Origin of the sequence: Mycolicibacterium moriokaense (genome assembly GCF_010726085.1) — a bacterium.
GTDB classification, from domain to species: Bacteria; Actinomycetota; Actinomycetes; order Mycobacteriales; family Mycobacteriaceae; genus Mycobacterium; species Mycobacterium moriokaense.
This window is the reverse complement of record NZ_AP022560.1, coordinates 5,746,187-5,857,891: the sequence shown is the minus strand read 5'-3', so window position 1 is coordinate 5,857,891 and position 111,705 is coordinate 5,746,187. Positions and strand designations below refer to the sequence as shown.

Here is a 111,705-nt window from a genome sequence, read left to right as displayed (position 1 = left end):
TCGCCGGATGCTCCACCGGCTCCGACGCCGTAGCCCAGGGCGGCAACTTCGAGTTCGTCGCCCCCGGCGGTAAGACCGACATCTTCTACGATCCGCCGCAGAGTCGCGGACGCCCGGGCCCGCTGTCCGGACCCGACTTGATGGACCCCGAGAAGACGATCTCGCTCGACGACTTCGCGGGCAAGGTCGTCGTGGTCAACGTCTGGGGTCAGTGGTGCGGTCCGTGCCGTACCGAGATCACCCAGTTGCAGAAGGTGTACGACGCGACACGCGACAAAGGCGTCGCCTTCCTCGGTATCGACGTGCGCGACAACAACCGTGAGGCCGCAACGGATTTCATCGTCGACCGCAAGATCACGTTCCCCTCGATCTACGACCCGCCGATGCGGACCATGATCGCGTTCGGCGGCCGGTACCCCACCACCGTCATCCCGTCCACGGTGATACTCGACCGTGAGCATCGCGTCGCCGCGGTCTTCCTGCGCGAACTGCTCGCCGAAGACCTGCAGCCGGTGGTGGAACGTCTGGCCGCCGAGCCCGAACCCGGCAAGGGCGGCACGTGACCCTCGACCGGATCGACGAGCTGGTGGCCGGCGGTCCCGTCGTACTGGCGTTCCTCGTCAGCGTTCTCGCCGGGCTCGTGTCCTTCGCCTCTCCCTGCGTGGTGCCGTTGGTGCCGGGCTATCTGTCGTACCTCGCCGCGGTGGTCGGCGTGGAAGACGCACCGGTATCCGCGACGGCGTCGGTGCCGACGAAATCGGCGCGGCTTCGGGTGGCGGGAGCCGCATCGCTGTTCGTCGCTGGGTTTACCGCGGTGTTCGTGCTCGGCACCGTCGCGGTGCTCGGAATGACGACGGCAATGATCACCAATCAGCTTCTGCTGCAACGCATCGGCGGCGTGATCACCATCGTGATGGGGTTGGTGTTCGTCGGGTTCATCCCCGTGCTGCAGCGCGACGCCCGGTTCGCGCCGCGTCAGCTGTCGACGCTCGCAGGCGCTCCGCTGCTCGGCGCGGTGTTCGCGCTCGGCTGGACTCCGTGCCTGGGCCCGACGCTGACCGGCGTGATCGCCGTGGCCTCGGCGACCGAGGGCGCCAACGTGCTGCGCGGGGTGGCGCTGGTGATCGCGTACTGCCTCGGTTTGGGAATCCCGTTCGTGCTGTTGGCATTCGGCTCGGCACGGGCCGTGCAGGGGCTGGCCTGGCTGCGCGCGCACGCCCGCGCCATCCAGATCTTTGGCGGCATCCTGCTCATCCTCGTCGGCGCTGCATTGGTCACCGGAGTGTGGAACGACTTCGTGTCCTGGGTGCGCGACGCATTCGTCAGCGATGTGACGTTGCCGATATGAGCACCACCGACGCGCGAGAAGACGGGAAAGCCCCTAAAAAGGGCGCATTTAAGGGGTTTTCACGTTCCCCAGCTGGCGCGTGGGCCCAGCTTTCGCTGGTACGGAACACGTGGCGCACGCTGACGTCCATGGGCACCGCATTGGTGCTGCTGTTCCTGCTCGCCCTCGGCGCCGTCCCCGGCGCGCTGCTGCCGCAGCGCAGCCTCAACGAGGCGAAGGTCGAGCAGTACATCGTCGAACATCCGACGATCGGCCCGTGGCTGGACCGGCTGCAGGCGTTCGACGTGTTCTCCAGCTTCTGGTTCACCGCGATCTATGTGCTGCTGTTCATCTCACTGGTGGGCTGCCTGACCCCGCGAATGATCGACCACGTCCGCAGCATGCGCGCGGTGCCCGTGCTTGCCCCTCGAAACTTCACCCGGCTGCCCAAGAACCAGACAGTCGAGCTTGCCGGCGAGCCGCAGGCGCTTGCCGCGACGATGACCGACCGGTTGCGGGGTTGGCGCACGGTGACCCGCCAGCAGGACGGCGCGACCGAGATCTCCGCGGAGAAGGGCTATCTGCGCGAGTTCGGCAACATCGTCTTCCACTTCTCGCTGCTCGGTCTGCTCGTCGCGGTCGCCGCGGGGAAGATGTTCGGCTACGAGGGCAACGTCATCGTCGTCGCCGACGGCGGTCCCGGCTTCTGCTCGGCATCACCGGCGGCTTTCGACTCGTTCCGGGCGGGCAACACGGTCGACGGCACCTCACTGCATCCGATCTGCCTGCGGGTCAACGACTTCCAGGCCGGCTACCTGCCGACCGGACAGGCCACCTCGTTCGCCGCCGACATCGAGTACCAGGCCGGGGCGGACCTGACTTCGGGCACATGGCAGCCCTACCGGCTCGAGGTCAACCACCCGCTGCGGATCGGCGGCGACCGCATCTACCTCCAGGGCCACGGCTACGCCCCGACCTTCACCGTCACCTTTCCCGACGGCCAGACCCGCACGCAGACGCTGCAGTGGCGGCCCGACGACCAGATCACCATGCTGTCCTCGGGCGCGATGCGCTTCGATCCGCCCGCGGGCACCTATCCCGATGCCGACGAGCGTCGCAAGAACCAGATCGCCATCCAGGGCCTGTTCGCGCCCACCGAGCAGCTTCACGGCACGCTGCTGTCGTCCAGCTTCCCCGCGCTCAACGACCCGGCCGTCGCCATCGACATCTACAAGGGCGACGGCGGCCTGGACTCCGGCCGGCCGCAGTCGCTGTTCAACCTCGACCCCCGCCTCATCGAGCAGGGCAGGCTGACGAAGAAGGCCAGGGTCAACCTCGGCGAAGGCGAGTCCACCCGTCTCGACGACGGCACCATCGTGCGATTCGACGGCGCGGTGCCGTTCATCAACATGCAGGTGTCGCACGACCCCGCCCAGATCTGGGTGCTGGTGTTCGCAATGACGATGATGGCCGGGCTGCTGGTGTCCCTGGTGGTGCGCCGACGCCGGATCTGGATTCGAATCACTCCTGCCGGCCCGGGTACCGTGAGCGTCGAGCTGGGCGGGCTGGCCCGTACGGACAACTCCGGCTGGGGCGACGAGTTCGAGCGGTTGACCGAGCGCCTCTTGGCAGGGGCCGGCGATGCGCAGCGAGAGGAACGTGACATGAACCACCAAGCGAGCAGCTCATGAACCACAACATCGACATCGGGCTGGCCCGGTACTCGGACTGGGCCTTCACCTCATCGGTGGTGATCCTCGTCGGCGCCCTGCTGCTGCTCGCGGTCGAGCTGGCCTACAGCCGAAGCCGCAAGGTCATCGAGCGCGAGGTCGTGGGCGCCGGTGTACGCCCAGGCGGCGGCCCCGGCATCGTGGCCGACGCACCCCGGCGCAGTGTCGACGAGCGGATCGGCGGTGCCGGGCTGGCGCTGACCTATCTCGGGATCGGTCTGCTGTTCGTCTGCATCGTGCTGCGCGGCCTGGCCACCTCGCGGGTGCCGTGGGGCAACATGTACGAGTTCATCAACTTGACGTGCTTCTCCGGCCTGGTGGCCGCTGCCGTGGTGCTTCGCCGCCCCCATCTGCGTGCGCTGTGGGTGTTCGTGCTCGCCCCGGTCCTGGTCCTGCTGACGGTGTCCGGCAAGTGGCTGTACACGCATGCCGCGCCCGTCATGCCCGCGCTGCAGTCCTACTGGCTGCCGATCCACGTGTCCGTGGTCAGCCTCGGTTCCGGCGTCTTCCTGGTCGCCGGCGTCGCCAGCATCTTGTTTCTGCTGAAGATGTCGCCACTGGGGGAGCCGGGCCGAGAGGGAGTGGTCGCCCGCATCGTGCAGCGACTGCTGGATGCGCAGACCCTGGACCGCATCGCCTATCGCACGACGATCTTCGCGTTCCCGGTGTTCGGTTTCGGCGTCATCTTCGGCGCGATCTGGGCCGAGGAGGCTTGGGGCCGGTACTGGGGCTGGGACCCCAAAGAGACGGTGTCGTTCATCGCCTGGGTGATCTACGCCGCCTACCTGCACGCCCGGTCGACGGCGGGCTGGCGCGACCGTAAGGCCGCCTGGATCAACGTCGCGGGCTTCGTCGCCATGGTGTTCAACCTGTTCTTCATCAACCTCGTCACCGTCGGCCTGCACTCGTACGCGGGGGTGGGCACCTAGGCGTGGACCCCGACGTCGTCGCATCGAAAACCTCTTCTGGCCCAACCGGATTCCGCGACCAGAACCGCTTCAAAGACCCTGCGGTGGATGTGCCGCAGGACTGGACCGCACCGACGCCACCCACCGGGTTGCCGATCCCGCCCACACCCACCGAGACGACGCCGGTAAGCGACGATCCGCCGCCGTATCTCGACCTGTCCACGGTGGCCCTGCTCCGCCAACCCAAGCGGGCCCCCTCGAAGGGTTGGCGCAAATGGCTGTATCTGGCGTCGTTCAAGCTCATCAACGCCGGCGAGAGCCCGAAGGTCCTCCACCGTGAGGCCCTGATCGCGCAGGCGCTGCAGCCGCTACGCAGCTGTCACCGCATCGCCGTGCTGTCGCTGAAGGGCGGAGTGGGGAAGACGACGGTCACCGCGACGCTTGGCGCGACGCTGGCGTCGCTACGTGGTGACCGCGTCATCGCCGTCGACGCCAACCCCGACCGCGGCACCCTGAGCGAGAAGATCCCGCTGGAGACGCCCGCGACCGTACGTCACCTGCTGCGCGACGCAGAGGGCATCGAGGCCTACAGCGACGTCCGCGCGTACACCTCGCAGGGCGCCAGCCGACTGGAGGTACTGGCGTCAGAGACAGACCCCGCGGTGTCGGAGGCGTTCAGTGCTGACGACTACAACCGCACCCTCGACGTGCTCGAGCGGTTCTACAGCCTGGTGCTCACCGACTGCGGCACCGGGCTGATGCACTCGGCGATGTCGGCGGTGCTGGCCAAGGCGGACGCGCTGATCGTGGTCAGCTCAGGCTCGGTGGACGGCGCCCGCAGCGCCGCGGCCACGCTCGACTGGCTCGATGCGCATGGGCACGAGGAGATGGTGCGCAACTCGATCGCGGTCATCAACGCCGTGCGGCCGCGGTCCGGCAAGGTCGACATGACCAAGGTCATCGACCATTTCACTCGGCGGTGCCGGGCGGTGATGCAGGTGCCGTTCGATCCGCACCTCGAAGAGGGCGCCGAGATCGACCTGGAACGGTTGAGGCCACAAACCAGGGAGGCGCTGCTGGAGTTGGCAGCGGTGGTCGCGGGAGGTTTCCCGGGTACGCGACGCGACCCGGTCTGAGAGTTTCGACTACCGCGGCTTGTTTTCCGGACCGATCCGGCGCAGGAAATCCGGGTCGTCATCCGGGCCGATCACGCGAGTCCGCGGACGGGTTGCATTCGCGCGCATCAGCCGTAGGCCCACATAGACCAAACCGCCTAAAACGAGCATCGCGAACAGGTACGCCACCTCAACCTCCTTATCCCGAATATACGCCCCGTCGGTAGGCTCGGTTTCGTGTCTGACCGTCGGCCTGGATCCCGGCTCGTAGCCGACCTGGTGATCTACGTCCTGGCCCGCCTGCTACTCGTCGTCGCCCTGACCGCCGTGATCTTCGGTACAGGGCACCTGCTCGGAGTACGGGACTTTCCGCTCGTCGTGGCGTTGCTCTTCGCGATCATCATCGCTTTGCCGCTCGGCATCTGGATCTTCGCGCCGCTGCGCCGTCGCGCGACGGCCAGCATCGCCGTCCTCGACGAACGGCGTCGCAAGGACCGTGAACAGCTGCAGGCCAGACTCCGTGGGGAAGAGCCACCGACCCCATGACGCGGGAGGCTTTCGGCGCCGAATTCGAAGGGGCCGATGGATTTCTCAATTCACCCACCTACGGCCTGCCGCCCCAGTTCCTCGTCGACGCCCTGCTGGACTGCATCGGCACCTGGCAGAACGGGACCATGGACGTCTCGGCCTTCGACGATCATGTGGTCGCCGGGCGGGCCGGCTATGCCGCGCTGACCGGATTGCCCGTCGATTCGGTGGCGATGGCGGCCACCGTCTCGTCCGCGCTTGGGCTGGTGGCCGCAGCGGTACCCGACGGCACCCGGGTGGTCACCCTTCCTGGCGAGTTCACCAGCACCACATTCCCGTTCGCCGCGCAGGCGGGTCGCGGGGTCACCGTCACCGAGCTTCCCGCTGACGAACTGATCGACGCCGCAGCCGATTTCGACGCGGTCGTGGCGAGCCTTGTGCAGTCCGCAGACGGTGCGGTCCTCGACCTGGATGCGCTGCGCGCCCGCGTGGCCGGGACCGAGACGTTGACCGTGGTCGACATCACCCAGGCGCTCGGGTGGAGGCGTGTCGAGCTGGACTGGGTCGACGTCACGGTGGCGGCGGTCTACAAGTGGCTGCTGTCGCCGCGCGGGACCACGTGGATGTCGTTGAGCGACAGAGTCAGCCGCTCCATGACAACCCATTGCGCCAACTGGTATGCCGGTGACGAGCCGTGGCAGTCGATTTACGGACTGCCGCTCCGGCTGGCAGACACCGCGCGTCGGTTCGACCTGTCACCCACCTGGTTCAGCGCGCTCGGCGCCGGGCTCGCGTTGCCGTGGTTGGCGACGCTCGACGGTGATGCGGTGCAGGCGCACTGCCTCGGACTCGCCAACCGGTTGCGGACCGAACTCGATCTACCACCACAGGATTCGGCGATCGTCTCGCTGCCGAACGCGGCTGGGCCGGAACGACTTCAGCGGGCGGGCATCCGTGCCTCCGTCCGCGCGGGCGCGATCCGGGTCGGCTTCCATCTGTACAACAACGAGAACGACCTCGACCGATTGCTCGACGCCCTACGAACCTAGCGGGATCGTGGCGATCAATCTGGTTCCGCCTTCCGGCGGTCCGACGACGTCGAGCCGGCCTTCCAGCGCCGCCACGCGGTCCTTGAGCCCAATCAGCCCGGACCCGGCCCCGACGACGGCGCCCCCGACGCCGTCGTCGGAGATCTCCAGGTGGAGCTCATTGCCGTCGACGGTCGCGCGAACCTTGACTTCGGACGCCCGCGCATGTTTGGCGGCGTTCGTCAGCGTCTCTGCCACAACGTAATACGCTGCGACTTCGACATGCTCGGGCAACCTGCTGTCGATCTCGACATCGAGCGCGACGGGCACCGCCGACCTACGCGCGAGCGCCTTGATGCCCGGGCCGAGGCCGCCCCTCGACAGGATCGCGGGGTGGATTCCGCGCGAGATCTCCCGCAGATCGGCGGCGATCTCCGTCAGCCCGTCGTTGATCTGGGCGATCTGTTTGCGTAACCCCGGCTGGTCGAGCGGGACGGACGCCTCGACGCCGCGAAGCTCGAGACCCAGCGAGACGACGCGCTGCTGTGCGCCGTCGTGCAGATCGCGCTCGAAGCGGCGGCGGGCCTGGTCGGCTGCGGCGACGATGCGTGCGCGTGACGCGGTGAGCTCGGCGCGGGTTTCGGCGTTGGCGATCGCGGTGGCGATCAGGTAGGCGAAGTCGTTGACGCGATCCTCGGTGTCCGCAGTCAGCCGGTCGGGTTGTGCGGAGCCGACGATCAGCGCGCCCCACAGGCGACCGTCGACGACGATCGGCGCACCTGCCGCGGCCTTAAGGCCGAGTTCGCGGATGCGTTCCGCCGTCGGGCCTACCGCGCCGTCGTAGGTCTCCATCCGCGCGGGCGCACCCTCACGGTGGATCAGTGCGGCGACGTTGTCGCCCTCCAGCGAAAGGTATTGCCCCTTGGGCAGAATCGGGTCGCCGTGCTCGTCGCTGGCGCCCACGACGACATACGCCCCCGCAGGAGCCTCGTAGCGCAGCAGGGTGACGTTCCGCACGCCGAGACCGCGGGACAGTTCAGTCACCGCGGCCGGATAGATCTCCGCGGGCGGTACGCCCTGCGCAACCATCGTCGCGACGCGGCGCAACGCGGCCTGCTGTTCGGCCAACGCGCTCGCCAGCGACGCGGCGGCCTCGGCTTCGCGACGCCGCTGTTCGGATTCGACGGCGCGGAGTCTGGCCTGCCTGCCGAGAATGTTCGCCGACAGTGCGACGGGCAGAAACACGAGCAGTGACACGAAATCCGCTGGCTCATCGGGGATCAGCGTCGGGGAGTCCACGATGTGGAAGTAGTAGTAGACGATCGCGCTGGCGAGCGATGTCGCGACGGCGAGGCCGAACCCCCAGCCCGCGGAGACAACGAGGACGCCGAGCAGGAAGATCGCCCCGTACGCTTCCGGTCCGAGTTGCTTGAGGCGGTACACCATCAACGTCTCGGCCAGGATGAACAAGGCCGCCACGGCGATTCCGAGGCTCAGCGGCGGGGTGGTCGGCCGTGCCACCGTCGCCAGCACCCCACCGAGCGGCGACGTCCGGGACGCAGCGTCGCGCTTCATGTTTCGCCCGCCGTCGATCGGCAGACTTTACTGCTAACCGCAATGTGCAAACCGTCAGTGATTGGGCAGGCTGAAGGAATGCTGCTGAGGGATTGGCCATGCGCTGCCTGATCGTCGACGACAATCGCAGCTTCCGCTCTGCCGCTCACAGCATGCTCGAGCGGGCCGGCATCGCGGTCGTGGGCGTCGCGTCGAACAGCGCTGACGGCTTGCGGTATTACCTGGACCTGCGTCCGGACGTCACCCTCGTCGACGTCGATCTCGGCGACGAGAGCGGGTTCGATCTCGTCGAGCAGCTCTACAGCAGTGCCCTGAACCCGTCGCCGGTGATCCTGATCTCCGCCCACGCCGAACAGGACCTGGCAGAACTCATCGCCGACAGCCCCGCTGTGGGGTTCCTGTCGAAGATCGGGCTGTCGCCCAGCGGGATAATGGAATTGGTCAACAGCCGTTTCAATCAGAGCCATTCGGTCACCGAGCCTCCAGGAAGGTGATCACGGCCCGGACCCGGCGGTGATCATCGCCAGTCTCGGGTAGGTCGAGCTTGGCGAGGATGCTGCGGACGTGTTTCTCGACGGTGCCCTCGGTGACCCAGAGGCGTCGCGCGATACCCGCGTTGGAACGGCCCTCCGCCATCAGCGCCAGCACCTCGAGTTCACGCGAACTCAGCACGGCCAGTGCGTCATTCGTCTTTCGAGTCGACAGCAGTTCGGCCACCACCGCCGGGTCGACGACGGACGCGCCCTTGGCGATGCGCCCGAGCGTGTCCAGGAAGTCGCCGACATCGGTCACTCGGCTCTTGAGCAGATAACCGATCGCGCGGTCGCTACTCAGAAGCTCCATCGCATGCTCGACCTCGACGTGCGCGGAGAGCACGAGGATGCCGGTCTCCGGTGACTCGGCGCGGATCGCGCGGGCCGCGTCCAGCCCTTCGTTGCTCTGGGTCGGCGGCATGCGGATGTCGACGATCACCAGGTCCGGCCGCTCCTGTGCGACCAGGCTGAGCAGCTCAGCGCTGTCCGCCGCCCGTCCGACGACGTGAAAGCCCGACCGATCCAGCAGACTGGCCAATCCTTCGCGCAACAGCACGTCGTCGTCGGCGATGATCACCCGCGCTGCGGCGGTCTGTGATTCCTGTACCGACACCGCAACCAGCACACCTCGTCGGCCGGTAACCCGACAATGCAGCTAGCAGGCATAGCGGGGTGGGGTTTTCCCGGCTGCCTGCGACGACGCCGCCGCGCTGAGCCCATCTCGCTTGTCGAATTGTGGCCGATTGTTTAGCCGGTAATATTTTCCCGACGCTCGGGTGGGGGCGCTTGCGAAACGTGCCGTCCCCACAACTTGGCGTAGCAACATTTGCTTTGGGTGGAAGCACAGGGGGTATCCAGATCATCATGTCCGCAAATGACACTGCTACTGCAAGTGACGCCGCTACCGCGGCCAAAGATCTCTACCGGCGATGGATAGACGAACTATGGTCCGGGCAGCGGATAGCAAACGAGTTGGTCTCCGACGATTTCGTGGGGCACTGGCCGGACCTCGAGGTGCACGGCCCGGAGGAACTGCACGAAATCGTCGACAAGACCAGGACGGTCCTCGCCGATCTGAAGATGGTCGTCGACATCAAGCCGTTGGTTGAGGGCGACATGTTGGCCGCGCGCTGGATCGGAACGGGCGCGGCGGCCGACGGCCCCAAGCGCTACACCGGAAACGACATCTTCCGAATCGAGAACGGCCGGTTCGTCGAGTACTGGACGGGCACCGCGGAGGGCTGACGTCAGGCCAGGAAACGTTGGCGGTACGGCTCGAACCGGGCGCGCACGTCGTCCTCGTCGAGGCCGAACATCTCCGCCGAGGTGGCGACACGGCCGAGTCGGCCGCGTTGGTGCCCTGCCAAGTAGCTCTCGATCGCTGACCTCGCCTCGCCGGTCAACGGTTCCCCGGCGAGGTCGTAAATGCTTGCGGCGACGCCCATTTCGTCGGCCATGAAGTCGTCGAACCGGATGTCGATCGAGCGCTCCGGCGGCAGTGTCGCGCGGTCACGAACCAGTGCGTTGAGCATCAGCTCGAGGCGGTCGATCCAGGTCGCCGCGATCTCCTGCACCGGAACGGGATAACGGTGCATGCGCGCGCTGTAGGTGATCATCGCGAGCATCGAGAGCGCCACCGGCACCGGGTCGCGGTGCGTGAAAACGACTACCACGCCAGGGAACACCGCGTTCAGCACGGGCAGCTGCTCGAGGTGCTGGGGTGACTTGAGCAGCCAGCGCCGGCCGCCGCGCAGAAACTGCAGCGCCTTCAACTGGGTGGCCAGGTGCTCGTAATGCGGGGTCTGGTCGTGGGCGAGGTAGTAATCACGCCAACGCGGCACGTGGCCGAGGGTCTCGAAGAGCATCGTCGAGAAGTCGTTGGCCAGCAGCTGGATCTCCTCGTGCACGTGGTCGGTCGTCATCTCGTGCATCAGCGGGAAATAGGGCATGACAAGGTTCATGACCTGCACCGCGACATCCATGCGGGCCCTGCGGGGGTCGGGCTCGACACCCTGCTCGGACGGCAGCGGGAACGGCTCGTTGCTCTCCCAGTAGGGAATGGTGCGGAACGTCGACCCGGCCGCGAGCAGATTGTGCAGGTGCGTGGTGCCGGTGCGGGGCAGTCCCGCGATCACCACCGGTGGGGCGAGTTCAATGTCGTTGATCTCGGGGTGGCGAGCCAACAGGTCGGTGAGCAACAGGCGGTTCTTCAGCCACTGCACGATCTGTGCGTGGAAGTTGACGATGCCGGCGTCGTGCATTCCCGGAATCTCCTGGAGCGCAGCAAGATACACGTCGAGACGTTCTCGATAGTCGTCCGCGCCGAAATTGTCCAGGCCGGTCTCCGCCATCGCCTTGGCATGCATCGCCTCGGCGTCGAGCGGGCAGTCGCCCACCATCGAACCCATCATTTCGCGCAGTGGTTCGGCCTCGGGGGAGAACCTCGGTTCTGCGAGATCGTCCAGGTAGACGGGCTTGGATTTGGTATCGGTCACGGCGACTTATGTTACTCTCAGTTTCGTAATGATGGTTGAAATCGGGCGACCGCGCGATCCTCGTATTGACGCGGCGGTTCTCGATGCCACCAGAGAGCTCCTCGGCGAGACGGACTACGCGTCGCTGTCGGTGGACGCGATCGCCAAGCGCGCAGGCACCAGTAAGCCTGCGATCTATCGGCGCTGGCCCAGCAAGGCCCATCTGGTGCACGAGGCCGTGTTCCCGATCACCGAATACACCGAACTTCCTGAAACCGGGGAACTGCTCAGCGATGTCAGCGAGATGATGCGCCGAAGCGCCGGCATCCTGACGACCCCCGCGGCGTTGGCCGCGCTGCCGGGCCTGGTCGGGGAACTGGCCGCCGACCCCACGCTGCACGCCTCGCTCCTCGAGCGATTCGTTCACATCCTGTCCGACGGTCTTGAGGAGTGGCTCGACGTGGCCCGCAAACGCGGTGAGGTGCGTCCCGAGGTTACGTCCGCGGACATCGTCGACGCCCTCGCAGGCATCACCTTCCTGGCGCTGATCACCCATCCGGACACGTTGGACGAAAAGTGGGTGGAGCGCACCGCCGAGTTCATCACGAGAGGTATCAGCGCGTGACAGAGCACGAATCCACCACAGCCTGGCGCGAACTGCTGGACACGTTGGGCAGTCTGGACCGCACCTTCCTCGAGGGCGACCGCGCCGTGACCGACGACCGGCACATCGCAGACGGCTACCGCATGCTCGCGACCACCCTCGGCGTCGCGTTCGACACCTACCTGTTCTCCGATCCCAGCCGGCCGCTGTGGATCGAGGTGAACTCGCCGGTGCGGCCCGACCGCCGGTGGGGCGGCGACAACACCGACGCCTACTACTTCATGTGCCCGGTCGATCCGAACCGGCGCTACCGAATCAGCGGCAACAAGGGCGACAGTGTCTACTTCTCGGTGACCGCCTACAACGAACCGGCCCCGGGCGCGTGGTCCGACCGAATCGTGGCCCTCATCCGCGACGACGATCTCGACATCGATGCCGACGGCAACTTCTCCTTCGACTTCGGGCCGACCCCCGACGCTGCCGTGCTGATGACGCGCGACTATCAGGCCGATCCGAAGACCGGTCGTCCGGTGAAGTGGCACATCGAGGCGCTCGACGAACCCGATCCGTTCCGCCACGGCGACGCCGAGACCGCCGCCGCGCTGCGCTCGAGTGCCGCCTGGTTGCGCACCATGTTCGCGATTCTGCCACTCGCCGTGGGCGTCCGCAGTGAGGATGCGCACACGCTCGGACACGAAGTCTCCTCGGTCGCAAACGAATTCGCCGATCCCTATCAGGTGCCCGACGCCAACTTCGGCTGGTCGGCGCGCGACGCCTGCTACGCGTACGGCAGCTTCGTGCTCGAGGAGGACGAGGCGCTGGTCATCACACACCGGCCGCCGACCTGCCGATTCTGGAACCTCGTGGTGTGGAACCAATTCATGGCGACGCCGGGTGTTGCGGATGCGCGTAGTTCGATCAACGGCCATACGGCGGTGCCCAACGACGACGGTTCGGTCACCATCGTCATCTCCCGCGGTATGACCGAGCATCCGAATTCGATTACGACACTGGACTATCCGCGCGGCAATCTCGCATTCCGGTGGTTCCTCGCCGACGAGGTCCCTGCCCGCCCCGAGGTGTCACTGGTGAAGGTCGCTGATTTGTGATTTCGGCGTGCTGGGTCACGCTCAGCGAGACTTAACACGCCGAACTCACCCAAAAAACAGCGCTGCGGCGACGGCGACCGACCACACCAACATCGTCAGCCCGGTGTCGCGGAGGACGGGGATCAATTCCTTGCCGCCGAGCCCTTTTCGCGCCGGACCCGCCGCGCGCAAAGCCAGCGGCAGCGCCACCAGCCCGACCGCGGCCCACGGCGTCGCGAGCATCAGCACCAACGTCACGACGAACGCGACCGCCAGCAGCCCCTGATACAGCAGCCGGGTGCGCGGGTCGCCGAGTCGGACAGCCAGCGTGATCTTCCCAGACTCCTTGTCAGTCGGGATATCTCGCAGGTTGTTTGCCACCAGCACCGCCGACGACATGGAGCCCATCGCAACCGCCGTCGCGACGCCCACCCAGTCGATCCGCAGCGCCTGCGTGTACTGCGTGCCGAGCACCGCGACGAGGCCGAAGAACACGAACACCGCGACCTCGCCCAGCCCCAGGTACCCGTACGGCTTCGAACCGCCCGTGTAGAGCCAAGCCCCTGCGATGCACAGTGCGCCGACGAGGATCAGCCACGGCGCGCTGAACCACGCCAGCACGAGGCCGGCGACCGCTGCGATTCCCAGGCTGATGACCGCGGCGGTCAGCACCGACCGCGGCGACGCCACCTTGGACCCCACCAGCCTCAGCGGTCCCGCCCGCACGTCGTCGGTGCCACGGATCCCGTCCGAGTAGTCGTTGGCGTAGTTGACGCCGATGATCATCGCGACCGCCACGACCATCGCCAGCAGCGCTCGCCACCAGCACGCCCCGTGCAGCCAACCCGCCGCACCGGTGCCCGCGATGACCGGCGCGATCGCGTTGGGCAACGTCCTGGGCCGAGCGCCCTCCACCCACTGCGCGAAACTGGCCACGAGCGCAAGTCTTGCACGGTGGTTGATTTGCTCCCCACGACCACTACCGCTTCCCGTGGCAGACTGAGCGCATGGAGGACCGACTCAGCAAGACGGAGATCCGCAAGGACGCCGTACAGGAGATCGTCGAGTCCGGCGCGTCGACCGTCGGCGAGGTGGCCTCGATCATCACCACCGCCGTCAAGGACGTCGCCAACGCCATCGGCGGTTTCGCGACCGACGTGTTCGAGATCCGGGACGGGGCTCGGCGCGCGTCGCAGGCGATCGAGGACGAAACGCCGGACGAGTAGCGGGCCTTGCTCGGAGTCATCGGCGGCAGCGGGTTCTACACCTTCTTCGGGTCCGACGCCCGCAGCATCAGCCTGGACACCCCGTACGGCGCGCCGAGCGCTCAGATCACCATCGGCACCATCGGCGGTCACGAGGTGGCGTTTCTTCCACGTCACGGTGTCGCACACGAGTTCTCGCCGCACACCGTGCCCTACCGGGCGAACATGTGGGCGCTGCGCGCGCTCGGGGTCCGGCGGGTCTTCGGCCCCTGCGCGGTCGGCAGCCTGACCCCCGAACTCGGGCCTGGCGCGATCGTGGTGCCTGATCAGCTCGTCGACCGCACCAGCGGCCGCGAGGACACCTACTTTGAATCGGGCGGCATCCATGTTGGATTCGCCGACCCGTACTGCCCGTCGCTGCGCGCGGCTGTCGCCGGCCTGCCCGGCGTCGTGGACGGCGGCACGATGGTGGTGATCCAGGGGCCGCGGTTCTCCACCCGCGCCGAGAGTCAATGGTTCGCGAGCCAGGGGTTCACCCTGGTCAACATGACCGGATACCCCGAGGCGGTCCTGGCTCGCGAACTCGAAATATGTTATGCGGCCATCGCTTTGGTGACGGATGTCGATGCGGGCGTGGACAGCGGAAGCGCCGTGCGGGCCGTCGACGTGTTCGCCGAGTTCCAACGCAACCTGGTGCCGCTCAAGAAGCTCGTGCACGAGGCCATCGAGAACGCCGCGAGCGCCGCCCCCCAACGGACCTGTACCCACTGCCTGCCGCACGAGGGCGTCGAGCTTCCCTTCGACCTGCCGTGAGAGTTCTGCTGACGGGTGCGGCCGGCTTCATCGGAACCCGGGTCGGTGCCGCACTGCGCGACGCGGGACACGACGTCGTCGCCGTCGACCTGATGCTCCCCGCCGCGCACGGCCCGGGCGCACAGCCGCCGCCAGACTGTCAGGTGCTTGACATCCGCGATGGTGCGGCGCTGGCACCGCTGCTCGACGGTGTCGACGTTGTCTGTCACCAGGCCGCGGTGGTCGGCGCCGGGGTGAACGCGGCCGATGCGCCGTCCTACGGCAGTCACAACGACTACGGCACCGCGGTGCTGCTTGCCGAGATGTTCACCGCGGACTGCCGCCGACTGGTGCTGGCGTCATCGATGGTGGTCTACGGCCAGGGCCGATACGACTGCGCCGAACATGGCCCGATCGAACCGTTGCCGCGCTCGCGGGCCGATCTCGACGCCGGTGTGTTCGAGCACCGTTGCCCGATCTGCGGAGCCCCCGTGTCCTGGCAGCTGGTGGGGGAGGACACGCCGCTGCGGCCGCGCAGCCTGTACGCGGCGAGTAAGACGGCGCAGGAGCACTACGCCTCGGCGTGGATAGAAGCGACCGGCGCCTCGGTGACCGCACTGCGCTATCACAATGTGTACGGCCCGCATATGCCGCGTAACACCCCGTATTCGGGGGTCGCGGCGATCTTCCGATCGGAGCTCGAATCAGGCGATGTGCCACGGGTTTTCGAGGACGGCGGCCAGATGCGTGACTTCGTGCACGTCGACGACGTCGCGGCGGCGAACGTCGCTGCCGTCGAGTCGGAGCACGACGGATTCGACGCTTTCAACGTCTGTTCCGGTCACCCGATCTCGATCATGGAAGTGGCGACGGAGCTGTGCGACGCCCGCGGCGCGGAGGCGCCCGTCGTCACCGGCCAGTACCGCAGTGGCGACGTCCGCCACATCGTCGCCGACCCCGCCCGCGCCGCCGAGGTGCTGGGCTTCCGCGCTGCCGTCGACCCGCGCGACGGGTTGCGCGAGTTCGCTTTCACCCCGTTGCGGGCATGATGCGACGCGCGACGGTACTGGTCGCGCGGCCAACGACCCGCAGTTGTTTGACGGCAGGCAGATGATCGGCGAGATTCAGGGGTTCCTGTCGTCGACAGGTATGACCTAGTAATACTGGTGGCGTGAAACCCGCCATTTGTGAGCAGTTCGGTATCGATTTCCCGCTCTTCGCCTTCAGCCACTGCCGCGACGTCGTCGCCGCGGTGACCAACGCGGGAGGGTTCGGGGTCCTCGGCGGGACGGCCTACACACCGGAACAGCTGGACCAGGAACTGACCTGGATCGACCAGAGCGTCGGCGGCAAGTCCTACGGCGTCGACCTGATCGTGCCCGCAACCTACGAGGGCAAGGGCGAGAAGCTGACCTCGGCCGACCTGGCCGCGCGCATTCCGGACGAGTATCGGCGCTTCGTCTCCGACCTTCTCGCGGCTCATGACATCGAGGACGACGCCAAGCCGTTCACGGGCGGGGCGTCGCTGTCGGGCAACACCGGCAAGGAGCTGCTCGACGTGGCGATGAGCCATCCGATCAACCTGATCGCCAACGCGTTGGGTGTGCCGCCGGACTACATGATCGACGCGGGCAAGGAGCACGGCGTTCCCGTCGCGGCCCTCGTCGGCGCCAAGGAGCACGCCCTGAAGCAGGTCGCGGCGGGGGTGGACCTGATCGTCGCGCAGGGCACCGAGGCGGGCGGCCACTGCGGCGAGGTCACGACGATGGTGCTGATCCCCGAGGTGATCGACGCGATCGAGGATGCGGTGCCGGTGCTGGCCGCCGGCGGCATCGTCACGGGACGGCAGATGGCGGCCGCGGTGGCGATGGGTGCCGCAGGCGCATGGACGGGTTCGGTGTGGCTTACGACCGAGGAAGCGGAGACGGCGCCGCACACCGTGCAGAAGTTCCTGGCGGCGACGTCGCGCGACACCATCCGCTCGACGGGTCGCACCGGTAAGCCGGCCCGGCAGCTGAAGTCCGACTGGACCGACGCATGGCAGCCGAACGAGGGCGGCCACAGGACGTTGCCGCTTCCGCTGCAGTCGATGCTGGCCGAGCCGGTGGTCCGTCGCGTCGATGTGCTTGCGGCGCAAGGTCATCCGGGCGCTCAGGCGCTGGCGACCTATTTCGTCGGGCAGGGCGTCGGATTGATGAACAAGGTCAAGCCCGCCAAAGAGGTGGTGCGCGAGTTCATCGAGGACTATCTGGCGGCGACGGAGCGGCTCAGCAACTCGCTGCCCGATTAGCCTGCGCGCGGAGGGTGAGCAGCAGGATCGAGACGAAGGCCAGGCCGGCCGCGACGTAGAACCAGCCGAGCGGCCCCTGGGTCGTCTCCGGCAGGTACGCGACCAGCGCCATGGCGAGACTCACGATCAGGTAGCAGCAGGTGTTGACCAGTCCGCCGACCAGGCCGATGTTCTTGTCGAAGACGCCCATTGCCAGACCCTTGCTCTGCGGGTCCAGGACGCCGACTCCGCACATCACCAGCGCCGCGCCGAGCGCGATCATCCAGGCGTTCAGGCCGACTGTCATGGCCGCGACGACGAGCGTCACCGCGCCGAGCATCATCACGCTCCAGGCGCCGATGGCAAGCGTGCGGGTCGTAAGGCGTTGGGCCAGAGCGCTACACGCCAGTTCACCGACCAGATTGGCTGCGCCGATGCTCAGCGCGATCAGGCCGTATGTTGCGGGCGAGAATCCGAGCCCGTCCTGGAACAGGAACGGACCGGCGACGCCGAACACCAGCTGTGCCGCGCCGATCAAACCGAACATCACGACGAACCCGACGAAGACCTTGTGCCGCAACGCCTCGCCGAGTACCCGCGTCGCCGCCCGCAGATCCACCGGTGAGCGACGCTCGTTGTCGAGCGTCTCGGGCATCGCCTTGGCGATGATCACCGTGACCACCGCGACGGCGAAGGCGAAGACCGCGAACACCAGGCGCCAGGAGCCGTGCTCCACGATGAATCCGCCGATCGCGGGTGCGACGACCGGCGCTGTCCCCCATGCCGCGCCCAGCACAGCGAGCACCGAAACCAGCTTGGCGCCACGGAAGCAGTCGGCGGCGATGACCGAGGCCATCAACAGGCAGGTGCCCGCGGCCACGCCCTGGATGACCCGCATGTCGAGCAGGAACGTGATGCTGCCCGCCAGCGCGCAAGCGGCGCTCGTCAGGGCGACCAGCGTGGCCCCGGTGAGCAGCACCCGCCTGCGGCCCAGCGCATCAGCGAGCAACCCCATCGGGATGAACGCCGCGCTCATGCCGAGCGTGTACGCGGTCATTGTGTTCTGCACCATCGCGTCGGACGCCCCGAGGTCCGTCCCCATCCCGGGCATCGCAGGCGCGTAGATGTCGAGTCCGATCTGACTCAGTGGGATGACCAACAGCAGGAGGGCCACCAGGCCCCGGCCTCCAGCGATCCGGGAGGCGACTTCGCGCGGTCTCTCGGTGGTGATCGTCATGGGATAACGATCCCGTCTTAGCCGCCCCGCGTCCGTCCGCTGATCACCCGGGCGAAGTAGGAATGTGTGTTCCCCCGATCGGGGGACAGGCGCCGGTCAGTACAACGCGATGCGCACCGAGATCGGGTCGCTCTCCATCGCGCGCATGGTCAACGCCGTCGCCGACTGGCGGAATCTGCCGCTGCCGCCGAAAGTGCGGGCACGGGCGCGGACATCGTCGTCGGGCTCGAAAGTGGCTGTGCCGGTGCGCCACTCGTTGTTGACCCGCACCCGCACGTTCGGGTTGGCGGCGACGTTGTACGCCCAGCCGGCTCGGCGGCCGTGCTGGGAGATGACCCACAGGTCGTTGCCTTCGAGACGGCCGACCAACGGCACCCGGCGCGGCTCGTTCGATTTGCGGCCGATGGTCTCGACCTCGACCACCAGGGACGACCGGATCCCCAGCCGGTCGAGCGCCGTCACCACCGGGTTCATCACCATGCGACCCAGGCTTCGCTCGAACTTGAACTTCCGCCGCGCTTTGTCGGCACTCTTCGTGGGCATCGTCGGTCTCCTCTCGCCATCTGGTTAGCGACGATACTAGAACGATCACTCAATTACTAGGGCGGCGTCCCGAAACGCGGCGAAATAGCACGTCAATCCGCGGTATCTGCAGCTGGGAACGCTATTTCGCGTGACCTAAGCCTTCGCCCTAAGCCTTCGACCTAATGGCCGGGCGCCAACGGTAACCGCACCTCGAACCGTGCGCCGGTGTCGAGGTTGTGCACCGACAGCGTGCCGCGATGCGCCTGCACCAGGCCCGCCGCAATGGCCAGGCCCAACCCGGATCCACTGGGCAGCGACGAATCTGCTCGCGGTACCCGGTCGTTGGACCCGCGATACGCGACGTCGAAGACCCGCGGCAGATCCGTCTCAGAGATGCCCACCCCCGTGTCGTCCACCCGCGCCCACGCGCCGTTCTCGTCGGCGCCGACCGCCAACGACACCTCGCCGCCCTCCGGAGTGTGCGCGATCGCATTCGCCACCAAATTCGACAGCACCCGCACCAGCGCCCGGTCGCTGCCGACTACCCGCACCGGCCGCGACGGCAATTCGGCGACCAGGTGTACGCCTGCGCGTTCGGCGGCGATGCGGTGTGCGGCCAGCACGTCGTCGACGACCTCGTCGAGAGCCACCCTGTCGAATGCGGGTTGCACCGCGCCCGCGTTGATCTTCGACATCTCGAACAGATCGTCGACCATCTCGGCGAGCCGAATCGATTCCTGCTCAATCGTTTTAGCGTGTACCTGCACCTCGGACTCAGGCACCACGCCGTCGGCGATCGCCTCGGACACCGCGCGGATCCCGGCCAGCGGCGTGCGCAGGTCGTGGCTCACGAACGCGACCAGGCGCCGACGAGACTGCTCGGCGGCCCGCTCGGCGTCGCGGATCTCCTGCTCCCACACGGTGCGGCGGGCCTGATACCGCGCCAGCATGACCGCCGCGGGTATCGTGACCACCGCGACGATGACGAGCACGACGGCGGTTCGCTCGAACGTCTCGGTGATCATGAACCCGCTGGCCCCGAGCACACCGGTGAACGTCGCCAACACGGGGATCAGCACCAGCGCAACCATGCTGACCGCCAGCGACCAGGACCTCGCCAAGCGGATGATGATCGCTCCGGCGAGCACCACCGGCACCGAACAGGCCAACGCCCACCCGGCGATCTCCCACAGATCAGTGGGCACTACCGCTCCACAGGTAGCCGCGCCCCCAGACCGTCTGCAGTCGATGGTCGGCGCCGAGCTTGGAGCGCAGCCGCTTCACGTGGACCGTCACCGTCGACAGATCGCCGAAGTCCCAGCGCCACACCTGCTTCAGCAGTTCCTCGCGGGAGAACACCGTGTCGGTGTGGGTCAAAAAGAACAGCAGCAGGTCGAATTCGCGGTTGGTCAGCGAAACCGGCGTTCCCGCAACGGTCACCGACCGCGCCGCCGTCGACACGGTCAGATCGCCGACGGTGATGTCGAGCGCCATCGGACCCGTCGGCGTCGGCGCGCGGCGCAGCACCGAGCGCACCCGCAGCGCCAGCTCGCGTGGGCTGAACGGCTTGGTCAGATAGTCGTCGGCGCCGGCCTCCAACCCCGCGATCCGGTCGTCCTCCTCGCCGAGCGCGGTCAGCAGGATCACCGGAATCGAGTAGTCACCGCGCTGCCGAAGGGTGCGGCACAGCGTCAGGCCGTCTTGGCCGGGCATCATCACGTCGAGCACCGCGACGTCGATGCGCTGCGAGCCGAGCAGCCGCAACGCCTCCTTGCCGTCGTGAGCGATCGACACCTCGAGGCCGTCGCGCTCCAGATATCGGCGCACGACATCGCGCACGACGGTGTCGTCGTCGGCGATCAGCACCCGCGTCACACCCCGAGGCTAGTCGCGCATGGGCTACTACCTGCGTGGATGTCACTGATTCGTCACGAATCATCCGGTCGGGCGCCCGTCGGACTGGTTAGCCTCTGGTCATGCCCGGCTCTCCCGTCACGGTGGTGCTGCCCTGCCTCAACGAGGCGGCCTCACTGCCCGGGGTGCTGGCGGCGATGCCTGCGGGTTACCGGCCCCTGGTCGTCGACAACAACAGCAGCGACGACACCGCCGAGGTGGCGCGCCGCCACGGCGCGGACGTCGTCACCGAATCCCGGCCCGGCTACGGTGCCGCAGTGCACGCCGGGGTGGTCGCGGCGACGACGCCGATCGTGGCGGTCATCGACGCCGACGGCTCGCTGGACCCCCGCGACCTGCCGGAACTGGCCGACGAACTCGAACGCGGCGCGGACATGGCAATCGGACGCCGCCGTCCGGTCAAGGGACTGCGCTGGCCATGGCACGCCCGGCTCGGGACGGCAGCCGTGTGCTGGCGGCTGCGTCGCAGGCACGGCCTGCCGGTGCACGACATCGCACCGATGCGGGTGGCGCGCCGCGAGGCCCTACTCGGTCTCGGCGTGCAGGACCGCAGGTCGGGGTATCCGCTCGAATTGCTCGTGCGGGCGGCCGCGGCCGGCTGGCGCGTCGTCGAACGCGACGTCGATTACGGCCCGCGCACGGGTGGGCAATCCAAGGTCAGCGGTTCACTGCGCGGAAGTGTGATCGCGGCCCTGGATTTCTGGCGGGTGATCTCGTGACAGAGCCGGTGGTTGCGCTCGTCGTCGCCAAGGCGCCGGTGCCGGGGAAGGCGAAGACGCGGTTGGCCGCCGCGATCGGGGAACGGGCGGCCGCCGACATCGCCGCGGCGGCGCTGTTGGACACCCTCGACACGGTTGCGGCCGCACCCGTGGCGGCGCGCGTGGTCGCGATGACGGGGGATCTCGACGCCGCGAGCGCATCGGCGGAGATCCGTAGCCGCCTCGATGCATTCACGGTCGTGCGGCAGCGCGGCGATGATTTCGGGCAGCGCCTCGCCAACGCCCATCTCGACGCGGCTGCCGCGACGGGCAATCGCGCGGTGGTTCAGATCGGCATGGACACCCCGCAGGTCACGGCCGAGATGTTGACCGAATGCGCACGGGGGCTGTCCCGCACCGACGCGGTGCTCGGACTGGCCGCCGACGGCGGCTGGTGGGTCTTGGGGATCTCCGATGCGTCGATGGCCGACTGTCTGAAGGAGGTGCCGATGTCGCGGTCGGACACCGGCGCGCTGACCCTGGCCGCGCTGTCTGGCAAGGGATTTCACGTCGAGCTGATGGCTGAACTGGCGGACGTCGACACGGTGGACGACCTCGAACCGGTACGGCGGATGTGCGCGGCGGGCAGTCGTTTCGCCCGGGCGGTGATGGGCTGACATGCAGGGACATCTGTACGACCGCGCGCTGGACGGCGAACAGTGCTGGATCAGGCGGGACGACGGCGAGGTCAGTCATCTGCCGGTGCGACGGTGGCTCGGTGGGTGCGACGCCGACGATCGCTTCGACAGCGCTGTGGTGGGGCTGTGCAGCGGACCGACGATCGACCTGGGTTGCGGCCCAGGACGGTTGGTGACCGAGCTCTTGCGCCGCGGTGTGCCCGCTCTGGGTGTCGACCAGTCCGCCAAGGCCGTCGGTCTGGCGCGACGCCGCGGCGCACCGGTCCTGCGGCGCAATATGTTCGACACGCTGCCCGCGACCGGCCGTTGGCACACAGTGTTACTCGCCGATGGCAACATCGGGTTGGGCGGTGACCCGTTGCGGGTGCTGCGGCGCTCGGCGGAGTTGCTGAACCGCGGTGGCCGGTGCATCGCCGAATTCGAGGCGGCGGCAACGGGTGTCTACAGCGGATGGGTACGGCTGGAGTCGTCGCACACCGTCGGTCCATGGTTTCCGTGGGCGTCCGTGGGTATCGACTGTGCGGCCGAGATCGCGCGAGAGGCCGGGTTGGCGCTGACGCGGGTCCACCCGATCGGCGGCCGCGTCGTCGCGACGCTGACGGCCTAACGCGTCATCGACCGAACGGCGTAGACGATCGCACTCATCCCGAACATGACCGCGGTGAGCAGCAGCCAACGGCCCAAGAACACATCCTGAGTCAGGCCGGTGGCGGCGCGGAACGTCGGCGCGCCCTGCTTGATGATGCCGGGCAGGAACATGAGAAGCGTCAGCCCGGAGCCCAGCGCGGGGACGCGGATGTAATTCACCATGGGTATGCGCAGCCGGAACCTGTTGCTGGCGAGCAGGATCCGGTCGGCCAGCGCATAGAGCGGAAACAGCACCAGATCGTGGGCGATGATCGCGACGGCGAACCACACGAGAATCGACTGCCACCACGTGCGGTGGTTCCACAGCGCGGCGGGCGTGATCGTCACCACCGCATAGCCGAACAGCGCGAAGCCGGCGATCAGGGTCAGCAGATGCAGCGGATGCGATCCGTATACCGCGCGGAATCGGGTCAGCATGATCATCGGCTCCGGAAGTCGATCGAGCCGACCCATTTGGTGTTGTGGACACCCGGCAGTGCCGGGACGATGATCCGCGCCGGGAAGCCGTGATCCGGCGACAGGTCGGCATCGTTGACCCGCAGCGCGAGAAGCGAATCCGGGTGCATGACCTGGTTGGCTTGCAGAGTGGCGCGGTTGAACGCGCCGCGCGGTTCCACCGACCGCACGAATGCGGACTTCGGCTCGGGCACGCCCGCAAGCCGGGCCAGCTCGCGCAGCGGCACACCGGTCCACGTCTCAGTGGTCGACCAGCCCTCGACACAGGCGATCGGCAGACGCGCGGTGTGCTGGGTCATCGCGGTCAGCGTGGCGCGGTCGAGCACAACGGGTTTCGGTCCGCCGGTTAGCGTGAGCCGCCACTTCTCACCGGTGAGGTCGGGGGTGATGCGGGCGGCCGCGGCCGTTCGGTTGACGGCGAAATCGTTCGGCCCGGAGCCGCGGCTCAGCCCGCGCGGCAGTAGCAGCGCCGCCTGGCGGGTGATGCCTCCGATGGTCTGGCCCGCGGTGATCACCGCGATGAAGAGCGCACCGCCGCCGACGAGTGCGAGTGCGCCGCGGCGGCTGATCGTCGCGGGGTCAGGGTCGGCAGCGACCAGCCCGTCGGGTTCGTACGGTTCGGGGCGGGTGTTCTTTCGGTTGGTGCGCACCACGTCTCGCATCGACATCGATCGAATGCCGGACCACATCCGGGGGAGTTTGATCGCGAGGTGGATCACGAAGCCCGCGATGAAGACCCAGGCGCCGTAGTAGTGCGCGGTGTAGAAGCTGAAGCCGAAGATGTAGTCGTACTGGATGTTCAGGACGCCGGTGATGATCTCGAACAGGATGCCTCCGACGAGCATCACCAGGGACGCGCGTTCGAGCAGCTGCGCGAGCGATCGCGCGGGCGGCCACGCGAACAGCCGTGGGATCACCGACCAGAGTTTGGCCAGCACGATCGGGATCAGGATCAACCCGAGTCCGACGTGCACACCTTGATTGAGTCGGTACAGCCACGACGGGTCGGTCGGCCAGTCGAACGTCGGCAACTTGAGCCAGCCGACGTCGCCCGGGATCGCCTGCCCGAACTGCGGTCCGTACGCGATGTACGACAGCAGCCCGGTGATCGTCACGATCGGGAGGGCGACCAGCAGTACGGAACCCAGTACAGACGTCAACCAGAGACCGCGCAGCGGGCTGCGCCAACGCAGCGCGGGTCTCGGCGGCGGATCACCGTCGGCCATGGCTCCAGGGTCGCGTGTCATGACCGTATGGTGTGCGGTTGAGGGCCTTCCGTTACCAATTCGTCAGGATCAGGTGGTTGAGCAGCAGCGCTCCGACCACGTTGACCGCCAGCCACCAGCGTTGCGACCGCGGTGGAAGCAGTGCCGCGGCGGCGGGCAGCCAGACCGTGAACGGCAGCCAGATGCGCTCGGTCTCGGCCTTGCTGAGCATGGAGAGGTCTGCGAACACGATCGCGGTCAGCGCTCCCAACAACACCAGATGCAGGCCCGGTCGCAACCTGATCGCGGCTCGGTCGAAGACGCGTCCGATGCCCGCCACGCTGCCCAGTCCGATCGCACACACCACCGACGCCAGGTTGGCCCACGCCCAATACTGGAACGGACGGTCGTTGGCGATGCCCTGCCAATAGCGTTCCTGCACAAGGGTGTAACCGTCGAACCACCAGAAACCCGCGGCGGCGAACACCGCGACGACCACCAGCGCCGCTAACACCGCCGGAATGAACGCCCGCATCGCTGCGCGCCAATCCACCGCGGCGAGCAGCACAGCCAGGGCGGGGAACGCCATCAGCGCGAGACCGTAGTTCAGGAAGATGCCCCAGCCCAGCACCAGTCCCGAGCTCAGCCCCGCGAGCAGCGACCAGCGCGTCGTACCCCGAACGGCCAACGCCAGCAAGGCGATACCCCATGCGGCGACACCGGCGAAATAGCCGTCTGCGGACACCGCGATCCAGATCGCCGTCGGCGCCACCGCGACGAACGGGGCTGCCATCCTGGCCGTCGCTTCGTCGGCCAGGGTGCGCACGGTCACCACGATCGCGGCCGCCGCACTGGAACCGACGAGCAGGCACAGCAGGCCCGCCCATGCCCCGCCGCCCAGCCCGATGCGGTCGAGCCACACGAACGACAGCAGCGCGCCCGGCGGATGACCCGAGACGTGCGTGATCCACGAATCAGGTTGGTAATCCAGGATTCTGCGAGAGAACGAGCTGAGCATCTCGGGGATGTCGGTGATGCTCGGCACCTGCCGCAGATATTCGTGGCGGGCGGTGAGCCGGCCCGCGAAACCGCGTTGCCAGCCGTCGATCATCGCCAGCGAGAACGCCCATGCGCACGCCGTCGCCCACACCGTCCACGGCAGCCACCGCCACGGCAGCCACCGCGCCACGGATTGTCCCCACAGCACCGCCGCAGCGCCGATGACGATCGCTGGGATGGTCCCCCAGCCGATATGGGCGTTCCACCATCCGAATATCGGTGCAGTCTGGGCGAAAGACGCGATGCGAGCGGGCGTCGCATTGATCAGCGGCGTGACGATACCCAGATCGAGATGCGGTACGACGAACGCCGCGACGACAAGGATCACCCCGACGGCGACCGCCGTCGTCTCCTTCCGAGCGCTGCGCACGACGACTAGTGCATCCTCATAGTCGTCACCGTCACGTCGTCGACCATACCCAAGCACGGATTACTGACTGTTCGGTCCATAACGGGCGTACGCTGGGGACATGGCCCGCCCCCGCAAGTTCGACGAAGCCGACGTGATCGCGGCCGCGCGCGAGCAGTTCTGGACGCGCGGCTACGGTGCGACGTCGGTCGACGACCTCACGGCCGTGACCGGTCTTGGCAAGGGCAGCCTCTATGGCGCGTTCGGCGACAAGCACGGGCTGTTCCTCCGTGCGCTCGACGACTACATCGACACCACGCTGGACGACGTCCGTGCGCAATTGAACGATCCCGAGTACCGCGCCTACGAGCGGCTGACCCGCCACCTCCGCTGGCAGGCGAGCTCGGTCGCGGCCGACAAGGCCAGGCGCGGCTGCATGGTGGCCAGGACGGCCGCCGAACTCGGGTCCTCGGACGACGCGGTCGAGGACAAGATCGCACGGGTGTACGAGGTATGGCGCGGCGAGCTCGCGAACACCATCGCCGAGGCGCAGCGCGACGCCGACATCGACAAGAAGGTCGACCCGCAGACGCTGGCGGGCACCCTGCTGGCGTTCATGCGCGGCGTGGAATCCCTGCACGTGGGCGGCACCGAGCCGGCTGAACTCGAGCGTGCGGCCGAAGTGATGATCGGCCTGATTCCGACCGGCTGACCTGGCATGGAATACCGTCTGCTCGACATCGACTTCAAGGGTGTCGTGTTCACCGTGCAGAAGGCGCTGCCGCTGCTGAACGACGGCGGATCGATCATCCTCAACTCGTCGAGCACCAACGCGAAGGCGTCCGACGGCATCGGCGTGTACGCGGCGATCAAGGCCGCGCTGCGGTCGCTGGCACGCACGTGGGCAAGTGAGTTGCGCGACCGTAGGATTCGCGTCAATGTGGTCAGCCCCGGCGTGACTGCAACGCCCGGCATCGACAATCTCGCCCAGTTGTTGTTCCCCGGACCGGGATCCGCGGCGAAGTTCGAGGAGTTCCAGATCTCCGCCGTGCCGACGGGCCGTTACGGCACGTCCGAGGAAGTCGCCAACGCGGTGCTGTTCCTGGCGTCAGACCTCAGCAGCTTCACAACGGGCGCCGACATTCCCGTCGACGGAGGCATCAACCAGTTCTGAACAACCGCGATCCGGGTCCCCTTGGCGTGGGCCCGGTTTCGCGCATCAGTAGAGCATCTTGCGGTAGTTGGCCTCGCTGTAGTACTCGTCGAGCTGCGCTTGGGTCCAGTCCGTGCGAATGGCCTTGGCGAGCTGCGCGGCGCTGGGCACCGCAGTCGGATTCCACGTCGACGGGTCCCAGGCGTCCGACCGCAGGAAGGCCTTCGCGCAGTGGAAGAACACCTCTTCGATGTCGATCTCCAGCGCGAGGATGGGCCGCTTACCCTGCACCGCCATGGCGTCGAAATAGTCGGCGTCGGAGAGGATTCGGGCGCGACCGTTGATCCGTAGCGTGTCGCCGCGGCCGGGGATCAGAAACAGCGTGCCGACGTATGGACGCTGCAGGACGTTGAGGTAGCCGTCGACGCGCTTGTTGCCCGGCCGTTCTGGGATCGCGATCGTGGCGTCGTCGATGACGTGGACGAAGCCGGGCGGATCGCCCTTGGGTGATACGTCGACGCGGCCCTGCTCATCCGTCGTCGCCACGAAGCCGAGCGGCGAGTGGGCCAGCCAGTCGCGCTGAACCGGGGACAGCCGGTCCTTCACCTTGTTGGCGACCTGTTGGTGCGGCTTACCGACGATCGCACGCAGCTCATCGACGGTGGTGACTTCGTGGCGCATGGCTACATCATGCTCTCTGCTCACTGGTCCGTGAGGCCGCGCTTCGGTGTTCTGCTCACCGCGATTTGAAAACCTCCCGGTCCTCCACAACTGGCGCAATAGGTGCCGAATCGCGCCTAACAGCAGGTGGGCTCCGCGACGGACCGGCGCATTCGCGTCACTCTCGCGGACCTTCCACCGCAGCTGGTCGGCGACGTGTCCTTACGCCGATACCGTCACTGACCAGGCCCCGCCAACCGTCGATCAGCCCCGGGGGAGGTGATCATGGCCGCCCAAGAAGCCCATGAGCCGCATGCCGAGCCGACGCCGATCCGGCGTCCGCGCGCGGACCAGGCGCGCATCGTCGCTGATGTCCTGAGGCATCAGATCCATGCCGGCGGCTACGCCGACGGACTGCCGGGTGAGCAGGAGCTCGCCAGTGAGTTTTTCGTCTCCCGCAACACCGTCCGCGAGGCGCTCGCGGCGCTCAAGGACGAAGGTCTCATCGACCGCGGACCTCGCACCGGCACACATGTGGCCATCCGCAAATACGACCATGGCTTGGACGCGCTCGTCGGGCTGAAGGAGACGTTCAAGGGGTACGGCGAGATTCGGAACGAGGTGCGCGCGACCATGAACGTCGCCGCGCCGCCGGCGGTCGCACACCGGTTGCAGCTCAAACCGTCCGAGCCCGTCGTGTTCATCGAGCGGCTGCGTTACCTCGGCGATCTGCCTCTCTCGCTGGACATGACCTACCTCGTCGCCGACATCGGTCGCGAGGTCATCGAGCATTCGCTCGAGGTCAACGACGTCTTCGCGCTCATCGAGCAGGTCACGGATCAGCGCCTGGGCGGCGCCACGCTGGCAGTCGAATCCGTCGCCGCCGACCCGCATTCCGCGGCGATCCTACAGGTACCCGACGGCGCTCCCGTCCTGTTGCTGGAGCGCCTCACCCATCTGGACGACGGTCGACCCGTCGACCTCGAGTACATCCGAATGCGCGGGGACCGAATCACCCTGCGCAGCAATCTGGTTAGGGGAGATTGATGGCCCAGGTCAATCAGCGCGTCGACGTACCGGTGACGATCGACGAGTCGCTGTGTATCGAGGGCTGCACGTTGTGCGTCGAGATCTGCCCGCTCGACTCGTTGGCCATCAACCCGGAGAACGGCAAGGCGTTCATGCACGTCGACGAGTGTTGGTACTGCGGCCCCTGCGCCGCACGCTGTCCCACCGGCGCCGTCACCGTCAACATGCCCTATCTCATCCGATAAGACCCCAGGACACGACATGAAACGCACACTCGCCGCACTGCTCACCGCCGTCAGCGCCACCGCGCTCGCCGGATGTTCACTGGATTCGCAGACCCAGTCCGACGACACCGTCAACGTCGTCGTCGGATACCAGTCGAAGACCATCAACACCGTCACCGCCGGAACCCTGTTGAGGGCCAAGGGCTTTCTCGAGCAACGCCTCAACGACGCCTCCAACACCTCGGGCAAGAAGTACAACGTGCAGTGGCAGGACTACGACACCGGCGCGCCTATCACCGCGCAGATGGTCGCTGAGAAGATCGACATCGGCTCCATGGGCGACTACCCGCTGCTGATCAACGGTTCCAAGACTCAAGCCAACGAACGCGCCCGCACCGAGTTCGTCTCCGTCACCGGATACAGCCCCACCGGCTCGCTGAACATGATTGTCGTCCCGCCGAACTCGCCCGTCCGCTCGGTATCCGACCTGGCGGGTAAGAAGGTCTCCGCCAGCGTCGGCTCAGCGGGACACGGCACGTTGGTCCGCGCCCTCGATAATGCGGGCATCGACCCGAAGACCGGTGTCGAGGTGCTCAACCAGCAGCCACAGGTCGGCGCGTCGGCGCTGGAATCAGGTCAGGTGGTGGCACTTTCACAGTTCGTCGCCTGGCCCGGTCTGCTCGTATTCCAGGACAAGGCACAACTGCTGTATGACGGCGCGGAGGGCGACTACCCGACCTTCCACGGTGTTGTCGTCCGACGCGACTACGCCACCCAGCATCCCGAGGTGCTCGACGCGTTCCTGCAGGCTCAGCTCGATGCCACCGACTTCCTCAATCAGCATCCGCTGGAGTCCGCCAGGCTCGTGGCCGAGGGCAGCGGCCTGCCACAGGAAGTCGTATACCTCTACAACGGCCCCGGCGGCACGAGCTTCGACACGACGCTCAAGCCGTCGCTGATCGAAGCATTGAAGGGCGACGTGCCGTATCTCAAGTCGATCGGCGACTTTGCCGATCTGAACATCGATGAGTTCGTCGACGACACCGCCATCCGCAAGGCGTTCGCCGAGCGCGGCCAGGACTACGACGCCGCACTGAACTCGACGAAGAACCCGTCGGAACTCAGCGGTCAGGACCCGGTCTGCAACATCGCGGTCACGGATCCCAAACTGGCGGGCGAACTCTGGATCGACGGCGCCGACGCCACCCAGCCCGCCGCCAACCCCGGCTGCCTGTTGCGCGCCATCCGCGAGGCGAACGGCCGCGGTGACCAGATCCGTGCCGCCTACGTCCCCGACACCGAGTTCGGCACCCGCTGGTTCGCCGACAAGTCCGTCTGGGTCAAGGACGGTCCGAACTATCTGCCCTTCGGGACACCGGCAGGTGCGCAGCGCTACATCGGCGCGCATCCCGGCGCGACGGTCGTCGAGTATCAAGAAGCACTGGTGGGTGCGGTGTGACCGCGCCACCCGTGGTGCTGACGGCTGACGAGCCCGCCGTCGGCGTGCCGACCACATCCGCCGCCAGTGCACCGAGGCGGAGAAGCTGGACCGCGTGGCCTGTGCGCATCGCCTCGGTGGTCACCGCCATCGCACTGTGGCAGGTGTTGACGGCCAACGATGTTCGGCTGTGGCTGCGGTTCGACACACTGCCGACCGTCACCGAGATCGTCACCGCGTTCGGCGCCCGCATCGGCACGCAGAACTACTGGCTCGACCTCGGCCAGTCGCTGATCCGTATCCTCACCGGCTTCGCGCTCGCCGCGGTGGCCGGTGTGGTCACGGGCATCCTGCTCGGCCGCTCGACGAGGTTCGCGAACGTGTTCGGCCCGCTCACCGAACTGGCCCGGCCGATCCCCGCGATCGCGATCGTGCCCGTCGCGATTCTGTTGTTTCCCACCGACGAGGCCGGGATCGTCTTCATCACGTTCCTCGCCGCCTACTTCCCGATCATGGTGAGCACCCGCCACGCCGTGCGCGCGTTGCCGACACTGTGGGAGGACTCGGTGCGCACGCTCGGGGGCAGCCGCTGGGACGTGATCACGCGAGTTGTGTTGCCCGGCATCCTTCCCGGCGTCTTCGGTGGACTGTCCGTCGGCATCGGCGTGGCGTGGATCTGCGTGATCTCCGCAGAGATGATCTCCGGTCGTCTCGGCGTCGGCTACCGCACCTGGCAGGCGTACACCGTGCTGGCCTATCCCGATGTGTTCGTCGGCATCATCACGATCGGCGTGCTGGGGTTTGCGACCTCGGCCGCCGTCGAACTGATCGGCCGCCGCGTGACGCGCTGGCTGCCCCGCGGTGAGGAGAACGCGCGATGACGGGAATGTCGTTGACGCTGCGCGACACCGTGCTCAGCTACGGCGGTGCGGCCGTCGTGGACGGACTGGACCTCGACGTCGCCCCGGGCGAGATCCTGGTGCTGACCGGACCGTCGGGCTGTGGCAAGTCGACCGTGCTGCGTGCACTCGCCGGCCTGCTGGCGCCGGACAGGGGAGAGGTGCTTGGCGACGGTGTCAGGGTCACCACCACCTCGCGCGACCGGGCGATGGTGTTCCAGGACAACGCGCTGTTGCCGTGGCGCACAGTGCAATCCAACGTCGAGCTCGCGCTTGAACTGGCAGGCAGGCCGCGTCAGGGCCGTCGTGAGGAGGCGCTGCGCTGGATCGCCGACGTCGGCCTGACCGGCTTCGAGAAGTATCTGCCAAAGAGTTTGTCCGGCGGTATGCGCCAACGCGTGCAGCTCGCCCGCGGCCTGGCCGGTGCGCCGCGAGCGGTCATGATGGATGAGCCGTTCGGCGCCCTCGACACACAGACTCGCGCCACCATGCAGCGTCTACTCATCGACACCTGGCGTGCACACCCGACGACAGTTGTCTTCGTCACCCACGACGTCGACGAGGCTCTGCTCATCGGCGATCGCATCGCCGTGCTCGGCCGTGCGGGACAGCCGCTGCGTGCCCTGCTCGATGTGCCCGCACCCCGCGACACCACCGTCGCCCGCACCGCGCTGCGGGCTGAAGTGATTGCCGCCCTCGATCATTCGGAGTTGGTCAGCTAGTGGAAGTACCCGCACTCGACGACGCCGTCCGCCTCGACTGCGACGTCCTGGTCATCGGTGGCGGCACGGCAGGAACGATGGCCGCGCTCACCGCCGCAGAGCACGGCGCACAGGTCCTGCTGCTGGAGAAGGCGCACGTGCGCCACTCTGGTGCGCTTGCCATGGGTATGGACGGCGTCAACAACGCGGTCATCCCGGGCAAGGCCACACCCGAGGACTACGTCGCCGAGATCACCCGCGCCAACGATGGAATCGTCAACCAGCGCACCATCTATCAGACCGCGACCCGCGGGTTCGCCATGGTGCAACGGCTGGAGCGCTACGGCGTGAAGTTCGAGAAGGACGAGCATGGCGAGTACGCCGTGCGCCGCGTGCATCGCTCCGGCTCGTACGTGTTGCCGATGCCCGAGGGCAAGGACGTCAAGAAGGCGCTCTACCGGGTGCTCAGGCAGCGTTCGATGCGCGAGAAGATCCGCATCGAGAACCGCCTGGTTCCCGTTCGGGTGTTGACCTCCGACGGACGCGCGGTCGGCGCCGCGGCATTGAACAGCCGCACCGGCGAATTCGTGGTCGTCGGGGCGAAGGCCGTCATTCTCGCGACGGGTCCCTGCGGACGGCTTGGGTTGCCGGCGTCGGGCTATCTGTATGGCACGTACGAGAATCCGACCAATGCGGGTGACGGCTACTCGATGGCGTTCCACGCGGGCGCCGAACTCTCGGGAATCGAGTGCTTCCAGATCAATCCGCTGATCAAGGACTACAACGGGCCCGCCTGCGCGTACGTCGCGAATCCGTTCGGCGGTTATCAGGTCAACGCCAAGGGGGAGCGGTTCGTCGACTCCGACTATTGGTCGGGACAGATGATGTCGGAGGTCAAGAAGGAGATCGAGTCGGCGCGCGGACCGATCTACCTCAAGGTCAGCCACCTACCCGATGAGACGTTGAGCACGCTCGAGGGGATCCTGCACACCACCGAGCGGCCGACCCGCGGTACGTTCCACGCCAATCGCGGCCACGACTACCGCACCCACGACATCGAGATGCACATCTCCGAAATCGGCTTGTGCAGCGGGCATTCCGCTTCCGGTGTCTGGGTCGACGACAATGCGCGCACCACCGTCCCCGGCCTGTACGCAGCAGGCGATCTCGCATGTGTACCGCACAACTACATGATCGGCGCGTTCGTCTACGGCGATCTGGCGGGCAGTCACGCGGCATCCACGCTGCCTGACGTCGCTGCGCCGCAACAGCTTCCGGACGACCAGATCGCGGCCGCGCACGAACTGATCTACCGGCCCCTGCGTAATACCGACGGCCCGCCGCAGCCACAGGTGGAGTACAAGCTGCGCCGTTTCGTCAACGACTATGTCGCCCCGCCCAAGACGGCCGCCAAGCTGTCGATCGCTGTGCAGACCTTTGATCGGATGCGCGATGAGGTCGCGGGTATCGGTGCTCGGACCCCGCACGAATTGATGCGGGCGGTCGAGGTGTCGTTCATCCGCGATTGCGCGGAAATGGCCGCGCGCTCGTCGCTCACCCGCACGGAGTCGCGCTGGGGGCTCTACCACGACCGCAGTGACACCCCGGACCGCGACGATGTCGAGTGGCGCTACCACCTCAACCTGCGCAAGACGGCCGACGGTGACATCGAGTTCCTCAAGCGACCCGTCGCACCGTACTTCGTTCCGGTGCCGGGCCTCGACGAATTACCCAGCGGCGAAACAGAACCCATCGTCGTGCGTCAGCCCGAGCTGGTCGGCGGACAGGCCCCCGCGTCGGAGGTGTCCCGGGTGCGCGACGGTGCGGCTGCACCACCGCCGTCACCACGCATCGCCGCTGTGCTTGCGATCGACGAACCGACGGTCGAACAGCTGACGCCGTTCCTAAAGGATGCTGATGCGGGAGTGCGGCGTACCGCTGTCGATGTGCTCACCGAACATCTACCCGACGGCTACGCGCCTGCTCTCCTCGCGGCGTTGAGCGACGGCCATGCGTCGGTGCGTCGTGTCGCGGCGGATGGGATTCGCGAACTCGTTGAGGTGCTGCCGGATCCGGTCGCGGTACAAGCCTTCCTGGCGTCCGCCGACCCTGTGGTTCGGGGTGCCGCCGTCTACGTGCTGAGTTCGCGGCGGGTTGGGAATGCATCGCAGTTCCGGCACGCGCTCGCCGACGAGGATCACCGGGTGCGCATCGAGGCCGTCCGCGCGCTGGTCTCGGTCGACGACGCCGCCGGGGTCGCCGCCGCGCACAGCGATGTGAACCGGGAAGTGCGGATCAGCGTCGCGAACGGCCTCGGCACGCTGGGCACGGGGGCCTCGGCGATCCGTCTGCTGATCGACGACCCCGATCCATTGGTGCGGGCCGCCGCCCTCACGGCGATGGGGTCGATCGGCTGGGACGACGCGGACGTGACGACCGTCGAGGGCGCGCTCGCCGCATCGGCGTGGCAGATCCGGCAGGGCGCCGCCCGCGCGCTGGCAGGAGCACCGTCACCGCTGACCGCGGTGCCGCCACTGTCTCGGGCGCTGTCGGATCCGCATCTCGACGTCCGGAAGGCTGCGGTGCTGAGCCTCACGCGGTGGGCGGCGTCGGAGGATGCCGCGCGCGAGGCGTTGGCCGGGGCACTGGATGACGGGGACGCCGACGTTCGTGCCTATGCGAGGCGGGCGCTGGCGAACAGCTGACTGTTCGGGGGCATGTTTCGGGACATCGCTTACACATCTGTCCCGACCCCTGTGAGCGCCGCCGGGGATATGTCTATGTGCCAACCTCGTAGCGACAGAGTCGCTCGGCGGGCGGCTACGCCGTTCACTTGAATCCGTTGTGTCACTTTGGTTTCAGTGGTCACATTCCGGGTGTGGTTTGTCGGAGCTCGAATGTATGTTCGAATCATGTTGGCGACGCCGGTGCAGGTAGCCCTGAGCGCGCTGCGCGACGCCCACGACACCCTCGCCGGCTGCGACCTCGATGCCCTGACCCACCGCGAGCTCCTGACCGTCCTCGACGAGCTGGAGAACCTGTCGTGTCAGCTGCCCGCGCAGTGGCATCGCGTTCTGGTGCGCTTGCAGGCCGAGACCACACCGAAGGAGTTGGGCGCCAAGTCATGGAAGGACGTGTTGCGCATCCGGTGGCGGATCTCGGCGACCGAGGCGTTGCGGCGCCTGGCCGAGGCCGAGGTGTTGGGTCCGCGGCAGGCGTTGACCGGTCAATCGTTGGCTCCGGTGCTGGCGGTCACCGCAGCCGCCCAAGCAGCCGGATCGATCACGCGTGAGCACGTCGACAAGATCCGCGACACCATGGCTCGCCTACCCGGTTTCGTCGACACCACCACCCGCGACCAGATCGAAGCCGACCTCGTGCGGCTGGCCGAAGGCGTCGGACCCACCGAACTCAAAAACGCCGCTGAGCGGGTGCTGTTCCTGCTCGATCAAGACGGCCCCGAACCCGATGACACCGAGCGTGCCCGCAGACGCGCCCTGGTGTGCGGCCCGCAAGGCCGCGACGGGATGGTGCCGGTCAGGGGCTACCTAACGCCGGAGGCCTGGGCGATCTATGAAGCCATCTTCGCCAAGACGGCCGCCCCGGGGATGTGTAACCCCGATGACGAAAGCGCCTGTGTCAACGGCACACCGTCTCAAGAACAGATCGACACCGATCACCGCAGCCTCGCGCAGCGCCAGCACGACGCGCTGATCGCTATCGGTCGTAACGCGCTGGAATCCGGCGAGCTCGGCCAGCACAATGGGCTCCCGACCTCGATCATCATCCGCACCACCCTGCAAGACCTCGAACGCCGGGCCGGGGTTGGCACCACCGGCGGCGGCAGCCTGCTACCGATACAGGATGTGATCCGGTTGGCCGGCCACGCCAACCATTGGTTGGCCGTCTTCGACGGTGCCACCGGGCAAGCCCTCGACCTGTTCCGCACCAAGCGCACGGCCACCGCCGCGCAGCGGATTATGCTCATCGGCCGTGACGGTGGCTGCACCAAACCCTGCTGCCCCGTCCCCGCCTACGGCAGCCAGGTGCACCACGCCCGAGCCGACTGGGCCGACGGTGGCAACACCAACGTCAACGACCTCGCGTTAGCCTGCGGGCCCGACAATCGCCTCGTCGACGGAGACGGCGGCTGGACCACGACCATCAATGATCGCGGCGAGGTCGAATGGATCCCTCCGCCCGACCTGGACACCGGCCAAACCCGTATCAACTACTACCACCGTCCCGAACTACTCCTCCGCCCACCAGAAGAGCCAGGCGAAAACCCCGAACGCGGACCGTAATAGCCTGCTAAGAGCGGAATTGCGCGCCGAGTTACGGGCCTAAGCGAGCCGCCAGCGCCCGACGATCGACCTTGCCGATGCCGCGGCGCGGAATCTCGTCGACGACGTGGATCTCCCGTGGTGCCGCCGTGATGTCCAAAGTGGTTGCGACGTGCTCGCGTATCTCAGCGAGCGTGGGAGCGGTATTCCCAGGCGATAAGACGATCGCCGCGACGACGCGCTGACCCAGCCGTTCGTCGGCGACACCGAATACCACACATTCCGCCACCGCCGCATGCGACGCCATCGCCGCCTCCACCAGTTGCGGCAACACGGTCAACCCACCGGTGCTGATCGCGTCGTCCACCCGGCCGAGAACCGTCAAAACTCCCGAATCATCAACGGCGCCAATATCATCCGTGCGGAACCAGCCGGGCTCCACAAACGGATCGGGATCGACAGGATTGCGGTATCCCTTCGCCAGCGTCGCACCGCCCAGGACCACCCGGCCATCGTCGATCCGCAACCGCACACCCTCGAGCGGCACCCCGTCGTACACGCAGCCGCCCGCCGTCTCGCTCATGCCGTACGTCCGCACCACACGTATACCTGCGGCCGCGGCTCTTTCGGCCACACCCGCAGGCATCGGTCCACCACCGATCAGCACCGCATCCATCGACGCCAACGCCGCAGACGCGGCAGGGTCGCCCAGCGACTTGTCCAGCTGCGCGGCGACCAACGACACGTACCGCCGCCCCGAACCGAGCGAGGCCACAGCCGGTACCAGTTCCTCCGCCGAGAAGCTGGCGGATACCGCCACCGGCACCACGCCCGCAATCACGCTGCGTACCAACACTTGAAACCCGGCAATGTGATGCGCAGGCAACGCCAGCAGCCACTGCCCGGGACCGCCCAGCCGCTCATGTGTCGCCGTGGCGCTGGCCGTCAACGCCGAGGCCGTCAGCAGCGCACCCTTCGGCGTCCCCGTCGTGCCGGAGGTCGATATGACGACGGCCACATCGTCGTCGATCTCAGAACCCGCCCGTAAAGACGTTGTGAGCAAAGCGGTTTCGCGATCGTCGCCGACCGGCACCGGTAACACCGTCGCGCGCCCGCAGAGCACATCCTCCACAACGGGCAACACCGACAACGCCGAAGCTCCGGACGGCACGGCGACGGGGCGTAGGACGGCTATGCGTCCTCCTCCGGGTCGCGCGGGTCGTCGAGCGGCCAGCCCTTGGCGGCCAACCGCTGCCGCACCCGCTCGATGTCGTCGGGGGTGGGAAGTTCGTCGGTGATCTGGGTGATCAGCACGCCGATGTCGGCGCTGTCGAAGTCGCCGAGATCCTTCAGTTCCCGCGCGACGGCCTTCACCTCGTCGTCGGACAGGCGGCGTTTGAGAAGAGCGAACAGCGGCACCCGATCCGGGCCCGGCACCCCCTCGGGATAGCCGGATGTGATCCACGCGACGATCTTGGCCAGAAAGGTCACTGTGCCCTTCGCCTCCCTCCGGAACGTCGCGCGCGTGTGATCAAAGACCTAGGAACTTCGATGCTAATGCGGCTTCAAAGGGCGGGTCGGGGTCGCAGTTGGCGAACACTTCCTTCCCAGAAGATGAACAACGAATGAACACATGCCCTGGTCAGATGAAGTGCCTGTTCGACACACCCTTCATAGGTGGTCATGAGTTAGGCAAAACGCCTCGCCAGGCCGCAGAATATGGCCGTGAGCGCAGAGCTGATCATCCTCGTGCTGCTGATCGCTACCGCCCTGGCATTCGACTTCACCAACGGATTCCATGACACCGGTAACGCGATGGCCACGTCGATCGCCACCGGAGCGTTGAAGCCTAGGACGGCAGTTCTGCTGGCAGGAGTTCTCAACCTGGTCGGCGCCTTCCTCTCGGTCGAAGTCGCCGTCACCGTCACCACCTCTGTCCTGAAGGTTCAGGACGGCAAGACCGGCGCACTGATCCCGGAAATCGATGCGTCCACCGGTCTGACGATCATCTTCGCCGGCCTCATCGGCGGCATCCTCTGGAACCTGCTCACCTGGCTGTTCGGTATCCCGTCGAGCTCGTCGCACGCCCTCTTCGGAGGGCTGATCGGCGCGGGCCTGGCCGCCCTCGGCATGGCGGGCGTCAACTGGTCCGGCGTCACCGGCAAGGTGTTGATTCCGGCCGTCGCCGCGCCGATCATCGCGTGCGTGGTCGCCGGCTGCGGCACGTGGCTGGTGTACCGACTCACCCGCAGGATCGCCGAGGGCCGGCGGCGAGAAGGCTTCCGCTGGGGGCAGATCGCGACCGCCTCGCTCGTCGCGCTCTCCCACGGCACCAACGATGCCCAGAAGACGATGGGCGTCATCGCGCTCGCGCTCATCACCACCGGTCATCTGTCCGGCGATGTGAGGGAACAGGGCCTGCCGTTCTGGATCATCTTCAGCTGCGCGGTCGCCATCGGCCTCGGCACCTACCTCGGCGGCTGGCGCGTCATCCGCACGCTGGGCAAGGGTCTCGTCGAGATCGACTCGCCGCAGGGTTTCGCCGCCGAGGCATCTTCGGCCGCAATCATTTTGAGCTCGAGCGCCGCAGGCATGGCCCTGTCCACCACGCACGTCGCGACGGGATCGATCCTCGGCAGTGGCGTCGGCAAGCCTGGTGCCGCGGTGCGCTGGGCGGTGGCGGGCCGGATGGCCGTCGCGTGGCTGATCACGCTGCCCGCCGCGGGAATCGTCGGGGCGCTGTCCTACTGGCTGTCCGATGCCGTCAAGTCGTTGACCGGCTCGGCGCTGGCCGGTGACGGCCTGATCTTCCTCGTCCTGGTGGGCCTGTCCTTCTACATGTGGTGGCGCGCCCAGCAGCAGAAGGTGGACAGCACCAACGTCAACGCCGAATGGGACAGCGCCACGAACTCCGTCGTGCCCGCGGAAGTCCGTGAGGCCGCCAAGCCACCCAAGACACCGGCCGCGGTTTGAGGAACCGGTCTAAGGAACATTGATGACGCATTTCGAGAGCATCCTCAAGGTGCTCGCGGTGGGACTGCTCCTCGGCGCAGGATTGCCCGCGGTGTTCGCGGCCGGCCTGGTGGCGTTCTCCAGCGGAGCCGGCGGCACAGACGCCAACGGCACGACCGTCGCGCCCAATCCGGTGAAGAAGTTCGCGGGGATCGCGCTGTTCGTGTTCGTGGGCTGGGTGATCCTGACCGCGGTCGCCTGGATCACGCGGGCGACGATCATCCATCACACCGGCATCGACCTGTTCCCCTTCCTGCCCAAGAAGTGAGCTGGCACAACATGACTGCGAATCAGGGCGTTCTGGACACCGTGCTCGGGTGGTTGCATCGGGGCTATCCGGAGGGCGTGCCGCCGAAGGACTATTTCGCGTTGCTCGCGCTGCTGAAGCGATCGCTCACCGAGGAAGAGGTCGTCAAGGCCGCGCAGGCCGTGCTCAAGGGCGCCTCGTCGGACACGGTCAGCGAACAGGAGATCCGCGCCGCGATCCACACGGTCACCGACCAGGAACCGAATCCCGAGGAGATCCATCAGGTGGCCGCGCGGCTGGCCTCCGTGGGCTGGCCGCTGGCCGTCGCCCGCTGAGCTACTGGCGGTTGTCGCGCCGCAGCGGATGGTTTTCGGGGACCTGTACGAAGATCAGCAGCACACCATCGGGATCGGTGACGTGCAGTTCGTGTAGACCCCACGGCTCCTGGCGGGCCTCGCGGGTGATAGGTACGCCGCGGCCGACCAGTTCCTTCTCGGTGGCATACACATCGCGGACCTGCAGCCACAACGTGCCGCCCGCGCTCGGTGTGCCGTGGCCGGCAACCTCGATCAACGACTGGCCGGCGTAGAAGACCGTGCCCGCACCGTAGTCGCGGGCGATCGCCAACCCGATCTCGTCGCGGTAGAACGTCAGCGAGCGTTGATAGTCCGCCGGCCGGATGAGCATGCGGCTGGCCAGGATCTCCATACGAACGTGTTTATCACGGCCGCTCAGCCGATACGTCGATCGACGCCGGCCCAGTACGGCTCGCGCAGCTCTCGTTTGAGCAGCTTGCCGCTGGGATTGCGGGGTAGCGTCGCCACGAAATCGACGGACTTGGGCAACTTGAACCCCGCGAGGCGCTCACGGGCGTACGCGATCAGCTGGGTTTCCGTGGGTGCGTTTGCGGCAGCCGGTACGACGACGGCTTTCACCGCCTCACCCCACATCTCGTCGGGCACACCGATGACCGCGACGTCGTCGACGCCGGGATGCGTCATCAGGACGTTCTCGACCTCGATGGGGTATACGTTCTCGCCGCCGGAGACGATCATGTCCTTCTTCCGGTCGTGCAGATAGATGTAGCCGTCGCGGTCGACATAGCCAGCGTCGCCGGTCTTGAGCCAGCCGTCTGTGATCGTCGCAGCCGTGGCCGCTGGATTGTTCCAGTAGCCGAGCATGTTCTGCGCCGACCGTGTCCACACCTCGCCGATGGCGCCGACGGGAACGTCATTCCCGTCGTCGTCGACGATGCGCACCTCAACCCACGGAAACGGTTTACCGCACGACCGCAGCAGGTGCGGGCGACCCTTCGGGTCGTGTTCGTCGAGTTGCGTTACGGAGCCGGTGGTTTCGGTCATGCCGTACACCTGAAGGAATTCGCACTTGAAGCGTTCGAGACCTCTGATGAGCACGTCGTCGGTGATGGGCGAGGCGCCGTAGACGATGGCTCGGACGCTGGAGAAGTCCGCATTCTCGACGCCGGGAGTAGCCAGCATCATCTGGATCACCGCGGGCACCAGCAGCAGATTGGTGATCCGTTGCCGGACAATGGAATCCAGAATCGCGGCCGGATCGACGTCGCGCAGCACCACAGTGGTTGCGCCCTCGTAAAGTCCGACCAGCACCCAGCCTGAACCGGCCATGTGGAACATCGGCATCACCGCGAGGCTCACGCTGTCGGCGCTGAACCGCCACTCCTTGGAGATGCCGGTGGCCTTGCAGAGATAGTTGCCGCTGGAGAGCATGACGCCCTTGGGCAGTCCGGTGGTGCCCGAGGTGTACATCAGGAAGGCGATGTCATCGGATTCCGTTGTGACACCAGGATCTTCGGCTGGATGGTTGGCGATCCAGTCCTCGAAACCCGGCCAGCGGTCGTGCGCTCCGACCGCGACGAGGGTGCGTACCGTCGTCAGCTGGTGCTCGATCGCCTCGAGATGGTCGAAGAACTCGGAGCCGACGACCACGGCCGTCGCTCCTGAATCCTCCAGGATGTACAGCATCTCCGGCGGCGCGAGGCGCCAATTCACCGGCACGCCAACGGCGCCCAGTTTGAAGAGGCCGAAGGCGACCTCGAAGAACTCCGCGCTGTTCTTCTCGATGAACGCGACGCGATCGCCGAATCCGACACCGGCAGCGTGAAACGCCTGCGCGGCTTGGCTGGACCGCGCGTCGAGCTCGGCGAAGCTGATGGTCCGGTCGCCGACGATCAGCGCCGTGGTGTCGGGCCGATTCCGCGCGTGGACGCGGACGATGTCGGCGATCGTCGTGATATCGGACATGGATCAGCTACTGGGTTGTATGCGTTGACGTTTCATCACGGCGTTCACCGCGCCCGGTGCGAAGGTGTTGAGCGCCTGGGCGGTGACGGCCATCCGCGGCGCGATTCGGACCGGGCGCTCGCGTGCGGCGGTGATCATCCAGTCGGCCGCCTCGTCAGCGGTCAGCCCCGGCAGCCCGTCATAGGCGCGTGTCGGCGCAATCATCGGCGTCAGCACGAGCGGATAGAACAGCGTCGTCGAGTGCACTCCGTCCTCGCCCCATTCGGTCTCGATGATCCGGCTGACCGAGGTGAGCGCGGCCTTCGACGCGTTGTACACCGAGAACAGCGGCGACGACTCGTTGAGCACACCCCAGGTCGACACGTTGATGATGTGGCCGTCGCCGCGCTTTCGCATGCCAGGCGCGAAGCCGCGGATGAGCCGCAGGGGTGAGTAGTAGTTCAGCGCCATCGTCCGCTCGACGTCGTGCCAGCGTTCCAGCGACTCGGCGAGCGGCCTGCGGATCGAGCGGCCGGCGTTGTTGATCAGGATGTCGATGCCCCCGAGGTCCCGCTCGAGTGTGGCGACCAGCTCGTCGACGGCGTCCAGATCGGACAGGTCGCAGGCGTGGGCCTGGGCGATTCCGCCGTCCGCGCTGATCCGGTCGACCAACTCGTCCAGGAGTTCCTGGCGGCGGGCGGCGACGGCGACGACGGCGCCGCGGCGGGCGAACTTCGCGGCGGCCGCCTCGCCGATGCCCGACGACGCGCCGGTCAGCAGGATCCGCTTGCCCCTGAGGTCGACGGGATCGCGGTCGGGACGCGGCAGCAATTGCGGGGCCAGCGGCGGTCGCATGCCTGCCAGCAGCACCTGTTCGGAGAGCCAGCGCAGCGGGTTCTTACTCACAGTCGGCGAGTCTAGGTGGCACCGTTTTGTGCGATTTCGGCGTGGCTGGTCACGCTGAGCGTGACTCAGCACGCCGAAACCGCTAAAAGTAGCGCGGGAACTGGCTCCAGTCGGGGTCGCGCTTCTCCAGGAACGCGTCGCGGCCCTCGACGGCCTCATCGGTCATGTAGGCCAACCGCGTCGCCTCACCGGCGAACAGCTGCTGGCCCACCAACCCGTCGTCGGTCAGGTTGAAGGCGTACTTGAGCATCCGGATCGCCTGCGGCGACTTGCCGTTGATGGCCGCCGCCCATTCCAGCCCGACGGTCTCCAGCGACGCGTGGTCGACGACCTCGTTGACCGCACCCATCGCGTGCATCTGCTCCGCGGTATACGGCCTGCCGAGGAAGAAGATTTCGCGGGCGAACTTCTGGCCCGCCTGCTTGGCCAGGTAGGCGCTGCCGTAGCCGCCGTCGAAGCTGCCGACGTCGGCGTCGGTCTGCTTGAAGCGGGCGTGCTCGCGGCTGGCCAGCGTCAGGTCGCACGTCACGTGCAACGAGTGCCCGCCGCCCGCGGCCCAACCGTTGACCAGACAGATGACGACCTTCGGCATGAACCGGATCAGCCGCTGCACCTCGAGGATGTGCAGCCGGCCGGCACGCGCGGGGTCGACCGTCTCGGCCGTCTCACCCGACGCGTACTGGTAGCCGCTGCGGCCACGGATGCGCTGGTCGCCGCCCGAGCAGAACGCCCAGCCGCCGTCCTTCGGGCTGGGCCCGTTGCCGGTGAGCAGCACGACGCCGACCTCGGGCCACATACGGGCATGGTCGAGCACCCGGTAGAGCTCGTCGACGGTGTGCGGCCGGAACGCGTTGCGCACGTCGGGGCGGTCGAACGCCACCCGCACCGTCGGTTGCGGTTTCCCGTCGACGACGTGCCGGTGGTAGGTGATGTCGGTCAGGTCGAAACCATCGACCGGTTGCCACAGTGACGGGTCAAAAGGGTTGTTGCTCATGCGTTTACGGGATCCAATCGGAAAACGGGACAGCGGCCGGCGAGGGCCTCGAACTCGTCGGGGTTGGGTCCGGTGACCAGTCCGGCGTTCTTCATGAAGCCGACGCCGGTCGGCACCTCGACGGGGAACGCTCGCAGCAACGGCCGCGCCTCCTCGACCGGCATCTCGACCATGCGGACCCGCTGGGCGCGGCGGCCTTGGTGCAGTGTCGCCTCACCGGCGGCGCGGGCGTTGGCCGACCAGTCGGCGCCCGGCAGGCCTGCCACGATGTAGCGCTTGCCGTCGACGGTCATCGGCGTGACGGGCGTCGACCGCGGCTTACCGGTCTTGCGGCCGACGACCGTGAGCACCACGGGCCCCTTGTCGCCCATGCGGACGCCGAGTTTCTGCATGCCGATCATGACTTTGTTGACGTATTTCAGCCACCAGGGCGGCCGAATGCGCGCGCTGTCTGACATGTCCGAAACGCTACGCGACGGGATCGATGCGAAACACGGGCAGTCGGCCGGCCAGCCCCTCGAGTTCCTCGGGGGTGCCCGTCGTCAGGACGCCTGCGCGTTTCATGATGTCGACGCCGGTCGACACCAGCTCCGGGAACCGCCGCAGGACGGGGCGGGCCTCCTCGGCGCTCAGTTCGACCATCTGCACCGTCTCTGTGCGCCTGCCCTCGGTGATCGTCACCCGGTCGGCGGCGCGCACGTTGCGCACCCACTCCGCGCCGGGAAAGCCGTTGACCACAAAGCGTTTGCCGTCGACGGTCATCGGCGTGACGGGCGTCGAGCGCGGCTTGCCCGTCTTGCGGCCGGGCGCCGTCAGCACGACCGGCGACTCGTGCCGCGAGACTGGCACCCCGAGCCGCAGCAGCACCGCGAAAACCTTGTTCGCGTACTTGAGCCACCGCGGCGGACGAATCGGCTCGAGCCCACTCATACGGACACCCCACACTCGCGCAGCGCGCTGCGCAACCCGTCGCGACGCTGCGCCGTCGGAAGCGGATCGACGAGCACGAAACCGCAGCCTATGGCACGCGCGCCGCCGTCGGCCTCGTCGCTGTCGCCGACCATCACCGCGTGCGCGGGATCCACTCCGAGCCGGCCCAGCGCCGTCTCGAAGATCGCTGCATCCGGCTTGATGGCGCCGACTTCGAAGGACAGCACGAACTCGTCGACGAACTCGGCCGCGCCCAGCGATTCGAACGCCGGCCGCACGTCGAACGCGATATTGGAGACGACCGCCGTCTTGATGCCCTGCCGGTGCAGGCCCGCCAGGACGTCGGCGGTGTCGGGGTACGGCGTCCAGTTCAGCGGATCGGTCATCAGGCGGTACAGCGACTCCGCATGGTGGTGGGCCACCCCGGATTCGCGCAGAACGTGCAGGTAGGCCTCGCGATGCAGGTGCGGTTCGAGGTCACGGTTCTCCCAGGCGTGCAGCGCCTTGTCCGTCATCGCGACGTGCTGACCGGTCGGTGCCGTCATCCTGCGCATCAGCTCGGCCTGCACGTGGCCGTCGATCTGACGTTCGTCGACCTCGATGCCGTGGAACCAGCTGTCGTCCTCCTCCAGGCGGAACAGTGTGCCCGAGTAGTCGAACAGAACGGCGTGAACGTTCACCCGCCCCATGCTGCCAGGTGTGAAGATTCACGAAACCGGCTAATTAACTACCCGTGACGGAGTTCGAGCAGGCAGTGGTGGTGGTGCCTGCGCACAACGAAGTGGAGCGTTTGCCGCGGTGCCTGACGGCGCTGCTCGCTATGGCGATGGATACGCCACTGCCGGTTCTGATCGTCGTCGTCCTGGACGCCTGCGACGACGGCAGTGACGGTCTCGCCGAGCGGTTCGGCCCGGGTGCGCATTTCATCGCGACGGATGCGGGCAACGTCGGGGCCGCCCGTGCCGTCGGGTTCGAGTACGCGCGGTCGGCGTGCCGCGACGTCGAGCCGGCGCGGACGTGGTTCGCCACCACCGACGCCGACACCGTCGTGGGACGCCAGTGGCTGTCACGGATGATGGCCGCCGACGCCGACATGGTGCTCGGCACGGTGCGGATCCCGATGTGGCGGCTGCCGGTCGAGGTGGCTCGCCGGTACCTCGCCGCCTACCACTCGACGGGTCCCGGCCACGATCACGTCCACGGCGCCAACATGGGCTTCCGGGCCGACGCGTACTGGGGTGTCGGCGGTTTCCGCCCGCTGTCCACCGGCGAGGACGTCGACCTCGTCCGACGGTTCGAATCGGCGCACCTGAACATCCATCGAGATGCCAGGTTGACGGTGGCGACGTCGGCACGCCAAGTCGGACGCGCACCCAACGGATTCGCCGCCCATCTCCGCGGTTTGGTGCAGGCGCCGCGCACACGCGAGGCGCTCGAGACATGACGGCCGTGATGCTCGACCGATGGATCGAGGCGGGCGCGCTGGATCTACCGCTTCCCGGCGGCGGTGACACCGCGCGACGGTGGCGCCGTCTCGCCGCGCTCGCCAGGATCGACATCGTCGCCGCCCGGTTGGCTGAGGCGCACGCCGATGCGATTGCGATCATGGCCGAACTCGGTGCATCCGAATCCGGTCGCCTGTGGGGAGTCTGGGCGGCCGAGTCGCCGGATGCGGTGCTGACCGCGCACCGCGACGGTGGGAGCACGATTCTCGACGGCACCAAGGCGTGGTGCTCGGGCGCGGGCCTGTGCACGCACGCGCTCGTGACGGCACACCTGGAGTCCGATGAGCGCGGCCTGTTCGCCGTCGATCTCGGACATCCGGGAGTGCAACCTCTGCCGAGTGAGTGGCACAACGCCGGAATGGCCGAATCAGATACTCGCGCCGTGCAATTCAGTAACGTTCCCGCCACACCCGTAGGCGCGCCGGGGGAGTACCTGTCCCGGCCGGGCTTCTGGCACGGCGCGATCGGCGTCGCGGCATGCTGGCTGGGTGGCGCGCGCGCCGTGGCGGAGCCGCTGTATGCCCGTGCTGCCAAGAAGTCCGTCGACCCGCATACGTTGGCGCATCTCGGCGCGGTGGACGCCGCACTGGCCGCCGGCGAGGCGATGCTCTCCGTGGCGGCGTGCGCGGTCGACGAGGATCCGTTGAATCGCAAGGGAATGGCCGAGTTGATGGCACGACGCACCAGGGCCGTCATCGAGACCGCGGTCGAGGAGGCCATCGCCCGGACCGGGCGGGCCCTCGGGCCCGCGCCACTGTGCCGCGACGCCCAGCACGCGAAGCGGGTCGCCGACCTCACGATGTACGTGCGCCAGAGCCACGCGGAGCGCGACCTCGAACGGCTGGGGTTACTGGCGGGAGCCGCGCGATGACGCTGGCGCAGATGGGAAATGGGGCGCGGTTCGTCGCCCGGCCGTTGACCGTGGACGGCACCCCGACGCAGGACTGGCTCGATGCGCTCGTACAGGCGCCGGCGTGGGATGTGTCGAACTGCCGCGAAATCGTCGTGGTGGCAGCGCATCCCGACGACGAGACGCTCGGATTCGGCGGCACGCTCGCGACGCTGGCAGCCCGCGGCGTGCGGGTGCAGGTGGTGGCGGCGAGCGACGGTGGTGCCTCGCATCCGCATCTGGAGCGTCGCCGCCTGGAACGCATCCGGTGCGCCGAACTGCACACCGCCGCAAGGACGCTACGGGTACCGGCGCCCATCTGCCTTGGGCTTCCGGACGGGGAGTTGAGCGACCACGAGGAGTGGCTCGCGGAACGCCTCACGTCACTCTTGGAGGGGCGGCCCGTGTGGATCGCCGCGACGTGGCGTGGTGACGGACATCCCGATCATGAAGCGGTCGGTCGCGCGGCGGCGACGGCCGCACAACGCTGCGGTGCGGTGTTCGTCGAGTACCCGATCTGGATGTGGCACTGGGCGACACCGGGTGATCCCGTTGTGCCGTGGGACCGGCTCCGTATCGCGCCGGTCACTGCGCATGCGCTCGACCGCAAGACGGCGGCCACGCGCTGTTACCGCTCGCAACTTCAGTCCATTGACTCGCCGCCGCTGCTGCCGCCGTTCGTGGTGCGGCGACTGCTCGACGTCCCGGAGGTGGTGTTCTGATGCCTACCCGGCTCTCGACGGGATACTTCGACCGGATGTACGCCGAGTCGGAGGATCCGTGGCAGCTCGGTGACAGGTGGTACGAACAGCGCAAGTACGCGATCACGTTGGCGCTGTTGCCCTATAGACGGTACCGCCATGCATTCGAACCCGGCTGCTCGATCGGCGTCCTCACCGAACAGCTCACCGCTAGGTGTGACCACGTCACGAGCACCGACATCGCGAGCGCGGCGCTTGACGCGACGCATCGGCGTCTGGTGGAGGCGGGGCGGCGCCCCAATGTGACGCTGCTGCGCAGATCGGTCGACGAGCCGTGGCCGCAGGCGGGATTCGACCTGGTCGTGCTTTCAGAACTCTGCTACTACCTGCATCCCGAAGTGTTGCGCGACACCCTCGACCGCGAGATACCGCTGCTGAAGCCGGGGACCACTGTCATCAGCGCGCACTGGCGTCATCCGGTCGCCGAGTATCCGATGACCGGCGCCTATGCGACTGACGTCATCGCCGCGACCACGGGACTGCACCACCTTGGCGGTTACCGCGACGCCGATGTGATCATCGAGGTGTTCGACACCAAGTCGTCGATGTCCGTCGCCGCGCGAACGGGTTTGCCGGGGGCTTAGGCCCGGGCCCGGGCCGCCTTGTCCGCCAACACGTCTCGCTCGCGCTCGTTGTCGGTCAGCTTCGCGGCGCGATCGAACTCGTCGGCGGCCTCGGCGTGACGGCCCAGCCGTGCCAGTAGTTCGCCGCGCACGCTCGGCAGCAGGTAGGAGTCGTCGAGGCCCGTCAGGCCGTCGACGATGTCCAACGCGACCGCGGGCCCGTCGGACATCGCGACCGCCACCGCCCGGTTGAGCTGCACGACGGGCGATGGCGTGATCCGCGTCAGCCCGTCGTACAGCATCACGATGCGCTTCCAGTCGGTGTCGGCGGCGGTGGGAGCGGTGGCATGACATTCGGCGATCGCTGCCTGCAGCGCATACTGACCCCAGCCAACACCCTTGCGCTGCAACGCCTCCGCGGCCCGTTCCAGTGCGGCCACCCCACGCTGGATCTGCGCCCGGTCCCACTTGGCGCGGTTCTGATCCTCGAGCAGGATCGGGTTGCCCTGGCTGTCGGTGCGCGCGGCGAACCGCGACGACTGAAACTCCATGAGCGAGACGAGGCCGTGCACCTCCGGTTCATCGGGTACCAATGCCGCGAGCACCCGGCCCAATCGCAGTGCCTCGCTGCACAGTTCGTCGCGGATCCAGCGCCGGCCGAACGACGCCGAATACCCTTCGTTGTAGACCAGATAGATAACCGACAGTACGGCCGACAACCGCTGAGGGTATTCCGAGCGGTCCGGTACCTCGAAGGGCACGTTGGCATCCGACAGTGTCTTCTTGGCGCGGGTGATGCGCGCGGCGATCGTCGATTTCGACGTCAGGAACGCGCGTGCGATCTCCTCGGTGGTCAGGCCGCCGACCACGCGCAGCGTCAGCGCGATCTGTCCCTCCCGCGACAGCACCGGATGCGCGGAGATGAAGATCAGCCGCAGCACGTCGTCGTCGATGCGGTCGGGATCCCACGGTTCGTCGACCTGCGTCTCGAGTTCATGGGCCAGCACCGCGTACTTCGTGTCGAGGTTCTCCTGGCGGCGCCAGTGGTCGATGGCCTTGCGTTTGCCACGGTGGTCAGCCAGGCGCCGGCGTTGCGGGGCACCCCGCTCGCGGGCCACTGAGTCAGGGCGTCGACGAGCGCCTCCTGCGCCAGATCCTCGGCGAGGCCGACGTCGCCGACCGCCCGCGTCAGTGTCGCGACGATCCTGGCGGCCTCCATCCGCCAGACCGCGTCGACGGTCTGCTGGATACCCGGCACCTCCTCATTGTGCCGAGCAGACGCAAAAGTCCCCGACACGCCGCGGAAATGGCGCTCTTTGTGACTGTTCGCGCAGACAGTTGAAGGTGATGACCCACCGGTTCGTGACGGCGTACTGGGAAGGCCACAGGGCCTACCCCAAGACGATCGCGAACCCGTACGCGGGCATCGGCGACCGCACCGTGGCGCGGATGTGGCGGCTCGGATGGCAGCGGGCCGCCGAGGACAACCAAGTGATCCCCAGCGAAGAAGAGCGCATCGCTCGGCTCGCCGCCGAGATCGATGAACTCCTGGACTAGTCGACTGGAGGCTCTGCTCGCCAGGCAGCCCCGCGTCCTCCTCGGCATCACTGGGCCGCCCGGCGCAGGGAAGACGGCGCTGGGGACGCAGATCGTGTCGACGGTCGAGGGCGCCGTGCAAGTCCCCATGGACGGGTTTCATCTCGCCGATGTGGAGCTGCGACGGTTGGGGCGGCTCGACCGCAAGGGTGCCATCGACACATTCGACGGTTACGGGTATCTGGCACTGCTGCAACGCATTAGGAGGCAGCACAGCGAGGTCGTCTACGCCCCGGCGTTCGACCGCGACATCGAACAGCCCGTCGCGGGCAGCATCCCCATCGGACCGGACGCGCGCCTCGTCGTCACCGAGGGCAACTACCTGCTCGACGACGACGAGCCGTGGCCGCAGGTGCGAGGCGTGCTGGACGAAGTGTGGTTCGTCTCGTGTCCGGCGGAAGAGCGGCGGCGTCGGCTCGTCGCTCGTCATGTGGAGTTCGGCAAGTCACCCGAGCAGGCTGAGGCCTGGGTGCATGACGTCGACGAGCGGAATGCCGAGCGGATCGAGCGGGTTCGGCACAAGGCCGACCTAGTCGTCTAGCACACCGACGAAATCGTTTGTCTCCCAGAGGTTCAGGAAGTTGGTGATCGGAAACCTCGGTGTCTGGGACAGCAACGCGAAGCGGACTTCGAACTCCATCTGGGTGCGACCGTTGTCGCGACGGGGATCGTCGAAGTCGCGGGAGAACTTCGCGAACAGCTCAGTCGGTAGGTCGGCGCCGTCGTAGGCGACCGACAGTGCGCCTTGCGGCCAGTGCTGCCGCCGCGGTGACGGCGCAATCGGACGCCAATGCGCCGCTGGCGCGGAACGCGTCGGTGAGGAATTGCGGGCCGCCGCTGCGCAGGGCTGGCATGTCCAGGCCGAAGTAGTCACCCCGCACCCAGCTGTCGGTCATCGATCCCCAATGTGCCATTGACTCTGCGGTGAGGGCTGAAAAAGTCGAGCAACCAGCGGCCTGGACGCAGAGTCAACGGACAAGCGCTCAGCCGACGGCGCGGTCGGCGCCCTCCCAGAACTGCGCCCGCACCGCCTTCTTGTCGGGCTTACCGAGGGCGGTCACCGGCACCGAGTCGACGACGATCACCTGCTTCGGCGACTGCACCGATCCCTTGCGCTCCTTGACGGCGGCCTGGATCTCGGCGGTCATCGCCGCGACGGCCTCCTCGGACCGGTCGGCGTCGGGCCGCAACACGACCACGGCCGTCACCGCCTCGCCCCACTTCTCGTCGGGCGTGCCGATCACGCACACCTGGGCGACCGAAGGATGCTCTGCGACAACGTCTTCCACCTCACGGGGAAACACGTTGAACCCGCCGGTGACAATCATGTCCTTGGTCCGGTCGACGATGTAGTAGAACCCGTCCTCGTCCTCGCGGGCCAGGTCGCCGGTGTGCATCCAACCGTCGCGGAACGTGTCCGCCGTCGCCTCCGGCTTGTTCCAATACCCGCCGGACACCAGCGGACCCGACACGCAGATCTCACCGACTTCGCCTTGGGGCACCTGGTTTCCGTCGGCGTCGAGCAGCGCGACCCGCGCGAACAGCGTCGGACGTCCGCACGACGTCAACCGCTTCTCGTCGTGATCCTTCTTCGACAGGTAGGTGATCACCATCGGCGCTTCGGACTGGCCGTAGTACTGCGCGAAGATCGGGCCGAAGCGGTCGATCGCCTCCTTCAACCGGACCGGGTTCATCGCCGAGGCGCCGTAGTACACCGTCTCCAGCGACGACAGATCGCGGGTGTGCGAATCCGGATGGTCCATCAGCGCGTAGATCATCGACGGCACCAACATGGTGGCGGTGATCTTCTGCTCCTCGATCACCCGCAGCACCTCGGCCGGATCGAACTTCGTCAGCACGAACAGCTGACCGCCCTTGATGATCGTCGGCACGAAGAACGCCGCCCCCGCATGCGACAGCGGCGTGCACATCAGGAACTTCGGATTCTCGGGCCATTCCCACTCGGCGAGCTGAATCGTCGTCATGGTGGTGATCGACTGCACCGTGCCGATCACACCCTTGGGCTTACCGGTCGTCCCGCCGGTGTAGGCCATGCCGCCGATGTGATCGGGCGGCAGGTCGGCGGCCACCAACGGCTTGGGCGTGTACTTCGCGGCCTCGGCGGTCAGGTCGACGGCGACATCCGCCAGGTCGTCGGGCACCGGTCCGATGGTCAGCACCTGCTTGAGTCCCGGCACCTTCTCCAGCAGACCCTTCGCCCGCTCCACGAACATCGGGTTCGGATCGATGATCAGCGACGTGACCCCCGCGTCGTTGAGGACGTACGCGTGGTCGTCCAACGAACCGAGAGGGTGTAGTGCCGTGCGCCGGTAACCCTGCGTCTGGCCCGCGCCGAGGATCATCAGCACCTCGGGCCGGTTGAGCGACAGCAGACCCGTCGCGACACCCGACCCGGCGCCCAGCGCCTCGAAGGCCTGAATGTACTGGCTGATGCGCTCGGCGAGCTGGCCACCCGTCAGTGTCGTGTCGCCGAGGAACAGGACCGGCTTGTCCTTGTTCCGCTTCAGCGCGCCCACCGTGAGGTGGCCGGAGTGCAGGGGATGGCGCAACAGGTCGTCCGTCATGACGACCAGACTAGAACGTGTTCCAGATTTGTAGGCCGAGTACCCCGGAAACGCCGAATCTGTACCTCTGCAGGCATCCACCTCGAGATTTCTCTGCAGAGATTCAGATTCGGTGGGCCCAGGCTCAGCGGCGGGCGAACCTGTCGGCGTCCGCCCGGGCCTGCGCCGCGATCTTCTCCGCCAGCTCGGCCTTCCACTGGACCTCCTTCTGGACCCAGGGGTTGTCGGCGGGGAACTCGTCGGTCTCCGCCACCCGGCGCACCTCGAGCCTTACGCCAGGACCCAGCGGGCACTTCTGCGCCCACTGCTTGGCCTCTTCCTTCGACGACACGTCGAGGATCCAGAACCCGTTGAACAGTTCCTTCGCCTCGGTGTACGGGCCGTCGGTGACCACCGGCGGGTCGTTGTCGAAGTCGACGACGAAACCCTCCTCGGGACCGGTCAGGCCCTCGCCGGCGAGCAATACGCCGGCCTTGATGAGTTCCTCGTTGTAGCGGCCCATCGACTCGATGACCTCGTTGAAGTCGATATCGGCCTCGGCGAAGGCCTGCGCGCCCTCGGGGGTCACTCGCATGATCATCATGTAGCGCGACATTGGTGTCTCCTTCTAGTCGGGAAGGGCTCGTTCATCCTGTTCTAGGTGCCCCTCGTCTCTACGTCGAATGGCAGCCCATAGAAATCGACACGCTCGGCGAAGTTTTTTCATCGCATCTCGCCGACGGCTGAGACGATTGTCCGCATGCCCGTCGCTGACCTGGTCATTCAGGGGACCGTCCTCACCGTCAACGAAAACCAACCAACCGTGGAAGCCATCGCCGTGGCCGACGGCCGCATCGTCGCGGTCGGCGACCGCTCCGACATCCAGGCCTGGATCGGGCCGCAGACGGAGACGGTGGACCTCGGCGATGGATGCGTCATGCCCGGCATGGTCGAGGCGCACGGCCATCCGCTGATGGAGGCGATCGTGCTGTCGGACCGGATGGTCGACATCCGTCCCGTCACGCTGCCGAACGCCGCCGACGTCGTCGCCGCGATCGAGGCGGAGGTCGCCAAGCGCGGGGCCGCCGGCGCCTACCTCAACGGGTGGGACGCGTTGTTGCAGCGCGGGTTACCCAACCCGACGCTCGCGTGGCTCGACGGTGTCGCTCCAAACCATCCGCTCGTCATCGTGCACAACTCGGGGCACAAGGCGTACTTCAACTCCGCGGCGGCCGTGAAGGTCGGGCTGACGCGTGACACCCCGGACCCGAAGGGCGCCAAGTACGGCCGCGACGCTAACGGTGAACTCGACGGCAGTGCCGAGGAGATCGGCGCGGTGTTCCCGTTGCTGCAGGGGGCGATTCAGCCCAGCGACTATCCCGAGATGCTGCACGCCGAACTCGCCCGACTGAACCGTGCCGGGTTGACGACGTGTTCGGAGATGGCATTCGACCCGGTGTTCCGGACGGTGATCGATCAGATGCGCAACGACCTCACGGTGCGGTTGCGCGTCTACGAGATTTCCACCGCGGCGATGACCACCGACGAGGTGCCCGACAACGGCGACGACATGGTTCGCCAGGCCGGTATCAAGGTCTGGGTCGACGGCTCGCCGTGGATCGGCAACATCGACCTGTCGTTCCCGTACCTGGATACCGAGGCCACCCGCAGCATCGGCATTCCGAAGGGCTCGTGCGGCTGCGCGAACTACACCCGCGAACAGCTGACCGAGATCGTCGGCGCCTACTTCCCGAAGGGATGGCAGATGGCGTGCCACGTCCAGGGCGATGCGGGGGCCGACACCATCCTCGACGTCTACGAGGACGCGCTGCGACGCTGGCCCCGCGACGACCACCGGCTGCGGCTCGAACACGTCGGCGCCATCCGCGACGACCAGTTGCAGCGCGCCCACGATCTCGGCGTCACCTGCAGCATCTTCGTCGACCAGATCCACTACTGGGGCGACATCCTCGTCGACGGCCTGTTCGGATCCGAACGCGGAAACCGCTGGATGCCATGCGGTTCGGCGGTGGCCACCGGGATGCGGATCTCGCTGCACAACGACCCCCCGGTCACGCCCGAGGAGCCGCTGCGCAACATCAGCGTCGCCGTCACCCGCACCGCGCCCAGCGGCCGGGTGATCGGCCCCGAGCAGCGGATCACCGTCGACCAGGCCATTCGCGCCCAGACCATCGACGCGGCCTGGCAGATGCACTCCGACGACGTGATCGGCTCGCTCGAGGTAGGCAAGTACGCCGACATGGTGGTGTTGTCGGCCGATCCCCGATCGGTGCCGCCGGAAACGATCGCCGACCTCGAGGTCCGTGCCACGTACCTGGCGGGCCGACAGGTTTACCCGAAACTCAACTGACGCACCGGCGGACATGGCACGCTTCTGAGCATGTCTGACCTGGCTGATCCCCGCTTTCTCGACGATCGCATCGCCCACTGGGCCAAGGCCACGCCCGACGGCGAGGCGCTGACCTACCTCGAACGAACGTGGACATGGGCGGAGTGGAACGACCGCGTACGCCGACTTGCTGGAGCGCTGAAGGATCGCGGCATCAAGCGCGGCGACGTGGTGGCGTTCCTCGACAAGAACCACCCCGCCTGCGTAGAGCTCACCCTCGCCGCCGCCTCGCTGGGCGCGGCCAACGCGATCATCAACTTCCGGCTGGCCGCCGACGAACTCGACTACGTACTCAACGACTCCGACGCCAAGCTGCTGATCGTCGGTAAGGAACTGCGGTCCAATGTCGACAGGATCCGCGACAAGGTGACGAACATCGAGCACATCATCGAGGTCACGCCGGAGGGCGAGGACGGCGATGAGTACGAGGCCCTGCTGGCCGGCGCAACTCCGGTGGGCCGCGACGCCGATGTCGACCCCGGCGATGTTGCGATCATCATGTACTCGTCGGGCACCACCGGCCGCCCCAAGGGGGTGGAGCTGACGCAGGCCAACATCGTCGCCCACACGATCAACGCGCACGAGGGATTCAACTTCGACCCCGGCGACAAGAGCATGGTGTCGATGCCGCTGTTCCACGTCGGCGGATCGTCCTATGTGCAGTTCGGGATTCACGACGGAATCCCCAGCGTCATGACGCGTGAGGTTGACGGCATGTCGCTGGCCGGCGCAATCCTCAAGGGCGCCAACAGAACCTTCCTCGTTCCCGCGGTGCTGGCCAAGGTGCTCGATTCCGGCGAGGACGCCGTCAAGCTGTTCGGAGCACTGAAGACCTTCGCGTACGGCGCGTCGCCGATGCCCTTGCCGTTGTTGCGTCGCGCGTTGGAGGCATGGCCGAACACCGAATTCATGCAGGTGTACGGCCTGACCGAAGTGTGCGGCGTCATCAGCCACCTGCTTCCCGAGGTGCATCGCGACCCGGGTAAGGAGGAACGGCTCACCAGTGCGGGCACGCTGGTACCCAACGCGGAGGTGCGGGCGGTGGATCCCGACACACTCGAGGATGTGCCGCAGGGCGAGCAAGGCGAATTGTGGTTCCGCACACCACAGTTGATGAAGGGCTACCACAACAAGCCGGAGGCGACGGCGGAGGCGATCACCGAGGACGGCTGGTTCCGCACCGGCGACATCGGCCGTATCGACGAGGAGGGCTTCATCTTCGTCGAGGACCGACTGAAGGACATGATCATCTCCGGCGGCGAGAACATCTACTCGATCGAAGTGGAGCGAGTGCTGGCCGAGCATCCGGCGGTCGTCGACGTCGCGATCATCGGTGTCCCCGACGAGAAGTGGGGCGAGGTCGTCAAAGCCGTTGTGGAGCTTGAGGGTGAGGCCACCGAGGAGGAGCTCATCGCGTTCGCGCGGGAGCGGTTGGCCGCCTACAAGTGCCCGAAGTCGGTCGAGGTTCGCGACGAGTTGCCGCGCAACCCGACCGGGAAGATCCTCAAGAAGGATCTGCGCAAGCAGTACTGGGAGGGGCGCGACCGCGCGACGGTCTAGCGGGAGACGGGGATCGCAACCTCGTTGCGCCGCAGGAACGGCAACGTCCACGGCGGGTCGTAGAACCACGCGACCGCATCGCCTGCGGGTTTGATGCCCTTGTCCAGCAGGGTCTTTCGCAGTTCTTCCGTGCGTTCGGCCACCGCTTTGGGGCTGCGGTCACCGCTGAATCGGAGCACCGCGACGGTCTCGCCGGGCACCGGTGTCAGCCGGACCCTGTCGTCGTCGGGGTCGGGGAGGGTGTCCATCGTCCACTTCGACGGCATGAAGAACTGAATCACCCACTGGTCGTCCGACGTCCGCGATTGTGCGACGGGTGCGGTCATCGCGATCGCATCGGAGGCGGACTGCTGCCCGACGGGCGCCGTCATCGAGATGGTCTCGTCGTGATGGTTGCCGCCGAAGATGTAGTTCGCCAATCGGCGAAAGCCGATGTTGCGGGCGCGGTCCTCGTCACCGTCGACGGTGGTCTCGGCCGCGATGCGTGGGCCGTAGCGTCGGAGTTCGACGTTGTCGGTCAGCGGTTCGCGCAGGTGGTGCGGTTCCTCGGTGCCGATGCGGATGCCGACGATCGACAACATCGACTCGACGATCTGTTCAGGAAGCTTGATGATCTGCATGGTTCCTCAGCGACGGTTCAGGGCCCAGATATGGGTGGACAGGACGGTGGCGAACGCGCACCACGCGGGATAGGCGGCGAGCGGGGCGGCCTTGGCGCCCTGGACTGCGACCGAGCGCCTGGTCAGGTCCGCACTGCTGACTGCCAGCACCCCCGCCGCGATCGCCGCAGTGCCCAGCCGCCGCTGGGTGAAGAACAGCCATGACCAGCTCCCGTTGAGCACCAGATTCGACGCCAATGCGGCGATGTAGGCACGTCGTTCGCGATCCTGGCCACGTTCTTCGAGCTGATCCAGCGTGGCCGCCGAGGTGGCGGCGATATTCGTATAGAGCAGATTCCACACGATCGGAAAGGCCAGTCGCGGCGGCTGATACGGCGGCTTCTTCAGCTTCGCGAACCACGCCGACTGCGCCGGCCTACTCGCCAGCCCACCGAGAAATCCCGTGGTTGCCACCGCCAGGGCGGTCGGGGCGAGCGTGCGCAATTGCATGAGGGTCCTCCTACGATATTTAAGTAACTGAACCATTACCCAGCTCTGTGCGGGGTCAAACCTGGCACTATGAGCACCGTGACCCCGCCGCTGGACGACCTTGTGGACCGGCTGCACGTCGTCGCGCTGCCCATGCGAGTTCGGTTCCGCGGCATCACCGTTCGCGAGGTCGCACTCATCGAGGGACCGGCGGGCTGGGGTGAGTTCGGCGCATTCGTCGAATACGAGCCCCCCGAGGCCGCTCACTGGCTGGCCTCGGCCGTCGAAGCGGCGTATGAGCCCGCACCCGCCGTCCGACGCGATCGCATCCCCATCAATGCGACCGTGCCCGCCGTAGCCGCGGACCGAGTGCCCGAGGTGCTCAACCGGTTTCCCGGCGCGCGCACCGCCAAGGTCAAGGTGGCCGAGCCCGGCCAGAGCCTGGCCGACGACGTCGCGCGCGTCAACGCCGTTCGCGCACTGGTGCCTTCCGTGCGGGTCGATGCCAACGGCGGCTGGACGGTCGACGAGGCGGTCGTGGCGGCCAGCGCGTTGACTGCCGACGGCCCGCTCGAGTACATCGAGCAGCCGTGCGCGACGGTGGCCGAGCTGGCCCAACTGCGCCGCCGTGTTGACGTGCCCATCGCCGCCGACGAGAGCATCCGCAAGGCCGACGACCCGCTGCGCGTGGTGCGCGAGGGCGCCGCCGACGTCGCTGTTCTCAAGGTTGCCCCGTTGGGTGGCGTGACGCGGATGCTCGAGATCGCCGACCAGATCGACATCCCGATCGTGGTGTCCAGCGCGCTCGACTCGGCGGTGGGTATCGGCCGCGGACTGCTGGCCGCTGCCGCGCTGCCTGACCTGCCGTATGCCTGCGGCCTGGGCACGGGCGGACTCTTCGTGGACGACGTCGTCGAACCCGCGGCTCCCGTCGACGGCTACCTGTCCGTCGCTCCGGTGATCGCGGACCCGGCGCGCGTGGCCGCGCTGACCGCCACGCCGGACCGTCGCCAGTGGTGGATCGACCGGATCAAGGCCTGCCGTCCGCTGATGTCCTAATTTGTGGGAACCATGGCCTAGACGCCATGGCGGTGGTCGCCAACACTGAATACGTGCGTTCAGTGGTGATCCTCGGATTTCCGGGTGTCCAGGCTCTCGACCTGGTCGGCCCGTTCGACGTGTTCACCGGCGCCACCCTCTGTCTGGCCGGCCAGGGCCGGTCCGATGAGGGCTATGCCGTGAGTGTCGTGACCCGCGACGGCGAACCGGCGACGACGCTGACCGGTCTCGCACTGGTCGCCCAGCCGTTGCCCGACCCCCGCGAGCCGATCGACACCCTGGTGCTGCCCGGCGGCGTCGGCGTCGACGATGCGCGGCGGGATCCCGACACCCTCGGCTGGGTCAAGATCGTCGCCGAGCAGACCCGTCGCGTCGTCAGCGTGTGCACCGGCGCGTTCCTCGCCGCACAGACGGGGCTGATCGACGGCTGCGTCGCGACCACGCACTGGGCGTTCGCCGACCGGATGGCGCGCGAATTTCCCTCAGTCACTGTCGATCCCGAGCCGATCTTCGTGCGCAGCTCCGACAAGGTGTGGACGGCGGCAGGCGTCACCGCAGGCATCGACCTGGCGCTGTCACTGGTCGAGGACGACTACGGCACCGAGGTCGCGCAGACGGTGGCCCGCTGGATGGTGATGTATCTGCGGCGGCCGGGCGGTCAGACGCAGTTCGCCGCCCCTGTATGGATGCCGCGCGCCAAGCGGGCGCCGATCCGCGCCGTGCAGGATGCCATCGAGGCGGAACCCGGTGGCGCGCACAGCATTCCCGAACTCGCCCGCCGGGCATCGATGAGCCCGCGGCACTTCACGCGGGTGTTCACCGACGAGGTGGGGGAGGCGCCGGGCGCATACGTCGAGCGGATTCGCACCGAGGCCGCTCGACGTCAGTTGGAGGAGACCGACGACACCGTGACGGTGATCGCGGCGCGCTGCGGATTCGGCAGTGCTGAGACGCTACGCCGCAATTTCGTTCGACGACTGGGTATCTCGCCCGATCAGTACCGCAAGACGTTCGCGTAACCAAAGGAGAAGATAATGCAGATCGCGATCATGGTGTACCCCGGGTTCACCGCGCTGGACTTCATCGGCCCCTACGAGGTGTTGCGCAATCTGCCCGGCGCCGAGGTGCGGTTCGTCTGGCACGAGCCGGGCCCGATCACCGCCGACTCAGGGGTGCTGCTCATCGGCGCGACGCACTCCTTTGACGAAACGCCTTCGCCCGACATCATTCTCGTGCCCGGCGGGGCCGGCACGTTCGAGCATGCGCGTGACGAGAAGGTGCTCGAGTGGGTGCGTACAGCCCATGAGACGTCCACCTGGACGACGTCGGTGTGCTCGGGCTCGATGATCCTCGCCGCCGCTGGCGTGCTGGAGGGCCGCCGAGCCACGTCGCATTGGATGTGCCTGCAGATGCTGAAGCCGTTCGGTGTCGAGGCCGTCGGCGACGAGCGCATCGTGCGCGAGGGCAAGATCGTCACCGCGGCGGGCGTTTCGGCGGGTATCGACCTCGGGCTCTGGCTGTTCGGTCAGATCGGTGGCGACGCCAAGGCGAAGGCTGTGCAACTGGTGATCGAATACGACCCCCAGCCGCCCTACGATTCGGGCCACATGTCGAAGGCGTCGGCCGCCACCAAGGCGACGGCGTCGGCGCTGCTCACGATCGACACCATCAAGGAGGGACAGCTGGTGCCGACGGTGCAGCTGATGTGGGACGCGGCGATCCAGCGTGTGCGCAGCGGCCGTAAAAAGCGTGACCGCCATGCGATTTCGGCGTGATGGGTAACGCTCAGCGAGACTGAGCACGCCGAAGTCGCTGCGGGCTAGGCGTGTCCGAGCCGGCGGTACGCCTCGGTGAAGGCACGCGTGCCTCGCATCAGCGCGGTGCGGTCCGCTTCGCTCATGTGACGGGTGACCTCGCCGAAAGCCTGGACGCGCAATTCCGTGAGCTCGTCGAGGATCGCCCGTCCGGCATCGGTCAGTTCGAGCAGGGTTGCGCGCCGGTTGGTCGGCGAGACACTGCGGGTGATGTAGCCGGCGTCGGCCAACCGATCGCTGAGCCTGCTGGCGGTGGAGGGCAGCAGTCCCAAGTCCGCGCCCAGCTCAGTGACCAGACTGGGGCCGAGCCGGTCTAGCGCCTGCAGGGCGCGAAGCGGTGCGAGACCGATTCGCTTCTCCATTCGCTCCAGGACCGACACGTTGAGAGCGAGCAGTCCGCGCGTCGCCCGCTCGAGCTCTAGCAGAAAGGGCGCATCGAGTTTCATCGACATCTGGACCCCTTACAGGTTGTATTCGGGAAGCTCGATGTCATCACGAAGTGCGCGTGACGTCACCAGACGTCCAATCGGGCCGATGTTGAATGCGCGCATCGCCTGGTTGCGTAACCAGATGCCCAGATTGGTCCTGGCGGCGAAGAACGATATGAATCGCGTTGCACCCCTCTGCTTCTCCTCGAGGAACCCGTGCAGCAGGTGGTCGTATGCGACACAGGCTTCGCTGATATTTCCCTTCGAGCGGGCGAGTTCTCCGGCGAGCACATACGCCTCGACCATCGCCAGGCCGGTGCCCTCACCTGCCAACAGGGACACGCACGCGGCGGCATCACCGATGAGTGCGACGCGCCCCGATGTCCACCGTTCGAGTCGAATCTGGCTGACGACGTCGAAGTACAGGTCGTCGACGCTGTCGAGCGCGTCGAGTATCGTTGCGCACTCCCACTCGCCGTCGCCGAATTGGTTGCGTAGCAGCTTCTTACACAACTCCGGACTGTCGGGGATTTCGGGAGTCGGGGACCGGAAGATGAACAACACCAGCGTCCGGTCGCCATTGAGTGAGAACCTACCGATCTGCCGTCCCGGCAGGTTGTGAGTCACGTAGGTGAGCTTGTCGCGTGGCCGATAGCCGTCGATGACGCAGGCGGCGACCTGGCAGCCGAGATAGTGTTCGCAGCTCGTGTCTGGTCCGAAGACAAGCTTTCTGACGGTGGAATGCAACCCGTCGGCGCCGACCACCATGTCGAACACGCGCGGTGCGGAATTCTCGAATGTCACTGCCAGGCAGTCGGTTCTGCCTTCTATCGCTGTGATGCTGTCCGAGTACATCGTTTCAATGTCGGTCTCGACGGTCCGATAGATTGCCGCCGCCAGATCGCCGCGAGCGACGCTGGTGTAGCGACCCTGTGTCACCTGCCGGATGGGTTCCACGCCGAGGCGCGCCGTGATGTCGCCCTTCCCATTGACGGAACGGAGCTCCCTGACCTGATAGCCCGCTTCGCGGATCTCCTTCTCGATACCCATCTTCTGGGCGATGCGGTAACCGAGTCCCCAGAAGTCGATGACGTAGCCGCCGGTGCGGAAGCGCGGCGCTGACTCGATCAACGTCACGTCGTGTCCGGCGCGCAACATCCAGTGGGCGAAGGCAGGCCCGGCGACGCCGGCGCCGCTGATGGCGACCTTCATGTGAGTCTCCCTCCATTGGCTGAGGGGTTCGATTCCCACGCTACCCAGTTCGTGCGAGACGCACAATGTGCAATCTGGATGTGATTTCGGCGTGATGGGTAACGCTCAGCGAGACCGAGCACGCCGAAATCGCAATGCCAGTACGGTCGTAAACGTGGGAATCCCCGAGAATCCGCCCAATCCGCCGTCACGCTTCGTCCAAGCCGCTGCACGCTTCATGGCTACCGGCCCCGCCAAGACGTTCCTGCGCAAAGTCGGCTGGCGATTCGACCGCGGGCTGATCAAGTTGACCAACGGCCACGTGTCGTTGTCGATGGTCCTGCCGGAAGTCCTGCTGACTCACACCGGCGCGAAGACGGGTAAGCAGCGCAGCACGCCGCTGACGTACTTCACCGACGGCGGCCGCGTCATCGTCATCGCCTCGAACTACGGCGACCCGCGTCACCCCGCCTGGTATCACAACGTCAAGGCGAATCCCCGCGTCACACTCTCGTCGCGCGGCTACCGCGGTGCGTACATCGCCGAGGAGATGGTCGGCGAAGAACGCGACCGGCTGTTCGCACTGGCGACCCAGTACATGCCGAATTACGCCGGATACCAGAAGACCACGCAGGGGCGTCAGATCCCGGTGGTGGCCTTCACCGAAGTTTCGTAGCGATTCGTGTGCATTCGCGAGCGCTCACCGCTCCCGAGCGCACACAAATCGCGTCCAGTAGCGTCGTCGGCGTGAATTTGGCGTTCGACGACCGCGGCAATGGCGAGCCGGTGCTGTTCATCGCAGGGCGGGGCGGCGCCGGCCGCACCTGGCACCTGCATCAGGTTCCCGAGTTTCAACGGGCCGGCTATCGATGCATCACCTTCGACAACCGCGGAATCGGCGCCACCGAGAATGCGAGCGACTTCGGCATCGAGCAGATGGTCGCCGACACCGCCGCGCTGATCGAGAAGCTCGACGCCGCGCCGGTGCGCATCGTGTCGGTGTCGCTGGGCTCGTTCATCGCGCAGGAGCTGATGCTCGCCCACCCGGAACTGGTCCGGTCGGCGGTGTTGATGGCGACCAGGGGCCGCGAGGACCGTGTCCGCCAGTTCTTCCGCTCGGCCGAACGCGAGCTCGCCGACTCCGGTATCGAGCTGCCCGCCACCTACGACGCAAAGACCCGCCTCCTGGAGAGCTTCTCCCCGAAGACCCTCAACGACGACAATGCGGTGCGCGACTGGATCGACATGTTCACCATGTGGCCCAACAAGTCGACCCCGGGCATGCGGGCCCAGCTGGACGTCGCGCCGGCCACCAACCGGCTGCCCGCTTACCGAAGTATTAAGACTCCGGTGCTCGTCATCGGTTTCAGCGACGACCTCGCGCTCCCGCCGCACCTCGGCCGTGAGGTCGCCGACGCCCTGCCGAATGGCCGCTACCTGGAGATTCCCGACACCGGCCATCTCGGGTTCCTCGAAAAGCCCCAGGAGGTCAACTCCGCGGTGCTGAAATTCTTCGCCGATAGTCTGTAGTGGTGAACCCCTCGACTGCGCAGGCCCGCGTGGTTGTCGACGAACTGATCCGCGGCGGTGTGCGGGACGTCGTCCTGTGCCCGGGTTCGCGCAACGCTCCGCTGGCCTTCGCGCTGCAGGACGCCGACCGGGCGGGCCGGCTGCGGCTGCACGTCCGCATCGACGAGCGCACCGCCGGGTTCCTGGCGATCGGTCTCGCGGTCGCCGAGCGCGCGCCGGTGTGTGTGGCGATGACGTCGGGCACCGCGGTGGCCAACCTCGGCCCCGCCGTGGTGGAGGCCAACTACGCGCGGGTGCCGCTCATCGTGCTGAGCGCCAACCGGCCCTACGAGTTGCTCGGCACCGGGGCCAACCAGACCTTCGAGCAACTGGGGTACTTCGGCACGCAGGTGCGCGCCAACATCAGCCTCGGGCTCGCCGAGGATGCGCCGGATCAAATCGACGCGTTGAACGCGCAGTGGCGTTCGGCGACGTGCCGAGTATTGGTGGCCGCCACAGGATCTCGGTCGGCAAACGCGGGTCCGGTGCAGTTCGACATCCCGCTACGCGAACCGCTGGTGCCGGATGTGGAAGAACCGGCGACGGCTTACGCGCCGGAGGGGCGCCCCGGCGGCAAGCCGTGGACGTACACCCCGCCCGTCACCTTCGATCAGCCGCTCGACATCGACCTGACGCCCGACACCGTCGTCATCGCCGGGCACGGTGCCGGTGTGCACCCGAACCTGGCCGCGCTGCCGACGGTCGCCGAGCCGACCGCCCCGCCCGCCGAGAATCCGCTGCATCCGTTCGCGCTGCGGCTGGTCCACCCGAAGCAGGTGATCATGCTCGGCCGCCCGACGCTGCACCGCCCGGTGTCGGCGCTGCTGGCCGATCCGGCGGTCCCGGTCTACGCCCTGACGACGGGGCCGCGCTGGCCCGACGTGTCGGGGAACTCGGCGGCCACCGGCACCCGTGCGGTGACCACCGGCAAGCCCGATCCTGCCTGGTTGAAGCGCTGCGCAGAGGTCAACAGGCATGCGGTCGAAGCGGTGCGGACGCAGCTCGAGGCGCATCCGCTCAGGACCGGGCTGCACGTCGCGGCCGCAGTCGCCGATGCGGTGCGCCCCGGGGATCAGCTGGTGCTCGGCGCGTCGAACCCGGTGCGAGACGCTGCGCTGGTCGGCCTGAACACGCACGGGCTGAAGGTGCGGTCGAACCGCGGCGTCGCGGGGATCGACGGGACGGTGTCGACGGCGATCGGCGCGGCGCTGGCCCACGATCGGACGGGGGACGGAAGCGAACCGCGCCGCACCATCGCGTTGATCGGCGACCTGACGTTCGTGCACGACAGCTCTGGGTTGTTGATCGGCCCGACGGAGCCGACGCCGCGCAACCTGACGATCGTGGTGTCCAACGACAACGGCGGTGGCATCTTCGAACTGCTCGAGCAGGGCGATCCGCGCTTCTCCGATGTCTCGTCGCGCATCTTCGGCACACCGCACGATGTGGACGTCGGCGCGCTGTGCCGCGCGTACCACGTCGACAGCAGGCAGATCGAGGTCGACGCTTTGGTGGATGCGTTGAACGAACCGTTCGAGGGGATGCGGGTGTTGGAGGTGAAGGCCGACCGATCGTCGCTGCGGGCGTTGCATGCGTCGATCAAGGCTGCCCTGTGAGCCGAGCGAACGAGATTGCGCTGTGACGGCAGTTATGGCGTTGGGGCGCAAGCTGATTCCGCGGTTGACGCCGCGCCCCGGCGAGACCCGGTCGCAGCGCATCATTCGGCGGATCCGTATCGGGATCGTGCTCGTCGCGTGTCTGGTGACGCTGCAGTCGGTGCTCATGGTGGTCGGGGCATGGCGCAACGACCGGCAGATCGAGCGGCATATGGGCGTCGCGGCCGCCGAGGTACTGAGCGCCGGACCGCGGCGCTCGACGATCGAGTTCGTCACGCCCGACCGCGTGACCTACCGACCCGAACTGGGTGTGCTCTATCCGTCCGAGCTGGAGACGGGCATGCGGATCTACGTCGAATACGACACGAACAACCCGGATCTCGTGCGGGTGCGGGACCGCAACGCGTCGCTGGCGATCATCCCGGCCGGTTCGATCGCCGTCGTCGGCTGGCTGATCGCCGGGGCGGCGCTGGGCGCGCTCGCGTTCCTCGAGCGCCGCCGCACCCGCACCTAGGTCTGCATCAGCTTCGTCAGCCAGTTGTTGTCGTAGATATCGAGCTTCTCGTCGTTCTCCGGGTCGTAAACCGTTGGCGTACCGGTCGTTAGGTTGTCGATCTCGTAGAGATACTCGAAGTTGTTGGTGTCCATGTCCGCCACATCGACTGCCGATCCACCGTCGGCGATACGGTCGACGATCTCGTCCGGCATGCCCGCGGTCTTCGCCATCTCCGCGATCTCGTCGTCGCTGGGCCCGGCCCCACCCTTGGTCCGTTGCTGGTGGGCATACAGCTCTTTGACGAAGCGCTGGAACTGTGTCCCGGTCGCCGCCCCGCCGTCGGCGGCGAGGAACAGCGCATTGCTCACATGCGCCGAGTAGCCGCCGGGGGCGTCGTCGAGGAACGTCAACGGGCGGTACGTGATCTTCAGGGCGCCGACGCCGATGTAGTAGGCGAACTGGTCAGCGAAATCCTTCTGCAGATCCGCGCAGTGGCCACACTGCGGCTCGGTGAAGATCTCGATGCGGGTGGGCGCGTCGTCGAAGCCCGCCACGATTCCGTAGCCGTCCTTGCTCAACGTCAGCGGAGGCTGCGCGGGATCCCGGGTCGCCGTGCCCGCGACCTTCGTGGTGCAGCCCGCAACGGCCAGCACCAGTGCGATGGCCAGTAGCAATGCCGCCCGGGATCTCCGCATGTCAACCGCCTTTCTCTGTGCGCACGATACTTGAAAATCGAACGGCAGAGGCGGACGTTCATCGGCACCAGCTGTTCGCTGGACATATCCCTGGAGGCAACCTCGGCGACAGCCGCCGATGGGACTGTTGGGGCGTGCGGGTCGCCATCGTCGCAGAGTCGTTCCTCCCGAATGTCAACGGCGTCACCAACTCGGTGCTCCGGGTGATCGAGCATCTGCGCCTCACGGGTCACGAGACCCTCGTCATCGCGCCGGACACCCCGCGTGGCGAACCGCCGGCGGACAAGGTTCACGACGGCGTTCGTGTGCACCGGATGCCGTCGCGGATGTTCCCGAAGATCAATTCGCTGCCCCTCGGCGTGCCTCGCCCTCGAATGGTCAGTGTGCTGCGTGGCTTCGACCCGGACGTCGTGCATCTGGCGTCGCCCGCGCTGCTCGGGTGGGGTGGGTTGCACGCCGCGCGTTACCTCGGTGTGCCGACGGTCGCGGTATACCAAACGGACATCGCAGGTTTCGCCGAGAGTTACGGCGTCGGCTTCGCCGCCAGGGCTGCGTGGGCGTGGACGCGGCATCTTCACAGTCGGGCCGATCGCACATTGGCTCCGTCGACCGCGGCGATGGAAAACCTGACTGCGCACCGTATCCCGCGGGTGTACAAGTGGGCGCGCGGGGTCGACATCACCGGGTTCGCGCCATCGGCGCGCGACGACGGCCTGCGCCGGGTGTGGTCGCCGGAGGGTAGGCCGATCGTCGGCTTCGTCGGCCGTCTCGCCCCTGAGAAGCACGTCGAGCGGCTGGCCGTGCTGGCGGAACGTCACGACCTTCAAGTGGTCGTGGTTGGCGACGGCGTCGACCGTTCGGAACTCGAAAATCTGCTGCCTTCAGCAGTTTTCACCGGAGCGCTCTACGGCCGCGAGTTGGCCGCCGCGTACGCCAGCATGGACGTGTTCGTCCATCCCGGCGAGCACGAGACCTTCTGCCAGGCGGTCCAGGAAGCGATGGCGTCGGGCCTGCCGGTGATCGCCCCCGATGCCGGCGGGCCGCGTGATCTCGTCGCGCCGTACCGCACCGGACTGCTGTTGCCCGTCGGCGAATTCGAGGCCAGGCTGCCCGATGCCGTCGACCATTTGATCACCGAACGGCAGCGCTATTCGGTCGCGGCCCGTCGCAGTGTGCTTAGTCGAACGTGGCCGGCGATCTGCAACGAGTTGCTCGGTCACTACGACGACGTCATCGGCCTGCGCCGCCGCAAAGCCGCCTGACCCCTCACGCCGAGCAGACGCGAGCACCCCCAGAATTACCCAATTTGAGGGGTGTTCACGTCTGCTCGCGGAAGAGAAACCTAGCCTTGTGCCAGGACGGCGACCGGCTGCCATTCCTCCCACGTCGCCAGCCGGCTTTCGTAATCGGCCTTGGCCAACTGCAGCGGCAGCTCACCGAAAAAGACTCTCAGCGGCGGCTTTTCGGCGTCGACGATCTTGAGGACCGCTGCCGCCGACGCCTTCGGATCGCCCGGAGCCGAGACCCGCTGACTGCGTTTCCGGTCGGCTTCCTCGTGCACCTCATTGTAATCCGGCAGCGGCGTCGAACGGCGAGAAGACGACCCCGCCCAGTCGGTCGCGAACCCGCCCGGCTCGATCAGCGTCACGTGGATCCCGAACGGCTCGACCTCCTGTGCCAACGCCTGCGAGAACCCCTCGAGCGCCCACTTCGACGCGTGATAGATGCCGACGTTCTGGAACGCCGTGATCCCGCCGATCGATGACACCTGAATTATGTGTCCGCTGCGCTGCGCCCGCAGATACGGCAGCGCCGCCTGAGTGACCCACAGCGCGCCGAACATGTTCGTTTCGATCTGGTCGCGCGCCTCCTGCTCGGTCAACTCCTCGATGAAGCCGAAGTGGCCGTAGCCGGCGTTGTTCACGACGATGTCGAGCCGCCCGAAGTGGTCGTGCGCTTGCTTCACCGCGGCGAAGTCCGCCTCGCGGTCGGTCACGTCCAGCTGAATGGGCAGTAACGCATCGCCGTATTTCTCGACGAGATCGTCCAACGACTTAGTGTCGCGGGCCGTGCCCGCCACCTTGTCTCCGCGCTCCAGGGCCGCGATGGCCCACTCCCGGCCGAAGCCTCGTGATGTCCCGGTGATGAACCAAACTTTTTCCGTCACGTTCACAGAATGCCCGGAAAGGCCCTGGGCATTCCCGTTGACAGCAACTCGGCAGGTAGCGTCGGCGCTGTGAGCCGCGCGACGCTGGACAAGGACCCCCACGAGGTCGCCTCGATGTTCGACGCGGTGGCACGCCGCTACGACCTCACCAACACCGTGCTGTCGCTCGGTCAGGACCGGTTCTGGCGGCGCGCGACGCGCTCGGCGCTGCGCATCGGGCCCGGCGATACCGTCCTCGACCTCGCGGCGGGCACCGCGGTCTCGACGGTGGAGCTGCAGACCTCGGGGGCGTGGTGCGTGGCCGCGGACTTCTCGGTCGGCATGCTCGCCGCCGGTCGCGCGCGCAACGTGCCGAAGGTCGCCGCGGACGGCACCAAACTGCCGTTCGCCGACGAGGTATTCGACGGCGTGACCATCAGCTTCGGGCTGCGCAACATCGTCGACCACTCGGCGGCGCTGCGGGAGATGGCGCGCGTGACGAAACCCGGCGGCAGGCTGGTGGTGTGCGAGTTCTCGACGCCGACGAACCGGGCGTTCGCGACGCTCTACAAGGAGTACCTGATGCGGGCGCTGCCGCGAATGGCGCGCGCGGTGTCGTCTAACCCCGACGCCTACGTCTATCTCGCCGAGTCCATCCGCGCCTGGCCCGACCAGCCGGACCTCGCGCGCGACATCGCCGACGCCGGCTGGTCGGCGGTGCGGTGGCGCAACCTCACCGGCGGGATCGTGGCGCTGCACGCCGCGACCAAGCCGTCACACTGAGCAACTCCGCAGCAGGCCAAGTGCCGGTAGCGACGGAGAATCAGTATTAACTTATGGCCATGAGGAGACGGCAGGCCGTCCGTCGCGCTGGACGGCGAACCGTTCGAGGCAGTCGAGTAACCGAAATCCGGGCCGGGCGGCGTGGCTCCGTTGTACGGTCGCGCAATGGCCTACGGACGTCACGCTGACCCGGACATGACACTCGGCACCGATCCGCGCTCGGATCCACGAATGGTCAAGGCGTTCGCGGAGTTCGGGCTCGACGGGAGACAGCCGCCGATACCGCTCTCCGTCGACTCACCCCTCGAGGATCGACTGGCCTTCGCCGCGATGAGCGAGGAGGGCATGGGTGCGGTCTTCGACCTGTTCGCCTCGCGCGCTGAAGAGACCACCGGTGTCACCACGACGACGACCACGATCACCGGCGTGGACGGCAACGAGATCACGCTGTACATCAGCCGGCCGGACGCCGCGACCGGTCCGCTGCCCGCGGTGGTGCATCTGCACGGCGGCGGCATGGCGATCAGCAGCGCCGCCGACACGGCCTACATCAGACTGCGCGAATCCCTCGCCGCGACAGGGGTTGTCGTCGTCGGCGTCGAGTTCCGCAATTCGGCGGGCAAGCTGGGTCCGCACCCGTTCCCCGCGGGTCTGAACGACTGCGCGGCCGGTGTTCGATGGACCGCCGCCAACCGCGCCGAACTCGGCATCACGCACCTGATCGTGAACGGCGAATCCGGCGGCGGAAACCTCACACTCACCGTGTCGCACAAGGCGAAACGGGAAGGGTGGCTGCACGAGATCGCCGGCTTCTACGCGCAGTGCCCGTACATATCGAACCGCTGGCTCGAGGAGTGTGAGGATCTGCCCTCGCTCACCGAGAACGACGACTACTTCATCTCATGCCAGCAACTGGCGCTGCTCGGCTCGCTCTACGACCCGACCAACAGCCACTCCGACGACGTCACTTGCTGGGCCGGGCTCGCCACGGATGAAGACCTGGCGGGCATGCCGCCGCACGTCATTTCGGTCAACGAACTGGATCCGCTGCGCGACGAAGGACTGCAGTACTACCGCCGCCTCGTGCAGGCGGGCGTACCGACGGTGGGGCGCCTGATTCCCGGCACCTGCCATGGCGGTGACCTCATCACAGGGCATGTGATGCCAGAGGTTTTCGACGCCACCATGCGCGACGTCAGCGGGTTCGCGAAATCGCTCGGCTAGCGCCGGGCACTAAGTGGTTGATCGCACGCACCTGGTGCAGGCCATCAACTAGTTAAGCGCGTTGGTTAGCCCAGGGTGAGGGGGTTGTTCCCAAGCCCAGGGACAACCACGTCGTCCATGCTCTGTTGGGGCGAGGTGCGGTTCTGCTGCTGCTCGCGGACGGGCCCGCACACACCGACGTAGGTGACTTCCTCACAGGGACCATTCGGGGCGGCGCTCGCAACGGTGACCGAGCCCAACGCAGCGGCAGCAATGGCTATTGCAGCGACCGCCGATCGAACTATCAGTCTTTGCATCGTGGATTCCTTCCGCCGATGCTTGGTGGAACGCCCGTGCGCTCAAGAATAATCCTGCCGAGCCGTCGAGAATAGCTCCTCTAGCAGGGCTTATATTTAGTCTGGCTGTCAAATTCCGAGGTGTTCAAGACGCGTTTAGCGCTTAAATTCCGTGCCGCTTGCGCCAAATCGCCGCGGTTTGCTCACCCACGTTTGGGTCGTGCGTCTGTTGGAAATTGCGCCCGCCTCGCGCGAAGGTGGCTAGCACCGCGGCGGGTACGTCAGGCTCGAGCACCGGATTGGTGACCCACCGGCAGGGTCGCGCGTGGACGAGGTCGACCGCGGCGCCGTCGTCGTCGTAAAAGAGCGGGCCCTCGATGCGACCCAGCCAGTACAGCCCGTCGGCGTCGCGGGTCCATACGAAAGAACCGTCGGCCACGGCACCGAACCGGGCGACCCGACGGTCCAGTCGTTCGTCGGCTCCTGCGTCGCCGAAGCCGACGAGGCCCTTCGTCAGCGCACGCTCGATGGTCGGTCGCAAGTCGAAGTCGTCACTGCGGGACCGCATCGGAGCGCGGTACACATCGACCATCCGCTGGGCCACCCGCGCTATTCTGCACGCGAGATGGCTACGTTCAAGCGGTATCTGATGTTTCAGGCGATGACGTTCGTCTTCGGCATCGTCGGTCCGCTCTTCCTCATCATCTACTTCGCGACGCAGCCCGACCCCACGGTCCGCTGGGCGTACTGGTGGGGTCTGTTCATCACCGCGGCCGACATCCTGATTGCGTTGGGGCTCACCGCTTCAAGCGCGGAGAACAAGACACCCGCGGATGTGACTATCGCGCTGGCACTGCAGAAACGGATGCTTCGCGGCGAGGACGACGGCTAGCGGAACGGCGGTCGTTCGTCGATCCGGCGCGACAGCGCCCCGGCTCGCCGCCACACGCGCGCAACCCAATCCGCATCCTCATCGGTGACGAAGTTGCCCATCACGCGCACCGCGATCGTCATCAGGAACGTCGACCGCATCGCCAGCGGCCCCGTCGCGGGCAGGAACCGCGGAATCGTCAGCAGCAGACCCAGCCGGCGGGCCACCGAGAAGCCCTGCGCGTAGTGCTCCGACAGGACCGCGGGCCACGCCGCCGTCAGGTCTCCGGTGCCCAGCAGCTCGGCCGCCAGCCTGCCCGTCTCCAGCCCGTAGTCGATGCCCTCACCGTTGAGCGGATTGACGCAGGCCGCGGCGTCGCCGATCAGCATCCAGTTCGGCCCGGAGACCCCCGAGACCGCGCCGCCCATCGGAAGCAGCGCCGACAGGCCCGCGCGCGGCTGGCCGTCGAAGCCCCACTCCTCGCGGCGCAGGTCGGTGTAATACGACATCAGCGGCCGTAGTGCGGCGTCGGCCGGGCGTTTCGAGGTTGCCAGCGCACCGACGCCGATGTTCACCTCGCCGTTGCCCAGCGGGAAGATCCAGCCGTAGCCCGGCAGCACCTCACGCTCCGGTGAGCGCAGCTCCAGGTGCGACGTGATCCACGGCTCGCTGGCCCGCGGCGTGGCGATGTAGCCGCGGATCGCCACCCCGTAGACCGTCTGCTTGTGCCACTCGCGGCCCAGCACCCGGCCCAGTGTCGAGCGCGCACCGTCGGCCACGATCAGTTCACCGCACCCGATCTCCGCACCTGAGTCGAGAACCAGCGACGACACGCGCCCAGACGAATCATGATGTACGTCAACGGCTTTCGTGCCGAGTAGCATCTTGGCACCCTCGTCGACGGCGACCATGCGGATACGGTCGTCCAGTTCGGTGCGCGGCACCGCGCTGGACGTCGTCGGAAACGACGGTCCCGGCCACTCGATTTCCACGTCGGCGCCGAACCCCGACATGCGCAGTCCGCGGTGCCGCACGCGGCCATCCAGCCACTCACCGAGCCCGAGGCGCTCCATCTCCTGGACCGCCCGCGGGGTCAGCCCGTCGCCGCACGCCTTGTCGCGGGGGAATTGTGCGGAGTCGATCACGAGCACGTCGCGCCCGGCGCGGCAGGCCCACGCCGCGGCGGCCGAACCGGCGGGTCCAGCCCCGACCACGACCACGTCGGCTCGCATATCCATGGTTCCCAGTATGTTGGCAGGGTGAGAACGCCCGCGAGTGTGGTAGCAGGGGTCGACTTCGGAGACCCCGTGTTTGCGCAGGACGTTCGCGAGGCCGTCGCCCGTATCGAAGATCTCATGGCCACTGAGCTGGGCAAAGCCGACGAACTGATGTCCGAGGCCGTCCAGCACCTGTTCCAGGCCGGCGGGAAACGTTTCCGGCCCCTGTTCACCGTGTTGGCGGCCCGGCTGGGGCCAGAACCCGATGCGTGGCAGGTCGACGTCGCGGGGGCGGTCATCGAGCTGGTGCACCTGGCGACGCTGTATCACGACGATGTGATGGACGAGGCGCAGATGCGTCGCGGTGCGCCCAGCGCCAACGCGCGGTGGAGCAACAACATCGCGATCCTGGCCGGTGACTACCTGTTCGCGACGGCGTCGCGGCTGGTTTCGCGGCTGGGGCCCGAGGCGGTGCGCATCATCGCCGATACCTTCGCCCAGCTGGTCACGGGCCAGATGCGCGAAACCCGCGGCGCGGCCGACCACGTCGACTCCGTGGAGCATTACCTCAAGGTGGTGTACGAGAAGACCGCCTGCCTGATCGCGGCCTCCGGCCGGTTCGGGGCGACGTTCTCGGGCGCCGACGAGGAGCAGATCGAGCGGCTGAGCCGCCTCGGCGGCATCGTCGGAACGGCGTTCCAGATCTCCGACGACATCATCGACATCGACAGCGACCCAGACGAATCCGGCAAGCTGCCCGGCACCGACCTGCGCGAGGGCGTGCACACGTTGCCGGTGCTCTACGCGCTACGGGATAGCGGTCCGGACGCCGACCGGCTGCGTGAGCTGCTCGCCGGGCCGATCGAAAACGACGACGACCTGGCGGAGGCGCTGACGCTGTTACGCGCCTCGCAGGGCATGGTCCGGGCCAAGCAGACGGTCGCTGAGTACGCCGCGCGGGCGCGCGAGGAGCTGGCCAATCTGCCCGAGGGTCCCGGCCGGCAGGCGCTGGCGACGCTGGCGGACTACACCATCAATCGCCACGGCTGACAGGCTGCGGAACTCGTCGAGCCTGTCTATGCGTTAAGTCTGCTGTGATACGTCTCGGTGTGAGTAGAAGGCCCGGAAGGAGACAGCCGCGATGACCTGGCATCCCCACGCCAACACCGCCAAGACGTTCTTGCTGCTCGCGGGCTTTTCGGCGCTGATCGTGTTCATCGGGGCGCTGTTCGGCCGGAACATCATGTACCTGGCCGTGCTGTTCGCCGTCGGCATGAACGTCTACGTGTACTTCAACAGCGACAAGCTGGCGCTTCGGGCGATGCACGCGCAGCCGGTGACCGAGATGCAGGCGCCGGTGATGTACAAGATCGTGCGCGAACTGGCCACCACGGCGCGCCAACCGATGCCGCGCCTCTACATCAGCGACACCGCGGCCCCCAACGCGTTCGCGACGGGGCGTAACCCGCGCAACGCGGCGGTGTGCTGCACGACGGGCATCCTGGGCATCCTCAACGAGCGGGAGCTGCGGGCGGTCCTCGGCCACGAGCTCAGCCACGTGTACAACCGCGACATCCTCATCTCGTGTGTGGCCGGTGCGATGGCGTCGGTGGTGACCGCGTTGGCGATGGTCGCGCAGTTCGCGGGGATGTTCGGCGGCAGCCGCGAAGGCGGGTCGAATCCCTTTGCGATGCTTCTGGTTGCGCTGCTCGGCCCGATCGCGGCGACGGTGATCAAGCTGGCCGTTTCGCGGTCGCGTGAGTACCAGGCCGACCAGTCGGGCGCGGAGTTGACGGGCGATCCGCTGGCGTTGGCGAGTGCGCTGCGCAAGATCAGCGCGGGTGTGCAGCAGGCACCGCTGCCGCCGGAGCCGCAGCTGGCCGATCAAGCGCACCTGATGATCGCCAACCCGTTCCGGGCAGGGGAGCGGATCGGCAAGCTCTTCTCGACGCACCCGCCGATGGAGGACCGCATCGCGCGGCTGGAGGCGATGGCCGGCCGCGGCCCGGACCGGTATTACTGAGTAACGCAGCCTGCCCGGCGGCCGATGAAAAGGCCATGCTGCGACTCACAACCGCACCCTTTAGGGTGTGGACCGTGCTGAACAGAACGTTGATGGGCGTCGTGGGGGCCGCGGGCGTGGCCCTGATCGGCCTGCCGGGCACCGCGATGGCCCAGCCGTCGACGCCGGCTCCGCCGCCGCCACCGAACGTGAACGCGTACGCGCCGGCGAAGCTGTCGGACTACCAGGTGGTGGACAGCCAGTGGTACGCCTTCAAGACGGCTGACGGGTTGACCTGCGTGCTGCAGCGCAACGGCGGCTACGGCTGCAGTGGCGCCATTCCGGGTGCGCCGGAGGGTGCGACGCTCGTCAGCGGCGGTCCCGGCATCCCATCGTTCGCCAGGTCGGCCGGTGATGTGTTCGCCGGTGTCAACGCCAAGCCGCTGCCCGCCGGCGAGCGGCTCAGCTTTCAGACGGTGAGCTGCGGCAGCGATGGGTCGGTGACGACCTGTTCGGACAGCCGCAACCAGTCTGGGTTCGTCCTCACCCCCGCGGGCAGCTACATCATCAATGGGGGCGTGAACCCGCTCCTGGATCGGCCTGAGGGCACCAACCCGTTCTTCAACTGAGCGTCGGACTCAGAACCCTGCGCCGTGCACCTCGTGCCCGGGCTCCTCGCGCATGAGGCCGCGGTAGGCCTGCTCGACGGATGAGCCGTGGTTGACGACGCCATCGACCTCCCTGGCGATCGGCATCGAGATACCGTACTTGTCAGCGAATTCCATGATGACGCTCGCGGCCTTGACGCCCTCGGCGACCTGATTCATCGACGAGATGATCTCCTCGATCGACTTACCGGAGCCGAGCTGCTCGCCGACATGGCGGTTGCGGCTGCGCTGGCTGGTGCACGTGACGATGAGATCGCCCATGCCGGCGAGACCGGCGAAGGTGTCGCGGTGGCCGCCCATCGCCTCGCCGAGTTTCGACATTTCCCGCAGGGCTCGGGCGATCACCATCGCGCGCGTATTCTCGCCGATGCCAAGGGAATAGCCCATGCCGACGGCGATCGCGTACACGTTCTTGAGCGCGCCGGCCATCTCCACGCCGACCACGTCGTCGGTGGTGTAGGTCCTAAACCTTCTGGTGCGGAACAGGTTTCCGAGGTTCGCCGCGAGGCTCTGGTCGGGCATGGCGAGCACCGCTGCGGCGGCATAGCCCTCGGCCACCTCGCGCGCGATGTTCGGCCCGGCCAGGATGCCCGCCGGGTGGCCCGGCAGCACCTCGTTGACGATCTGGCTCATGCGGTAGTTGGTGCCCTGCTCGAGGCCCTTCACCAACGAGACGACGGGCACCCATGGGCGTAGTTCCTTGGCCAGCTCGGTCAGCACCGCCCGGAAGCCGTGCGACGGCACGCCCATCACGATGACGTCGGCGCACTCGGCGGCCTCGGAGAAGTCCGTGGTGGCCTGCAGCGTCAGCGCCAGCTCAACGTCGTTGCCGAGGTACTTGCTGTTGCGATGCCGCTCGTTGATGTCGTTGGCGGTCTCCTCCGAGCGCACCCATTGCAGCGTCGGGCCGCGCCGGGCGCAAATGGACGCCACGGTGGTGCCCCAGGAGCCTCCACCGAGGACGACGACTTTCGGTTCGCGTTGCGAAGGTGCCATGCCGATCAGGGTAGGACCGGAGGGTGGAAACGAGGGCCGATTCGGGAACGCCCGCTCAGCGGTAGTTGACGAACTGCAGCGCCACCTCGAGGTCGGCACCCTTGAGCAGGGCGATGACGGCCTGGAGATCGTCACGTTTCTTCGAGGAGACCCGGATCTCGTCGCCCTGGATCTGGGTCTTGACGCCCTTGGGGCCCTCGTCGCGGATGATCTTGGTGATCTTCTTGGCGTGCTCGGTGCTGATGCCCTGCTTGATCTGGCCGCTGACCTTGTAGGTTTTGCCCGAGGCCTGCGGTTCGCCGGCGTCGAAGGCCTTCATGGAGATGTCGCGGCGGATCAGTTTCTCCTTGAAGACGTCGATCGCGGCCTTGACCCGCTCCTCGGTCGAGGACGTGATGACGACGGTCTCCTCGCCCTGCCAGGCGATGGAGGTGTCGGTCCCGCGGAAGTCGTAGCGGGTGGAGAGCTCCTTGGCCGCCTGGTTCAGCGCATTGTCGACCTCCTGGCGGTCGACCTTGCTGACGATGTCGAACGATGAATCCGCCATTGGACTCGGTCCTCCTCGATATGTCAGGTGCGTTTTCGTCTTAGCACCATCCTCGTTGTACCCTGCTAGTCGCACCAAACCGGTACCGGGTTGTATCGGCCAGGACAGCACCCAGGCAGGTTGCCCGAGCGGCCAATGGGAGCGGACTGTAAATCCGTCGGCTAACGCCTACGCAGGTTCGAATCCTGCACCTGCCACCATGGTCAGGCCCGTTTTTCGGCGGGCCTGATTGCGTTGTGGGGCAGGACGGGCAGTCGCGTCGACTCGGTCTGCCGTGGACACCCCCGGGCCAATCGTCAGCGGGCCGCTCCATGGAGGAAGAACCGTGTGAGCAGATCCTCGCGCCGTTGACCGTCGGCGACTTCGGGGACGGCAATCGTCGTTTGAGTCAGCACGATGAAATTGCGAGCCAACCAAACCGGGTTCACATCGTCACGAAGTAATCCCGCGTACTGCCAGCTTTCCATCAATCGCGACAGTCCAATCGGGTCGGGCCCGGCCGCGGCGAGCGTAGGCGTGCCGATCAGAAACGCATACTTGTCGCCGAACTGCACTGCATGCGAGGCGAAATCGTGAACCGCATCCTCGTTGGGCACTAACGCGGAGGCCATCTCGACGATACGACGCCCTTCGATCAAGGCGTCGTCGAGCACCGCCTCAAGCAGTTCGCTTCGTGTTGGGAAGTGTCGGTACAAGGTCGCGCGGTGGACACCGGCAACTTCGGCGACGCGGTCCATCGCAGCATCTCGGTCGCGGTTGAAAGTGCGGGCAGCAGCGGCGACGATGCGCACTCTTGTCGCGCGGTGATCTGCGCGACGTGGAACCTCGCGTGCTTCCCTTTGCACACTCTGAGACTAGGCGACAGAAGAATGCCGCGGCGGGATCAAGATCGACTGCGGCAAGCCGCCGTGCCGATGCACGGAAAGCCTCACCATTGCTTCTCGGCCCTCGCCACTTCGCATCGCCACACCCACCATCCTGATACGCATACTAAAGCAAATCACGAATTTCGCCGATCAATTGCGTAGAAAATTGTTATCATGATCGCTATGTCGCTCACGGTCTTAAGGACGTGCAATCTGTGCGAGGCGCACTGCGGAATCACGGTCGAAGTCGAGGGCAGCAGGGTGCTGCGTATCGCCGGCGACAAGGAGGACGAGTTCTCTCGCGGCTATGTGTGTCCGAAGGCGCCGGCGCTGGCCGATCTCTACGAAGATCCCGATCGACTGCGTCACCCGGTACGCCGGGTTGGTGACCGTTGGGAACGGATCAGTTGGGATGAGGCGTTCGCGCTTGTAGAGTCCGGCATCCGCACGGTGCAGCAACGCTACGGACCTGACGCCGTCGGGACATATCTCGGTAATCCCGGCGCACACAATTGGGGCTTCTACGCGTTCTTCGCGTTGCGCATAGCGTTGGGCACCAGCAGCAACTGTTCTGCTTCGACGCTGGACCAAAGTCCACAACAGGTCGTCAACGGCGAAGTGTTGGGCAACGCCGCAGTTTTCGCCGTGCCCGATATCGATCGAACCGACTACATGCTGATGCTCGGTGCGAATCCGGCAGCATCCAACGGTTCGGCGATGACAGCGCCCGGGGTGCGCTGGCGTCTGCGCGACGTGATGAAGCGGGGCGGCCGCGTAGTAGTGGTGGACCCGCGGCGCACCGAAACTGCCGAGTCGGCAACGGAGCACGTCGCCGTGCGACCGGGCGGAGATCCATTCCTCTTGCTCGGGATCATCCATTTGTTGTTCAAAGAAGGCCTGACGTCTCCAGGGCGCCTCGCGGCTTTCACCGATGGCATCGACGAGGTACGCAGAATTGCCGACGACTGGCCGCCTGCACGCGCCGGTGAGTACGCCGGTGTCGATTCCACGACCATTGAGCGGATCGCTCGTGAATTCGCCGCTGCCTCTGCACCCGTCGCGTACGGCCGCGTCGGGGTCTGCCAGACGCGCACTGGCAGTGTCACACACTGGCTCATCCTGGCCCTGAACGTCATCACCGGACGACTCGATTCTCCCGGCGGCTCGATGTTCGCCAAACCACCGGTGGATCTAGTGGCGGCAGGTCGTCTGGGTACGCGTAAGGGTGTCATCGGCATCGACCCGTCACGGCGCGACCACGTTACGGACCGACCAATCGTGAACGGTGAATTCCCGGTTGCGACGCTTCCCGATCAGATCAACGCCGGACGGGTGCGGGCCTTGCTCGTCCACGCCGGCAACCCCGTGCTGTCGGCGCCCGGCGGGCGACGGCTCGATGCCGCGCTGGACCGACTCGACTTCTTCGTTGCGATCGACATGTACGTCAACGAGACGTCGCGTCACGCGAACGTCATCCTGCCGCCGGTGTCGGCACTGCAGCGCGACGATATGGATCTGATATTCGCGGCCATGTCGGTACGCAATCATGTTCGTTACAGCCGCGCCGCCGTTCCGAAAGACCCAGACGGACTTGAAGACTGGGAAATACTCAACAACTTGACGCGGCGCCTGAGCCATGGGCTGCGAGGGCGGCTGATCGCCAACACAATGGGACGCATGTCGCCGAAGCAACTGGTCGGCTTGGCCATCCTCACCAGCCCTCGCGGTGTCCTGCGCGCGGGACCCCGACGCGGATTGACGCTTGGCCGCATCAAAGCAGCGCCGCATGGCATCGACCTCGGTGCGCTGGAGTCTTGTCTTCCAGACGACCTGGGCACACCAGACCGCCGCATCAAACTGGGCGCCCCGCGGCTTGTCGAAGAAGCCGCCAACCTGGCCAGGCGAGCCGAAGAGGACGCGGCAAGCCGTCGAGAGGGCTTCGACCTCACGCTGATCGGGCGGCGTCAACTTCGAAGCAACAACTCCTGGATGCACAATTCGGCGCGGCTGATGAAGGGCGCCGATCGCTGCACCGCGATGCTGCACCCCGACGATGCCGCGCAGCGTGGACTCAATGACGGTGAGATGGTGCGCGTCAGCTCCGCGATCGGATCAATAGAACTTCCGCTAGAGGTCACCGATGCGATGCGTCCCGGCGTTGTCTCTATTCCCCATGGATTCGGGCACGACCGGGCTGGGGTCGGATGGCGAATTGCTGCCTCGAAGGCGGGTGCCAGCGTGAACGACATCAATGATCCAGAGCTGCACGACATCCTGTCCGGCAACGCGGCAATGAACTCGGTACCCGTGCGAATCGAGCGACTACCGCAGCCGGCGGAGATCTAGTCCGCTTATCTCCCGGTTACGGCACCGGGAAGTAGGACGGGAAGACGTTCGGTGGAGCTGTGCGCATGGCGGCGAACACATTCCACGGTAGGAAATAGAGCAGAAGGTACGTGACTTGGAGGAACGCGAATATCGCGAAGAACCGAAGGATCGTCGAGGGGTATTGTCCTGTGCGTCCCGCGGGTAGGCCACGCTCCACGAAAGTCAGCCCGTCTTGATCCCGGTACCAACGGAATGCGGTGAGCGTGGTCCACACGAGAGAGAACAGAATCGGGTTGTAGACGGGCCAAGCGAACTGGGTTCCATCCCAAAGTGTCAGTGCCTCATACGGTCTGATGTTTGCGATGGCGCCGATACGAAGGTAGACATTCTCCGCGATCGCCTCAATGAACATGTTCGAAACAAACACCAACCCGAACGCGCGCACCGGCCCCCAGCTGGGATGCCGATTTTGCACGTAGGTCAACAACGCGCATCCCGACGTGACGGCCAGGAAGAACGCCCACGTGTATGCACCGAAGACGAATCCGATGGGAACAACCCATAATTCGGGCTGCGGACTCTGCCATCCCGGTATATAACCGCCCCACGATCCGACGTTCAGGTGATGCGCGTTGTACTGGAATGAGAAGGTCCAGTAGTTGTCCATCACGTCCCAGTAGTTGAGCAGGAACGCGGCGATCACGAACAGCCCGTCGAATCCGAGCGGGCGTCGTTGGATCAGCGGTCTGACCACGACCCAGCCGACGATCGCCAGAAAGGCGGCGAATTGAATCCACTCGAGCGCGTGCATGAGCACCAACTGCGCAGTGGGCATCGGATCGTCGCCGGGTGACACCGAGGACACCCCGCCGGCCAGCCACCGCCCCAACGAGTAACACGCTAGGAGCAGTGACGCCGCGCCGAGGACAGGCCAGAAATACGTCAGCCTGCGAAGCCTCCCCGTACGCGAACTGGTGTCTGACAGTAACGCTGACACTCGGGACTCCTCGCCGGGCTTGAAGGCCAACTAAATGCGACATCAGTGTCGCACTTAGTTGGCGGCCGGGTCAAGGGCCGGGAGGGTGTGGTGCGGGGGCTACTGCGGTATCGGCGCGCCGTCCCGCGCGACGACCTCGGACCGCCGACAGTGTGGGTAGACGGCCAAGAACCGCGGATGCTGCGCCTAGCAGGCACTTACGGCGATGGCTGGGTCCCGGCGTGGCCGATGAGCCCGTCGGACTATGGGGAAAGCGTCACATCGTCGCTGAGCACGCGCAAAGGGCGGGCAGGCCGATACCGGAATGCGCCTTACACATCGCGACCCTCATCGGCGAATCTCGTTCTCATGCAGCGGATCTGATGGACCGCGATCCGCTCGGAAAACTCGTGGCGCTGACGGTGTCGGCAGACATCTGGGCGAAGTATGGGCTGACGCATTCGGCCGGGGATGCTGCCGCGGCCTGGTCGACGTGATTCATCACGAACTCGATCCCGAACAACTGCGCGCGCTGACCGGAACTGTCGGCGGCGCCGACGAAGTCAACGCCAATACAGGGCAATTGGTATCGCTGGTGGCAGAGCTCAAGAAGCTCTAGCCAGGGTCGCGGTCAGGCAGCGTGGCGATCTGCGCGACGACGCGCGTCGGACGCGGTGCCCGCAGCTTCCTGAGCCTCGCGGAGCTGAGCGCTGAGTGAGTTGAACTTGATCACGAACGCCTGCGCGCTCTGGCTCGTGCCGTACGAATGGGGCTGCTGTCGGCGAATCTCGTGGCCGGTGTTGCGGATGGTCATCCGAACCTCGCCACCGCTTTCGGCTTGGCGCGGGGGAGCGCTGACGACGACCTCAGCCTTGAGCTCGGCGAGCGGCAACCGCAGGGCGTCACTATCAGCCCCGACGATGAGGTGGCTAGCGGTCAGACGCAGATCGTCCCAGCTCATTAACACACCGTCCGCGCGATCTCGCCGGCGTCGCATCTGCTCCACAAAAATCGCGACAGCCATCATTACCGCCACCGCTACGAACAGGCCCCCGATGAAAGCGGGGCTGAGTTTCGGGTCCACCGTTCCCCCTCCCGCGGATAGCCTGCTCAAATGAATTCATCCGGGTAGTGATCCCCATCACATCACCGTGCGGCCAAGATGTATCCAAAATGACGAAATTTGAAAAAGAACGTATCCCGGGCGGTGTTGACGGTGAGTGGACGCTTTGTGGATGCCGGTGTGCGAACATCGTTCGCCTCAGTCAGGTCTTCATTGATACTGCACGCTATTAGCACCCTGACCAGGCCTGATGACGGGTTCGGCAGGGCCACTCCCGTCGGGTGCCGGTTGCCGGGCGGCGAGACAAGGGCCGACGACGACCCGACGTCAGCAGCGGGCCGTCGTCGATTCGGCGTGGTGCTCTTCTGTCGTACCGTCGTCGTCGCAGGCGCCGCATAAGCATCCGTCGGACGGGTCGGCGCCGAGTAGTGCGGGACTCGTACCGAAGGTCTCCGAGTCGGCGGCATGAGTGTCTACCACTGGCCGCGGCGGGAGTCGCTGACCGCACTCTGCGCGGTCCTCGATCCGAACCGCTCCCGTTGAATCAGCGGAATCTCAGGTTCTACTCAGTAGTCAGTCGATTCACGGGTCAGCGCTATATCCTCGGCGCCAGGAGGTAGCCATGATCGACGGCAAACACAGACTGGCGGTTGGTCTCGTCGCGGTCGCACTGCTACTCGCCGCCTGTGGCGACCAGAGCGACGCCGCCGAAGAAGCCTCTCCGACAACGCAAGCGGGCACGCCCGCCACGTCCACCGTCTCGGTGACGGGTGCGTCGGATCCCGATCTGGCCGCGAACAGTCAGAGCGTGCTGGACGGTGCCGTCAAAGAGGATGAACCCGGGTGCTCCGCGGCGGTCGGAATAGAGGGCGACGTGGTCTGGTCCGGGGCCCGAGGTCTCGCCGACCTCGAAACAGGTGCTGAACTCACGACGGACAGCGTCTTCGACATCGCCTCGGTGTCAAAGCAATTCACCGCAACCGCGGCCCTCCTGCTGGCGGATGACGGCAAGCTGTCGCTCGACGACACGCTGGCCAGTCATGTGCCCGGGCTCCCCGAATGGGCCGAAACCGTGACCGTCGAACAGCTGATGCACCAGACGAGCGGAATCCCCGATTACATCGGACTGCTCGAGGACGCCGGATACGACTACACCGACCGGACCACGCAGGAGCAGGCTGTCGAGGCGTTGGCCAAAGTACCTGAGCTGCAATTCGAACCCGGCTCCCAGTTCGACTACTCGAACTCCAACTACCTGCTGCTCGCCGACATCGTGCAACAGGCCTCTGGCCAACCGTTGCCCGCGTTCCTGAGCGCGCATGTCTTCAAGCCGCTCGATCTGGCGATGACGATGGATCCCCGTGTCCTGCCAGACAGTGCCCAGCCCTACGAGTACGACGACAGCACGGGCGACTACACCCTGGCGGTCACCGCCTGGGAGCAGGTCGGCGACGGGGCGGTCCAAACCACGCCCAGTCAACTGGTCCGCTGGGCGGACAACTACCGCACGGGCAAGGTGGGCGGCCCGGAGCTCCTCGAGGCGCAAACCGCCGGAGCGGTGAAAACCGATCCCGACGGCGACGAGCGCTACGGCGCGGGACTCTTCGTACTACCCAACGGCGAGCTCTACCACGACGGCTCATGGTCAGGTTCGGTCACGGCATTCCACGTCAGCCCAGACCGACGCACGTCGATCGCCGTCAGTTGCAACACCGGGAATCAGGACCCGGAGGCCATCGCCGAGGAACTCAGCAATCTCTGGCTGTAGGGACCGAGCCGGCTCCCAGAGCTAGTCGACCTGTTTCTGCCAGGAGACGACCGCCATCACCATCGCGGTGACCAAGGCGACGAGAACCCACAACACGAGGGCGACGTCGATCCATGCGCCCGGTGGTGGCGCTCCAGGCAGGATGTTCCGCAGCGGGACAACCGCGAAAAGCATTGCGGCGTACCACGTCAGGAACGGCATCTGGAATGCCTTACGCCTCGTGATCACCTGCAGCGCTGTGATGATCGCCAACGTGGGCAGCGTGATCAGCACGACGCAGATGCCGAGATCGAAGGCGAGCGGGCCGAGTGACCGTTTCAGTGTCAACTTGGTCGCGTTCTCCGCACCGGAGTCATTCGGCCCTGGGGCTACCTCGTCGGCGTAGAGATCCCAGCCCTGCAGCGCCCCTTCGAGTTCGACGCGGGCGGGCAGGTACTGACGGTCTTCGCCGGATCCGACGAGCAACGTCGCGCTGCTCGGCGCGGTCGTATAGCGGTCGAACGGCCAGTTGTTCACGTCACCGTCGAGGTCGAGGGTGGTGGTCTTTTCGGCGGGGGCTTCACCCGCGGGAAAGTTCAAGTCGCCGAGCGTGTTCCACGGATACAGCCGCACCGAGATGTCGGTGTTGAGGACCTCCAGACGTTCGTCGATGAGGTCATTCTGCGGGATGACGAGCACCTTGACGTCAGCCTGGTAGTCGACGGTGCGCAACGCCTTCACCGTCACGAGGACGACTGTCTCGGATCCGTCGCCCTCGTCTGCCGGGCCCAACTCCGTAGCGGAACCGGACAGCTCCCAATACGCGAAGAGCGTGACACCGTAGGCCAATACAAAGAGCACAACGACGGCGATGATCGTTGCGACGCGCCGGCCCCCGGACGGGGACTTGGCGCCGTGGCGCGTACTTCCTTGGCGCCCTGGCGCCTGCGGGTTCTGGGGTTCCACGGACGGAATGTTAGGGGTGAGCGGTGATTTCCGAAGGGCTTTGGAAATCGCCGTCGACGCCGATGACAATAATGTCCTGAATGCGACAGCAGCCAGTTATCAAGATCACATTCGACGGCGCGTCCGACCGTAACGACGCCGGCCACCGATAAACGGACCACGTCCGCCGGATCTTGATCACTACAGGTCGAGGACCAGTCGGCGAGTCTTCGATCGGCTGACACAGATCATCATCGACCGGCCTGCCTCCCGCTCCTCCTTGCTCAGCAACGTATCCCTGTGATCCGGAATGCCTTCGATGACGCCAGTTTCACAGCTGCCGCAGTAGCCCTCCTCGCACGAAAAGCTGACATCCGGGTTGGTCTCCCGGACAACGTCGAGCAGCGTGCGGTTCGGCGGAACCGTCAGCCAGCGCCCTGATCGCTTCAATTCGACGATGAATTCGTGGTTGGCCGCGTGGTTGGCATTGTCGGTCAGGTTGGCATCGGGCGCGGCCCCGAACCGCTCCAGGTGAACTGGCCGTGCCGGAACGTCGGCGACGCTCCGATCCAGCACTGCCTGCAACAACGCTTCTGGTCCGCAGCAGTAGACCTCAGCCGCTGGGCTGGCGTCAGCGAACAAGCGATCCAGGTCGAGCAAGCCGCACCGATCCTGGGCGACGATGTGCACACTTCCACCGCGGGTTGAGCGCACCTCGTCGACAAATGCCATCGACGACAGCGATCGGCCACCGTAGGCGAGCGTCCAAGGAATGCCTTCACTCTCCACGTGTCGGATCATCGGCAGTATTGGGGTGATGCCGATGCCGCCGGCAATGAATAGATACTGAGCGGCCGGCGACAATGCAAAGTGATTGCGTGGGCCGCGTATCTGAAGCTCCTGCTGCGTCGTGATCGTGTCGTGAATCTCGATCGACCCACCACGCGATCGAGCATCCCGAAGGACCGCGATCCGGTAATGACCGCGATCGGTGACATCACCACACAGTGAGTATTGGCGGACCAGGCCGGAAGGCAGAATGAGATCGACGTGTGCGCCGGGCGTCCACGGCGGCAGCGGTGCACCACCCGCATGGCGTAACTCAAGGCCGACGACGCCGTCGGCCTCGGCAATGCGGCGGTGGACTACAACGTCGATCCGATCGCCTGCGAATTCGGTCATGCGCTCCGCCGATGCCTAACTCTTCCGGGCCATCAGCCGGCTGTGCATCGAGAGCGCGGACGAGCCGCCTGCGATGATCGGATACAGCTCGTCGGCTCCGTGGTCCGCAACGAGGCAGCCGAGCACCTCTGCCCAGAATGCTGAGTTGCCGTACTCCTCTCTCCACGACCACAGCCGCCGCGTGTGTAGCTGTAGCGGATATTCCAGGGTTATCCCGATGGCGCCGTGTACTTGGTGTGCGGCGGCCGCCGCCGTGGTCGCCGCATCGTTGGCGAGGATCTTGGCTGCGGGAAGTTCGAACCAACGGGCGCCTCGCTGTATCGCAGAAGTTGCGCCCTGGGTTGCCAACGCGACGAGTGCCGCTTGCTGTGCACCGCAGACGATATGAGCCTGGACAGCTTGAAACGATTGCAGTGGCCGCCCGAACTGAAACCGGTTATGTGTAAAGGAATTCGTCAGTGTGCTGACTCGGGCGAGCGCGCCGCTAATGAGTGCGACGCGGGTGAGTGCACCCCGGGCCCGTAATTCAGCATGGCTGACGCCGGCGGGTGCAACAGCTAGAGCGTGGGCTCGAACCCTGTCGAGAACTAGGGTGTCGCGCGGTTCGCCGGCGACGTTCTCTCCCGGAAGTATGTCCGCTTCGGCGGCCGGGAATCTGACGACAACCGTATTTCCGTCGTTGCCGATCGCAAGGCCGACGACGTGATCAGCGAAGCGGGCCCAGGGGACACGCTCGACGCGCCCGCTGAGGCGAGACCGGGCATCGACGACGAGTACGTTGCCGCGGCGTGGCGGAATGGCCGTGGTGACTCCGGGCTCCATCGCCAGGTCGCAGGAGGACAGCAACCACCCGGCCAGTACGCCGCTTTCTGCGATGGGCAACGGTGCGGCGTGGCGACCGACGATCTCCAGGACGGCGATCGCGTCACCGAGTGACCCGCCCACGCCGCCGTACCGCTCCGGGACTGAGATCCAGGGCATTCCGATCTCGGCCGCGACGTCCCAGATCGTGTCCGACCAACCGCTGGTTTCGGCATCCGCGCGCCGTCCGACTGAGCACGCAGCCTCGAGCGCCTGGTCGACGATATCGGTGACCAGCGGATCAGGCATGGGCGAGATCCTTCGCAACCACCTTCCGCAGGATTTCTACGGTGCCGCCGCGAATGGTGAAGATCGGGGCGTTCAATACCGCGTGGGCAAGCAGGCGATCGAAACGGGCCGCGGCCCGGGTAGTCGGCTCGATATCTACCAGCCCTCGAATCAGCTCGAGCATGTCCTGCTCGTATCGGGTCGCCATCTCCTTGACCAACGACGCCTCCGCGGCTGGCAGCCGGCCCTCGTCGAGGGCGCGCGCGGTCGAGAGCGACATGTTGCGCAGGCCCCAGAGTTTCGCGCTGATACCGCCCAGAACCCGTTTGGCATGTGCCCCTAGCGTGCTGGGCGGGCATGTGCGTACGAACCCTTCGACGACGATGTACGTCGAAAGCCAGCGTTCCGGCCCGCCGCGTTCGTAGACGAGTTCGGATGTGACCTGTTCCCACCCCGCTCCCGGGCTGCCGAGGACGCGGCTGTCCGGAACAAAGACGGCCGTCAGGCTGACTTCGCAGAAGTCGACCGCGCCGGTCATTGTGGAAATGGGGCTAATTCGCACGCCCGCGGAGCGCAGGTCGATGATCAGCTGGCTCAGACCGCGATGTTTGTCGTCCTCGTTGCTGGTGCGCACCAGCGCGATCATCCAGTCCGACTCGTCGGCGCCACTGGTCCACACCTTCGTGCCGTTTACCTCCCAACCGCCGTCGACGCGGGTTGCACGCGTGCTGATCGCTGCGAGGTCACTACCGGAGTCGGGCTCACTCATCCCGACGCAGAACGCGATCTCCCCCGAACAGATCTTCGGCAGAAATTCGAGCTTCTGCGACTCGGTGCCGTAGCGCGCAATGACAGCGCCGCTTTGACGGTCGGCGATCCAATGGTGGCCGACGGGCGCACCCCAGCGCAGCAGTTCTTCGGTGACGATAAAGCGCTCGACCGCGGTCCGATCAGCGCCGCCGTAGGCGCTCGGCAACCCCATTCCCAGCCAGCCGTGACGCGCAAGCTTGCGGGAGAATTCGCGGTCTCGCGGCGCGCCCATGCCCAGCCCAGGCTCGAACTGACCGCGTGGCAATTCGGCCATGAGGAACTCGCGGACCGCCTGCTGCAGCCTGAGTTCCTCGGCGGATAGCTCAACGAACGCAAAGTGCATGGATACCTCCGTCGGCCGCGACATTATCATACTAATGACTTAGTATGTTCTTTGGCATCAGCCTGACGCGACCCCGCTCTCGACGACCAGGAGGAGCTGTGCCCGAAACCGTTTCGGTGAATGTGGACCGCCAGTGTCACGTTGCCGTTGTGGAGTTCAGGCGACCGCCGCTCAACTACTTCACCTCCGAGCTCATCGGCAAAATCGCCGACGCGTACGAGGCGCTAGATGAAGATCCGGAATGCCGGGCGCTGGTGCTGGCTGCGGCTGGACGCCATTTCTGCGCCGGCGCCGACTTTCACGGGGAGAGTGCGCAGGCGTTCAGTACGGCTGCGCTGTACGAACAAGGTCTACGGCTGTTCGCCGCGCGTAAACCAGTGGTGGCCGCTGTTCAGGGCTGCGCCATCGGCGGCGGACTGGGGCTTGCGCTGTCTGCCGACTTCCGGGTCGCGACACCATCGACACAGTTCCGGTGCAGTTTCGCTCGGTTGGGAATCCACCACGGCTTCGGCATGACGGTTACCCTGCCTGCCGCGGTCGGCAGGCAGAATGCGTCGCTATTGCTCTACTCCGGCGGCAGAGTTACCGGCCAAGAGGCGAAAGCGATGCAGCTCTGCGATTTGGTCGTTGTCGAAGATGAGTTGCGCTCTGCTGCAGTAACTTTAGCCTCGGAGATTGCCGCAGCAGCTCCACTCGCTGTTGGCGGCATTCGGGAGACTATGCGGTGCGGCCTTTACGAACAGGTCAAAGAGGCGATGGCGATCGAGAACGCCAAGCAGGACCGTTGTCGGGCCACTTCAGACTTCGCCGAAGGGGTCCGCGCGATGCACGAACGGCGGATCCCGACGTTCACAGGCGTATAGGTCAAATCCAACCGGAGGCCAAGCGCGCTTAGTTGGCGCTCCGGTGTCGATCGCGAATGATGCCCACCCCGGCCGGATCTATCGGTCGGCCGTGGATTTGCATGTTGTTGGAATGACCCAGCTGATGCAACGCGAACGCGGATTTCAGTGCCGCCCACTGACCTTGGACATCGAGCGTGTCATTAACGGACTGTTTGGCCAGCTTGAGTCCCATACTCGGCGACTTCGCAATGTGCTCGGCGAGTTGTGTCGTGGCCAGGGTCAGCTGCTCGGGTTCGACTATGCGATTGATCATCCCGAGCTGATATGCGCGCTCGGCCGAGATCGGGTCGCCGGTGAAAAGCAGTTCCTTTGCGTGTCGGGCGCCCAATTCCCAGGGGTGGACGAAGTATTCATGGCCGTTCATGCCGAACGCCACGGCTGGATCGGAAAACTCAGCGTTGCTCGCGGCGACGATGAGGTCGCAGACCCAGACGAGCATCAGGCCCGCCAATATCACCTTGCCGTGAACTTCGGCGATGGTCGGCTTCGGGAAGTTCCGCCATCGCCAACAGAGTCCCAGATAGAGCTCTTGCTCCATCGCCATCCAGCCCTCGGCGCCGGGACGGTCGAACCCGCCGCAGCAGGTAACCGTTTTGAATTCGCCCATCGGTGTCCGGTCGCGGAGGTCATGACCCGCCGAGAAGTGAATGCCGTCGGCGGCGAGGACAACTACCCGAGTGTCATCGCACAGGGCCGCACGGTCGAACGCAGCGCTCAATTCGTAGAGCATCTGGCGGTTCTGTGCGTTGTGAACCTCCGCGCGGGCCAGCGTAATTCGTGTTACGCCATTGACCGGTCCTTCAAAGCGGATGGTGGTCGGCTGCGGGTCTTCATTGTCGGTCATCAGGCGGCTCCATTTGGGTCGATCTTGGCGGGTGTCGCATGGTTTGCCATCGGCGAAATAAAAAGTGCCACACGTATCTGCGCTAACCCGGTGCATTGCGAGCTGCACCCACCCGTGGGTCGGCCGGCAGCTTGAGGACTCGTTCCGCGATGATGTTGCGCTGGATTTCGTCGGACCCCCCCGCAATGTGGTAGCCGGGAGCCCCAAGGATGTGCTGGGACCACGCATAGGTACCCCATTCGCCGGTATCCGCCGCGATGCGCGCACCAAGAATTCGCATCGCCGCCTCGCCTGTGTAGGTCAGGCTGCGGACCCACGCCAGTTTGCGAATCGATCCCTCCGGGCCGGGTGCGGCCCCGGCTTTGGACCCTGCAGCAATCCGTTGATTCGTATAGTGCAGCACGCGGTTATAGGTGAACGCCTTCATGAGGTTCTGCCGCACGAGCGGGTCGTTGGTCACTTCGAGGTGACGCGCAAGCTCGAGTAATCGCCGGAAGGAACCACCTGGAGAGGTGTGCTGCGAAGTGGATCGCTCGTATCCCAGTGTTGTCAATGCCACCCGCCACCCTTCGCCGACCTCGCCAATCCGAAGGCGGTCGGGCACGCGGACGTCGTTGAAGAAGACCTCGTTGAACGATGAGCCACCGGTCATCTGCCGGATCGGACGGATCTCGACGCCGGGAGTGTCGAGTGGGACGAGAAATACGGTAAGGCCGTCGTGCTTCGGGAGCGACCGATCGGTACGACAGATGGCCTCACCGTACTGGCACACGCGGGCACCGGAAGTCCACACTTTCTGCCCGTTGATAATCCAGCTGTCGCCATCCCGGACAGCATGGGAGGTGAGCGAAGCTAGATCGGAGCCTGCGCCCGGTTCGGAGAACAGCTGACACGCCAAGACCTCCGCGCGTAACAGCGACGGAATCATCGACCTGCGTAGGTGATCGTCACCGTGCATGCGGATGGTGGGTGCCACCAGGCCCAACGTCACTGCAAGGATCTCGGAGGTCTCGGGGGTCTCGAAAGCCGCTTCCTCTTTCCGAAAGGCGCGGTCGAACTCAGCAGAAAGTCCTCGCCCGCCATATTCCGTTTCCCACGCGATTGCGCCATAGCCGGCGTCATACTTTGTCGTCTGCCAGGCTGCCGCGGCCATTGTCTTCTCGGCTTCGGCGACGGGGTCGACGCTCGGGAAGACATCGACGGAGTCGGACCCGACGCCCCATACGGGCGGTTCGCTAACTCGGTTTCGAGGAGGGCGGGGTGGGAGTCGTGCGGCAAGCCAGGCGCGGGCCTCGGCTCGGAAATTCTCCACCGCTGAAGTCAAGATCGTCACCCCATCTCGTCAACTAGTGCACCGTACCCTTATATACTAAGTCCTAACTTAAATATACGGGAGGTCCGAATGGGACACGCGCAGCCCGACTACGATGTTGCCGTCGTCGGCTCCGGCGCGGCGGGGCTCTGCGCGGCGCTCGAGGCTGCAGCTCGCGGCGCCACGGTGCTGCTCATCGAATCCCAGCCGGAGCTGGGCGGCTCGACAATGCTCTCCGGTGGGATTGTCATGGCCGCCGATACCAGCGTGCAGCGTGCAGCGGGAATCAGCGACAGTGCCGAGGCCCTGTGGCACGACTACACATATTTCAATCAATCGGCCGTCGAGCCCGGCATCGCTCGGCACCTGGCCTATAACAGTGGTCCGGCGGTCGAATGGCTCATCGAGCACGGTGTGCGGTTCGTCCGCGAACTGGTTTATGCCGCCGACGAACCCGTTCCCCGCTCGCATGTGCCAACCAGGGGCGGAGCAGGCATCGTCAAGGCGCTCGTGTCGGCGATCAAGGAGCGGCCAGGCGTCGACATCGCGGTGGGGCAGCGCATCAGTCGGCTGGTGACCGACGGCCACAGGGTGATTGGCGTCGCTGCCGGCGACGATGTCATCAACGCGGGAGCGGTGGTCATCGCCACCGGGGGGTTCGGCGCCAACAAGTCATTGTGGTCAGCTCACATGCCGTCGCTGACTCAGGCCGGCGCGATGGGTTGGTATGTCGGTGGTGCAGGTGCGCAAGGCGACGCGTTTCGCTTCGCCGCGCAAGTCGGTGCGGAAATCGTCGGCAACGACCGCGGGCTGATCGTTCCCACGCCGGGGTTTTTCACCAACCTCGAGGTGTACTTTCCTGGCTGGCTCATGATGGTCGATCGGACGGGTCAGCGCCGCGTGGATGAGTCCGCGTCTTACTCGATCATGGAGTTGGCATTCAAGAGGTTCGGGCCGCTGTATGCAATCTTCGACGAGACGGCGAAACGTGCTGCTGCAACAGGAGTCCCACCCGAATACAAGCAGGCGGTGCCGGGAATGGAAGCCGCCACGTCTTCGAACTGGGTCGAGCCCGTGATCGACGAGATGGTCGGACGCGGCAAGGTGTCAAGGGCGGAAACTCTTGGCCGGCTCGCTGACTCACTCTCGGTCCATGTCGCGGGGTTGGAAAATGCGGTGGCCCGTTACAACGACTTCGCGCGCTGTGGTGAGGACGTTGACTTTCGCAAGGGCGCCAGATTCCTCCGACCGATCGCCGCGCCACCGTTCTATGGCTGCGAACTCCGGTTGGGAATCCTCGCGCTGACCGCCGTGGGGCCGCGCATCGACGCCGACGCTCGGGTGGTGGGCCAAGGGGGTGTGCGCATCCCGGGACTGTTCGCCGCGGGGGAGTGCGCCGGGGGCGTGCTAGGAGGCGTCTATATGGGAAGTGGCAACTCAATGGCCAATTGCGTCGTGTTCGGCCGAACTGCTGGGGCCGGTGCGGCGCAGGAAGCGATCGCAGGGCGCAGGGGAACCTCTTAGAGCCGGAATTGACGATAAGCACCACCATGTCTGTTTCTAGGACGGACTAAGAGGTCGGGCCGCGCCCCTTGCCGATGTGCCCTTTCCTAAAATAAACTAACCCCTCACTTAGCAAACGAATCGGAAGGCTGACGATGGGCACCTTGGAAGGAAAGGTCGCATTCATCACCGGGGCAGCGCGGGGCCAGGGCCGCTCTCACGCCGTCCGCCTCGCAGAGGAGGGCGCGAGCATCATCGCCGTCGACCTGTGCGCACCGATAGAAAGCGTCGAATACCCACTGGCAACGTTGAGCGACCTCGCGGAGACGGTGAAGGTCGTCGAGGCGCGGAATGGCGAGATCACGTCCGCGGTGGTTGATGTGCGGGACCATGCCGCGTTGCAGGCTGTCTTCGACGATGGCCTCGCTCGATTCGGAAAGGTCGATATCGTCGTCGCCAACGCCGGCATACTTCCGGTCATCGGTGCGGGCGGCAGATCGCTTGCAGCGTGGACCGATGCGATCGATGTGATGCTGACTGGTGTTTTCAACACCATCGACGTAGCGGCGCCGACGCTTCTGAGCCAGGGTACGGGGGGCGCCATCGTGATCACGAGTTCGACGGCGGGCCTCAAGGGCAGCATAAGTAAATCGCCCGAGGCGGCGACCCCGGGCATGCTCGGCTATATCGCCGCCAAACACGGCGTCGTTGGCCTCATGCGAAGCTATGCCAACGCATTTGCCGCGCACAACATTCGCGTGAACACCGTCCACCCGGCTGGCTGCAACACTCCGATGATCGGCAACGAGGCCTTCGGGGCTTGGATCGCGGAGAACCCCGCTATGGCAGACAATTTCAAGAATCCATTGCCAGTCGATATGGTTGAACCGATCGACATCTCCAATGCTGTCGTGTGGTTGTGTTCGGATCAGGCGCGCTATGTCACGGGTGTGACGCTGCCCGTCGACGCTGGATTTACCGTTCAATGACCTCACGTGCCAGCACCGATGTCGGGGGCGGCGGACCAACAAACCAATCGGAGGTGATCCCACACCCCCAGGGTCGACCGCAGGGCCGTGCTAGCGGAGCATCGAAAACGACACTCGGACAGAGGTGTTTGGACGGCGTAGACGTCGATGTACAGCAGGATCCACATCGCACCCCTTCGAACCTGCCGCCGAAAGCCGAGGCTCACGAACCGATCGTCGCCGACGGCCGGAAGACGCGTCGCCGCCGAGGGCTGGCGAGGGTCTCCTCAGGCCCCGTCACCAAACCCGTCGTAGTGCTGGGTGGATTCTTCGCGATGGCACTGGACACGATGGTGTTTATGGTCCGGCCACCGTTTGCCTGGCGTGAGTTCTTGTTGCAGTCATGGTTTGTGGCGCGGGTGTCGTTGCTTCCGACGATGATGTTGGCAATTCCGTTCACCGTGTTGATGATCTTTACGTTCAACATCCTGTTGGTCGAGTTTGGGGCTGCGGACTATTCGGGTACCGGGGCGGCCTACGGTGCGGTGACTCAGATCGGTCCGATTGTGACCGTCTTGGTGGTCGCGGGTGCGGGTGCCACCGCGATGTGCGCGGATCTGGGAGCGCGCACCATCCGCGAAGAGTTGGATGCGTTGCGGGTGATGGGCGTGAATCCGATCCAGGTACTGGTGGTGCCTCGGGTCCTGGCGGCGACGGTGGTCGCGACACTCCTCGCATCCGTCGTGATTCTTGTGGGATTGATTGGCAGCTTCGTGTTTTCGGTGTACATCCAGCACGTCACACCAGGATCGTTCGTGGGAGGCCTGACTGTTATCACCGGGGTTGCCGATGTAGTGATTTCGATCATCAAAGCCGCGTTGTTCGGCCTGAGCGCGGGCCTGATCGCCTGCTACAAGGGAATTTCGGTGGGCGGCGGTCCAGCCGGTGTCGGCAACGCAGTGAATGAGACTGTGGTGTACACGTTCATGGCCTTGTTCGCAATCAATATCGTGGCGACCGCGACTGGCGTGCAGGCAACGCTATGACGGTTGCACGAACTCCCTATCCCCGGCTGCGCCGCACGGCGCGGGGCTGGGTCGACGGGTTGACCAGGATTGGTCTGCAGGCCCAGTTCTACGCGCAGACACTGCGCTCGATCGGGGATGCATTTCTTCACTACAAATCGGAGATCGTGCGGCTGATCGCTCAGATGAGCATGGGCGCAGGGGCTTTGGCGGTGATCGGCGGAACCACCGTTATCGTCGGTTTTCTGACGCTGTCGACCGGCGTACTGGTAGCCATTCAGGGTTACAACCAGTTCGCTGATGTAGGCGTGGAGGCGTTGACCGGCTTCGCATCGGCTTACTTCAATGTCCGGCTGATCGCGCCCGTGGTCGCAGGTATCGGGCTGGCCGCCACGATCGGTGCCGGTGCGACCGCGCAATTAGGCGCGATGCGGATCAACGAGGAGATCGACGCGTTAGAGGTAATGGGGGTGAGGTCGGTCGCCTACCTGGCCTCCAGCCGAGTGGTGGCCGGAGTGATTGTGGTGATACCGCTGTACTGCGTTGCGGTGATGTCATCTTTTCTGGCTGCGCGATTCGGTACGACCGCCGTGTACGGCCAATCCACGGGTGTGTACGACCACTACTTCAACACATTCCTCAACCCGACGGACTTGATCTGGTCGTTCGTTCAGGCGGTGTCGATGTCGACGGTGATCATGTTGGTGCATACCTATTACGGATTCACCGCCTCGGGCGGCCCGGCGGGCGTGGGTGAGGCCGTCGGCCGTGCCGTACGCACGTCGCTGATCAGTGCGGTGTTTGTGGTGTTGTTCTTGTCCTTGGCGATCTACGGCCAGTCTGGGAACTTCCATCTGTCGGGATAGCGATGGCAACCGGCAGAAAGAGAAGTCGCGTTCACCCCGTGTGGTGGGCGGTGATGCTCTTCGTGGTTATCACCGCGATGGTGGTGGTGTCATCGACGCTATTCGCCGGTACGTTTCGGTCATTTGTCCCGGTGACGTTGACATCGGACCGTTCCGGGTTGGTGATGGAATCGGGCGCCAAGGTAAAGATGCGTGGTGTCGAGGTCGGCCGGGTGTCTTCCATCCGCGGCGGCAGCCGGCCGGTGAGCCTGAAGTTGGAGCTCGATCCGGATCAGGTCCGTTACATCCCGGCCAACGTGGAGGCCGAGATTCGCGCCACGACCGCCTTCGGCGCGAAGTTCGTCGATCTCATCTATCCGGATGAACCGAGTGTGCAGCGGTTGTCGGCGGGTGCGGTGTTGCGCGCACGCAATGTCAGCACAGAGGTGAACACGGTCTTTGACAATCTGGTGGGGATCCTGCATCAGGTTGATGTGGCCAAGCTGAACGCGACGTTGACCGCGTTGGCTGACGGGGTGCGGGGCCAAGGCGAGCGGATCGGACAGGCAATCACCGACGCTAACGAGGTGCTGCTGGCAGTCAATCCGCGCATGGGCACGGTCGGCCAAAACTGGCGTTCGTTCAAGGACTTCAGTGACGTTTATGGTGCTGCGGCCCAAAAGATTCTGACCATCATGGACCGCGCAAGCAACACGAGTACGACCATCACGAATCACGCCGATGACCTAGATGCTTTGCTGCTGAACATAATCGGATTTTCACACAGCGGTACCGATGTGCTTGCCCCGAACAAGGACAACCTGGTCAACGCGGTCAACGGCCTTGAGCCGACGACGAATCTGTTGATGAAGTACAACCCTGAATACACCTGCCTGCTGGTCGGCGCGAAGTGGTATTTGGACAACGGTGGGTACGACGCGCTAGGCGGTAACGGACGTACGTTGCTGGTCGACGCAGGGATTCTGCTTGCGGATGACCCGTACCAGTACCCAGACCACCTCCCGATCGTCGCGGCGAAGGGCGGTCCGGGCGGCAAGCCCGGCTGTGGGTCGCTGCCGGATGTTTCCAAGAACTTCCCGGTGCGCCACTTGGTCACTAACACCGGGTGGGGGACAGGGCTCGACTTACGGCCCAATCCTGGGATCGGTCATCCGTGTTGGGTCAACTTCTTCCCGGTCACCCGGGCGGTGCCCGAGCCGCCGAGTATCCGGGAGTGCATCCCCGGGCCTGCGATCGGCCCGGTCCCTTACCCGGGTGCGCCGCCCTATGGCGCCGATCTGTACGCCGACGATGGCACTCCGCTGTGGCCGGGTCTGGCATCGCGCGCGCAGCCACCGCGGTGATCGTCGTGAGTCGAGAAAGGTCGCTGTGAAGGACAACCTGAAGGGTGCGGTCTGGCGTTTGGCCGTGTTCGTCGTGGCCTGCCTGGCGGGAGCGTTCGCGCTGTTGGCGATCTTCGCGGAGTTGCGTTTCCAGGAAGAGACAACGTACAAAGCCGAATTCACCAATGTGACCGGCCTGGAAACAGGCGATTTCGTACGGATCGGCGGTGTTGAGGTCGGCAAGGTCGACAAGATCACGGTCACCCGCGACGCGATCGCGGTGGTGGAGTTCTCAGTCGACGAGACCGTGGTGCTCACCGAGGGAACCCGCGCGGCCATTCGGTGGGCTGATCCGATCGGCGGGCGTTATCTTGCGTTGGAAGAAGGGACCGGGGGGGTAAGGAAACTCACTGCAGGCCAGACTATTCCGATCGGACAAACCGAACCTGCGCTGGATTTGGACACACTGCTCGGTGGCTTTCGACCGCTTTTCCGGGCGCTGGATCCCGAGCAGGTCAACGCCTTGTCGGCGCAACTGATCCAAGCTTTCCAGGGACAGGGTGCGACCATCGGATCGTTCCTGAATCAGGCTGCGGCGGTTACCAATACCCTGGCTGACCGCGACGAGCTGATCGGGGAGGTCATCGGAAATCTCAACACGGTGCTGGGGTCGCTGGGTGAGCAGAGCGCCGAGTTCGGCGAAGCGATCGATTCACTTTCGGAGTTGGTGAACGGATTGGCCGCTCGCAAGGCGGATATCCGCAACGCGGTGGCGTACACGAATGAGTCGGCGGTAACAGTGTCCGACTTGCTGTTGCAGAGCCGCGCGCCGTTTCAGAAGGTTGTGAACGAGGGCGATCGCGCCGCGGCCGTTGTGGCCGCGGATCATGCCTACTTCGACGACCTGCTGAACACTTTGCCCGACTCATACCAGGTGTTGAACCGCATGGGTATCTACGGTGACTTCTTCACCTTTTACCTGTGCGACGCGGTGCTAAAGCTCAACGGTAAGGGCGGACAGCCGGTGTATGTGAAGGTCGTCGGCCAGGACACCGGGCGGTGCGCTCAGAAATGAGATCGTTCTCCGAGCGCAGCCCCCTGGTCATCGGTGCCATAGGCATCACGTTGGTGGCCGGGGTCGTGTTGGCGTCATTGCAGTACAAGAAACTGCCGTTCATAAATTCAAGCCGACAGTATTCGGCCTATTTCACCGAGGCTGGCGGGCTGAGATCCGGTGCCGCCGTGCAGGTTGCCGGATTTCGGGTGGGCGAGGTGTCCAGCGTGAAGTTGGACGGCCAACGGGTGCTGGTCACCTTCGAGGTCGACAAGAGCATCGATCTGGGTGATCGGACCGAGGCGGCAGTCAAGACCAAGAGCTTGCTGGGTGCCAAGATCCTAGAAGTCAGTCCACGGGGCGACGGTGAGCTGTCCGAAGCGATTCCCACCGACCGCACCACCGCCCCGTACCAACTGCCCGACGCCCTCGGAGATCTGGCCGCGACGGTCGGTGACCTGAACACCACCACCCTGTCGGACGCATTGGCGACGCTATCCCAGACATTTGCCGACACCCCACCGGATTTGGAGATCGCTGTGCGCGGGGTGGCGAGGTTCTCTCAGTCCTTGAACGAACGGGATAAGCAGCTCCGCGAGTTGCTGGCCAACGCGAACAAGGTCACTACAGTGCTGGCAGAACGCAGCGATCAGGTCGTGCACCTGGTCTCCGAATCCAACTCGCTGCTGGCGGAATTGGCAACCCAGAGCAGTGCGCTGGACCGGATCTCGCTCAGCCTTTCGGCACTGGCCAGTCAAGTGTCGGGATTCATCTCCGACAATCGGGCTGAGTTGGGCCCGGCGCTGGAAAAGCTCAATGGTGTCCTTGCAATTGTCGACGACCGCAATGACCGCGTCCAGACCGCCATCAAGCTGCTCAACAACTACGTGATGTCACTGGGTGAATCCGTGGCCTCGGGGCCGTTCTTCAAGGCGTACGTGGCCAACCTGCTGCCCGGACAATTCGTTCAGCCCTTCGTCGAAGCTGCGTTCTCCGATCTCGGCCTGGATCCGAACGTGTTACTGCCCTCCGAACGTATCGACCCGCCGACCGGCCAGCCCGCCACCCCAGCGCTGCCGATGCCGTTGCCCCGGACGGGTCAGGGCGGCGAGCCGCATCTGACGCTGCCCGATGCGATTACCGGGAAACCCGGAGACCCTCGCTACCCCTATCGGCAGCCGCCACCGATTCCCACACCGGGTGGGCCGCCGCCAGGACCGCCCGCCGGATCGCCGTCGGAAGGTGGCTGACGATGAACATGTCAAACAACGCCAGGAACGTACTCGCTGTGGTGCTTGTGGTCCTCACCGCAGGGGGTTTCGTGGTCGCCCAGCGTTGTGCGGGCATAGCCGCACGCTCACATCTGGTCGCGTACTTCGACAACAGCAATGGATTGTTCACCGGTGACGAGGTACTTGTGCTGGGGGTACCTGTCGGTGAGATCGACAGAATCGAACCGCAGCCCGATCGCGTCAAGGTCTCGTTCTGGGTGGATGGGTCGGTGAAAGTGCCCGCCGAAGCGAGGGCGGTGATCCTGTCACCGCAGCTGGTCACCTCCCGGGCAATCCAATTGACACCCGCATACGCCGGTGGGCCGGTAATGGCCCCTGGGTCGGTGATTCCGTTGCACCGCACCGCTGTGCCGATCGAGTGGGATGACCTGCGTGTGCAGCTGGAAAAGCTCACCGAGACTTTGCAACCCACTCACCCCGGTGGGGTCAGTACGCTGGGTGCGTTCATCAACACCGCTGCGGACAATGTCCGCGGCCAGGGCGCCAATATCCGCGACACCCTCATCAAGATGTCGCAGATGTTCTCCACCTTCGGGGACCACAGCGGCGATATCTTCGCCACGATCAAGAACTTATCGATTCTGGTGTCGGCATTGCAGGACAGCACCACACTGCTCAAGCAGCTCAACCAGAACCTGGCCGGCGTGACCGCACTGTTGGCCAACGACCCTGACGAGGTCGGCGCAGCAATCCGTGACCTCAACACCGCGGTCGGTGACGTGCAGAGTTTCGTGGCAGAGCACCGAGAGGCGTTGGGTACCACGACTGACAAGCTGTCGTCGATATCGCGCTCCGTCTACGACAGCCTTGACGACATCAAACAGACGCTGCATCTGGCCCCGACAGCTTTCCAGAACCTGCTCAACATCTTTCAACCGGCGCAGGCGGCGCTGACCGGTGCCCTGGTAGTGAACAACTTCGCCAACCCAATCACCTTTCTGTGCGGGGCAATCCAGGCCGCCTCACGCCTAGGTGCCGAGCAGGCGGCGAAGTTATGCGTGCAGTACCTCGCTCCGATCATCAAGAACCGTCAATACAACTTTCCCCCAATCGGATTGAACCCATTCGTCGGCACCCACGCTCGGCCCAATGAAATCACTTACAGCGAGGACTGGATGCGACCGGACTACGTGCCTCCTGCAGCGGCTGCTGCGGACCTGGCTGTACCCGTCGTCACCGCGGAATCGGCGGCGCCGGCCTCACCACCGCCGGCCCCACCCGTGGCAACGGATCCGTCCGCCGGGCTTGCCGGCATCATGGTGCCGGCGGCGGGTGGATCATGACGCGCACGTGGTGGCGTCGATGTGCCACCGCTGCGCTGCTCGTGCTGGTCGCCGGGCTGCTGGGTTGTCAATGGCGAGGGCTTAACTCCCTGGCGATGCCAGGCACTGAAGGCGGCGACGCCGGAGCGTTTGAGGTGCAAGCCCAGTTGCCCGATGTCGCCACCATTCAGCCGAACTCCCGCGTGCGAGTCGGTGACGTCAATGTCGGGACCGTCACCAACATCGAACGACAGGGCTGGCATGCGCTGATCACGATGAGGCTCAACGGTGATGTCGACCTGCCGGCAAATGCGACCGCCACCGTCGGGCAGACCAGCCTGCTGGGCGCGCTACATATCGAGTTGGCGCCACCAGCGGGTGTTGCACCCCAGGGCAAATTGCACGACGGCTCGTTGATCCCGCTGTCAGCGGGAGGTACCTATCCGTCGACAGAGCAGACCCTTGCCGCGTTGTCACTGTTGCTCAACGGCGGCGGAGTCGGTCAGATCCAAGACATCACCACGGCTTTCGCCACCGCATTCGCCGGTCGGGAGGACGACCTTCGCAGTCTTATCGAGCAGATCGACCAGTTCGTCGGACACCTCAACAGTCAGACCGGCGACATCATCGCGGCCACTGACAGCTTCAACGACCTGATCGGTCAGTTTGCCGAACAAAAGCCTGTGCTGGACAGGGCGTTACAAACCATCCCCGATGCGCTGACCGTCCTCAAGGACACCCGTGCGGATCTCGCCGAAGCGCTGGATCAGTTCGGCCAGTTCAGCGCACTCACCGCTGATGCGGTCAATCAGAGCAAGGCGAACCTGGTCAAAGAGCTCAAAGATATGGGGCCGGTGTTGGAATCGCTTGCGAATGCCGGCCCAGCCCTCACGCGTTCTTTGGACTTCCTGAGTGTTTTTCCGTGGACCAAGCCGACGCTCACCAACTGGGTGCGCGGCGACTACGCCAACATGACCGCAATCATCGATTTGACGCTCAGCCGCATCGATTCCTCGCTGTTCACCGGCACCCGATTCGAAGGCGATCTGACCGAACTGGAGATTCAGTGGGGCAGGACGATCGGGCAGAAGCCCAGCCCGTACACCGCGTCCAACCCACTCGTGGTTCCCTATCACCTGGATCAGGGGCCTTGACGTGCATCTGAACCGGCGGATCTGGATTCAGCTGGCCATCTTCGTGGTAGTCGCGGTCGTAGCCGGCACTCTGATGGTCTTTGTCTATATGAAACTGCCCGCCACCTGGTTTGGCGTCGGCCGCTACACCGTGACGGTGCAACTTCCCTCGGCGGGCGGACTATATGCCACCGGCAACGTCACTTACCGCGGCACCGAAGTCGGCAGAGTCGAAAGTGTGCGCCTCACCGATACCGGTGTCGAAGCGGTGCTCTCGCTGAAGTCCGACATCGAAATCCCAGCTGACCTCGAAGCGGAGGTGCATAGTCAATCCGCGATCGGCGAACAGTACGTCGCTCTGCTGCCACGCAGCGCGACCGCCCTACCGTTGAAGAACGGCGACGTGATTCCGCTGGACCGCACGAAGGTACCCCCGGACATCAACTCGCTGCTTGACGCGCTCAACCGCGGGCTGCAGGTCATCCCACCAGACAACCTCAAAACTCTGATCGACGAGAGTTACACCGCCGTAGGCGGATTGGGGCCCGAGATCGCATGGACGGTCAAGGGCAGCACCACATTGGCCATCGATGCTCGCAGAAATCTCGATCCGCTGATCACTCTGATCGATCAATCGCAGCCGGTGCTCGACTCACAAACCCAGACAGCCGAGTCGCTGCAGGCGTGGGCGGCGAACCTCGCCACCGTCACCGACGAATTGCAAAACCACGACGTTGAGTTCGGCGGACTCCTCCAAAATGGCCCTGCCGCAGCCGATGAGGCGCGCCAGCTCATCGACCGGTTACAGCCAACACTGCCCGTGCTGTTAGCCAACCTGGTGAGTATCAACAACGTCGCGATCACCTATCAGCCCGCTCTCGAACAGCTCTTGGTGCTGCTGCCGGCGGGCACGGCGAACATGCAGGCGACGCTCATGGCGAATCTGAACACCAAACAGGACTACAAGGGGCTGTTCCTCGACTTCAACCTGAACCTGAATCTGCCGCAACCATGCACCACCGGCTTTCTCCCCGCACAGCAGCAACGCCCGCCAACTTTTCAGGACGCGCCCGACCGTCCCGCCGGCGACCTGTACTGCCGGATACCACAAGATGCGCCCATCACAGCCGTGCGCGGAGCGCGAAACATGCCCTGCCTCACCCGCCCCGGCAAACGCGCACCCACAGTGAAGATGTGCGAAAGCGACGAGCAGTACGTACCACTGAACGACGGAAACAACTGGAAAGGCGACCCAAACGCGACCCTCTCGGGGCAAGACATACCCCAATCGTTTCCAACCGAAAATCCGTTGCCCCCAAGCACGCCCATCGCGGTCGCCCAGTACGACCCCGCCACCGGCACATACATCGGACCCGACGGACGCCTCTACACCCAGACCGACCTGGCGCACATGCAACCCCATGACCAGACGTGGCAGAGCATGCTCATGCCGCCTTGATAGGAGTGCATCGCTAGGTGCGACCCCCCACAGTTGTCGTCACCGCACTCCCACGGCGCAGGCCTTGACGTGCAATCGGATCGTACTAAACTGAGCGCTTAGTATATTTTTGACCTACGGAGACCGTATGGCATGTGAGTTCGGAGATTCGGCCGCGAGGCCCTATGAGGACTGGTGGGGCACAACCGTGCGACGCCGGAGGGAAACACCGCGATATCTCGTGTGGGAACCGCGGCGAATGTCGTTGGTGGGTTTTCTCGACGATGCAGCTCGCTGGGCCGACCGTGAATTCCTGGTCGAGGCGGGGCGCCGGGTGACCTATCGCGACCATGCCGCCGCGGTCAATCGCGCCGCAGCGATGATGGCGGCCCGTGGCGTCGGACCAAATGCGCGGGTTCTGGTGCTGTCGGCGAACCACATCGAGGCGATCGTGGTCTGGTGGGCTGCGCTCTGGCTCGACGCCGTTGCCGTCATGGGTAACGCCTGGTGGAGCTCCGTCGAGATCAAGGCCGCAATCGACGAGGTCGACCCGGTACTGATCGTTGTGGACGACAAGCGCATGAAGCGTGTCAGTACAACTGCCGCAATTGTCATGAATTTGGCCGAGTTCGAAGACGATGAGGCGACCGGACGCGATACGGCAGAGCCGCCGCCAGGTCTGCTGAACCACGACGAAGACCGCCCCGCGACGGTCATATTCACCTCTGGCACGACCGGCCACCCGCGCGGTGTCGTCTTATCGCACCGATCGCTGATCTCGACCATCCACAACTTGCTGTACGCCAGCCGGCAACTCCCGCAGCAACTGACTGACGACACCCCCGCCAAGTCCAGTCTGCTCGGTGTCCCCTTCTTTCATATGTCGGGCATGCAGTCGATGCTGGTGGGGCTGCTCACCGGAGCCAAGCTCGTGCTGCCGTCCGGCGGGGCGTTCGACGCGCGGGCGACGCTCGACCTGATTCAGAACGAGAAGCTGACCTCGTTTGCCGCAGTGCCGACGGTGATGGGCCGTCTGGTGAACCACCCGGATACCGCGGAGTACGACCTCTCATCGGTGAAGTCGATCAACATGGGGGGTATGCCGATTCCCCAGTCGCTGTTACCCCGGGTGCGTGCCCTGTTTCCAGCGGCCGCCGAGCGCGTGTCGACGATGTACGGTCTCAGCGAATCCGGAGGCCCGCTGACCACATGTTCCAGCCGTGATCTCAGGGGAAGGCCCTGGTCCTCGGGCAGCCCGCTCCCCGTGGTGGAACTGCGCATCGACGGTCCCGGCGAGGACATGGTCGGCGAGGTGGTGGCACGTTCCCCGGGCAACATGAATCAGTACTGGGGCGGCATGGATGCCACAGTCCTCGACGAAGACGGGTGGCTGCACACTGGCGACCTCGGCCGGCTCAGAGACGGTCACCTGCAAATCGTCGGGCGCTCGAAGGATGTCATTGTGCGAGCGGGGGAGAACGTGGCGAGTCCGCATGTAGAGGCTTGTCTGCTCAGTCACCCTGAAGTGCGGGAGGCTGCCGTGTTCGCACTCGATCACGATGACCTCGGTGAAGAGGTCGCCGCCGTCGTCGTGCTTGTCGACGGTTCATCGCTGAACGAATACGACCTGAAGGCGTATGCAGCGCAAAATCTTGCGTCCTTCGAGGTGCCTTCGGCTTGGTGGATTCGGAATACCGCTTTACCGCTCAATGCCAGTGGGAAGGCGAGCAAGACCCAGTTGAAGAGTGAATGGCCGCACGCCGGCACGTCGGCGGTGCCCTGAAGCCTTTGCGCAGAACGCGTCTCAATTCCACATGACAGCCATCAGAATGCCATCAGAAGAGGTCCATCGATGCATCAGATACACCGAAGCGACATCAGGCATCGCATCATTGGTTCCCTGCTCCCGGAGCAGGCTGACGCGAACGGTGACTCCCTGTGGCTGATGATCGAGGACCGCGAATACACCTTCGGGCAGGCAAACGCACTTGTCGGTCGCTATGCTGCGGGATTCGCGGAAATCGGTACCGGGCACAGCGATCGAGTCGCGGTGATGATGGACAACAGCGAGCAGTACATTTTCACCGCGCTCGCGTTGGCGCACTTGGGTAGTATCCTCGTGCCGATCAACACCGCCTACCGGGGCGAGTTTCTCACGCGTATCCTCCAGGACTGCGCACCATCGTGTCTGGTTATCGACGAGAAATACGGCGAGCAACTGTCGCGCGTCGTCGCGTCGATTCCGAGTGTCAAACGCATTGTGGTCAACGGTAATCCGGAAGTGATAGATGCGGATTTCACCCTTTACAGCTTGGACGAATTGGCGTCTTCGTCGGATCGAGTGTCCTCATCGATCGTGTCCTACTCGGACACCTTGTCGATTACGTTCAGTTCGGGAACGACTGGCCGTTCCAAGGGTGTGATCCAGAGCAATGCGTATTGGTACAACGCGGCGATAGCAATGGCAATCGGCCGTGATATCCGCGAGACCGATGTCTTTCATATGTGCACGCCGCTATTCCACTCCGGGGCTTGGCTTTTGAACGTATTTCCGTCCCTGATATTCGGGCTACCGGTCGGTATTCAGCCGCGATTCTCAGTAGGAGACTACTGGTCTAGCGTGCGCGCTTACGGTGCCACACAGCTGTTCACGCTCAGCGCGATGCATATATGGCTGTGGAACCAGCCCGCGACGGACACAGATGCAGACAACCCGGCGCGAATATGGACCGCGGTGCCGTTGCCCGGTGATCTTGCTGCGCCGTTCAAGAAGAGGTTCGCTTTAGAAGCGGTGCTCGCGGCCTATGGCAGCACCGAGGCAATGCCGATAACGATCGGCAATGTGAACAAGTCGACGAAACCGAACTCGTCCGGTTGGGCCCAGCCCTACCTCCAGGTCGAAATCGTCGACGAGCACGACGTGATTCAACCGCGAGACACCGTCGGGGAGATCGTCGTCCGCCCAAAGGTTCCGGAAGCGATCTTCAACGGCTACTACAACCTGCCTCAGGCGACCATGAATGCGACCCGCAACCAGTGGCTGCACACCGGTGACCTCGGCCGCATCGACGAGGATGGCGAACTTTTCTTCGTCGATCGCAAGGCCGACTATCTACGGCGTCGGGGGGAGAACATCTCGTCGATGGAGGTGGAGGCGGCGGTACTCGCTCATCCCGACGTCGAACAGGCCGCAGTGCACAGTGTCCCTGCAGAAGACTCCGAAGACGAAGTGAAACTCTGTGTTGTGCGGCGTCTCGGTTCGACACTGACACACCTGGAGTTGGCCGAATTCTGCGTCGATAACCTGCCGTACTTCGTCGTGCCCCGCTACATCGAGTTCCTCACAGAGCTTCCACGAACACCCACCGAGCGTGTCCAGAAGTACCTACTCAAGGAACGCGGTGTCACCGAGGCGACTTGGGATGCGAAAGCGGTCGGTTGGGAGGCACGCCGATGAGTCCTGACAGTCCTGCCGATACCGCGCGCGACCCCGACCGAGCCGATCCATCGTGGGCCCGCAAGGCCGCGCGGGCTCATGCCCGAATCGAGGCGATGCTCGACCTCGACCGAGGCGTGGTTCCGGAGCAGCTGCGAACCACATCGTTCACGACGCAGCGAAAAGAACCGTTGGAAGTCGAGCGCTATGTATCTCGGCAGTGGCACGACCTCGAAGTCGACAAGGTATGGAAGCGGGTATGGCAGGTTGCCTGCCGCGAAGAAGAGATCCCGGAGCAGGGCGACAGCGTCATCTACGAGATCGCTTCGATGTCGCTGATAGTCGTTCGCACTCAGAGCGGTGCCATCCGCGCGTTTCACAACACCTGCCTTCACCGAGGTCGTCGCTTGTTGGACAAATCGACGTGCGTGTCGGCGCTGCGATGCCAGTTCCACGGGTTCACCTGGAGCTTGGACGGAGAACTCATCAGTGTGCCCAGCCGATGGGATTTCGACGATGCCGAGCTGTGCCGTATGGCACTACCGGAGGCCAAGGTCAGTACTTGGGAAGGCTGGGTGTTCATCGCGATGGATGAAGATGCTCCGCCGCTAACTGAATACCTGGGCGGCTTCATCGACCATTGGAAGCCGTGGCCCATGTCCGCCCGGCGGATATCGCGGCACATCGTCAAGCATCTGAAGTGCAATTGGAAGGTAGCGCTGGATGCCTTCATCGAGTCTTATCACGTGATCGCCACCCATCCGCAGCTGCTGTTCAACCTCGACGACGTGAACACCCAGTACGACATCTATCCGGGTGAGGACCACTTCAATCGGATGATCACACTCCAGGGCGTCTCCAGTCCACATCTGGGCGAGCCGATCGGTGAACACGAAATCCTGGCGTCGCTGTTGAATTCGGATGGCCAGCCAGCTATTGCCGAGGGTCGTCGCGCGCGTGAAGTGCTCGCCGATATCGTGCGCCGAGATTACAGCCGCACGGCCCAACGCGAAATCGACGTCAGCGATTCGGAGGCCATCGACGCCATCCAGTACTACGTGTTCCCGAATTTCGTTCCATGGGGCGGGCTGTCACCCATCGTCTATCGCTTCCGACCGCTGGGTGACCGGCCCGACCGTTCGGTGATGGACGTGTACTTGATGGCCCCTCGCCCCGAGGGGCAACCGATCGCCAAGCCTGGGTCCCCAGACGTGCTCGACTTCGACGACGCGTTCAGCTCGCTGCCGAATTTCGGCCGCCTCGGGCTCATCTTTGACCAGGACATGGCGAACCTCGGTGAGGTCCAACGCGGCCTCCTCGGCTCAGTTCGTCCCAATCTCGTGCTCGCCGGCTATCAGGAAAGCCGGATCAGGCATTACATGACGACCATGGACAAGTACTTCGGGTTCCACCCGTCAGAGACGGCCCCGGAAGCTTCTTGCACGAATTCACGGAGAACCGAATGAGTCAATCTGCCGACGTCGCCGTATGCAAGGACGGCCCCATCGGGCGAATTGTGTTGCAGCGAACGGACAAGCACAACGCTCTCACATCGGGGATGGTGGCCGCGATCGCCGACAGCCTGCGCGCGCTCGAGGGCGATGACGAAGTCAGCGTTATCACGTTGTCGGGCGAGGGGCCCTCCTTCTGCTCGGGAGGCGACCTGCGCGAGCGGGGGCCGGATGCTGCCGGATTCGGCCAGGTATGGAAGATGCTCGCCGGCGGTGTCGATCTGGTCGAGTCGATTGAGCAGAACTCGAAGGTGGTGATCGCCAGGGTGCATGGCCACGTGCATGCCGGTGGCCTACTACTCTCGCTGTGCGCTGACTTGACCGTCGCCGCCAGCAACGCTCGGTTTCGGTGCCCCGAATTGCTACGCGGACGCCCGGATCCCTTCATCCCCCTGCGCTTGGTGGAGAAGATCGGCCGTGAGCGCGCCGCTGATCTGATGTACACCGCGCGTGAAATCGATGGCACCGAGGCGCAGCGAATCGGTCTTGTTGCACGCTGCGTCGCAGAGGACGAACTCGATGCTGAGCTCCAGCGGGTGATCGCCGCGATTCTGGAGACCGATCCGCCGAGTCGGACGGCGTGGAAAAGAATGCTTCGCGCGCATCGCTCGACAGCCAATGCGTGGGAGTTCGCCTCGCGCTTCACATCCGAGGAGACGGCGAAACGGTCCTACGGCTTCCAATCGTAGGAGCCCAGAACCACAGATTCGGAGGAACTCGATGGATGTCCGACAGTACGAGCTCTATATCGCCGGGCGTTTCACACGCGGGACCGGTGATGCGACGTTCGACAGCATCAACCCCGCAACCGGCCAGACTGTTGCCACGTTCGTCGATGCGTCGGAAGCCGATGTCGCGGCGGCTATCTCCGCCGCGCGGAAGGCCTTCGACAGTGGGCCATGGGCGAGGATGCCGGTGGCAGAACGGGCGGAAAGACTCAATCGCGTCTTGCACATCATCGGTTCGCGCATTCCAGAACTCGCGCAGATGGAGTATCAGGACAACGGCGCGACCGTGCGTCAGGCAACCTCGTTCATGGTGCCGGGTGCCTTGGCCTTCGCGATGGGCATGACCGACTTAGCGACATCCTTTCCATTCCAGGAAGGCATACCGGTGACAACCGGTCCAGCACCGGTGGGCCCGTACGGCGCATACACGCTGAAGTACGAACCGATTGGGGTCGTCGGCGCAATCACCCCGTGGAACGGTCCGCTAATTCTCGCGATGTGGAAGGTCTGGCCGGCCTTGCTGGCCGGAAACACAGTGGTGCTCAAGCCCTCCGAGCTCGCATCATCGACCGCGTCAGAGTTGGCGAAGGCGTTCGCCGAGGCCGACATGCCGCCGGGTGTGTTGAATGTGGTGACTGGTGGCGGCGCCGTCGGTGCGGCGTTGGTGAAGAGTCCTCATGTCGACCATGTCAGCTTCACCGGGGGCACCGAGACCGGTAGACAGATCGCCACTTACGCTGCATCGGCCAATTTGAAGCGCCTGACCCTCGAGTTGGGCGGCAAGAGCCCGGCGATCGTGCTCGACGATGTGGATCTTGACGTGGCTGTCGACGGCGTCGTGTGGTCCACACTGTTTCTTTCGGGACAGATGTGCACCTGTGCGTCGCGGGTGCTGGTCGACAACAAGATCTATGACGAGTTCGTCGGGCGGCTCGTCGATCGAATCGGCAAACTGGTGGTCGGTCCAACCGACGACATGTCTACCGATTTGGGTCCGGTGGTCTCGCAGCGTCAGCGCGACCGCATCGAGCGCTATGTGCAGATTGGAATTTCGGAGGGTGCGGTCGCCGCATTGGAGGGTGGGCGGCCCTCGTCGCCTGAACTCGCCGGCGGCACTTACCTTGAGCCGACGGTCTTCGTCGATGCAACTCCGGCGATGACGATTTCTCAGGAGGAGATTTTCGGGCCGGTGCTGGCGGTGATGAAGACCGAGAGTGATGACGACGCGGTGCGTATCGCCAACGACACGCCGTACGGACTCGCTGCTTCGATCTGGACCTCCGATACGCGGCGGGCGCTGACGCTCTCGGATCGCCTTCGCTGCGGCACCGTGTGGATCAACGATCACAACATTATTTCGCCGTCGATCCCGTTCGGGGGGTTCAAGATGAGCGGATTGGGCCGTGAGAACGGCGTGAGTGGATTCAAGGAATATCTGGAGCAAAAGGCGGTGTACCTCGACTTGACTCCATCCCCCGAGCAGCACATGTGGGGCCTCGTCGCGCCACGATAGGTGCGCCTCCGGCGACGCTGGAGCTAGCGGGCGGTCGTCGAGAACAGCGTGCCACGCACCAGGCGGTTGAAGGTCTCGATCGCCGAGCGGTGGCTCTGTGTGGAATTGGTGGCCGCGTATTGGGAGAAGCCCTCCATCACCGCGGTCAGTAGCGCGACCACGGATTCCGGCTGCACGTCGCTGGCGAGTTCATCGTTCGAGCTGCGCACGAGCTCTTCGAAGAAACTCTGCATTGCCCGAAACTCCGCTCGGACCTCGTCTTTCAACGCGGGATAGCGGTGTACATCACTTTGAGCGACGGACAGGAAGGCTGCCATCGAGGGATCGTGCGCGTGTTCGGCGCTCGCGGCGTTCATCATCGCCGCAATCTTGTTGGGTAGACCCTCGATACCGTCGACGGCTTGTTGGAACGATTTAAGGACCCGCGAGTACACATCACGGAACAGCGTCGCGAACAGGTCTTGTTTGGTGGGGAAGTAGTAGTAGAGCGCGCCGATCGTGAGTTCGGCGCCCTCGGCGATCGACTTCGTCGTGGTCCCGCTGTAGCCGAGTCGGCCGAACTCATGTCGAGCTACGTCGAGAATGCGAGCGCGGGTCTCCATCGCGTCTCCGGCCGGTGGCCTACCGATGGAATTGCGCCGCGGTGGTCGGCCCTCGCTGCCACGCGGACGCGCTGACTTTTCTGAGTAAGCCATGGCTCAATTCTATGCACAAATATCCGTTTCAGCGTTAGCAAGGCCCCCGCGGCTCCGACCCGGTACTGCGTGCGGCTCGCTGCCTGGCCGCGAAATGCCCTAGTCGGTGGCCCAATTCGAGCATTCGGCCGGGGCTGTCGGGCCAGCGTGCGGCCTTCGAGGGGCCACTCGGTCCATTGACAATACTAAGCGCATAGTTAATACTGGGTCCCGCCGGCATTTACCGGTGTGCGTCGGCCCGCAGGTGAGGAGTGATCGTATGCGTGACACGCGACCCGACCGCCGTGCTGAAACGCCGCGCCAGCGGTGGGGCC

The 111,705-nt window shown here is 65.6% G+C and carries 116 protein-coding genes, 1 tRNA gene and 2 pseudogenes (1 of these 119 running past the window's edge); 73 read left to right on the top strand and 46 right to left on the bottom strand.

What is annotated here, in order from left to right; translation table 11 throughout:
• The 5 genes in view from G6N43_RS28555 to G6N43_RS28535 are tightly spaced (at most 2 nt apart) and all read left to right on the top strand, a layout consistent with a single transcriptional unit that may run on beyond the window.
• A protein-coding gene (locus tag G6N43_RS28555) for a TlpA disulfide reductase family protein (RefSeq protein WP_083150555.1) crosses the window boundary here: on the top strand, positions 1–563 show its 3' portion. It extends 46 nt beyond the left edge of the window; the window shows 563 of its 609 coding nt (coding positions 47–609); its start codon lies off the left edge, out of view; it ends in the stop codon at positions 561–563.
• Positions 560–1,348: a cytochrome c biogenesis CcdA family protein gene (locus tag G6N43_RS28550; protein WP_083150554.1), complete on the top strand. Its 789-nt coding sequence runs from the start codon at positions 560–562 to the stop codon at positions 1,346–1,348. Before G6N43_RS28555 ends, G6N43_RS28550 begins: the two co-directional genes overlap by 4 nt.
• Positions 1,345–3,018 carry a cytochrome c biogenesis protein ResB gene (resB, locus tag G6N43_RS28545; RefSeq protein ID WP_083150553.1) on the top strand — a complete coding sequence of 558 codons (1,674 nt, stop codon included), beginning with the start codon at positions 1,345–1,347 and terminating at the stop codon, positions 3,016–3,018. The genes G6N43_RS28550 and resB overlap by 4 nt, the downstream gene beginning before the upstream one ends.
• Entirely contained in the window at positions 3,015–3,986 is a 972-nt protein-coding gene (gene ccsB / locus G6N43_RS28540; protein ID WP_083150552.1) for a c-type cytochrome biogenesis protein CcsB, read from the top strand. The genes resB and ccsB overlap by 4 nt, the downstream gene beginning before the upstream one ends.
• Before the next feature lie 2 nt (positions 3,987–3,988).
• Positions 3,989–5,101 carry a MinD/ParA family ATP-binding protein gene (locus tag G6N43_RS28535; RefSeq protein ID WP_083150551.1) on the top strand — a complete coding sequence of 371 codons (1,113 nt, stop codon included), beginning with the start codon at positions 3,989–3,991 and terminating at the stop codon, positions 5,099–5,101.
• 9 nt (positions 5,102–5,110) lie between these two features.
• On the opposite strand, the gene G6N43_RS30470 is transcribed toward G6N43_RS28535, so the two are convergent.
• Positions 5,111–5,269, bottom strand: a complete 159-nt coding sequence (locus G6N43_RS30470) for a hypothetical protein (protein ID WP_165761860.1) — start codon at positions 5,267–5,269, stop codon at positions 5,111–5,113.
• Positions 5,270–5,317: 48 nt separating this feature from the next.
• Between G6N43_RS30470 and G6N43_RS28530 the strand changes: the two genes are divergently transcribed.
• The gene (locus G6N43_RS28530; protein ID WP_083150550.1) at positions 5,318–5,626 is read left to right on the top strand and encodes a DUF4229 domain-containing protein; all 309 of its coding nucleotides are present in this window, start codon (positions 5,318–5,320) and stop codon (positions 5,624–5,626) included.
• Positions 5,623–6,657, top strand: coding sequence for an aminotransferase class V-fold PLP-dependent enzyme (locus G6N43_RS28525; RefSeq protein WP_083150549.1), 1,035 nt, complete (start codon positions 5,623–5,625; stop codon positions 6,655–6,657). The genes G6N43_RS28530 and G6N43_RS28525 overlap by 4 nt, the downstream gene beginning before the upstream one ends.
• On the opposite strand, the gene G6N43_RS28520 is transcribed toward G6N43_RS28525, so the two are convergent.
• Positions 6,646–8,211 (bottom strand): sensor histidine kinase, encoded by a 1,566-nt coding sequence (locus G6N43_RS28520; RefSeq protein ID WP_083150548.1) that lies wholly within the window; start codon positions 8,209–8,211, stop codon positions 6,646–6,648. The two genes, G6N43_RS28525 and G6N43_RS28520, sit on opposite strands and share 12 nt — an antisense overlap.
• A 98-nt stretch (positions 8,212–8,309) precedes the next feature.
• On the opposite strand from G6N43_RS28520, the gene G6N43_RS28515 reads away from it, so the two are divergent.
• The gene (locus G6N43_RS28515) at positions 8,310–8,705 is read left to right on the top strand and encodes a response regulator (protein WP_083150547.1); all 396 of its coding nucleotides are present in this window, start codon (positions 8,310–8,312) and stop codon (positions 8,703–8,705) included.
• Here G6N43_RS28515 and G6N43_RS28510 read toward each other — a convergent pair.
• A complete protein-coding gene (locus tag G6N43_RS28510; RefSeq protein ID WP_083150653.1) occupies positions 8,683–9,357 on the bottom strand; it encodes a response regulator in 675 nt (224 codons plus the stop codon). The genes G6N43_RS28515 and G6N43_RS28510 overlap by 23 nt on opposite strands.
• Positions 9,358–9,608: 251 nt before the next feature.
• On the opposite strand from G6N43_RS28510, the gene G6N43_RS28505 reads away from it, so the two are divergent.
• Positions 9,609–9,989, top strand: coding sequence for an ester cyclase (locus tag G6N43_RS28505; RefSeq protein ID WP_083150546.1), 381 nt, complete (start codon positions 9,609–9,611; stop codon positions 9,987–9,989).
• A gap of 2 nt (positions 9,990–9,991) precedes the next feature.
• Here G6N43_RS28505 and G6N43_RS28500 read toward each other — a convergent pair whose 3' ends face one another.
• Positions 9,992–11,155 (bottom strand): sulfotransferase family protein, encoded by a 1,164-nt coding sequence (locus G6N43_RS28500; protein WP_275990033.1) that lies wholly within the window; start codon positions 11,153–11,155, stop codon positions 9,992–9,994.
• A 112-nt stretch (positions 11,156–11,267) separates the two neighbouring features.
• On the opposite strand from G6N43_RS28500, the gene G6N43_RS28495 reads away from it, so the two are divergent.
• Together G6N43_RS28495 and G6N43_RS28490 are read left to right on the top strand one after the other, a co-directional pair.
• On the top strand, positions 11,268–11,843 hold the full coding sequence (locus G6N43_RS28495) for a TetR/AcrR family transcriptional regulator (RefSeq protein WP_083150544.1): 576 nt from the start codon (positions 11,268–11,270) through the stop codon (positions 11,841–11,843).
• On the top strand, positions 11,840–12,931 hold the full coding sequence (locus tag G6N43_RS28490; RefSeq protein ID WP_083150543.1) for a DUF1214 domain-containing protein: 1,092 nt from the start codon (positions 11,840–11,842) through the stop codon (positions 12,929–12,931). Before G6N43_RS28495 ends, G6N43_RS28490 begins: the two co-directional genes overlap by 4 nt.
• Positions 12,932–12,976: 45 nt before the next feature.
• Here G6N43_RS28490 and G6N43_RS28485 read toward each other — a convergent pair whose 3' ends face one another.
• Entirely contained in the window at positions 12,977–13,846 is an 870-nt protein-coding gene (locus G6N43_RS28485; protein ID WP_083150542.1) for a 1,4-dihydroxy-2-naphthoate polyprenyltransferase, read from the bottom strand.
• A gap of 71 nt (positions 13,847–13,917) precedes the next feature.
• On the opposite strand from G6N43_RS28485, the gene G6N43_RS28480 reads away from it, so the two are divergent.
• The 4 genes from G6N43_RS28480 (at position 13,918) to G6N43_RS28465 (ending at position 17,197) form a co-directional block, all read left to right on the top strand.
• A complete protein-coding gene (locus tag G6N43_RS28480; protein WP_083150541.1) occupies positions 13,918–14,136 on the top strand; it encodes a hypothetical protein in 219 nt (72 codons plus the stop codon).
• A gap of 6 nt (positions 14,137–14,142) precedes the next feature.
• On the top strand, positions 14,143–14,928 hold the full coding sequence (locus tag G6N43_RS28475) for an S-methyl-5'-thioadenosine phosphorylase (protein WP_083150540.1): 786 nt from the start codon (positions 14,143–14,145) through the stop codon (positions 14,926–14,928).
• The gene (locus G6N43_RS28470; RefSeq protein WP_083150539.1) at positions 14,925–15,956 is read left to right on the top strand and encodes an NAD-dependent epimerase/dehydratase family protein; all 1,032 of its coding nucleotides are present in this window, start codon (positions 14,925–14,927) and stop codon (positions 15,954–15,956) included. The genes G6N43_RS28475 and G6N43_RS28470 overlap by 4 nt, the downstream gene beginning before the upstream one ends.
• Positions 15,957–16,078: 122 nt before the next feature.
• Positions 16,079–17,197 (top strand): NAD(P)H-dependent flavin oxidoreductase, encoded by a 1,119-nt coding sequence (locus tag G6N43_RS28465; protein WP_083150538.1) that lies wholly within the window; start codon positions 16,079–16,081, stop codon positions 17,195–17,197.
• On the opposite strand, the gene G6N43_RS28460 is transcribed toward G6N43_RS28465, so the two are convergent.
• The 4 genes from G6N43_RS28460 to G6N43_RS28445 all read right to left on the bottom strand — a co-directional run bounded on the left by G6N43_RS28460 (position 17,175) and on the right by G6N43_RS28445 (position 20,813).
• Positions 17,175–18,413 (bottom strand): multidrug effflux MFS transporter, encoded by a 1,239-nt coding sequence (locus tag G6N43_RS28460; protein ID WP_083150537.1) that lies wholly within the window; start codon positions 18,411–18,413, stop codon positions 17,175–17,177. The two genes, G6N43_RS28465 and G6N43_RS28460, sit on opposite strands and share 23 nt — an antisense overlap.
• Positions 18,414–18,509: 96 nt before the next feature.
• Positions 18,510–18,956 carry a nitroreductase/quinone reductase family protein gene (locus tag G6N43_RS28455; RefSeq protein ID WP_083150536.1) on the bottom strand — a complete coding sequence of 149 codons (447 nt, stop codon included), beginning with the start codon at positions 18,954–18,956 and terminating at the stop codon, positions 18,510–18,512.
• Between the two features lie 161 nt (positions 18,957–19,117).
• Positions 19,118–20,143, bottom strand: a complete 1,026-nt coding sequence (locus tag G6N43_RS28450) for a sensor histidine kinase (protein WP_083150535.1) — start codon at positions 20,141–20,143, stop codon at positions 19,118–19,120.
• Positions 20,133–20,813 (bottom strand): response regulator transcription factor, encoded by a 681-nt coding sequence (locus G6N43_RS28445; protein ID WP_083150534.1) that lies wholly within the window; start codon positions 20,811–20,813, stop codon positions 20,133–20,135. Before G6N43_RS28445 ends, G6N43_RS28450 begins: the two co-directional genes overlap by 11 nt.
• 101 nt (positions 20,814–20,914) lie before the next feature.
• Between G6N43_RS28445 and G6N43_RS28440 the strand changes: the two genes are divergently transcribed.
• Genes G6N43_RS28440 through G6N43_RS28430 form a run of 3 tightly spaced genes read left to right on the top strand, consistent with a single transcriptional unit; the run spans position 20,915 to position 22,855 of the window.
• Entirely contained in the window at positions 20,915–21,571 is a 657-nt protein-coding gene (locus tag G6N43_RS28440; RefSeq protein ID WP_083150533.1) for a glycosyltransferase family 2 protein, read from the top strand.
• Positions 21,568–22,227 (top strand): TIGR04282 family arsenosugar biosynthesis glycosyltransferase, encoded by a 660-nt coding sequence (locus tag G6N43_RS28435; protein WP_083150532.1) that lies wholly within the window; start codon positions 21,568–21,570, stop codon positions 22,225–22,227. The genes G6N43_RS28440 and G6N43_RS28435 overlap by 4 nt, the downstream gene beginning before the upstream one ends.
• 1 nt (position 22,228) lies before the next feature.
• Positions 22,229–22,855, top strand: coding sequence for a methyltransferase domain-containing protein (locus G6N43_RS28430; RefSeq protein WP_083150531.1), 627 nt, complete (start codon positions 22,229–22,231; stop codon positions 22,853–22,855).
• Here G6N43_RS28430 and G6N43_RS28425 read toward each other — a convergent pair.
• From G6N43_RS28425 to G6N43_RS28415, 3 genes are read right to left on the bottom strand one after another with little or no spacing between them, the layout of a single operon-like run.
• On the bottom strand, positions 22,852–23,313 hold the full coding sequence (locus G6N43_RS28425; RefSeq protein ID WP_083150652.1) for a hypothetical protein: 462 nt from the start codon (positions 23,311–23,313) through the stop codon (positions 22,852–22,854). The two genes, G6N43_RS28430 and G6N43_RS28425, sit on opposite strands and share 4 nt — an antisense overlap.
• Before the next feature lie 2 nt (positions 23,314–23,315).
• Positions 23,316–24,599, bottom strand: a complete 1,284-nt coding sequence (locus G6N43_RS28420) for a molybdopterin-dependent oxidoreductase (RefSeq protein WP_234810066.1) — start codon at positions 24,597–24,599, stop codon at positions 23,316–23,318.
• Between the two features lie 31 nt (positions 24,600–24,630).
• Positions 24,631–25,986, bottom strand: coding sequence for a hypothetical protein (locus G6N43_RS28415; RefSeq protein ID WP_083150529.1), 1,356 nt, complete (start codon positions 25,984–25,986; stop codon positions 24,631–24,633).
• A 100-nt stretch (positions 25,987–26,086) separates the two neighbouring features.
• On the opposite strand from G6N43_RS28415, the gene G6N43_RS28410 reads away from it, so the two are divergent.
• Both G6N43_RS28410 and G6N43_RS28405 read left to right on the top strand, forming a co-directional pair.
• Entirely contained in the window at positions 26,087–26,677 is a 591-nt protein-coding gene (locus G6N43_RS28410; RefSeq protein ID WP_083150528.1) for a TetR/AcrR family transcriptional regulator, read from the top strand.
• 6 nt (positions 26,678–26,683) lie between these two features.
• Positions 26,684–27,139: an SDR family oxidoreductase gene (locus G6N43_RS28405; RefSeq protein WP_234810065.1), complete on the top strand. Its 456-nt coding sequence runs from the start codon at positions 26,684–26,686 to the stop codon at positions 27,137–27,139.
• Positions 27,140–27,184: 45 nt separating this feature from the next.
• Here G6N43_RS28405 and G6N43_RS28400 read toward each other — a convergent pair whose 3' ends face one another.
• On the bottom strand, positions 27,185–27,799 hold the full coding sequence (locus tag G6N43_RS28400) for a pyridoxamine 5'-phosphate oxidase family protein (RefSeq protein ID WP_083150527.1): 615 nt from the start codon (positions 27,797–27,799) through the stop codon (positions 27,185–27,187).
• Between the two features lie 264 nt (positions 27,800–28,063).
• Here G6N43_RS28400 and G6N43_RS28395 point away from each other — a divergent pair, with 264 nt between their 5' ends.
• From G6N43_RS28395 to G6N43_RS28365, 7 genes are all read left to right on the top strand, one after another.
• Positions 28,064–28,825 carry a GntR family transcriptional regulator gene (locus G6N43_RS28395; protein WP_083150651.1) on the top strand — a complete coding sequence of 254 codons (762 nt, stop codon included), beginning with the start codon at positions 28,064–28,066 and terminating at the stop codon, positions 28,823–28,825.
• On the top strand, positions 28,825–29,052 hold the full coding sequence (locus G6N43_RS28390) for a 4Fe-4S dicluster domain-containing protein (protein WP_003928504.1): 228 nt from the start codon (positions 28,825–28,827) through the stop codon (positions 29,050–29,052). The genes G6N43_RS28395 and G6N43_RS28390 overlap by 1 nt, the downstream gene beginning before the upstream one ends.
• 16 nt (positions 29,053–29,068) lie before the next feature.
• On the top strand, positions 29,069–30,490 hold the full coding sequence (locus G6N43_RS28385; protein ID WP_083150526.1) for an ABC transporter substrate-binding protein: 1,422 nt from the start codon (positions 29,069–29,071) through the stop codon (positions 30,488–30,490).
• Positions 30,491–30,534: 44 nt separating this feature from the next.
• Positions 30,535–31,350 carry an ABC transporter permease gene (locus tag G6N43_RS28380; protein ID WP_407664929.1) on the top strand — a complete coding sequence of 272 codons (816 nt, stop codon included), beginning with the start codon at positions 30,535–30,537 and terminating at the stop codon, positions 31,348–31,350.
• The gene (locus G6N43_RS28375) at positions 31,347–32,090 is read left to right on the top strand and encodes an ABC transporter ATP-binding protein (protein ID WP_083150525.1); all 744 of its coding nucleotides are present in this window, start codon (positions 31,347–31,349) and stop codon (positions 32,088–32,090) included. Before G6N43_RS28380 ends, G6N43_RS28375 begins: the two co-directional genes overlap by 4 nt.
• A complete protein-coding gene (locus G6N43_RS28370) occupies positions 32,090–34,774 on the top strand; it encodes a fumarate reductase/succinate dehydrogenase flavoprotein subunit (protein ID WP_083150524.1) in 2,685 nt (894 codons plus the stop codon). Before G6N43_RS28375 ends, G6N43_RS28370 begins: the two co-directional genes overlap by 1 nt.
• Before the next feature lie 192 nt (positions 34,775–34,966).
• Positions 34,967–36,373: an HNH endonuclease signature motif containing protein gene (locus G6N43_RS28365; protein ID WP_083150523.1), complete on the top strand. Its 1,407-nt coding sequence runs from the start codon at positions 34,967–34,969 to the stop codon at positions 36,371–36,373.
• Between the two features lie 31 nt (positions 36,374–36,404).
• On the opposite strand, the gene menE is transcribed toward G6N43_RS28365, so the two are convergent.
• Complete coding sequence (gene menE / locus G6N43_RS28360) at positions 36,405–37,547, bottom strand: o-succinylbenzoate--CoA ligase (protein ID WP_083150649.1); 1,143 nt, start codon at positions 37,545–37,547, stop codon at positions 36,405–36,407.
• Positions 37,544–37,843, bottom strand: a complete 300-nt coding sequence (locus G6N43_RS28355; protein WP_083150522.1) for a DUF3349 domain-containing protein — start codon at positions 37,841–37,843, stop codon at positions 37,544–37,546. Before G6N43_RS28355 ends, menE begins: the two co-directional genes overlap by 4 nt.
• Positions 37,844–38,077: 234 nt before the next feature.
• Here G6N43_RS28355 and G6N43_RS28350 point away from each other — a divergent pair, with 234 nt between their 5' ends.
• The 3 genes from G6N43_RS28350 to G6N43_RS28340 are packed head-to-tail and all read left to right on the top strand — an operon-like array spanning position 38,078 to position 39,946.
• Entirely contained in the window at positions 38,078–39,325 is a 1,248-nt protein-coding gene (locus G6N43_RS28350) for an inorganic phosphate transporter (protein WP_083150648.1), read from the top strand.
• A 22-nt stretch (positions 39,326–39,347) separates the two neighbouring features.
• Positions 39,348–39,632: a hypothetical protein gene (locus G6N43_RS28345; RefSeq protein ID WP_083150521.1), complete on the top strand. Its 285-nt coding sequence runs from the start codon at positions 39,348–39,350 to the stop codon at positions 39,630–39,632.
• A gap of 11 nt (positions 39,633–39,643) precedes the next feature.
• Positions 39,644–39,946, top strand: a complete 303-nt coding sequence (locus tag G6N43_RS28340) for a DUF3349 domain-containing protein (protein WP_083150647.1) — start codon at positions 39,644–39,646, stop codon at positions 39,944–39,946.
• A 1-nt stretch (position 39,947) separates the two neighbouring features.
• Here G6N43_RS28340 and G6N43_RS28335 read toward each other — a convergent pair whose 3' ends face one another.
• The 7 genes from G6N43_RS28335 to G6N43_RS28305 all read right to left on the bottom strand — a co-directional run bounded on the left by G6N43_RS28335 (position 39,948) and on the right by G6N43_RS28305 (position 45,391).
• A complete protein-coding gene (locus tag G6N43_RS28335) occupies positions 39,948–40,319 on the bottom strand; it encodes a VOC family protein (RefSeq protein WP_083150520.1) in 372 nt (123 codons plus the stop codon).
• Between the two features lie 23 nt (positions 40,320–40,342).
• Positions 40,343–41,893 carry a long-chain-fatty-acid--CoA ligase gene (locus G6N43_RS28330; protein ID WP_083150519.1) on the bottom strand — a complete coding sequence of 517 codons (1,551 nt, stop codon included), beginning with the start codon at positions 41,891–41,893 and terminating at the stop codon, positions 40,343–40,345.
• Between the two features lie 3 nt (positions 41,894–41,896).
• Positions 41,897–42,778 carry an SDR family oxidoreductase gene (locus G6N43_RS28325; protein ID WP_083150518.1) on the bottom strand — a complete coding sequence of 294 codons (882 nt, stop codon included), beginning with the start codon at positions 42,776–42,778 and terminating at the stop codon, positions 41,897–41,899.
• Between the two features lie 82 nt (positions 42,779–42,860).
• Complete coding sequence (locus G6N43_RS28320; protein WP_083150517.1) at positions 42,861–43,772, bottom strand: 1,4-dihydroxy-2-naphthoyl-CoA synthase; 912 nt, start codon at positions 43,770–43,772, stop codon at positions 42,861–42,863.
• Positions 43,769–44,230: a nitroreductase family deazaflavin-dependent oxidoreductase gene (locus tag G6N43_RS28315; RefSeq protein ID WP_083150516.1), complete on the bottom strand. Its 462-nt coding sequence runs from the start codon at positions 44,228–44,230 to the stop codon at positions 43,769–43,771. Before G6N43_RS28315 ends, G6N43_RS28320 begins: the two co-directional genes overlap by 4 nt.
• Positions 44,231–44,240: 10 nt before the next feature.
• Positions 44,241–44,702, bottom strand: coding sequence for a nitroreductase family deazaflavin-dependent oxidoreductase (locus tag G6N43_RS28310; protein ID WP_083150515.1), 462 nt, complete (start codon positions 44,700–44,702; stop codon positions 44,241–44,243).
• Complete coding sequence (locus G6N43_RS28305; protein WP_083150514.1) at positions 44,699–45,391, bottom strand: HAD family hydrolase; 693 nt, start codon at positions 45,389–45,391, stop codon at positions 44,699–44,701. The genes G6N43_RS28310 and G6N43_RS28305 overlap by 4 nt, the downstream gene beginning before the upstream one ends.
• Before the next feature lie 44 nt (positions 45,392–45,435).
• Between G6N43_RS28305 and G6N43_RS28300 the strand changes: the two genes are divergently transcribed.
• From G6N43_RS28300 to G6N43_RS28285, 4 genes are read left to right on the top strand one after another with little or no spacing between them, the layout of a single operon-like run.
• Positions 45,436–46,146, top strand: a complete 711-nt coding sequence (locus G6N43_RS28300) for a glycosyltransferase family 2 protein (protein WP_083150513.1) — start codon at positions 45,436–45,438, stop codon at positions 46,144–46,146.
• Complete coding sequence (locus G6N43_RS28295; protein WP_083150512.1) at positions 46,143–47,078, top strand: acyl-CoA dehydrogenase family protein; 936 nt, start codon at positions 46,143–46,145, stop codon at positions 47,076–47,078. The genes G6N43_RS28300 and G6N43_RS28295 overlap by 4 nt, the downstream gene beginning before the upstream one ends.
• Entirely contained in the window at positions 47,075–47,818 is a 744-nt protein-coding gene (locus G6N43_RS28290) for a PIG-L deacetylase family protein (protein WP_083150511.1), read from the top strand. Before G6N43_RS28295 ends, G6N43_RS28290 begins: the two co-directional genes overlap by 4 nt.
• Positions 47,818–48,441, top strand: a complete 624-nt coding sequence (locus G6N43_RS28285) for an SAM-dependent methyltransferase (protein WP_083150510.1) — start codon at positions 47,818–47,820, stop codon at positions 48,439–48,441. The genes G6N43_RS28290 and G6N43_RS28285 overlap by 1 nt, the downstream gene beginning before the upstream one ends.
• Here the strand turns inward: G6N43_RS28285 and G6N43_RS28280 are convergent.
• Positions 48,438–49,639 (bottom strand): annotated as a pseudogene (locus G6N43_RS28280) (RNA polymerase sigma factor). The gene G6N43_RS28285 and the pseudogene G6N43_RS28280 sit on opposite strands and share 4 nt — an antisense overlap.
• Before the next feature lie 128 nt (positions 49,640–49,767).
• On the opposite strand from G6N43_RS28280, the gene G6N43_RS28275 reads away from it, so the two are divergent.
• Positions 49,768–49,977 carry a hypothetical protein gene (locus G6N43_RS28275; protein ID WP_234810064.1) on the top strand — a complete coding sequence of 70 codons (210 nt, stop codon included), beginning with the start codon at positions 49,768–49,770 and terminating at the stop codon, positions 49,975–49,977.
• On the top strand, positions 49,961–50,557 hold the full coding sequence (locus G6N43_RS28270; RefSeq protein WP_083150508.1) for a nucleoside/nucleotide kinase family protein: 597 nt from the start codon (positions 49,961–49,963) through the stop codon (positions 50,555–50,557). Before G6N43_RS28275 ends, G6N43_RS28270 begins: the two co-directional genes overlap by 17 nt.
• A gap of 45 nt (positions 50,558–50,602) precedes the next feature.
• Here the strand turns inward: G6N43_RS28270 and G6N43_RS28265 are convergent.
• The 3 genes and pseudogenes from G6N43_RS28265 to G6N43_RS28255 form a co-directional block, all read right to left on the bottom strand.
• Positions 50,603–50,912: pseudogene (locus tag G6N43_RS28265) on the bottom strand (hypothetical protein); the annotation flags it as partial.
• 87 nt (positions 50,913–50,999) lie between these two features.
• Positions 51,000–52,601 (bottom strand): fatty-acid--CoA ligase FadD8, encoded by a 1,602-nt coding sequence (gene fadD8, locus G6N43_RS28260; RefSeq protein WP_083150507.1) that lies wholly within the window; start codon positions 52,599–52,601, stop codon positions 51,000–51,002.
• Between the two features lie 124 nt (positions 52,602–52,725).
• Positions 52,726–53,196: a YciI family protein gene (locus tag G6N43_RS28255; protein WP_083150506.1), complete on the bottom strand. Its 471-nt coding sequence runs from the start codon at positions 53,194–53,196 to the stop codon at positions 52,726–52,728.
• A 144-nt stretch (positions 53,197–53,340) separates the two neighbouring features.
• On the opposite strand from G6N43_RS28255, the gene G6N43_RS28250 reads away from it, so the two are divergent.
• Both G6N43_RS28250 and G6N43_RS28245 read left to right on the top strand, forming a co-directional pair.
• The gene (locus tag G6N43_RS28250; RefSeq protein WP_083150505.1) at positions 53,341–54,951 is read left to right on the top strand and encodes an amidohydrolase; all 1,611 of its coding nucleotides are present in this window, start codon (positions 53,341–53,343) and stop codon (positions 54,949–54,951) included.
• 30 nt (positions 54,952–54,981) lie between these two features.
• Positions 54,982–56,550 (top strand): long-chain-fatty-acid--CoA ligase, encoded by a 1,569-nt coding sequence (locus tag G6N43_RS28245; protein WP_083150504.1) that lies wholly within the window; start codon positions 54,982–54,984, stop codon positions 56,548–56,550.
• Here G6N43_RS28245 and G6N43_RS28240 read toward each other — a convergent pair.
• Together G6N43_RS28240 and G6N43_RS28235 are read right to left on the bottom strand one after the other, a co-directional pair.
• Positions 56,547–57,170 carry an SOUL family heme-binding protein gene (locus G6N43_RS28240; protein WP_083150503.1) on the bottom strand — a complete coding sequence of 208 codons (624 nt, stop codon included), beginning with the start codon at positions 57,168–57,170 and terminating at the stop codon, positions 56,547–56,549. The genes G6N43_RS28245 and G6N43_RS28240 overlap by 4 nt on opposite strands.
• 6 nt (positions 57,171–57,176) lie before the next feature.
• The gene (locus G6N43_RS28235) at positions 57,177–57,659 is read right to left on the bottom strand and encodes a TspO/MBR family protein (protein WP_083150502.1); all 483 of its coding nucleotides are present in this window, start codon (positions 57,657–57,659) and stop codon (positions 57,177–57,179) included.
• A 69-nt stretch (positions 57,660–57,728) separates the two neighbouring features.
• Here G6N43_RS28235 and G6N43_RS28230 point away from each other — a divergent pair, with 69 nt between their 5' ends.
• Genes G6N43_RS28230 through G6N43_RS28220 form a run of 3 tightly spaced genes read left to right on the top strand, consistent with a single transcriptional unit; the run spans position 57,729 to position 60,472 of the window.
• Positions 57,729–58,697 carry an o-succinylbenzoate synthase gene (locus G6N43_RS28230; RefSeq protein ID WP_083150501.1) on the top strand — a complete coding sequence of 323 codons (969 nt, stop codon included), beginning with the start codon at positions 57,729–57,731 and terminating at the stop codon, positions 58,695–58,697.
• A 26-nt stretch (positions 58,698–58,723) separates the two neighbouring features.
• A complete protein-coding gene (locus G6N43_RS28225) occupies positions 58,724–59,716 on the top strand; it encodes a GlxA family transcriptional regulator (protein ID WP_110810340.1) in 993 nt (330 codons plus the stop codon).
• A gap of 15 nt (positions 59,717–59,731) precedes the next feature.
• Complete coding sequence (locus G6N43_RS28220; protein WP_275989991.1) at positions 59,732–60,472, top strand: DJ-1/PfpI family protein; 741 nt, start codon at positions 59,732–59,734, stop codon at positions 60,470–60,472.
• Between the two features lie 44 nt (positions 60,473–60,516).
• Here G6N43_RS28220 and G6N43_RS28215 read toward each other — a convergent pair whose 3' ends face one another.
• Together G6N43_RS28215 and G6N43_RS28210 are read right to left on the bottom strand one after the other, a co-directional pair.
• Complete coding sequence (locus G6N43_RS28215; RefSeq protein WP_083150499.1) at positions 60,517–60,963, bottom strand: MarR family winged helix-turn-helix transcriptional regulator; 447 nt, start codon at positions 60,961–60,963, stop codon at positions 60,517–60,519.
• Between the two features lie 9 nt (positions 60,964–60,972).
• Positions 60,973–62,151: an FAD-binding domain gene (locus tag G6N43_RS28210; RefSeq protein WP_083150498.1), complete on the bottom strand. Its 1,179-nt coding sequence runs from the start codon at positions 62,149–62,151 to the stop codon at positions 60,973–60,975.
• 154 nt (positions 62,152–62,305) lie between these two features.
• Here G6N43_RS28210 and G6N43_RS28205 point away from each other — a divergent pair, with 154 nt between their 5' ends.
• The 4 genes from G6N43_RS28205 (at position 62,306) to G6N43_RS28190 (ending at position 65,829) form a co-directional block, all read left to right on the top strand.
• Entirely contained in the window at positions 62,306–62,806 is a 501-nt protein-coding gene (locus G6N43_RS28205; RefSeq protein ID WP_083150497.1) for a nitroreductase family deazaflavin-dependent oxidoreductase, read from the top strand.
• A 71-nt stretch (positions 62,807–62,877) separates the two neighbouring features.
• Positions 62,878–63,660, top strand: a complete 783-nt coding sequence (locus G6N43_RS28200; RefSeq protein ID WP_083150496.1) for an alpha/beta fold hydrolase — start codon at positions 62,878–62,880, stop codon at positions 63,658–63,660.
• A 2-nt stretch (positions 63,661–63,662) separates the two neighbouring features.
• Entirely contained in the window at positions 63,663–65,315 is a 1,653-nt protein-coding gene (menD, locus tag G6N43_RS28195) for a 2-succinyl-5-enolpyruvyl-6-hydroxy-3-cyclohexene-1-carboxylic-acid synthase (protein ID WP_083150645.1), read from the top strand.
• A gap of 34 nt (positions 65,316–65,349) precedes the next feature.
• Positions 65,350–65,829, top strand: a complete 480-nt coding sequence (locus tag G6N43_RS28190) for a DUF3592 domain-containing protein (RefSeq protein WP_083150495.1) — start codon at positions 65,350–65,352, stop codon at positions 65,827–65,829.
• Here G6N43_RS28190 and G6N43_RS28185 read toward each other — a convergent pair.
• Complete coding sequence (locus tag G6N43_RS28185; RefSeq protein WP_083150494.1) at positions 65,826–66,506, bottom strand: DsbA family protein; 681 nt, start codon at positions 66,504–66,506, stop codon at positions 65,826–65,828. The genes G6N43_RS28190 and G6N43_RS28185 overlap by 4 nt on opposite strands.
• Before the next feature lie 134 nt (positions 66,507–66,640).
• Here G6N43_RS28185 and G6N43_RS28180 point away from each other — a divergent pair, with 134 nt between their 5' ends.
• Positions 66,641–67,768 carry a glycosyltransferase family 4 protein gene (locus G6N43_RS28180; protein WP_083150493.1) on the top strand — a complete coding sequence of 376 codons (1,128 nt, stop codon included), beginning with the start codon at positions 66,641–66,643 and terminating at the stop codon, positions 67,766–67,768.
• 80 nt (positions 67,769–67,848) lie between these two features.
• On the opposite strand, the gene G6N43_RS28175 is transcribed toward G6N43_RS28180, so the two are convergent.
• Positions 67,849–68,673, bottom strand: coding sequence for an SDR family oxidoreductase (locus tag G6N43_RS28175; protein ID WP_083150644.1), 825 nt, complete (start codon positions 68,671–68,673; stop codon positions 67,849–67,851).
• A gap of 69 nt (positions 68,674–68,742) precedes the next feature.
• Between G6N43_RS28175 and G6N43_RS28170 the strand changes: the two genes are divergently transcribed.
• Positions 68,743–69,435: a demethylmenaquinone methyltransferase gene (locus G6N43_RS28170; RefSeq protein WP_083150492.1), complete on the top strand. Its 693-nt coding sequence runs from the start codon at positions 68,743–68,745 to the stop codon at positions 69,433–69,435.
• Between the two features lie 165 nt (positions 69,436–69,600).
• The gene (locus G6N43_RS28165; RefSeq protein WP_083150643.1) at positions 69,601–70,659 is read left to right on the top strand and encodes an alpha/beta hydrolase; all 1,059 of its coding nucleotides are present in this window, start codon (positions 69,601–69,603) and stop codon (positions 70,657–70,659) included.
• 438 nt (positions 70,660–71,097) lie between these two features.
• On the opposite strand, the gene G6N43_RS28160 is transcribed toward G6N43_RS28165, so the two are convergent.
• The gene (locus G6N43_RS28160) at positions 71,098–71,526 is read right to left on the bottom strand and encodes a GAF domain-containing protein (protein ID WP_083150642.1); all 429 of its coding nucleotides are present in this window, start codon (positions 71,524–71,526) and stop codon (positions 71,098–71,100) included.
• Positions 71,527–71,559: 33 nt separating this feature from the next.
• Between G6N43_RS28160 and G6N43_RS28155 the strand changes: the two genes are divergently transcribed.
• Complete coding sequence (locus G6N43_RS28155; RefSeq protein ID WP_083150490.1) at positions 71,560–71,826, top strand: hypothetical protein; 267 nt, start codon at positions 71,560–71,562, stop codon at positions 71,824–71,826.
• On the opposite strand, the gene menJ is transcribed toward G6N43_RS28155, so the two are convergent.
• Positions 71,823–73,043 (bottom strand): menaquinone reductase MenJ, encoded by a 1,221-nt coding sequence (gene menJ / locus G6N43_RS28150; protein WP_083150489.1) that lies wholly within the window; start codon positions 73,041–73,043, stop codon positions 71,823–71,825. The genes G6N43_RS28155 and menJ overlap by 4 nt on opposite strands.
• Before the next feature lie 21 nt (positions 73,044–73,064).
• Between menJ and grcC1 the strand changes: the two genes are divergently transcribed.
• The 3 genes from grcC1 to G6N43_RS28135 all read left to right on the top strand — a co-directional run bounded on the left by grcC1 (position 73,065) and on the right by G6N43_RS28135 (position 75,653).
• Positions 73,065–74,072 carry a nonaprenyl/(2E,6E)-farnesyl/geranylgeranyl diphosphat synthase gene (gene grcC1, locus G6N43_RS28145; protein WP_179967938.1) on the top strand — a complete coding sequence of 336 codons (1,008 nt, stop codon included), beginning with the start codon at positions 73,065–73,067 and terminating at the stop codon, positions 74,070–74,072.
• A 91-nt stretch (positions 74,073–74,163) separates the two neighbouring features.
• Entirely contained in the window at positions 74,164–75,045 is an 882-nt protein-coding gene (gene htpX / locus G6N43_RS28140; RefSeq protein WP_083150487.1) for a zinc metalloprotease HtpX, read from the top strand.
• Between the two features lie 35 nt (positions 75,046–75,080).
• Entirely contained in the window at positions 75,081–75,653 is a 573-nt protein-coding gene (locus G6N43_RS28135) for a hypothetical protein (protein WP_083150486.1), read from the top strand.
• Between the two features lie 9 nt (positions 75,654–75,662).
• Here G6N43_RS28135 and G6N43_RS28130 read toward each other — a convergent pair whose 3' ends face one another.
• Positions 75,663–76,688 carry an NAD(P)H-dependent glycerol-3-phosphate dehydrogenase gene (locus G6N43_RS28130; protein ID WP_083150485.1) on the bottom strand — a complete coding sequence of 342 codons (1,026 nt, stop codon included), beginning with the start codon at positions 76,686–76,688 and terminating at the stop codon, positions 75,663–75,665.
• Positions 76,689–76,743: 55 nt separating this feature from the next.
• Positions 76,744–77,235 carry a YajQ family cyclic di-GMP-binding protein gene (locus tag G6N43_RS28125; RefSeq protein WP_083150484.1) on the bottom strand — a complete coding sequence of 164 codons (492 nt, stop codon included), beginning with the start codon at positions 77,233–77,235 and terminating at the stop codon, positions 76,744–76,746.
• Between the two features lie 114 nt (positions 77,236–77,349).
• Here G6N43_RS28125 and G6N43_RS28120 point away from each other — a divergent pair.
• Positions 77,350–77,435: transfer RNA gene (locus tag G6N43_RS28120), tRNA-Tyr, on the top strand.
• 96 nt (positions 77,436–77,531) lie between these two features.
• On the opposite strand, the gene G6N43_RS28115 is transcribed toward G6N43_RS28120, so the two are convergent.
• Positions 77,532–78,080, bottom strand: a complete 549-nt coding sequence (locus G6N43_RS28115; RefSeq protein WP_083150483.1) for a TetR/AcrR family transcriptional regulator — start codon at positions 78,078–78,080, stop codon at positions 77,532–77,534.
• Between the two features lie 204 nt (positions 78,081–78,284).
• Here G6N43_RS28115 and G6N43_RS28110 point away from each other — a divergent pair, with 204 nt between their 5' ends.
• A complete protein-coding gene (locus G6N43_RS28110; protein ID WP_083150641.1) occupies positions 78,285–80,447 on the top strand; it encodes a molybdopterin oxidoreductase family protein in 2,163 nt (720 codons plus the stop codon).
• A 16-nt stretch (positions 80,448–80,463) separates the two neighbouring features.
• On the opposite strand, the gene G6N43_RS28105 is transcribed toward G6N43_RS28110, so the two are convergent.
• On the bottom strand, positions 80,464–81,318 hold the full coding sequence (locus tag G6N43_RS28105) for a spirocyclase AveC family protein (RefSeq protein ID WP_133056548.1): 855 nt from the start codon (positions 81,316–81,318) through the stop codon (positions 80,464–80,466).
• Between the two features lie 329 nt (positions 81,319–81,647).
• Between G6N43_RS28105 and G6N43_RS30795 the strand changes: the two genes are divergently transcribed.
• Together G6N43_RS30795 and G6N43_RS30920 are read left to right on the top strand one after the other, a co-directional pair.
• Positions 81,648–81,902, top strand: a complete 255-nt coding sequence (locus G6N43_RS30795) for a hypothetical protein (protein WP_234810063.1) — start codon at positions 81,648–81,650, stop codon at positions 81,900–81,902.
• On the top strand, positions 81,899–82,024 hold the full coding sequence (locus tag G6N43_RS30920) for a hypothetical protein (RefSeq protein ID WP_263991979.1): 126 nt from the start codon (positions 81,899–81,901) through the stop codon (positions 82,022–82,024). The genes G6N43_RS30795 and G6N43_RS30920 overlap by 4 nt, the downstream gene beginning before the upstream one ends.
• A 12-nt stretch (positions 82,025–82,036) precedes the next feature.
• Here the strand turns inward: G6N43_RS30920 and G6N43_RS28095 are convergent, their stop codons facing one another.
• Positions 82,037–82,366 carry a hypothetical protein gene (locus G6N43_RS28095; protein ID WP_133056547.1) on the bottom strand — a complete coding sequence of 110 codons (330 nt, stop codon included), beginning with the start codon at positions 82,364–82,366 and terminating at the stop codon, positions 82,037–82,039.
• A 724-nt stretch (positions 82,367–83,090) separates the two neighbouring features.
• Here G6N43_RS28095 and G6N43_RS28085 point away from each other — a divergent pair.
• Positions 83,091–84,236 carry a serine hydrolase domain-containing protein gene (locus G6N43_RS28085; RefSeq protein WP_083150480.1) on the top strand — a complete coding sequence of 382 codons (1,146 nt, stop codon included), beginning with the start codon at positions 83,091–83,093 and terminating at the stop codon, positions 84,234–84,236.
• 21 nt (positions 84,237–84,257) lie between these two features.
• Here G6N43_RS28085 and G6N43_RS28080 read toward each other — a convergent pair whose 3' ends face one another.
• From G6N43_RS28080 to G6N43_RS28065, 4 genes are all read right to left on the bottom strand, one after another.
• The gene (locus G6N43_RS28080; protein WP_083150479.1) at positions 84,258–85,181 is read right to left on the bottom strand and encodes a DUF4436 domain-containing protein; all 924 of its coding nucleotides are present in this window, start codon (positions 85,179–85,181) and stop codon (positions 84,258–84,260) included.
• Positions 85,182–85,361: 180 nt separating this feature from the next.
• The gene (locus G6N43_RS28075; protein WP_083150478.1) at positions 85,362–86,342 is read right to left on the bottom strand and encodes a PDR/VanB family oxidoreductase; all 981 of its coding nucleotides are present in this window, start codon (positions 86,340–86,342) and stop codon (positions 85,362–85,364) included.
• A gap of 15 nt (positions 86,343–86,357) precedes the next feature.
• On the bottom strand, positions 86,358–87,452 hold the full coding sequence (locus G6N43_RS28070; protein ID WP_083150477.1) for an acyl-CoA dehydrogenase family protein: 1,095 nt from the start codon (positions 87,450–87,452) through the stop codon (positions 86,358–86,360).
• Positions 87,445–88,584, bottom strand: a complete 1,140-nt coding sequence (locus tag G6N43_RS28065; RefSeq protein WP_083150640.1) for an acyl-CoA dehydrogenase family protein — start codon at positions 88,582–88,584, stop codon at positions 87,445–87,447. Before G6N43_RS28065 ends, G6N43_RS28070 begins: the two co-directional genes overlap by 8 nt.
• A gap of 98 nt (positions 88,585–88,682) precedes the next feature.
• On the opposite strand from G6N43_RS28065, the gene G6N43_RS28060 reads away from it, so the two are divergent.
• On the top strand, positions 88,683–89,447 hold the full coding sequence (locus G6N43_RS28060; RefSeq protein WP_234810062.1) for an enoyl-CoA hydratase/isomerase family protein: 765 nt from the start codon (positions 88,683–88,685) through the stop codon (positions 89,445–89,447).
• Positions 89,448–89,475: 28 nt separating this feature from the next.
• Here the strand turns inward: G6N43_RS28060 and G6N43_RS28055 are convergent, their stop codons facing one another.
• Together G6N43_RS28055 and G6N43_RS28050 are read right to left on the bottom strand one after the other, a co-directional pair.
• Positions 89,476–90,333, bottom strand: coding sequence for an enoyl-CoA hydratase (locus tag G6N43_RS28055; RefSeq protein WP_083150475.1), 858 nt, complete (start codon positions 90,331–90,333; stop codon positions 89,476–89,478).
• An 82-nt stretch (positions 90,334–90,415) separates the two neighbouring features.
• A complete protein-coding gene (locus tag G6N43_RS28050) occupies positions 90,416–91,486 on the bottom strand; it encodes an acyl-CoA dehydrogenase family protein (RefSeq protein ID WP_407664854.1) in 1,071 nt (356 codons plus the stop codon).
• Between the two features lie 249 nt (positions 91,487–91,735).
• Between G6N43_RS28050 and G6N43_RS28045 the strand changes: the two genes are divergently transcribed.
• From G6N43_RS28045 to G6N43_RS27975, 15 genes are all read left to right on the top strand, one after another.
• A complete protein-coding gene (locus tag G6N43_RS28045; protein ID WP_083150474.1) occupies positions 91,736–93,169 on the top strand; it encodes an FAD-dependent oxidoreductase in 1,434 nt (477 codons plus the stop codon).
• 134 nt (positions 93,170–93,303) lie between these two features.
• Positions 93,304–94,137, top strand: a complete 834-nt coding sequence (locus G6N43_RS28040) for a mycofactocin-coupled SDR family oxidoreductase (protein WP_083150473.1) — start codon at positions 93,304–93,306, stop codon at positions 94,135–94,137.
• Between the two features lie 314 nt (positions 94,138–94,451).
• Positions 94,452–95,162, top strand: a complete 711-nt coding sequence (locus G6N43_RS28035; RefSeq protein WP_083150638.1) for an MlaE family ABC transporter permease — start codon at positions 94,452–94,454, stop codon at positions 95,160–95,162.
• Positions 95,159–96,007 (top strand): ABC transporter permease, encoded by an 849-nt coding sequence (locus tag G6N43_RS28030; RefSeq protein WP_083150472.1) that lies wholly within the window; start codon positions 95,159–95,161, stop codon positions 96,005–96,007. The genes G6N43_RS28035 and G6N43_RS28030 overlap by 4 nt, the downstream gene beginning before the upstream one ends.
• 53 nt (positions 96,008–96,060) lie before the next feature.
• Positions 96,061–97,350, top strand: coding sequence for an MCE family protein (locus G6N43_RS28025; protein WP_234810061.1), 1,290 nt, complete (start codon positions 96,061–96,063; stop codon positions 97,348–97,350).
• A 25-nt stretch (positions 97,351–97,375) separates the two neighbouring features.
• Positions 97,376–98,404: an MCE family protein gene (locus G6N43_RS28020; protein ID WP_110810337.1), complete on the top strand. Its 1,029-nt coding sequence runs from the start codon at positions 97,376–97,378 to the stop codon at positions 98,402–98,404.
• On the top strand, positions 98,401–99,633 hold the full coding sequence (locus G6N43_RS28015) for an MCE family protein (protein WP_083150469.1): 1,233 nt from the start codon (positions 98,401–98,403) through the stop codon (positions 99,631–99,633). Before G6N43_RS28020 ends, G6N43_RS28015 begins: the two co-directional genes overlap by 4 nt.
• 8 nt (positions 99,634–99,641) lie before the next feature.
• On the top strand, positions 99,642–100,958 hold the full coding sequence (locus tag G6N43_RS28010; protein WP_083150637.1) for an MCE family protein: 1,317 nt from the start codon (positions 99,642–99,644) through the stop codon (positions 100,956–100,958).
• Entirely contained in the window at positions 100,955–102,091 is a 1,137-nt protein-coding gene (locus G6N43_RS28005; protein ID WP_083150468.1) for an MCE family protein, read from the top strand. The genes G6N43_RS28010 and G6N43_RS28005 overlap by 4 nt, the downstream gene beginning before the upstream one ends.
• Before the next feature lies 1 nt (position 102,092).
• Entirely contained in the window at positions 102,093–103,529 is a 1,437-nt protein-coding gene (locus G6N43_RS28000; protein ID WP_083150467.1) for an MCE family protein, read from the top strand.
• A gap of 247 nt (positions 103,530–103,776) precedes the next feature.
• Positions 103,777–105,291, top strand: a complete 1,515-nt coding sequence (locus G6N43_RS27995) for a class I adenylate-forming enzyme family protein (RefSeq protein ID WP_220100596.1) — start codon at positions 103,777–103,779, stop codon at positions 105,289–105,291.
• 162 nt (positions 105,292–105,453) lie between these two features.
• A complete protein-coding gene (locus tag G6N43_RS27990) occupies positions 105,454–106,965 on the top strand; it encodes an AMP-binding protein (RefSeq protein ID WP_163658253.1) in 1,512 nt (503 codons plus the stop codon).
• Positions 106,962–108,410: an aromatic ring-hydroxylating oxygenase subunit alpha gene (locus G6N43_RS27985; RefSeq protein ID WP_083150464.1), complete on the top strand. Its 1,449-nt coding sequence runs from the start codon at positions 106,962–106,964 to the stop codon at positions 108,408–108,410. Before G6N43_RS27990 ends, G6N43_RS27985 begins: the two co-directional genes overlap by 4 nt.
• On the top strand, positions 108,407–109,144 hold the full coding sequence (locus G6N43_RS27980; RefSeq protein ID WP_083150463.1) for an enoyl-CoA hydratase/isomerase family protein: 738 nt from the start codon (positions 108,407–108,409) through the stop codon (positions 109,142–109,144). The genes G6N43_RS27985 and G6N43_RS27980 overlap by 4 nt, the downstream gene beginning before the upstream one ends.
• Before the next feature lie 31 nt (positions 109,145–109,175).
• Positions 109,176–110,696, top strand: coding sequence for an aldehyde dehydrogenase family protein (locus G6N43_RS27975; protein WP_163658251.1), 1,521 nt, complete (start codon positions 109,176–109,178; stop codon positions 110,694–110,696).
• Between the two features lie 23 nt (positions 110,697–110,719).
• Here G6N43_RS27975 and G6N43_RS27970 read toward each other — a convergent pair whose 3' ends face one another.
• Positions 110,720–111,391: a TetR/AcrR family transcriptional regulator gene (locus tag G6N43_RS27970; protein WP_083150461.1), complete on the bottom strand. Its 672-nt coding sequence runs from the start codon at positions 111,389–111,391 to the stop codon at positions 110,720–110,722.
• Positions 111,392–111,705: the final 314 nt, after the last annotated feature.

Excerpts from the sequence above, each read along its gene's own strand:
- resB (WP_083150553.1), top strand. The coding sequence starts at position 1,345 with ATGAGCACCACCGACGCGCGAGAAGACGGGAAAGCCCCTAAAAAGGGC.
- ccsB (WP_083150552.1), top strand. The coding sequence starts at position 3,015 with ATGAACCACAACATCGACATCGGGCTGGCCCGGTACTCGGACTGGGCC.
- G6N43_RS28525 (WP_083150549.1), top strand. The coding sequence starts at position 5,623 with ATGACGCGGGAGGCTTTCGGCGCCGAATTCGAAGGGGCCGATGGATTT.
- G6N43_RS28520 (WP_083150548.1), bottom strand. The coding sequence starts at position 8,211 with ATGAAGCGCGACGCTGCGTCCCGGACGTCGCCGCTCGGTGGGGTGCTG.
- G6N43_RS28515 (WP_083150547.1), top strand. The coding sequence starts at position 8,310 with ATGCGCTGCCTGATCGTCGACGACAATCGCAGCTTCCGCTCTGCCGCT.
- G6N43_RS28505 (WP_083150546.1), top strand. The coding sequence starts at position 9,609 with ATGTCCGCAAATGACACTGCTACTGCAAGTGACGCCGCTACCGCGGCC.
- G6N43_RS28500 (WP_275990033.1), bottom strand. The coding sequence starts at position 11,155 with ATGATGGGTTCGATGGTGGGCGACTGCCCGCTCGACGCCGAGGCGATG.
- G6N43_RS28495 (WP_083150544.1), top strand. The coding sequence starts at position 11,268 with ATGATGGTTGAAATCGGGCGACCGCGCGATCCTCGTATTGACGCGGCG.
- G6N43_RS28480 (WP_083150541.1), top strand. The coding sequence starts at position 13,918 with ATGGAGGACCGACTCAGCAAGACGGAGATCCGCAAGGACGCCGTACAG.
- G6N43_RS28460 (WP_083150537.1), bottom strand. The coding sequence starts at position 18,413 with ATGACGATCACCACCGAGAGACCGCGCGAAGTCGCCTCCCGGATCGCT.
- G6N43_RS28455 (WP_083150536.1), bottom strand. The coding sequence starts at position 18,956 with ATGCCCACGAAGAGTGCCGACAAAGCGCGGCGGAAGTTCAAGTTCGAG.
- G6N43_RS28440 (WP_083150533.1), top strand. The coding sequence starts at position 20,915 with ATGCCCGGCTCTCCCGTCACGGTGGTGCTGCCCTGCCTCAACGAGGCG.
- G6N43_RS28430 (WP_083150531.1), top strand. The coding sequence starts at position 22,229 with ATGCAGGGACATCTGTACGACCGCGCGCTGGACGGCGAACAGTGCTGG.
- G6N43_RS28425 (WP_083150652.1), bottom strand. The coding sequence starts at position 23,313 with ATGCTGACCCGATTCCGCGCGGTATACGGATCGCATCCGCTGCATCTG.
- G6N43_RS28420 (WP_234810066.1), bottom strand. The coding sequence starts at position 24,599 with ATGACACGCGACCCTGGAGCCATGGCCGACGGTGATCCGCCGCCGAGA.
- G6N43_RS28410 (WP_083150528.1), top strand. The coding sequence starts at position 26,087 with ATGGCCCGCCCCCGCAAGTTCGACGAAGCCGACGTGATCGCGGCCGCG.
- G6N43_RS28405 (WP_234810065.1), top strand. The coding sequence starts at position 26,684 with ATGGAATACCGTCTGCTCGACATCGACTTCAAGGGTGTCGTGTTCACC.
- G6N43_RS28400 (WP_083150527.1), bottom strand. The coding sequence starts at position 27,799 with ATGCGCCACGAAGTCACCACCGTCGATGAGCTGCGTGCGATCGTCGGT.
- G6N43_RS28395 (WP_083150651.1), top strand. The coding sequence starts at position 28,064 with ATGGCCGCCCAAGAAGCCCATGAGCCGCATGCCGAGCCGACGCCGATC.
- G6N43_RS28390 (WP_003928504.1), top strand. The coding sequence starts at position 28,825 with ATGGCCCAGGTCAATCAGCGCGTCGACGTACCGGTGACGATCGACGAG.
- G6N43_RS28385 (WP_083150526.1), top strand. The coding sequence starts at position 29,069 with ATGAAACGCACACTCGCCGCACTGCTCACCGCCGTCAGCGCCACCGCG.
- G6N43_RS28375 (WP_083150525.1), top strand. The coding sequence starts at position 31,347 with ATGACGGGAATGTCGTTGACGCTGCGCGACACCGTGCTCAGCTACGGC.
- G6N43_RS28365 (WP_083150523.1), top strand. The coding sequence starts at position 34,967 with ATGTATGTTCGAATCATGTTGGCGACGCCGGTGCAGGTAGCCCTGAGC.
- G6N43_RS28345 (WP_083150521.1), top strand. The coding sequence starts at position 39,348 with ATGACGCATTTCGAGAGCATCCTCAAGGTGCTCGCGGTGGGACTGCTC.
- G6N43_RS28340 (WP_083150647.1), top strand. The coding sequence starts at position 39,644 with ATGACTGCGAATCAGGGCGTTCTGGACACCGTGCTCGGGTGGTTGCAT.
- G6N43_RS28335 (WP_083150520.1), bottom strand. The coding sequence starts at position 40,319 with ATGGAGATCCTGGCCAGCCGCATGCTCATCCGGCCGGCGGACTATCAA.
- G6N43_RS28330 (WP_083150519.1), bottom strand. The coding sequence starts at position 41,893 with ATGTCCGATATCACGACGATCGCCGACATCGTCCGCGTCCACGCGCGG.
- G6N43_RS28320 (WP_083150517.1), bottom strand. The coding sequence starts at position 43,772 with ATGAGCAACAACCCTTTTGACCCGTCACTGTGGCAACCGGTCGATGGT.
- G6N43_RS28315 (WP_083150516.1), bottom strand. The coding sequence starts at position 44,230 with ATGTCAGACAGCGCGCGCATTCGGCCGCCCTGGTGGCTGAAATACGTC.
- G6N43_RS28310 (WP_083150515.1), bottom strand. The coding sequence starts at position 44,702 with ATGAGTGGGCTCGAGCCGATTCGTCCGCCGCGGTGGCTCAAGTACGCG.
- G6N43_RS28305 (WP_083150514.1), bottom strand. The coding sequence starts at position 45,391 with ATGGGGCGGGTGAACGTTCACGCCGTTCTGTTCGACTACTCGGGCACA.
- G6N43_RS28295 (WP_083150512.1), top strand. The coding sequence starts at position 46,143 with ATGACGGCCGTGATGCTCGACCGATGGATCGAGGCGGGCGCGCTGGAT.
- G6N43_RS28290 (WP_083150511.1), top strand. The coding sequence starts at position 47,075 with ATGACGCTGGCGCAGATGGGAAATGGGGCGCGGTTCGTCGCCCGGCCG.
- G6N43_RS28285 (WP_083150510.1), top strand. The coding sequence starts at position 47,818 with ATGCCTACCCGGCTCTCGACGGGATACTTCGACCGGATGTACGCCGAG.
- G6N43_RS28275 (WP_234810064.1), top strand. The coding sequence starts at position 49,768 with ATGACCCACCGGTTCGTGACGGCGTACTGGGAAGGCCACAGGGCCTAC.
- G6N43_RS28270 (WP_083150508.1), top strand. The coding sequence starts at position 49,961 with ATGAACTCCTGGACTAGTCGACTGGAGGCTCTGCTCGCCAGGCAGCCC.
- fadD8 (WP_083150507.1), bottom strand. The coding sequence starts at position 52,601 with ATGACGGACGACCTGTTGCGCCATCCCCTGCACTCCGGCCACCTCACG.
- G6N43_RS28255 (WP_083150506.1), bottom strand. The coding sequence starts at position 53,196 with ATGTCGCGCTACATGATGATCATGCGAGTGACCCCCGAGGGCGCGCAG.
- G6N43_RS28250 (WP_083150505.1), top strand. The coding sequence starts at position 53,341 with ATGCCCGTCGCTGACCTGGTCATTCAGGGGACCGTCCTCACCGTCAAC.
- G6N43_RS28245 (WP_083150504.1), top strand. The coding sequence starts at position 54,982 with ATGTCTGACCTGGCTGATCCCCGCTTTCTCGACGATCGCATCGCCCAC.
- G6N43_RS28240 (WP_083150503.1), bottom strand. The coding sequence starts at position 57,170 with ATGCAGATCATCAAGCTTCCTGAACAGATCGTCGAGTCGATGTTGTCG.
- G6N43_RS28235 (WP_083150502.1), bottom strand. The coding sequence starts at position 57,659 with ATGCAATTGCGCACGCTCGCCCCGACCGCCCTGGCGGTGGCAACCACG.
- G6N43_RS28230 (WP_083150501.1), top strand. The coding sequence starts at position 57,729 with ATGAGCACCGTGACCCCGCCGCTGGACGACCTTGTGGACCGGCTGCAC.
- G6N43_RS28225 (WP_110810340.1), top strand. The coding sequence starts at position 58,724 with ATGGCGGTGGTCGCCAACACTGAATACGTGCGTTCAGTGGTGATCCTC.
- G6N43_RS28220 (WP_275989991.1), top strand. The coding sequence starts at position 59,732 with ATGCAGATCGCGATCATGGTGTACCCCGGGTTCACCGCGCTGGACTTC.
- G6N43_RS28215 (WP_083150499.1), bottom strand. The coding sequence starts at position 60,963 with ATGTCGATGAAACTCGATGCGCCCTTTCTGCTAGAGCTCGAGCGGGCG.
- G6N43_RS28210 (WP_083150498.1), bottom strand. The coding sequence starts at position 62,151 with ATGAAGGTCGCCATCAGCGGCGCCGGCGTCGCCGGGCCTGCCTTCGCC.
- G6N43_RS28190 (WP_083150495.1), top strand. The coding sequence starts at position 65,350 with ATGGCGTTGGGGCGCAAGCTGATTCCGCGGTTGACGCCGCGCCCCGGC.
- G6N43_RS28185 (WP_083150494.1), bottom strand. The coding sequence starts at position 66,506 with ATGCGGAGATCCCGGGCGGCATTGCTACTGGCCATCGCACTGGTGCTG.
- G6N43_RS28165 (WP_083150643.1), top strand. The coding sequence starts at position 69,601 with ATGGCCTACGGACGTCACGCTGACCCGGACATGACACTCGGCACCGAT.
- G6N43_RS28160 (WP_083150642.1), bottom strand. The coding sequence starts at position 71,526 with ATGGTCGATGTGTACCGCGCTCCGATGCGGTCCCGCAGTGACGACTTC.
- G6N43_RS28155 (WP_083150490.1), top strand. The coding sequence starts at position 71,560 with ATGGCTACGTTCAAGCGGTATCTGATGTTTCAGGCGATGACGTTCGTC.
- menJ (WP_083150489.1), bottom strand. The coding sequence starts at position 73,043 with ATGGATATGCGAGCCGACGTGGTCGTGGTCGGGGCTGGACCCGCCGGT.
- htpX (WP_083150487.1), top strand. The coding sequence starts at position 74,164 with ATGACCTGGCATCCCCACGCCAACACCGCCAAGACGTTCTTGCTGCTC.
- G6N43_RS28135 (WP_083150486.1), top strand. The coding sequence starts at position 75,081 with ATGCTGCGACTCACAACCGCACCCTTTAGGGTGTGGACCGTGCTGAAC.
- G6N43_RS28130 (WP_083150485.1), bottom strand. The coding sequence starts at position 76,688 with ATGGCACCTTCGCAACGCGAACCGAAAGTCGTCGTCCTCGGTGGAGGC.
- G6N43_RS28125 (WP_083150484.1), bottom strand. The coding sequence starts at position 77,235 with ATGGCGGATTCATCGTTCGACATCGTCAGCAAGGTCGACCGCCAGGAG.
- G6N43_RS28110 (WP_083150641.1), top strand. The coding sequence starts at position 78,285 with ATGTCGCTCACGGTCTTAAGGACGTGCAATCTGTGCGAGGCGCACTGC.
- G6N43_RS28095 (WP_133056547.1), bottom strand. The coding sequence starts at position 82,366 with ATGAGCTGGGACGATCTGCGTCTGACCGCTAGCCACCTCATCGTCGGG.
- G6N43_RS28085 (WP_083150480.1), top strand. The coding sequence starts at position 83,091 with ATGATCGACGGCAAACACAGACTGGCGGTTGGTCTCGTCGCGGTCGCA.
- G6N43_RS28075 (WP_083150478.1), bottom strand. The coding sequence starts at position 86,342 with ATGACCGAATTCGCAGGCGATCGGATCGACGTTGTAGTCCACCGCCGC.
- G6N43_RS28070 (WP_083150477.1), bottom strand. The coding sequence starts at position 87,452 with ATGCCTGATCCGCTGGTCACCGATATCGTCGACCAGGCGCTCGAGGCT.
- G6N43_RS28065 (WP_083150640.1), bottom strand. The coding sequence starts at position 88,584 with ATGCACTTTGCGTTCGTTGAGCTATCCGCCGAGGAACTCAGGCTGCAG.
- G6N43_RS28055 (WP_083150475.1), bottom strand. The coding sequence starts at position 90,333 with ATGACCGACAATGAAGACCCGCAGCCGACCACCATCCGCTTTGAAGGA.
- G6N43_RS28050 (WP_407664854.1), bottom strand. The coding sequence starts at position 91,486 with ATGGCCGCGGCAGCCTGGCAGACGACAAAGTATGACGCCGGCTATGGC.
- G6N43_RS28045 (WP_083150474.1), top strand. The coding sequence starts at position 91,736 with ATGGGACACGCGCAGCCCGACTACGATGTTGCCGTCGTCGGCTCCGGC.
- G6N43_RS28040 (WP_083150473.1), top strand. The coding sequence starts at position 93,304 with ATGGGCACCTTGGAAGGAAAGGTCGCATTCATCACCGGGGCAGCGCGG.
- G6N43_RS28035 (WP_083150638.1), top strand. The coding sequence starts at position 94,452 with ATGGCACTGGACACGATGGTGTTTATGGTCCGGCCACCGTTTGCCTGG.
- G6N43_RS28030 (WP_083150472.1), top strand. The coding sequence starts at position 95,159 with ATGACGGTTGCACGAACTCCCTATCCCCGGCTGCGCCGCACGGCGCGG.
- G6N43_RS28025 (WP_234810061.1), top strand. The coding sequence starts at position 96,061 with ATGCTCTTCGTGGTTATCACCGCGATGGTGGTGGTGTCATCGACGCTA.
- G6N43_RS28015 (WP_083150469.1), top strand. The coding sequence starts at position 98,401 with ATGAGATCGTTCTCCGAGCGCAGCCCCCTGGTCATCGGTGCCATAGGC.
- G6N43_RS28010 (WP_083150637.1), top strand. The coding sequence starts at position 99,642 with ATGTCAAACAACGCCAGGAACGTACTCGCTGTGGTGCTTGTGGTCCTC.
- G6N43_RS28005 (WP_083150468.1), top strand. The coding sequence starts at position 100,955 with ATGACGCGCACGTGGTGGCGTCGATGTGCCACCGCTGCGCTGCTCGTG.
- G6N43_RS27990 (WP_163658253.1), top strand. The coding sequence starts at position 105,454 with ATGATCGAGGACCGCGAATACACCTTCGGGCAGGCAAACGCACTTGTC.
- G6N43_RS27985 (WP_083150464.1), top strand. The coding sequence starts at position 106,962 with ATGAGTCCTGACAGTCCTGCCGATACCGCGCGCGACCCCGACCGAGCC.
- G6N43_RS27980 (WP_083150463.1), top strand. The coding sequence starts at position 108,407 with ATGAGTCAATCTGCCGACGTCGCCGTATGCAAGGACGGCCCCATCGGG.
- G6N43_RS27975 (WP_163658251.1), top strand. The coding sequence starts at position 109,176 with ATGGATGTCCGACAGTACGAGCTCTATATCGCCGGGCGTTTCACACGC.
- G6N43_RS27970 (WP_083150461.1), bottom strand. The coding sequence starts at position 111,391 with ATGGCTTACTCAGAAAAGTCAGCGCGTCCGCGTGGCAGCGAGGGCCGA.